We start from the raw sequence: 115,343 nt of genomic DNA, 5'->3' as shown, positions 1-115,343 counted from the left end.
GGCGAGTGGACCGAGTACTCGGAGCCGTTCGCGGTTGCCGGGGACGGCATCCACACGGTGGAGTACCGCTCCACCGACGTCGCGGGCAACGTGGAGGAGACGCAGTCCACGGAGCTGCGGATCGACGCGACCGAGCCGCTGACCGAAGCGGTCCTGGCCGATGCGCCGAACGAGAACGGCTGGCACGACGGTGACGTCGCCGTCGAGCTGTCCGCGTCCGACGAGGCCTCCGGCGTCGCCCGGCTCGAATGGAGCCTGAACGACGGGGAGTGGACCGAGTACGAGTCCGCCGTGCAGATCAGCGGCGATGGTGAGCACACGCTGCTCTACCGCGCCGTCGACACGGCGGGCAACGTCGAGGCGGAGAAGGCGGCCACCGTGCTGCTGGACGCGACCGCTCCGACGCTGCTGCTGGCCGGGGTCGCCGAGGGCAGGGTCTACGGCGATGCCACGGACCTGTTCGTGTCCTGGGAGGTCGACGACTCGACCTCCGGAGTGGACTCGGTCATCGGCACCCTCAACGGTGAGGAGATCCGCTCCGGCAGGCTCGTCCCGCTCTACCAGCTTCCCTTCGGCACTCACGACATCTCGGTGAGCGCCGTCGACCGGGCGGGCAACACGGCCGAGCAGTCGGTCACCTTCGCCACCACCACCTCGCTGCGCGACATCGGTCAGCTCGTCGACCGGTTCCGCGCCACCAACAGGCTGTCCCTGTACGCGCATCGGGATCTGACCGAGCAGCTCGCCGCTGCCCGGTTGGCCGAGGCGACCGGGGACGACCTGGGGGCGATCGAGGGCCTGGCGTCCTTCGCCGCACTGGCCGGGGACACCACGCTGGTCACCGACGCCGACGTCCGCACGGTGCTGGTCCGCGACGCCGAGGCCGTGATCGCCTCGATCGAGGGCGTCGCGGTGCTGACGAAGTCGGTCAACGCCGAGTGAGGAACTGCCTGTTCACCGCGGGTCACGGCCTGCGGTGAGCAGGCGCACCGTTCGCTGTCGGGCGGGGCGCGTCCCGAGTTCTCCTCGGGGCGTGCTCCCGCCCGGCAGTCCGACGTGCGACCCGACGGCGGGGCACGTGAGGGGGAAGAAAGGTGGCACACGACATGAACAGTCCCCATGGTGTGGGGCCGACCGGTCTCTGGCTGATCGGAGCCCGAGGGTCGGTGGCCACCACCGTGATCAGCGGTCTGCTGGCCCTACGCGCAGGCCTGGTCGAGCCGATCGGGTGCGTCACCGAGCGCGCTCCCTTCGACGTCGCTCCGCTGCCTGCCTGGGATGAACTGGTGATCGGCGGCCACGACATCGTCGACACCGCCCTGGACAAGCGCGCCGAGCAGCTCAGCGCGGCAGGTCTCGTGCCTGCCTCGGTGCTGCGCGGCATCGCCGAGGGACTGCGGGTCGTCGACTCCGACATCCGCTGCGGCTATCACCCCACCCTGCACACGGGCTCGCAGGCCGAGGCGGCCGAGACGCTCATCGGCGACCTCGTCTCCTTCCGGGAACGGCACGGTCTACGCCGGGTGGTCGTCGTCAACCTCGCCTCCACCGAGCCGCCGGTTCCGCTGGTCGCGGAACACCAGGACCTCGCCGCGCTCGAACAGGCACTGGCCGACCCGACGCGGACGGTGCTGCCGCCCAGTTCGCTGGCCGCGTACGCGGCACTGCGCGCGGGCTGCCCCTATGTCGACTTCACCCCCTCCACGGGGATCACCCTGCCCGCGCTGCGTGAGCTGGCCGACCTCAAGGGCCTGCCCTACGCGGGACGCGACGGCAAGACCGGCGAGACGCTGCTGCGCACCGTCCTCGCCCCGATGTTCACCGCCAGGGCGCTGAAGGTCCGCTCCTGGGCGGGCACCAATCTGCTGGGCGGCGGCGACGGCGCGACCCTCGGCGATCCAGAGTTCGCCGCCAGCAAGCTCGAGTCCAAGGCACGCGGGCTCGCCGCACTCCTGGGCTCCGACGTCACGGCGCCGCTGCACATCGACAACGTCCCCGACATGGGCGACGTCAAGACGGCCTGGGATCACGTCTCCTTCGAGGGCTTCCTCGGCGCCAGGATGACCTTGCAGTTCACCTGGACCGGCTACGACTCCTCCCTGGCCGCACCGCTGGTCCTCGACCTGGCCCGCCTGACCTCGGCCGCCCATGCGGCGGGCCGGTCGGGGCCGCTGGGCGCGCTGGCCTTCTTCTTCAAGGACCCGCTGGGTAGCGACGAGCACCGGTTCGCCGAGCAGACCAGGGAACTGGCGCACTGGGTCGACGAGCTGCGGGTGAGCCTGACAGGCGACGCCGACGGCCTGCCCGGTTCCGCGACAGGCTCAGCGAATCCCGAGGCCGGGGCGCAGGCATGAGCGTCGCCGACCGGACCAAGACGCTCGTCGAACTGGTGCGGGCGCCCGCCGGGCTGTCCGTGCTCGGCGACACCATCGCGGGCGCGGCGGCCTCCGGGACGCCGCTGCGCGGTCGTCGGCTGCTGCTGCCGCTGGCGTCGGTCGCCCTGTACTGGTCGGGGATGGCCCTCAACGACTGGGCGGATCGCGAACTGGACGCCGTGGAGCGACCGGAGCGGCCCATCCCCTCCGGACGGATCTCCCCGTCGGGCGCCCTGGCCGTCGCCGCGGGCCTGGCCGGTACCGGAATCGGTCTGTCGGCACTGGCGGGCGGGCGGGACAGCGCGCGGGTGGCGGTCGCGCTCTCCTCGGCGATCTGGGCGTACGACACCGTGCTGAAGCCGACCTCGGCGGCGCCGCTGGGCATGGCGTTGTGTCGAGGACTCGACGTCCTGTTGGGCGCGGCCCCCGGCAACCTGCGAGGCGCGCTCCCGGCGGCGGGGGCGATGGCCTGTCACGCTGCGGGGATCACCGCGTTGTCGGCGGGTGAGGTGCACGGCGGTTCGACAAGCACCGCCAGGGCCGCACTGGCCGCGACCGGCGTCGCCGCCTCGGCCACGGTGCTGGGCCCGGCGAAGTCTCCGCTGCATCGAGTGCTCGGCGCTGCCGCAGGCGTCGGCTATGGACGCCTCGTCGGCCGGGCACAGCTCGCCGCCGCGCGGACTCCCTCCGCCGAACGGGTCCGGGCCGCCACCGTCGCGGGCATCCACGGGATGGTGCCGTTGCAGGCGGGCATCGCGGCGCGGCGCGGTGCGGCGAAGGCCGCCGCGTTGATCGTCGGCGTGCTCCCCGCCGCGCGGGCGCTGGCCCGCAAGGTGAGCCCCACGTGACGGCGGCCGTGCGGAACGGGCGACGGCGGACGGGGACCGTCGCCGCCGTACCGACCGGTTGGCACGGAATTCGGGGAGGGACGCGGGGATGACCGATGTGACGACCCACGCCGCCGCGACGTCCCGGCCCGACTCGGGACCGACCGGGCCGGGCTTCGACCTCGGCTACGGCACCAACGGCTTCGCCAACCATCGGCTGCTCGACGCACTGGCCGTGATCGCCGACCTCGGTTACACCGGAGTCGCCCTCACCCTCGACCACGCCCATCTCGACCCCTTCGCCGCCGATCTGCGGGACGAGACCGACCGGGTGGCGACTCGGCTGGCCGAGCTCGGACTGCGCGTCGTGGTGGAGACCGGCGCCCGATATCTGCTGGATCCGACACGCAAGCACCATCCGACGCTCGTCTGCGACGACCAGGCCCCCCGGATCGACTTCCTCACCAGGGCACTGCGGGTGGCCGCCGACCTCGGCGCGGACTGCGTCTCCTGCTGGTCGGGCGTCGACGAGGACGGCAGCGGTGCCGAGCTGACCTGGCGACGTCTGAGGCAGGGACTCGAACCGGTGCTGGCGGAGGCCGACCGTGTCGGAGTGCCGCTGGGCCTGGAGCCGGAGCCCGGTCATGTCATCGAGCGCCTCGATCAGGCGTTGACGCTGCGCGCCGACCTCGGCGAGCCGGACTCGCTGCGGCTGACGCTCGACGTCGGGCACTGTGTCGCCGTGGAACCGGTCGATGCCGCCGAGTGCATCCGGCTGGCGGGCGGGCTGCTGGTGAACGTTCAGCTCGACGACATGATGCCGGGCGTCCACGAGCACCTGGAGTTCGGCACGGGCGAACTCGACCTGGCCGCGACGCTGGCCGCCCTGCACGAGATCGACTATCGAGGCCTGGCCGCCGTCGAGCTGCCCAGGCACAGTCATGCCGCGCCCACCGTCGCCCGGCGTTCGCTGGCCGCGCTGCGGGCCGCGCTGCCCGCCGGTCGGCGGGGCCAGGCGACGGCCGAGACGGGCGCGCAGGCCGCATCGGCCGCGCACGACGTCCCCGCCGCGCGGTCCGGGACCATGACACAGGCTCGCGCTGCCGGGACCACGGCCCGGACTTCCGCTGTCGTGACGGCCCCGGCGGCTCCCCTGTCCTCGACCGGGCCGAGCGCCATCGCCTCGGCCCGGTCGAGCATCACCGCATCGGCGGACTCGACGCCCCAACAGACGGCGCACCCTCGGAGTTCGGGAGGCAGCAGGTGAGCGAGCATCAGACCCACTCGTTGACACCGTGGGAGGCCGAGGCCGCCCAGCGGATCACCACCGATCCCGCCGCCATCCGCACCTTGTTCCCCGCGGTGGGGCGCAAGGTCGGCCGGGCGGTGCTGCGGCCGGACTCCGACCCGCAGGGTCTCGTGCACGGGACCGAGGACGATCTGACCCGCATCGGCCTGCTCGGCGTCCTCGCCTCGGTCTGCTCGCCGACGCGGCTGGCCACCGAGATCGCGGACCTCTACCGCTACGGCGACGACGCCGAACGCCGAGGCGTCCTGCGCGGCCTGGACGTCCTCACCTCCGTCCAGGAGCCCGGCGAGGAGCGGGACCGGCTCGTCGACGCTGCGCTGATCCTGGTCCGCGATGCACTCCGGGCCAACGACGTCCGGCTGGTCGCCGCCGCGATGGGCCCGTTCGCAGGCCGACATCTCGATGCGCACACCTGGCGGCACGGCGTGCTGAAGTGCCTGTTCACCGGGGTTCCTCTGGCGGCGGTCGCCGCGCTGGCCGAGCGAACCGACGCCGAACTGCTGCGCATGATCGAGGACTACGCGGCCGAGCGTCGCGCGGCGGGCCGCGAGGTGCCCGCCGACGCACTGGACCTGATCGGCGGACCCGGACCCGAGCCCGCCGACCGGCCGAGCGGTCCCCACACCGACCAGCCGAGCGAGCCGACGCAGGACCAGGGGAGGCAGCACTGATGCGCATCTTCGACCCGCACATCCACATGACCTCGCGCACCACCGACGACTACGAGGCGATGTACGCCGCAGGCGTCCGTGCCCTGGTGGAACCGGCGTTCTGGCTCGGCCAGCCCAGGACCAGCGTCGCCTCCTTCACCGACTACTTCGACGCGCTGATCGGCTGGGAGCGATTCCGCGCCGCGCAGTTCGGCATCCGCCATCACTGCACGATCGCGCTCAATCCGAAGGAGGCCAACGATCCGCGCTGCGTCGACGTGCTCGACGTCCTGCCTCGGTATCTGGCCAAGGACGGCGTGGTCGCGGTCGGCGAGGTCGGCTACGACTCGATGACTCCCGAGGAGGACCGGGTCTTCGCCCGGCAGCTCGAACTCGCCGGCGAACACGAGCTGCCCGTGATGGTGCACACCCCGCACCGGGACAAGCTCAAGGGGACCCGGCGGACGCTGGACGTGGTGGCCGAGTCCGGGCTGCCCGCGGAGCACGTCCTGGTCGATCACCTCAACGAGGTCACCATCGAAGCCGTCCTCGACGCGGGCTGCTGGATGGGCTTCTCGATCTATCCGGACACCAAGATGGACGAGCACCGGATGGTCGCGCTGCTCAAGGAGTACGGCACCGAGCGAGTCCTGGTGAACTCGGCCGCCGACTGGGGCCGATCCGATCCGCTGAAGACGTACAAGACCGGCCAGGCGATGCTCGCCGCAGGCTTCTCCGAAGACCAGGTGGACACCGTCCTGTGGCACAACCCGGTGCAGTTCTACGGGCAGAGCGGCAGGTTAGAGCTGTCCGAACTGCCCGGCTTCGGTGCGTCGGCGGACACGGCGTCGGGGACCTTCGAGGGCAACTCCGTGCTGCGCGGCGCCTGTCCTGACCCGGCCACGTTCGGCGGGACGGCGGGGTCTGCTGTCCGCCCGAGTCCGGCAGGGTCTGCTGTCCGCCCGAGTCCGGCGGAAGGCGCCGATTCAGGCGGTGCGAGATGACGCTCTCCTACTGCACCAACGTGCACCCGGCGGAGGACCTGTCGGGCATCCTCGCCCAGCTCGACGACTACGCCGAGCCGGTGCGCCGCAGGCTGGGCGCCGATCGGCTCGGCGTCGGACTGTGGCTGGCCGCCGACGTGGCCGCCGGTCTGGCCGAGGACGCCGACGCGCGCGCCAGGCTCGCCTCGGAACTGCGGGCCAGGGGCCTGGAGGTGCACACCCTCAACGCCTTCCCCTACGGCGGTTTCCACCAGCAGGTGGTGAAGCACGCGGTCTATCAGCCGAGGTGGACGGAGCGTTCCCGACTCAAGTACACGCTGGACTGTGCGACCGTCCTCGCCGATCTGCTGCCCGCCGACGCCGACCACGGCAGCATCTCCACGCTGCCGCTGGGCTGGCGCCTGCCGTGGAGCATCGCCGACGAGATGCTCGCGCTGGGCGCCATCGACGAGCTGACCCTGGGCCTGCGCGAGCTGCATCGTCGGATCGGCCGCCCGATCCGACTGGCCGTCGAACCGGAGCCTGGCTGCGTGCTGGACACGGTCGCCGACGCCGTGGGCTGGCTGTCCGGTCGCGTCGACCCGGCCTACATCGGGCTCTGCCTGGACACCTGTCATCTCGCGGTGTCCTTCGCTGACCCGACCGAGACCATCGCCTCGATCAAGGCGGCCGGACTCGAGGTGGTGAAGGTGCAGGCCTCGGCCGCCCTCCAGGTCGACCGTCCCCAGAGCCCCGCGACCAAGGCGGCGCTGGCCCACTTCGACGAGCCGCGTTACCTGCATCAGGTGCGAGAACTCGGTTCGGACCAGCAGATCCGCGCCGTCGACGACCTGCCGCAGGCGGCGAGCGAACTGCCCGGTCTCGGGCCGTGGCGGGTGCACTTCCACGTCCCGCTGCACGCCCAGCCCGTCGCGCCGCTGCGCTCGACGACCTGGGTGCTGCGGGAGGCGGTGACGGCACTGCGACACGCTCAGGAGTTCCGGCCGCACGTGGAGGTGGAGACCTACACCTGGAGCGTGCTGCCCAGAGCAGGCACCAGTCAGGCGGCGGCCGAGACGACGGAGACGACGCCACGCTCCGACGCGGAACTCGTCGACGGCATCGCCGCCGAGCTCACCTGGGCGGCCGAGAACCTGATCAGCGACGTGGAGGAGGTACGAGGATGAAGCCACTGGTGCTGCTCGACGTGGTCGGGATGACCCCCCGGCTGCTGGCGCACATGCCCAACCTGGCCGCGCTCGGCAAGACGGGCTGGCAGGCCGAACTCGGCACCGTGCTGCCCGCAGTCACCTGCAGCGTCCAGTCGACGTTCCTCACGGGCCGGATGCCCGCGCAGCACGGCATCGTCGGCAACGGCTGGTACTTCCGGGACCTCGGCGAGGTCTACCTGTGGCGGCAGCACAATCGGCTGGTCCAGGGCGAGAAGGTGTGGGAGACCGCCCGCGCGGCCCACCCCGGCTATCGGGCCGCCAACATCTGCTGGTGGTACGCGATGGGCGCCTCCACGGACATGCTGGTCACGCCCCGGCCGATCTACCACGCCGACGGCCGCAAGTCGCCCGACTGCTACACGCGCCCCGTGACGCTCCACGACGAGCTCACCACCGAGCTCGGCGAGTTCCCGCTCTTCCAGTATTGGGGCCCGACGGCGTCGATCGCCTCCAGTCGATGGATCGCCCAGGCGGCGACCCGCGTCCTGGAACGACACCGGCCCGAGCTGTTGATGGTCTACGTGCCGCACCTCGACTACGACCTTCAGCGGTTCGGACCCGACTCGCCGCAGGCAATCGCCGCCGCCCGCGCCGTGGACGCCGAGCTGGCGCCGCTGCTGCTGGAGGCGCGCAGGCAGCAGGCCTCCGTCGTGGCGTTGAGCGAGTACGGCATCACCTCGGCGGACCAGCCGGTGGACGTCAACCGCGCGCTGCGTCGCGAGGGACTGCTGGAGGTCTACCGCCAGGCGGGCATGGAGTACCTCGACCCCTGGGCCTCCAGGGCCTTCGCCGTGGCCGACCACCAGGTCGCCCACGTCTACGTCGCCGACCCGGCCGACCTGCCCAGGGTGCGGGACATCGTCGCGGGACTGCCCGGCGTCGACGAGGTCCTCGACCGGGAACAGCAGGCCCGCTACGGCATCGACCACGAGCGCGCCGGGGAACTCGTCGCGGTGGCCGAGCCGCGTGCCTGGTTCACCTACTACTACTGGCTGGACGATGCCTCCGCGCCCGACTTCGCCAAGGGCGTCGAGATCCACCGCAAGCCCGGCTACGACCCGGCGGAGCTGTTCTTCGACCCGGCGGACCCGATGGTCAAGGCCAAGGCGGCGACGAACCTGGTACGCAAGAAGGTCGGCCTGCGGTACGCGATGAACGTGGTTCCGCTCGACCCGTCGCCGGTACGCGGATCGCATGGGCGACTTCCGGACTCCCCACAGGACGGTCCGGTGCTGCTCTGCTCGGACCAGCAGGTCCCGCAGCAGGTGGAACGAGACGGGCGGCTGGCCGCGACGGACGTCCGCGATCTGCTGCTGCGGCTGCAGGGGCTGGACGGGCAGGTGTCCTGACCGCTCGTCGACAGCTCGCAGATCAAACCCGAAGTCGGATGACCATGAGCCGTGGGGCCGGGCAGACTCGACACCGTCGGATCTCTCATTCGGTGTGTCGAGATGCCCTGCTTGGACTCGAAGACAGGAGGACGCGATGCGCACAGCGCCTCGATCCCTGCTGGCCGCCGCCCTGTGGCTGCTGCTCATGTTAATCCCGGTCGGTGTCGCGACGGCCGCCGTCGGATCGGCGACGCCCGCAGGACCTGCGGCATCTCCCGTCGCAGGCACGCCGGTGCTGCACGCCTCGGGCGCTGAAGACACGACGGCGCCCGCAACGGAGACCTCGGCGCCCGGCGACGGGACCGGGAGCGACGGCTCGCTGTTCAGCGGTGAGGCGGGCGGACAGGTGATCGCCCTGCTCGTCGCCGCGGCACTGTTCGCCCTCGTCTTCTACGGCCGACGGATCAGGAAGAAGGCGCGCGGCGGCTGAGCGCCCGGCGGGAGGCCCGCCGCCCCACCACACCCGACACAACCGACACCTGGTGACGACACACCGAAGGGAATCCGCGATGACCCGACCCATCACGCTGTTCACCGGACAGTGGGCCGACCTCCCGTTCGAGGAGGTCTGTCGACTCGCGTCCGAATGGGGATACGACGGCCTGGAGATCGCCTGCTCCGGCGACCACTTCGAGGTGGATCGTGCCCTCGCGGAGGACGACTACGTCCAGGGCAGACTCGACATCCTGGCCCGGCACGGCCTGAAGGTCTGGACGATTTCGAACCACCTCGTCGGCCAGGCCGTGTGCGACGACCCGATCGACCACCGCCATCAGAACATCCTGCCCGCCAGGATCTGGGGCGACGGCGAGCCGGAAGGCGTCCGGCAGCGGGCCGCCGCCGAGATGGCCGACACGGCGCGGGCGGCGGCGAAGCTCGGCGTGGACACGGTCGTCGGCTTCACCGGATCGAAGATCTGGAAGTACGTCGCGATGTTTCCGCCGGTGTCGCAGGAGGTCATCGACGACGGCTACCAGGACTTCGCCGACCGGTGGAACCCGATCCTCGACGTCTTCGACGAGGTCGGCGTCCGCTTCGCCCACGAGGTCCATCCCTCGGAGATCGCCTACGACTACTGGACTACCGAGCGCACGCTGGAGGCGATCGGCAGGCGACCGGCCTTCGGCCTGAACTGGGACCCCTCGCACTTCGTGTGGCAGGACCTGGACCCCGTGGGCTTCATCCTCGACTTCGCGGACCGCATCTACCACGTGGACTGCAAGGACACGAAGAAGCGGTTCGACGGTCGCAACGGCAGGCTCGGCTCTCACCTGGCCTGGGCGCATGCCCGCCGGGGCTGGGACTTCGTCTCCACCGGTCACGGCGACGTGAACTGGGAGGAGTCCTTCCGCGCCCTCAACCACATCGGCTACCAGGGACCGATCTCGGTGGAGTGGGAGGACGCGGGCATGGACCGGCTTCGCGGCGCCGCCGAGGCGGTCGGCTTCATCAAGGGGCTGCTCTTCGACAAGCCGAACGCCGCCTTCGACGCCGCGTTCAGCTCCAAGAGCTGAACACACCACAGACCCGGGGGTCGGGGGATCGTGATGAGGGAAGGTCAACGATGACACACGACGGTTCGTTCACCAGACGGTCGATGCTCCGAGGCGCGGCGGGTGCCGCGCTCGGCCTCGGCGCCGCGGTCGCACTGGGCGGCACCGCTGCGGCGAGCACGACGGCCGACGCCGCGTCCGCGAGCACGGCGGCGCTGGGGCGGCTCCGAGTGCCCAAGGACGCCATCAGCATCCAGCTCTACACGCTGCGGTCGCTGTTAGAGGAGGACACCGAGGGCACCCTGCGGGAACTGGCGGCCATCGGCTACCGCAAGGTGGAGCTGGCAGGCACCTACGGCCGCACGGCGACCGAGTTCCGGGCGCTGCTCGACCGCTTCGGCCTGCGGGCGACCTCCAGCCACTCGGGGATCGACGGTGACTTCGGCAAGACGCTGGAGGACGCGCGCATTCTCGGCCAGCAGTACCTGGCCGTGCCGTACGCGGACTTCGAGACCGCGCAGGAGTGGCGGGACTTCGCCAGGCAGCTCGACGACGCCGGGGAGCAGGCCAGGCGGGCGGGCCTCCAGTTCGGTTACCACAATCACGCCCACGAGTTCGAGCCGGTGCAGGGCAGGCAGCGGCCGATCGACATCATCACCCGGCAGGCCCGGTCCTGGAACGTCTACCTCGAGCTGGACCTGTTCTGGGTGATCGACGCCGAGGTCGACCCCAGCGCGTTCGTGTGGAAGAACTTCGGTCGCGTGAAGCAGTTCCACGTCAAGGACCGTGCCGAGGACGGCACGTGGGCCGACCTCGGAACCGGGACGGTGGACTTCGGGAAGATCTTCCGCAAGACCTGGCTCACCGGGGTCCGGGAGTACGTGGTCGAGCACGACAACCCGACCGATCCGTTGGAGACGGCGCGGGTGGGCTATCAGTACCTGACCGACCTGCGCTTCTGAGTCGAACTCCACCGACTAGAAGGTCCGGCCGCAGCGTGGGCGGCGGCAGACGGACGGGGCGTCCCCGGTGCTCGTGGTGAGCACGGGGGACGCCCCGTCCCGGTTCTGTCCTTCGTCGAGGTAGATTCGCCCCGCCGGTCGCGAAGATCCGGTTCTCCACCGGCCGTGGTCGCCTGCCGAGCCCGGCGCCTGTCCTCCATGCCTGCCGGCAGCGGCCGGTCGTGGTCGCCGAAGCACCACCCGCACCACGCCGTCCCCTGCGCTGGGAGCCGCCTCGGGGCGACCCGTGCTCGGTCGGTCGTGACGTCGCGAGACTTCGTCCCAGCAGTATCATCAGCCCCACCTGCCGCAGGAATCCCACCGTCGGTCGGTATGGGTACCTCCGTTCGGGCGATACGAGGGCGGTGATGGGGCAAGATGGGTTGGCATGACACCCGATCGCGAGCCCTCGCTCCGGGACATCTGCGCTGAGACGGTCGTACGGCATGCCGAGGAGCTGATCGACCTCTCCCATCGGATTCACGCCCATCCCGAGCTCGCCTTCGCCGAGCATCAGAGCATGGCTGCCGTCGCCGAGCTGGTCGCGGACCACGGCTTCGAGGTGGAGCGGGGCGTCGGCGGACTCGACACCGCGATGGTCGGCACGGCGGGCGGGGGAGAGCTGGTCGTCGCCGTCTGCGCCGAGTACGACGCGCTTCCCGAGATCGGCCACGCGTGCGGACACAACATCATCGCCGCCGCCTCGGTCGGGGCGGCCCTGGCGTTGAGCGCCGTCGCGGACGAACTGGGCATCACCGTACGGCTGATCGGCACGCCCGCCGAGGAGGTGGGCGGCGGAAAGGTCCTGCTGCTCGAACGGGGTGTCTTCGACGGCGCCGCGATGGCGATGATGGTGCACCCCTCGCCGTACGAGATGTGCGAGCCTCGATCGAAGGCGATCGCCGACCTCGAAGTGCATTACCGGGGGCGGGCGTCACACGCCGCAGCCGCCCCTGAGCTGGGAGTGAACGCCGCCGACGCGCTGACCGTCGCGCAGGTGGCCATCGGGCTGGCGCGACAGCACTTCGAACCGGGCCAGCAGGTGCACGGTATCGTGACTCATGGCGGGGCCGCGCCCAACATCGTGCCCGCGCACACCTCGGCGATGTTCAACCTACGCGCTGCCGAGATCGACTCGCTCCGTCGACTCGAACACCGGATCCGGTGTTGTCTCGAAGCGGGAGCCGTCGCCACCGGTGCCGACTGGGAGGCCGCCGCGATCTCCCCGGACTACGCCGAGCTGCGTGCCGAGCCCCGCCTCGTGGAGGCCTACCGCGAGGCGATCGTGAAACTCGGTCGTACTCCCGATGGTCGGGATGAAGAGGCGAGCAGGGTCGTCGGCAGCACCGACATGGGTAACGTCACCCGCCTGATCCCGGGAATCCATCCCACGATCTCGATCGACTGCGGTGACGCGGTGCCACACCAGCCGGAGTTCGCGGCGGCGTGCAGCACCGAATCGGCCGATCGCGCCGTCCTCGACGGTGCCACGGCCATGGCGTGGACGGTGGTCTCCGCCGCCACGAACGAGGGATTGCGGGCCGAATTACTTGCGGGCGCGGCTCGCAGGCTCGCCACTAGTGGAAAGTCCGCCGCGACAGGAGGTGCGGCATGACCGTGTTGGACTCGCGCTACGACACTCAGATCCATACCGACGTCGACTCGGACCCCGAGTTCGCCTCTGCCCTGCCTGCAGGGGTGAGCGGCGCCAAGGCGCTACTCGGCGATGTCACCTCAGTACCTTCCGCCCCGGCGGGAGTGGCAGCCCCGACCATGGCGGGAGTGGAGGACATCGGCGCGGGTCACGGGCCGTCCTGGCTGGACGCCTGGCTCGCCGAGCACGGCTCCGACGTCCTCCGGTGGCGCAGGCATCTCCACGCCCACCCGGAGCTGTCGCTCCAGGAGTACGGCACCACCGCCTACCTGTCCGAGCAGCTCACCGCCGCAGGTCTGCGGCCGAGGGTGCTTCCCGGTGGAACGGGGCTGATCTGCGACGTCGGCTCGGGACCCGGCTGCGTGGCACTGCGCGGGGACATCGACGCGCTGCCGCTGACGGAGTCGACCGGGGCGCTCTACGCCTCCACCGTGCCGGGCGTCACGCACGCCTGCGGGCATGACGCGCACGCCACCGTACTGCTGGGCACGGCGCTGGCCCTGGCCGCCGCGCCGTCGCTGCCCGGCCGGGTCCGACTGCTCTTCCAGCCCGCCGAGGAGGTCATGCGCGGTGCGCTGGACGTGATCGCCGCAGGCGGTCTCGACGGCGTCGACCGGGTGTTCGGTCTGCACTGCGATCCGCGCCTCGAGGTCGGCAGGGTGGGCACGCGGGTGGGACCCATCACCTCAGCCAGTGATCTGATGGAGATCAGGTTCACCTCGCCGGGCGGGCACACCTCGCGCCCCCACCTCACCGGGGACCTCGTCCACGCGATGGGCACGGTGATCACCGGGCTGCCAACGCTGCTGTCCCGGCGGGTCGACCCGCGTTCCTCGACGGTGCTGGTCTGGGGTGCGGTGCATGCGGGCGAGGCGCCCAACGCGATCCCGCAGGACGGCGTCCTGCGCGGCACGCTGCGGACCGGGGACCGGGAGACGTGGGCCAAGCTCGAGCCGCTCATCAAGGAGCTGGTGGCCGCGCTGCTGGCCCCGACCGGCGTCTCCTACGAGCTGTGGCATCAACGCGGCGTGCCGCCGCTGGTGAACGAGCCTGCGAGCACGGCGTTGATCCAGGCGGGCGTCACGGCGGCCCTCGGCGAGAACGCCGTCGTGGACACCGAGCAGTCCTCCGGCGGCGAGGACTTCGGCTGGTACCTGGAGCAGGTGCCCGGCGCCTTCGCCAGACTCGGGGTGTGGTCGGGGACCGGCAGACAGCGTGATCTCCATCAGCCTTCCTTCGACCTGGACGAGCGTGCGCTGCTGACCGGCATCCGGGTGCTGACGCACACGGCCTTGGCCTCGCTGACGGCCGAGGCCGGCGGCGCCGGTGCGGCGGAAGTGGGTACCGCCCCTGCCTGACGGGTCGGGGTCACGACAGACAGGGGCGGCGTCGTAGGGGTCGCCCGGCCGCTGCGGCGGCTCGGCGACCGCCCGGTCCTCACGGCGACCGGAGCAGGCACCAGGTACACGGCATTCCGCTCATGCCCTCCAACAGCTCCACGTCCTCGCGCTCGAATCGCTCCGAGCAGTAGGCGGTGAGCACGTCGGGGATGCTCTCGACCGTCTGCGGCGCGGGACAGACGTGCACCAGGCGCGCGGTCTCACCGACGAGGCCCGGCAGATAGCGGACGAGCAGAAGCCGAGGCCCGGTGGGCCGTTGATCGAGGGCGCCGATGCCGTTCATTCCTGCTCCTGCTCGCGGTGGGCGATCGTCTCGGAGTGGAGAACGCCGAAGTCCCGAGGCGGACTGCCCGGGTCGGCTCGCAGCGAGGCGGTTCCGGGGCGGACTGCCGGGGAGACCGATGCGTCGCAGTGCGGTGCGCGAAGAGGCTCAAGATCACCAGCGGACCGCCCATGAGCAGCGCGGCACTCAGTGACACCAAGGTCGATGACAGGTTCAGCATGGCCGTTCCCTCGATCGCGGCACCTTCTTCTGTGTAGGTAGTTTCCCCAATCGAGTGAGAAAATGGCAAGAAAATTCGAGAACATGCTCGAAGCCGTCACTCGTTCGGACGAACATGTGCGGAAGAATGATGATCAAACCGGGGAAGCCTGCGAGAATACGATGAGAACCTGCACGACTTGGAGGATGTCATCGTGGAGTTGACGTTCCTGGGCACCACGTCCACGACCGGAAACTGTCCGAACCTGTACCTGACCGACCGCGGAACCTACGTCGTCCAGGGCACCAGGGTCGTCGACCCGGAGGCGCTGCGCGTCTTGCGGGAACGCGGCCTGCCGATCAACGAGGGAGCAGTCGAGATTCCGACGGAGTTGCTGGGATTCGCCTCGAAGGAAGTACCGTGCGCCGTCTCCTAGACGGAGCTGAACTCGCCAGGCTGTTCGCCCGCTTCACGCGATCTGCCTGGCGGTTCGAAACGCAGGCCGAGTACCGCGAGGTCTCGGAGGCGGAGCCGTACCGACGGTTCCTCGCAGGCGAACTCGGCGAGGATCGTTCCTGGATGACCGAGTGGCTGCGGTCGGTCACGGCGTCGACCCGACAGGGCCGAAGCTTCGCACGCGTGCGCGTCGTGGCGTATCCGCCGACCGACTACCAGCGCTTCGAGATGGCGGTGGCGCCGGACAACGAGGCGGCGGGTGAGGACATCCGTGTCCTCGCGGCTCAGCGGGCGCGAGGACTGCGGCTGCCCGCACAGGATTTCTGGTTGTTCGACGACGCGGTCTTGGCACTGATGCACTTCGGAGCGGGCACGCTGACCGGCATCGAGGTGACGACCGACGTCGCCAGGGTCGAGCAGTACCGTGCGCATCGGCTCCGTGCCTGGAGCCACGCCGTTCCGCTCAGCGAGCATATGACGATCAGTTGACCAGAGGCGATGAGAAGTGTGGGCAGCAGCTTCGAGGAACGTCGTGAGGAACTCGGAGAACGCCTGCGTCTGCTGCGGGAGCAGGCGGGCCTGACCGGTAAGGAGCTGGCGCTGGCCTGCGGCTGGTCCGCAGTGTCGAAGGTCAGCAAGATCGAGAGAGGTCGCCAGACCGCGACCCAGGAGGATCTGGCTGCCTGGCTGGAGGCCGTCTCGCTCGACGAGGCGAGCCGAGCGGGCTTCGTCGAGGATCTCGCCGAGCTTCAGGAGGAGTACCTGAGCTGGCGGAACCAGGTTCGCTCCGGCCACCTGGTCCGGCAGGAGGAGCCGATCGACCGCGACCGGCGGGCACATCGCATCCTGGCGATGGAATTGAACGTCATCCCCGGTCTGGTGCAGACGGCCGACTACGCGCGGCAGGTTTTACAGACCAGCCTGGAGCTGCACGGCGGTCCGGACGACATCGAGGCGGCCGTCCGGGCTCGGATGCGCAGGCAGCAGGTGCTCTACGAGCCCGGCAAGCGCATCGAGATCCTCATCGCCGAATCCGCGCTGGTCCACCCGGTCGCCTCCCGGGACGTGATGGCCGGGCAGCTTCATCGACTGGTCGCCGCGATCGGCACGCCCGATCTGCGCCTCGGTCTGATTCCGCTGAATCGACGTCTTCCCCTCGTGCCTTTACACGGTTTCTGGATCGTCGACGAGACCGCGATGGTCGAGACGGTGACCGGCGAGCTGAAGATCACCGATCCGGACGAGCTGGCCCTCTACGTCCGGGTCTGGGAACGCCTCTGGCTGGTGGCCGTGGAGGGCGAGGCGGCTCGCCGCATCCTGAACCGCCACGTCGAGGACCTGTTCGTCCTGGCGGGCGCCGAGGACGGCCAGCTCTGAAGCACGCCGCCCCGGCCGGGACGACCCGGCCGGGTGCGCCCGGTCTCGGCCTCGCGTGTCGCCGGGTGGCGCCTGGCGCCGTCGGCCCGTCGAGGTGTCTCCACGGGGTCCGCCGCATTCCGGGCGTATCGCCCTGCCGTCGGCGGGGAGCCCGAAACACCGGGAGTCCGCGCGTCGGGAGTCCGACCGCAGTCGACGGGGCCTGCCTTCGTTCCGGCCTCGTCGCGGCGTCCGATCGGCAGGGGCGCCGCAGGCCTCGTCCTGAGTGTCCAGTCGTGGGCGTCGGGCCGGTCGATCGACTGTCGACGTCGTCGGCGCTCGATCGCGCTTGTGCGGTGTCCGGCCCGCTCAAGCCTGTCTTCGCGGCTCTCGGCCGCACGCACCGGCTGGCACCGGCCGAGGTCGGTGGCGTCTCGGCTCGTTCTGGTGCGCTGTCCGTCGGAGGAGCCGCCACGCCTGCCGCGTCGCGAGACAGTCCCGCCACGCCTGCGGCGTCGAGTCGGCGACCGGTTCGCCGCCACCGGCGGACACGAACCTGGCCGCCGGTGGCCGGTCGAGGAATCCCGATCGGTGACGGGGATACGTCGCACGGGACATCGGCGCGGCGCAGGCTCCGTCGCAGTCGACGATGCTCAGCACGCGCCATGGGCACCGACGGCAGGGCCCGCCGTGCCACGACGACACGTCTCGGTCGAGACCGACATCGGGTCGCCGGGCAGGGCGATCGACTCAGGGACCGATGCCGGTGCAGGGTCGCTTGCGCAGCTCGGTCGGGTACTCGGTGGGTGCGCCCGCCGCCTCCGCCGCGTCGGCGATGACCCCGAGGTATCGCGCCGAGGGCAGCCCGCCCTCATAGGCGTCCAGCACGTAGAACCACGCCAGCGTCGACCGCTCCAGGGTGTCCACCCGGAGTCTCACCTTGCGGTGCATCCACAGCTCCGACCCCTCCCAGCGATCGAGCTGCTTCTCGTCCTCGGCGCTGACGTCATAGAGGACGACGAAGACCTGCGAGTCCGGGTCCTCGACGATGGTCGCCAGGGCCCCTTCCCAGCCGAGGTCTTCCCCGCCGAAGGTCAGTCGCCATCCCGCGAGCCATCCGGTGCCCGCCATCGGCGAGTGCGGGGCTCGCTCCATCATCTGGCACGGATCCATGTTCGATCCGTACGCGGCGTAGAGCGGCACGGGAGACAGCCTAGCTCCAGAACGAGCATCGGACCGCTGAGGTTGACCATCGGCTCCTCATCCGGTCGGAGTAGGCCGGCCGTGCTCGTCCGAATGGGGACGCCCGGATACGGTGTGCTGGTCTTTACTCCTGGACCATCCCGTCGGTTGGAGGACCGTTGACGCGCATCGTGATCATGGGTGGAGGCCCGGCGGGATACGAGGCAGCGCTGGTCGCGGCGCCGCATGGCGCCGAGGTCACGGTCATCGAGCAGGACAACATCGGCGGCGCGTGCGTGCTGTACGACTGCGTGCCGTCCAAGACCTTCATCGCCTCGGCGTCGGCCCGCAGCACGGCCCGCAGCGCGGGCCAGCTCGGCATCGACACCGTGCGGGGCGAGGTCGGCGTCGACCTCCCAGTTGTACACGGTCGGGTGAAGGGCCTTGCCCTGGCGCAGTCCGCAGACCTCCGGGCGCGGATGCGGCGCGAGAACATCCGGCTGATCTCGGGTCGTGCCCGGTTCGACGACGTGGTCACCGGCCTGGCCGCGCACCGCATCGTGGTGGACCAGCCGGACGGCAGCACGATGGTCCTGGAGGCCGACGTGGTGCTGATCTCGACCGGAGCGAACCCGAGAATCCTGCCCGGTGCCGAGCCCGACGGCGAGCGCATCCTGGACTGGCGGCAGATCTACGACCTCCCCGAACTGCCGGAACACCTGGTGGTGATCGGCTCCGGGGTCACCGGCGTGGAGTTCGCCTCGGCCTACACCGAGATGGGTGTCAAGGTCACCATGGTCTCCAGTCGGGACCGCGTGCTGCCGCACGAGGACGCCGACGCCGCCGCCGTGCTGGAGGAGGTCTTCGCGGATCGCGGAACAGCGGTGGTCAAGCACGCCAGGGCCGAGTCGGTGCAGCGCACCGCGAACGGCGTGCTCGTCCGGCTCCAGGACGGCCGCACGGTCGAGGGCAGCCATGCGCTGCTCACCGTCGGCTCGGTGCCCAACACCGCCGACCTCGGCCTGGAGCGGATCGGGATCACGCCGAACTCTTCTGGTCACATCCCGGTCGACCGGGTCTCCCGGACCTCGGCGCCGGGGGTGTACGCGGCGGGTGACTGCACGGGCGTCCTGCTGCTGGCCTCGGTGGCCGCCATGCAGGGCCGGATCGCGATGTACCACGCCCTCGGCGAGGCCGTGAACCCGATCAAGCTCAAGACCGTCGCCTCGAACGTCTTCACCAACCCGGAGATCGCCACGGTCGGCATCAGCCATCAGCGGATCGACTCGGGAGAGGTCCCGGCGCGCAAGATCACCCTGCCGCTGGCGACGAACCCGCGCGCGAAGATGGAGGGCCTGCGCTGGGGCTTCGTGAAGCTGTACTGCCGCCCGGCGACCGGAGTGGTGATCGGCGGCGTCGTGGTGGCGCGCAATGCCAGCGAACTCATCCTGCCGATCGCTCTGGCCGTGCAGAGCCAGTTGACGGTCGACCACCTCGCGGAGACCTTCTCGGTGTATCCCTCGTTGACCGGGTCGATCACCGAGGCGGGCCGACAGCTCATGCGCCACGACGACCTGGACTGACGCCGGACCTGCCCGCGCGAATGCTGATCGGCCCACCGTGTCGAAGTCGACGAGCCCCGTCGCCGACGGCCGCGGCGGACCGTCGGCGACGAGTTCGCTCTAGTCCTCCTCGTCGACCCAGTCGAAGGTCTTGGTGACGGCCTTCTTCCAGCTCTTGTAGTGCTTCTCCCTGCTCTCCGCGTCCAGCTCGGGGTCCCACTGCTTGTCCTGGGCCCAGTTCTGGCGGATGTCGTCCTCGCTTCCCCAGAAGCCGACGGCGAGCCCCGCCGCATAGGCGGCGCCGAGCGCGGTGGTCTCGTTGACCACCGGCCGGATGACCGGGACGCCCAGGATGTCGGCCTGGAACTGCATCAGCAGCTCGTTGACGACCATGCCGCCGTCGACCTTCAGCGAGGTGAGCGCCACGCCGGAGTCGGCGTTCATCGCATCGATCACCTCGCGGGACTGGAACGCCGTCGCCTCCAGCACGGCCCTGGCCAGGTGCCCCTTGTTGACGAACCGCGTGAGCCCGACGATCGCCCCTCTGGCGTCGGACCGCCAGTACGGCGCGAACAGCCCGGAGAACGCCGGGACGAAGTAGGCGCCGCCGTTGTCCTCCACCCCGCCTGCCAGCCGTTCGATCTCGGCGGCGGAGCCGATCATCCCGAGGTTGTCTCGCAGCCACTGGACCAGCGAGCCGGTCACGGCGATGGAGCCTTCCAACGCGTAGACGGTGTCGGCGTCGCCGATCTTGTAGCAGACGGTGGTGAGCAGCCCGTTCTGGCTCATCACCTTCTCGGTACCGGTGTTGAGCAGCAGGAAGTTGCCGGTGCCGTAGGTGTTCTTCGCCTCGCCGGGGCTCAGACAGGCCTGCCCGAAGGTGGCGGCCTGCTGGTCGCCGAGGATGCCCGCGATGGGCAGCCCGGCCAGTGCGCCGCGCTCCCGGATCTGGCCGTAGACCTCCGAGGACGAGCGGATCTCCGGCAGCATCGAGAGCGGGATGCCCATCTCGGCGGCGATCTCGGGGTCCCAGGAGAGCGTGTCCAGGTTCATCAGCAGCGTGCGCGAGGCGTTGGTGACATCGGTGAGGTGCAGCCCGCCGTCGACACCGCCGGTGGCGTTCCAGAGCACCCAGGTGTCCATCGTGCCCAGCAGCAGATCACCGGCCTCGGCGCGTGCCCTGGCCCCCTCGACGTTGTCGAGGATCCACTTGACCTTCGGACCCGCGAAGTACGTCGCCAACGGCAGTCCGGTCACCGAGCGGTAGCGCTCCTGGCCGCCGCCGAGGGCGCCGAGCTGCTCGATGATCCGGTTGGTTCTCGTGTCCTGCCAGACGATCGCGTTGTAGACCGGCTTCCCGGTCTTGCGGTCCCAGACCACGGTGGTCTCACGCTGGTTGGTGATGCCCACCGCCGCGATGTCGGCCTCGACGAGGTCTCCGTTGGCGAGCGCCCCCGCGCACACCTGACGGGTGTTGCGCCAGATCTCCTCCGGGTCGTGCTCGACCCAGCCCGCCTTGGGAAAGATCTGCTCGTGCTCGCGCTGATCCACCGCGACCACCCGGCCCGCGTGATCGAAGATCATGCACCGGGTGGAGGTGGTGCCCTGGTCGATCGCGGCCACGTACTTCGCCATGACGATGCTCGCCTCTCTGCTACGTCGTCAGTCTGTCAGTGTTGCCGTCGCGCGCTGGTCAGATCGGCAGTGCCAGGTAGGTCAGCGCCGCGAGCGCGGCGCCGATCAGCGGGCCGACCACCGGAACCCACGAGTACCCCCAGTTCGGGGTGCCTTTGCCCTTGATCGGCAGCACCGCGTAGGCGATCCGAGGTCCCAGGTCACGAGCCGGGTTGATGGCGTATCCCGTCGGACCGCCGAGCGACGAGCCGATGGCGACCACGAGGAAGGCCACCCCGGCGTAGCCGAGCGCGGCGTTGCCGAACACCGTGCCGTCCGGGCCCTCCGACGCTGCCGGGCTCAGCAGAATCCAGAGCAGCAGGACGAACGTGGCGATGACCTCGGTGACGGTGTTCCAGACCTTGTTGTCCACGGTCGGGCCGGTCGCGAAGATCCCGAGGGTGTCCTGGGGCTTGTCATGGGTGTCGAACTGAAGCTTGTAGGCGAGCCAGCACAGGACGGCGCCGATGAACGCGCCGACGAACTGCGCCGACCAGTATGCGGGCAGTGCGCTCCACGAGGTGTTTCCCGCGATGGCCTGCCCGAGGGTGACCGCCGGGTTGATGTGCCCGCCGCTCGGATCGGCGACGCTCGCACCGACGAACACGGCGAAGCCCCAGCCGAAGGCGATCAGGAGCCATCCGCCCCCGAACCCCAGTGTTCTCCTCAGATTGACGTTCGCCACGACACCCGCACCCAACAGGATGAGAGTGGCCGTGCCGAGCATCTCCCAGACGAAGATCTCCGCAAAACCCATCGCGCTGGCCTCCCCGACTATGGCCGTCAGTATGGGTCGACACACCTGCGGTCGCTGGGCAGGCCAGGCGAGCAACGGTGCGGCAACCTGGAATGATCGCGGACGCTACTGGCCCGTAACGACGTTGTCTACGGTCGAACAGCCGCGTCCTGCGAAGAATTGCGGCGCATGGTGTGCTTGACGACGTCGCTTCGTCCGCCGTCCACCGCCGGGGCCTACCGACGGGTAGCGTGGTGGCCGCGACGTCGAGATGATCAGCGCGACCGAGACGACGCAGGCGTGAAGGCACGGCCCGTGATCAGGGAGGCGAGCCCGGTGGCGAAGCAGTTCGACCAGAGGCCTGCGGCCGAGAGCAGCAGACTCGCCGCGGCGGAGGCGCAGGCCGCGATGGAGACGGGGGCGCTCACGCCCGCCGAACGACGTCGAAACTGGTCCCGGCTCGGGTCGGACTCTTTCGACGTCGTGGTGGTCGGCGGTGGTGTGACCGGCGCGGGCGTCGCGCTCGACGCGGCGACCAGGGGCATGCGCGTCGCGCTGGTCGAGGCTCGTGATCTGGCGTCGGGTACCTCGAGCCGGTCGAGCAAGCTCTTCCACGGCGGCCTCCGATACCTTGAACAGCTTGAATTCGGCCTCGTCCGCGAGGCGCTGCGCGAGCGCGAGCTGATGCTGACCAGGCTCGCCCCCCACCTCGTCAAGCCGGTGCCGTTCCTGTACCCGTTGAGCCACCGGCTCTGGGAACGTCCCTACACCGCCGCCGGACTGCTCCTCTACGACACGATGGGCGGCGCCCGCTCCGTGCCTGGTCAGAAGCACCTGACCAGGGCGGGAGCGCTGCGGCTGTTCCCCGCGCTCAAGCGCAACGCCTTGATCGGCGGCATCCGGTACTTCGACAGCCAGGCCGACGACGCACGGCACACGATGACCGTCGCCAGGACTGCGGCGCACTACGGCGCGGTGGTACGAACGTCGACGCAGGTGGTGGGCTTCCTCCGCGAGGCGGACCGGGTCTCCGGGGTGCGCGTGCGCGACGTGGAGACCGGCGATGAGGTCGACGTGACCGCGCAGGTGGTCGTCAACGCCACCGGGGTGTGGACCGACGAGCTTCAGCAGCTCTCGGGCAGCCGGGGTCGGTTCCGGGTCAAGGCCAGCAAGGGCGTGCACATCGTCGTCCCGCGCGACCGCATCGTGGCCGAGGCAGGGCTGATCCTGCGGACCGAGAAGTCCGTGCTTTTCGTCATCCCCTGGCGCAACCACTGGATCATCGGCACCACCGACACCGAGTGGAATCTCGACCTCGCGCACCCGGCGGCGACCAAGAACGACATCGACTACATCCTCGAACACGTGAACCGGGTGCTGGCGACGCCGCTGGTGCCCGAGGACATCGAAGGCGTCTACGCCGGGCTTCGTCCGCTGCTCACGGGGGAGAGCGAGGACACCTCGAAGCTCTCGCGAGAGCACGCCGTGGCCCGCGTCGCGCCCGGTCTGGTCGCCATCGCAGGCGGCAAGTACACCACCTATCGTGTGATGGCGGCCGATGCGGTCGACGCCGTGGCGGTCGACCTGCCCGGTCGCAGCGCCCCGTCGATCACCGACAAGGTCCCGCTGCTGGGGGCCGACGGCTACCACGCCCTGGTGAACCAGGCCGACCAGCTCGCCGCTCGACACGGCCTGCACCCGTATCGGGTGCGTCACCTGCTCGATCGCTACGGCTCGCTGATCCACCAGGTGTTGGCGCAGGCCAAGGGCCGCCCGGAGTTGCTGCGGCCGATTCCCTCAGCGCCGGACTATCTCCAGGTCGAGGTGGTCTACGCCGCCGGGCACGAGGGCGCGCTGCACCTGGAGGACGTGCTCACTCGGCGGACGAGGATCTCTATCGAGTACCCGCATCGCGGGATCGAGTGCGCCGAGTCGGTGGCACGGCTGATGGGCGAGGTGCTCGGTTGGGACGACGCGAGGGTGGCCGAGGAGGTTCGGATCTACACCGCCCGGGTCGACGCGGAACGAGACTCGCAGAGCCAGCCCGACGACCAGGCCGCCGACGCGCGGCGCTCCGCAGCGCCGGAGGCGAGACCGGAGATCCAGGAACCGACCTGAGCAATGCCGGGCGGATCGCGGCCTGGCAGGCGGAGCGGATGAGGGCCGCAGGCAGCCGGAGATCGCCTGCCCGGTGACTCGCAGCGGCCCGTGCTGTGCCGAGTCCGGGGTCTTCAGGAGACGAAGAGCGGGAACTCCGCAGGCTGTTCGACCGGCTCGGTGAGCAGTTCCTCGACCTGGTGATGAAGCATGCGGATGCCCGCAGGTGCCACGGTGCTCCACTCGGTGCCGTCGGGCGCCTCGCGGCGTGACTGGAGGTACCGGCCGCTCGGTGTGTCGAAGAAGGCCACCACCCTGGGTGCACGCAGCCGTCGCCCCCACGCGTTGCGGGCCGCCGAGCCGAACTGGCCGCGATCCCCTGCGGTGCGCACCATGTTCCCCAGCGTCTGGGCATCGGACGCCCGCAGGTCCGTTCCGGTCAGCAGGCGAGTCAGCGCGTCCGGGTCGTGTCCCGCCGCGCGGGCCGCGTGATCGAGATCGACGCTGCGCAGGGTGACCGAGCTGCCGAGACCGGGCGGTCGGGCGGGCAGCACGTCGAGCACGGCCCTGGTCAGTCCTGTTCGGACGACCGGTGTCAGGCTCAGCGTCCCGCCGTCGAGGACGGCCCGCACGCCGGTCTCCCCGGAGATCGCCGCGATCACCCGGATCTCGCGGCCGCCCAGCCAGAGCCTGCCGTCCAATTCGACATCGGGTCTGCCCAGCGCGGTGATCAGTGCGACCAGCGCTTCGTCCAGCGCTCCCGGTCTGCCCAGCGCGCGCTCGGCCAGCGAGGACCAGACCCCCATCGCCAGTCTGGTCCGCTCCTCGTGCGTCCGGCCGGGGGAGGGGACCTTGACGGCCAGCGGCATCCGACCCGGCCGCAGGTGTTCCCACAGCACGTCGAACTCCAGCGCCGTCAGATCGATCGACGCTGGAGTCTGATCGTGATCCACTTCGGTCACGCCGGTCCTGCGCCGAGGACCGGCGGGCTGACCAGGAAGCTTTCGCCGAACATGTCTCCAGTGGACTCCAGGTATCTGTGCTGGGCCTCGACGACGGGGTGGCCGTTCGGCGAGGGCGGCTCATCGTCCACTCGCGCCTGTGGAATCACCGCGACGCCTGCGCCTGCCTGCCAGCCGGTCGGGACGACGGCCGACGGGGCGATGGACGCCGTCGGTCCGCCGAGCGACACCGAGGTCGGCGAGACGAGGGCGGCACGGGGCGCCGACTGCTGCGGGGAGGCCGAGCCTGCGCCCGACGGCGTGCCCTGCGGGGCCGCGCCGTGCTGGGCGGGCGCTCCGACGTGACCTGACCTAGGCGCGGTCACCGGACCGTTGCGCGTCACGGCACGCCGTTCCGATCCCGCACCGGACGCGGGCGTCCTGCTCGCAGGTGCCCGCCCACCGGGCGCACGGGTGCTCGTCGGCGCCCGCCGAGTGGCAGGGGTGCCTCGGCCGGTCGGTGTGGACGTGCCGGAACGTGCCGAGGGGATGTAGGCGCCGTCGCCGCGCACGATCTCCTGCGGGGCGATCACGACGTCCGGCGGTCTGGTGAACGGCGTGAGCGAGCCGGTGATGCCCGCGGTGCTGATCTCGTAGTTGGTCATCACCTCGAACGCCCGTTCCTCGGCAGCCTCGCTGAGCGCCTCCCGGATCTCGAAGTCGATCTGGCCGCTGAACAACGCGGACAGCCCGCTCGCTTCGGTCGGCTGCCCGGTCGGAGCCGCGACCGGTGCGGGCATGTCCGCCCGCGCCTTGCTGATGTTCTCCGCCTGCCGTTCCGCGGCCGCCCGCATCGTCTCGGCGCTGCCGCGTGCCTCGATCGCCCACTGGCCCAGCGGTTGCAGACCCGCCCTGGTGCCGTCGGCCGCCGCTCCCGTCCAACGAGGGCCGGACTTGGCGATGGCGCGCTGCACATCGGCGCTGATCACGGTCAATGCGCGCGCGACGGCCAGCCAGCGGTCCGCTGACGCCTCCGAAGCCGACGGCCCCGGCCCCACATTGATCTTCTCGTACAGTTCCTGGTGCGTGTAGCCGTTCCAGCGGTGTCGCCCGCTCATGCTTCCAGCTCACCCCCGACGTGAGTGTTCAGCATCCGTTGGCTTCCAGTAGGTCCGCGTTGTCGTCGTCGATGCGGCGGTACTGCGCCTCTGCCTCTTCCAGGGTTCCGGCCGCCGACTGCAGCTGGTCGCGATACCCGCAGAGCGCGTCGAAGGCCGCTTCGCTGCCACCGAAGGAGAACTCGTTGAACTGCTCGGCCGCCTCCTGGCTGACCGGGTCGCCCGCCCACGGCACGATGCGCAGATCGTTGAAGGCATGTTCGATCTGCGGGCCCAGTTGGTCCAGTGCCGTCTGGAGCGAGCGAGTGATGTCCGGGATCGCCTCCGGTTCCACATAGAGCTGGTCGGCGCCGACACCGCCTGCGCCGGGCACCGGCGTCGTCGAGTCGGAGCCGGGAATGGAAGTGGATGGCATGGGTATACCTCCAGCTCGGCATCGATCGACTCACCTTAGCCCGAATTCATGACACTGTGGAGTGGTTCACATGCGCAGCGTGGTAGCTCACCGTGAAGGGGCTGCTGGCCTGCGAAGACAGTTCATCTGGCGGCCGTCAGCGACGTAATCGTCACCTCTGCGATGCGTTGTGCACCTGCGCACAACTGGTCCAGCGGCGTCGGCGGCTGCGCTCCGTCGTCCCGATAGAGGACGTCGAGGAACTGTCCTTCGGCAACGTCCACCTCGACGTTGCATACCGTGTCGATCATCGGGGTGCGCACCACCAGGGCGGGGAAATCCGCCACCTCCACGTGCTCGACGTCGACCTGCGCCGTGTCGTCGGTCCACACGCCCACGCCCTCCACGGTGACCAGCGCGATCCGAGCGCCGATGCGGCCCTGACTGTTGCGGAGGCTGCAGGTGGCGGCATCACCGAATCCGTCTTCGACCCCCGGCTGCGGCGGGCGGTCGAAACCGAGCTGGCTGCGCTGCGCCTCGGTCAGGAGCGTGCAGGGATCGACGTCGACGAGACTGATCTCCTGCGGACGCGGCGGTGGCGATGCCGACGGGGTACTGGGCAGCGGCGCCGACAGGTGCGGCGGATTCGTGTGGGCCGCGCGTCCGCCGCCGCTGTCGGTGCAGGCCGCGGCGATGAGCACGATGATCAGCCCGACGGCACATCGGGCCGCGAAGGCAGGACGATGCTCGGTCATGGCCGTACCGTAACCGGGCAGGCACTCGGGGTCGTCGACGGACGGTCGTCGGTTCGAGGCTGCGTCAGATCCCGTCCGGGCCTTGCGTCAGCGACCGGCCGCGTCGCCGACGGTCAGCGCCATCGCAGGACCGCGGTCACGGCGAGCGGCAGCGCGAGGATGAACAGATTCCTGGTGAACACCGCGAGCAGCGCTGCCACCAGCCAGACCACGGTCATCAATGCTCTGTCCAGCGGATGCCGCTGCGGACGCGCGGACGCCTGCGGTACTGGCCGAGGGGCGGGCGGCGGCGTGGGAGGGCGAGGATTCAGGAATGCGGGGCGCGGCTGGGGCAGATCCGCGAAGACCGCCGCGATGTCGCTCCGGACTCTGGCCGTCGAGGCGCGGGCGCAGCGATCGCCGTACTCGGTGATGTCGAGCCTGCCGTCGGCGAGGTGCCTGCCAAGGACCTCGACCGCCTCCTCGCGTTCGGCATCGCCGATCCGCACCTCGGGCGAGAAGAAGTCCTCCACAAGCTCCGATGCTAGTACCTTTCCGCGTCTCTCCTCACCGTCCGCGCCCACCAATCTGGGCGGGTCCTGATCGAGCAACCGACCTGAGCCGCGCCGTGCGGGCCCGCGATCACCCCGTCATGACGCGGGCGGCGGCGGCCCATCTGCCGGGACGAGAACGAGTTCTGCCCCCGGCCGTCGAGGGCTGAAGCGCGTCGAGGCCGGGCCGCCCGCTGCGACCAGACGGCTCGGCGAGCGACGGAGCCGACGCCGGGCGAGGCCAGGTGCCGGGAGGCGCTCGCCTCGTTTCCGCTCGCCGAGCCCTCGATCCGCAGGCTCGCCGCGTCGTCAGTCCTTGATCTCACACAACACGCTGCCCTGTCCGACGGTGGCCCCGGTCGTCGCGGACAGTCCGCTCACCGTGCCCGCCTTGTGCGCGACGACCGGGTTCTCCATCTTCATGGCCTCCAGCACGACGAGCAGATCACCGGCGGCGACGACCGACCCGTCCGTCACGGCGAGCTTGACGACGGTGCCCTGCATGGGTGCGGTCACGGCGTCGCCGGAGACCGCGGCCTTCGTGCTGCCGCGTCCCCTCCGGCGGGGTGCGGTCTTCGTCTGCGCCGGTGCCGCGCCCGCGATACCGGCGGGCAGTGTCACCTCCAGCCTGCGACCGCCGACCTCGACCACCATCGTCTGTCGTTCCGCCGGTGCCTCGGCATCGGTCTCGGCCGGGCCTGCGAACGGCGGGATCGTGTTGTCGAACTCCGTCTCGATCCACCGGGTGTGCACGGCGAAGCCGTCTGCGGCGGTGAACGCCGGATCGGCCACCACCGCGCGATGGAAGGGCAGCACGGTGGCCATGCCCTCGACGACGAACTCGTCCAGCGCCCGCCTCGCCCGGCGCAGCGCCTGCTCACGGGTGCTGCCGGTGACGATCAGCTTCGCCAGCAGCGAGTCGAACTGACCGCCGACGACGCTGCCGCTTTCCACACCTGCGTCGACGCGGACGCCGGGGCCCGCCGGGGCGACGAACCGGGTGACGGCACCGGGGGCGGGTAGGAAGTCCCGGCCCGCGTCCTCCCCGTTGATGCGGAACTCGATGGAGTGGCCGCGTGGGGCCGGGTCGCCGTCGTAGGTCAGTCGCTCGCCTGCCGCGATGCGGAACTGCTCGATCACCAGGTCGATCCCGGAGGTCTCCTCGCTGACCGGGTGCTCTACCTGAAGGCGGGTGTTGACCTCGAGGAACGAGATCGTCCCGTCCGTCCCGACGAGGAACTCCACGGTGCCTGCACCGTGGTAGCCGGCTTCGAGACAGATGGCGCGGGCGGCCTCGTGGATGGTCTTGCGCTGCTCGTCGGTGAGGAACGGCGCCGGTGCCTCCTCGACGAGCTTCTGATGCCTGCGCTGCAATGAGCAGTCGCGGGTGCCGACGACGATCACCGTGCCGTGCTGGTCGGCCAGCACCTGCGCCTCGACGTGGCGAGGTCGGTCCAGGTAACGCTCGACGAAGCACTCGCCGCGCCCGAACGCACTCTGTGCCTCGCGCACCGCGCTGTCGAACAGCTCCGGGACCTCCTCGACGGTGCGGGCCACCTTCAGCCCGCGTCCGCCGCCGCCGAAGGCCGCCTTGATCGCCACCGGCAGGCCGTGCTCCGCCGTGAAGGCGAGGATCTCCTCCGGTCCGGACACCGGCTCTTTGGTGCCCGGCACCAGCGGGGCGCCCGCCCGCATCGCGATGTGGCGTGCGGTGACCTTGTCGCCGAGGTCACGGATGGCCTGCGGGCCGGGACCGATCCAGATCAGACCTGCGTCGAGGACGGCCTGGGCGAAGTCGGCGTTCTCGGAGAGGAACCCGTAACCGGGGTGCACGGCGTCGGCGCCGCTGCGCCGGGCGGCGTCGACGATCTTGCCGATGTCCAGATAGCTCTCCGCGGCGGTGCTGCCGCCCAGTGCGAACGCCTCGTCGGCGAGCCGGACGAACGGTGCATCCCGATCCGAGTCGGCGTAGACCGCCACGCTGCCGAGGCCTGCATCCCGGCAGGCTCGCACGACTCGGACGGCGATCTCGCCCCGGTTGGCGACGAGTACCTTGCGCAACGGCTGGGCGCGGACCTGCTCGGAGGCCTTCTCGACCTTCTCGGCTACCGGATCGGGCACGATGCTCCCTCCTCGACCCGACGGCCGTCGGTGGCCTGCGGGCTTCACGAGACGTGACCCGTGGAGTCTAAGAGCCGGACCCGAGCGGGTCCTACGCCCTGCTCATTGTCGTCGCATCCTCGCCGACGGTCAGCGCCTCTCGGCGGCGCCGACCTTGTCGCCGTCACCTGCCGACGCCTGCGCCGACCCGTCCGCCGCCTCGGCGTCCTCCTGCTTCGAGTCCGTCTCGTCGGAGGAGGGCTGCGCGGTGGCCCTCGGGTCGAGCAGGTGCCTCTCGGTGGAGTTGAGGACCTTGTCGTCCAGCAGTCCCTCGTTGCGGGCCACCAGCACCGGGATGGTGATCTGACCCGCGACGTTTGTCGCGGTGCGGATCATGTCCAGGATGGGGTCGATGGCCAGTACCAGCGCGATGCCCTCCAGCGGGAGGCCGACCGTGCTCAGCGTGAGGGTCAGTGCGGTGAACCAGCCCGCCACGCCTGCGCTCGCACCGGTCGCCACCACAGGGACCAGGGCGATCAACACGTAGTCGCCGAGGGAGAGCGGCACGCCGTAGACCTGCGCGATGAAGATCGTCGCGATGGCGGGATAGATCGCCGCGCAGCCGTCCATCTTCGTGGTCACGCCCAGCGGCACCGCGAAGTCGGCGTAGCGCCGGTCGACGCCCAGGTTGATGGTGGTCTGGCGGGTCAGCGGCAGGGTCGCTCCGGAGGAACGGGAGACGAAGGCGAACTGGAGGACGGGCCAGACCTTGCGGAAGTAGATGCTGGGCCGGACCTTGGCGAACACCCGCAGCAGCAGCGGGTACACGCCCACCAGCACCACGAGGCAGGCGACGTAGACGCCGATGCCCAGCCGAGCCAGCGGGGCCAGCGTCTCGCCGAGTCCGTAGGTCGCCACGGCGCGGCCGATCAGACCGAGCACGCCGATGGGGGCCAGCAGAACCAGCCACCACAGCACCTTCTGCACGATCTCCAGGATCGAGCGGTTGACGGCGACGAAGGGCTCCGCACGTCGGCCCAGGCTGTAGGCGGCGGCCCCGACGAGGACCGACACCACCACGACCTGGAGGACCGCGCCCTCCGCGAAGGCGGCGAACAGGTTGCTCGGCACGAGCCCGGTGACGAAGTCGAGCCAGCTGCCCGGCTCGCGTTCGGCCAGTTCCTCGACGGCCGCCGGGTCCGGGGTCAGCTCCAGCCCGCGCCCCGGATTGCTGATCAGCCCGGTCGCGATGCCGATGAGCACCGAGATGAAGGCCGTCGTGGCGAACCACAGCAGTGTCTTGCCGCCGAGGCGGGCGACCGCGGCAGGCCCTCGGCCGAGGTCACGCAGGCTGGCGATGCTCACCACGATCGCGGTGAACACCAGGGGCACCACGGTCACCTGGAGCAGGCTCACGAAGGTCGAGCCGAGGGTCTGGAGGGTGACGGTGAGCCATTCCAGGCTCAGCGCCCGCGCGGTCAGACCGAGGACCACGCCCAGCGCGAGCGCGAGGAGGATCTGAACGGCGAGGGGGATCTTGACGAGTCTTCGTCGTGCGGGCGCGGCAGAGACAGAGGACACGAGGACGCTCCGAGCGAGTTCGCGGGTGAGGGTGACGGACCGGACTTGACGAGCCGGATGGGGTGAGCCGTCAACCCGGACAGACGGCGCTGGCCTGCCGACACAGATCCACGTGTCGGCGGCTGGTCAGCAACGGTCGTCGCGATCGGATGCGCATAACGCTGGTATTCCACGCCTGTCAGGAGCAGGAAATTCCTTCTGCCGACTGACTGTAGGCACGCTCACACCAACGGGCGAGACCTGAATGGGTTATCTCAACTGCCGGGAAGCAGTTGGTTACGTTGTGCGCTTGGCCTCGTCGCTCGGTGCGACGCGGGCGGCGAAGGAGTGCAGGAGCTGCTCCAACGGCCCTCGGCCGACGAACCGTCGCCAGACCATCGCGAAGCAGGCTGCCATGACGATGAAGCTGATCAGTACCGGGAAGTCCAGCTCCGGCGGCACCGAACCCAGCATCGCCAACCCGACCAGATGGCCGCTGTAGATCGTCAACGGCATCGAGCCCACGGCGCTGATCGGGCTGAAGAGCAGCCGGATGACCCCGACGCGCAGCAGGAACAGGCACGCCGCGACGACCAGCAGCGCCACGCCCGTGGCGCCGACGACGTCGAACGGGGTCCCCGAATGGGGTGAGGCGATCGAGAGCCAGGCCGGGTCGGTGGTCGGGACCGTGCCGAGCATGCCCCAGCGGATGCGCTCGTCGAGCGCCGCGACGGCCTCGCCCGATCCCGGCGGCGGCGAACCGAACGGCGTGGGCGGCAGGCCGCCGGCGAGGAGTTCGTGCAGTCGCGCCCTGGCACCGAAGCGGGTCGAGACCAGCCATGAACCGCCGTAGCCGAGCAGCACGGCGACGACGCCCGCTGCGGCCGTCCACGCCGCCGTCCGTGCCCGACGCAGGTCGAGCCTGCCGAGCACCACCCCGGCGAGCACGAACGGCAGCCAGGTCAACGCCGGATAGGTGCCGGTGACGAACAGCGCCGACAGCCCGTCGCCCTCGGCGAGCGAGAAGGTGGTGTATTCGAAGGGGCCGTTCATCGGCTCGACGGCGCCCCGGATCGCGAAGGACAACAGTGGTCCGCCCACCGCCAGCAGCCCGGCGCACAGCGCCACCACCAGCGGTCGCAGCCACAGCAACGGCAGCGCCAGCACGAAGTAGATCGCGTAGTAGCAGAGGATGACCAGCACGTTGGTCCCGAGCGCGGCCAGCAGCAGGCCGAGCGGAAACAACAGCAGCGCACGCAGCAGGATGCGCAGGGCCGCCGTGCGCCGTGCGGCGCCGTGAACCGGGTTCGAGCCGCCCGTGAGCAGGGCGAGAGACAGGCCTGCCACCAGCGCGAACAGCGCGGAGGGGAAGCCGTGGAAGATCCACATCGCCTCCCCGGCGCCGCCGTCGCGCGGATGCGGTCCCAGATGCGCCGCGAACATGCCCAGCACGGCGAGACCCCGCGCCGCGTCCACGCCGATCAGCCGCGCGGTGTCGCCCGCGCCGATGCGACCGGCGGTGTCTGCTGCGGCGGCTCTGCCTGCGGTGTCTCCTGCGCTCGCTCCGCCTGCGGTACGCCCCTCGCCTGCTAACGCCACAGCGACACCACGCTCACGTCCACGGCCTCTAGCAGCCTGCGGGTCAGCGGCAGACTGATCCCGATGACGTTCGAAGGATCACCCTCGATGCCCTCGACGAACCAGCCGCCCATACCGTCGAGCGTGAAGCCGCCCGCGACCGCCAGCGGTTCGCCGGTCGCGAGATAGGCCTCGAGATCCGCCTCGCTCGGCTCGGCGAAGCGCACGGTCGTCCCCGCGATGCCCTCGGCCGTCTTGGTGGTCCTGCCGCCCTCGACGCGGATGACCGAGTGCCCGGTGAGCAGCTCGCCGGTCGTGCCTGCCATCTGCTCCCAGCGCGCACGGGCCACCTCGACCGTGCCCGGCTTGCCGACGGCCTCGACGCCGTCGGGACCCTCCACCGCCAGCATCGAGTCACAGCCGATGATCACCGCGTCGGGAAACTCCTCGGCCACGCTGAGCGCGACCGCCTCCGCCTTCGCGGCGGCGAGCGCCACCACCAGTCGGGGCGGGTCGGCCCGCCGCAGGCCTCGGATGATCGCGTCCTCATCGACGCCGGAGACGCGCACGACGGGATCGATCCCCGCCGTCTTCAGGACGTTGAGCCGGGCCGGGGACGCCGAGGCGAGAATGAGACGCACAGTGCAGAGACTCTAGTCCCGACCGTGTCGGCTGCGGATGGGCTCACCCGTGCGCTGCCGACCGCCGAAGACCGGGACCGGGCCGGGCCTGGACCGAGGCCGTCTTCGGCTGCGGACGGCCATGGCGGCGGTGCGCGATTTCCGGTGGCTGCCCGTCTCGCCCTGCGGTTCGTGCGCCTCCCGCGCGGCCGGGGCCGTCGCGCCCCTGCCTGCCGCCTGCACGCTCGTCGGCTCCGTGCGTCTGTCTGCTGCCCGGTGTGCTGCGGCAGGTCGCCAGAGCGCACGCGGCGTACCCGGTTCAGTCGAGCTGCTCGGGATTTCCGGTGGTCTCGATCCGCCGGGTGCTCCTCGCACCGACCTGAGTCGCCAGACCCTGCGCGACCTCGACGAACACGCGTTCCGCCGCCGTCTCGGTCGGCGTGGGCCGTCGGGCGGCGAGCCGAGCCAACAGGATGCGTCGAGTCGGTGCGGAGGTGAGCGGGATGACGGCGATGCCCGATCGCAGATTGGTCAGCGCCAGTCGAGGTGCCAGTGCCATTCCGAGGCCGATCGCGACCATGGCCTGTGCCTCCTGGTAATCGTGCGCGTGAAAGGCGATCTGTGGTTCGAAGCCCGCCGCGTGTGCGCTGCGGGCCAGTACCTCGGCCACCGGATGATCATCGGCACGAGTGATCCAGGTCTCGTCGGCCAGCTCGCGCAGGTTCACCGAGGTGCGGCCCGCGAGCGGGTGATCGTGGGAGACGATCAGCGCGGTGGGATCGGCGAGCAGCGGAGTCAGCGCCAGCGAGGGGTCGTCGACCCGTGACCAGTCGTAATCCCAGAGCAGGCCGAGTTCGATCTCCCGACTCTCCAGCATGTTGCGCAGCCCCGCGAGCTGCGCGCTGCGCACCACGAGCCGCACCGCCGGATGTGCCCGGCCCAGCCCGCGCACGACCAATGGCAGGAGTGAGGAACCGGCGGTCGGAAAGGAGCCGATCCGCAGCTCGCCGGAGCGCAGCCCGGCGATGTCGTCGAGTTCCGCGCGCGCCGCCTGCAACTGACGATCGATCCGCTGCGCGTGCTCCACCAGCGCACGTCCCGCCAAGGTCAGCTCCACGCCGCGCGCATGGCGCTCCACCAGCGGCTGACCTGCCTCGATCTCCAGTTTGCCGATCTGCTGTGACACCGCCGACGGTGTGTAGGCCAGCGCCTGCGCCGCCGCGGTCAGCGAGCCGTGCGCGGCCACCTCGGCGAGCAGCAGCATCCGTCGAACGTCGAGCGTCATGACCCCAAGCCTTAAGCAGAACTGAACGGGACCGCACTTCTTCGTGATTGTACTGAAGGCTTGACTGCCGCAGTCTCTACTCCCGTGAGTCGCCGAACGAGTGTGGAAGGACGTCGGGTGCTGCGCCTACCAGGGACGTTGATGCGTGGGGGCACCAGCAAGTGCTGGATGTTCGACGAAGCCGCCATGCCTGCCGAACCGTCGCTGGACCGAGTGCTCGCCGCCGCCTTCGGCTCCGCCGACCCTCGGCAGATCGACGGCGTCGGCGGGGCGACCTCGACGACGTCCAAGGCGGCGATCGTTCGGAAGTCCGTCGATGCGGACGTCGACGTCGAGTACCTCTTCGCCCAGGTCGGCATCGGCGTCGTCGGCGTGGAGTGGGGAAGCAACTGCGGCAACTGCGCCACCGCCGTCGGCCTGTACGCGCTCCAGACCGGGCTGGTCCCGGCGACCGACCCGGTCTCCGTGGTTCGGATGCGCAATCGCAACACCGAAGCCGTGTTGACCGCCACCGTCCCCACCCCGGACGGCATCGTGCCGGAGCTCGGCGGGCAGACCGTCCCCGGCTCGACGGCGGCAGGCGTGCCCGTGGCGCTTGGCTTCCTCAACCCCGCCGGGACCAGCACCGGGAGGCTGCTGCCCACGGGAAACCCGGTGGACCGGGTGGACTCGGCCGAGGCGACGCTGATCGACGCGGGCGCCCCCGCCATGCTCGCCGACGCCGTGCGGCTGGGCGCCACCGCGCACGAGTCGATCGAGGAGTTCGAGGCCTTCGTGCCCGAACTCAGCAGGCTGCGCAGGCTCGGCGCCCTGCGCATGGGGCTGGACTCTCCCCAGGATCCGGTGCGCCACGGCGTGCCGAAGGTGGGGGTCGTCGGAGCCCCCGGGCCGTACCGGACCTCGGCGGGCGTCGAGGTGCCTGCTGCCGATCACGACCTCGCCGTCCGGATGCTCTCGATGCACGCTCCGCACCCCGCCATCGGCCTGACCTCGGCAGTAGCGGTCGCGACGGGGGTCGTGACAACGGGGACGCTCGCGGCGACACTGGCCGGGAACCGGCCGTCGGAGATCTCGATCCGGCTCGGCACCCCGGCGGGCGTGGTGCCTGTCGACATCGATCTCGACGACTCGGGAGCGGTACGAGCGGTGACCCTGCACCGTGCCGCGCGGCGAATCGCGACTGCGGAACTGCTGGTTCCGGTCCGAGTGCCCGTTCCAGGTTCGCTCGCGCCCTGACCACTCCTCGGGCGCAGACGCGGCGCGCGACCGTCGCACCGCGTCCGCCCTCCGGCGAGGACGGCGAGGACCGCCTACGGGCATCAATCTCGGGACCGCGTGCCCTGACACGGCGGCCCGACAGCAAGGGAGCTGTCATGAAGGTTCAGTTGGAGAACATCACGCTCGCCTACGGGGGAGCCGTCGCCATCGACGACCTCGACATCACCGTCGAGGACGGCGAGTCGCTGGTCCTGCTCGGCAAGTCTGGCTGCGGCAAGACCTCGACCATGCGGTGCGTGGCGGGACTGGAGACCCCGACGCGGGGGCGGATCACGATCGGCGACACGGTGGTCTTCGACGCCGAGCGCGGCGTGGCGGTCCCGCCGAATCGACGCAACGTCGGCATGGTCTTCCAGTCCTACGCGGTCTGGCCGCATCGGACGATCTTCCAGAACGTCGCGTTCCCGCTCCGGCAGCAGAAGCTGCCCAAGGACGAGATCCGGCAACGGGTCGCCGAGACGTTGGAGATCGTCGGCCTCGCCGAGTTCGCCGATCGCGGCGCCAGCCTGCTCAGCGGTGGGCAGATGCAGCGGGTGGCGCTGGCCAGGAGCCTGGTGATGCGCCCGAGCGTGCTGCTCCTCGACGAACCGCTGTCCAACCTCGATGCCCGCCTCCGGGACCGGCTGCGGCTGGAGCTGCGCGAGATTCAGCAGCGACTCAACCTGACCTGCGTCTACGTCACCCACGACCAGTCCGAGGCGCTGGCACTGGCCGACCGGATCGCCCTGATGCAGGGCGGGCGGATCGTGCAGATCGACCGACCGGAGCGGATCTACGAGAATCCCTGCTCCGCCTCGGTCGCGGACTTCCTCGGGGTGTCCAACGTCTTTTCCTGCGTCCCGCGCGGCACCGCCGAGGGCGGCAGCCTGTTCGGGCTGACCGGCCATGACGTGGAGGTGCTGGCCCAGGACGTGCCCGGGGACCTCGACGCACCCAAGGCATGCATCCGGCCGGAGGACATCCGGTTGAGCGGTGATCCACTGCGCGACGGCAACGACTGGCTCGGCCGGGTCGAGGTGGTCGCCTACCAGGGGGCTTCGGTGCGGTACCGCGTGGCGCTCAAGGGCGGGCCGGAACTCGACGCCGTCGTCGGCAAGGGCACCGCCCCGTTGCTGGAGGTCGGTGCCCAGGTGTGGGCCTCCGCCGCCCCGTCCGCCGTCCAGGTGCTGCCCTCGGAGGTGCGGACGTGAGAACGCTCGTGCGAAGAATCCGTCAAGGCGTGCCCACCGGGGTGCTCCTCGTGGTGCTCGGCATCCTCGTCGTGCTGCCCATGCTGTTCATCGCGCTCGCCGCGTTCAGCGACGACGTCCCCCGACCGGGCTCCATCGGCCTGGACTCGCTCTCCCTGGACAACTTCGCGATCCTCGGCTCCTCGGAGGCGCTGGGAGCACTGGGCAACTCGGTCTTCATCGCCGCGCTCGCCTCGGTGCTCGCCATGGCCATCGGCTGCGGACTCGCGTTCCTGGCCGCGCGGGCCGACGTGCCGGGCAGGCGGTTCCTCTACTTCGTCGGCATCGCGCCGATGTTCCTGCCGTCCCTGGTCGGCGCGTTGGCCTGGTCCCTGCTGGGCAGCCCGGCCACGGGCTTTTTGAACCTCGTGTTCCAGGGCATCGGCCTCGACGTGACGCTGAACATCTACAGCATGCCCGGCCTGATCATGGTGCTGGCGCTCTACTACGCCCCTTATGCGTTCCTGCTGGTCCACGGCGCGTTATCCCTGATGAACCCCGACCTGGAGGAGGCCGCGTTCGTCCACGGCGGCACGCGAAGGCGAACGCTGAGCTGGGTGACCTTCCCGCTGGCACTGCCCGCCATCCTCGGCTCCGGCGTGCTGATCTTCGCGCTCACGATGGAGAACTTCCCCGTCGCCCAGGTGATCGGCAATCCCGGCCAGGTCGAGACGCTGCCGAGTTTCATCTATCGGCTGATGAACGCCTCGCCCTCCCGAGGTACCGAGGCCGCCGCGGTGGCGATCACCCTAACCGCCGTCCTGCTGATCGTGACCGCACTCCAGCAGCGGGCGGTGATGCGCCGGAAGTTCACCACCGTCACCGGCAAGGGCGTCAAGACGAAGCTGGTGTCGCTCGGCCGGTGGCGTTGGCCGCTCTTCGGCCTGGCGCTGGTGTACTTCCTGCTGGCCGTGGTGCTCCCCATCGGCGCGCTGCTGATCTCCGCGCTCCAGAGTTCGCCGTACGTCTCCTCGCTCGGCCAGCTCACCGAGCCGGGGGCGCTGTCCTTCTACATGATCGGGCAGCTCATCCTCTCCCCGGACTTCCTCCAGTCGGCGGGCAACAGCGCGGTGACCGCGATCCTGGCCGCGCTGCTGGGCACGGCCGTCAGCTTCGTCGTCGCCTACACCGTCTATCGGACGAACTCCGCAGGCCGTCGAGTGCTGGAGTTCGTGGCGATGGCCCCGCTCGCGGTGCCCGCCATCGTGCTCGGCCTCGGCCTGCTGTGGACCTGGCTGGTGATCCCGCTGCCGGTCTACGGCACGGTGTTCGTCCTGGTCATCGCCTTCATGGCGGTGTTCCTGCCGCAGGGCTACCGGGGAGTGACCTCGTCGATCCTTCAGGTCGATCGTGATCTGGAGGACAGCGCGGTGCTGTTGGGCGCTCGACGGGCCACGGCCGTGTCCTGGGTGACGCTGCCGCTGATGCGCGTCGGGATGGTCTCGACGGTGCTGCTGCTGCTGATGCTGTGCATGCGGGAGCTGTCGGCGGCGTTGTTCCTGTTCACCTCCGACACCCGGCTGCTGTCGATCCTCATCTTCGACAACTACGACAACGGCGCCATGCAGGGTGCCGCCTCCGTGAGCCTGCTCTACTGCGTGGTGATCCTGATCATCGCGCTGCTGGCCAAGTCGTTCGGAGCCAAGACCGTGGATGGTGCGCGATGAGAAAGACCAGGATTCTCGCCTGCGTCGCCGTGGCAGGCGCGCTCGTGGCCGCAGGCTGTGCCCCGCCGCAGTTCGACCCGGTGGTCGACTCCACGGCAGACGTCGACACCTCCGACGGCCTGGTCATCGACGGCGAGCGCATCGCCGACGCCGAGCTGTTCGAGGCCGCCGTCGAGGAAGGCAGGCTCTCGCTGTACAGCGGATACGTGGAGAACAGTGAGAAGGAGGTCATCAAGGTCTTCGAGGAGGACACCGGAATCTCCGTCGACCTGGTCCGGCTGGTGCCCAACCGACTCTCCGAGCGGGTGCTCAGCGAACAGGGTGCGGGCAGGCTCGGCGCCGACGTCGTCCGCACCTCGGACTTCGACATCGCCACCCGAATGCGCGACGCCGGAGTGTTCCAGCCGCATCGGGTGGCAGGCTACGACGAACTCGACGACACCGTCCGCTACTTCGACGGGGACTTCTACCGCGTCTTCAACCCGCTCTACACCTTCGCCTACAACACCGCACTCGTCGATCCGGCGGACGCGCCGAAGTCCTGGCACGACCTCACCGACCCGAGGTGGCAGGGCGAACTGGGCATCACCCAGGTCGGTGCGGGTGGCAGTTCGCTGACCTTGAACCGCTTCCAGGAGGAAGAACTGGGGCCGGACTTCCTGCCCGCGCTGGCCGAGCAGAACCCCCGGATCTTCGACTCCTCCAGCGCGGCGCTGGAGAGCCTCGCCCGAGGCGAGATCCCGGTGGCCACCGCCGTCGTCAGCAGCGTCAACATCGCCGCCAGCAAGAACGCGCCGGTGAACTTCGTCATCCCCGAGGAAGGGATGGCGGCGTACGACTACTTCGTCGGGATGACCGACTCGGCCGTCAACACCGACGCCGCCGAGCTGTTCCTGGAGTGGAACCTGTCCAAGCGTGGTCAGGACGTGTTCCGCCAGATCGGCGAGTTCCCCGCTCGCGGCGACGTCGAACCGCCGGAGATCCTCGCCCAGCAGTTGCCGACGGCAGACAGCGGCAAGATCGTGCGGATCGATCCCGAGGTGTTGATCGCCTCCGCCGAGGGGGACCAGCGGCGGTGGAACGGGTTGTTCGGGTATCTGGGTTGAGGCGCCTGCCTCGGGCGACGATGCCGGGAGCGGTGTCCGGCCGGGCCAGGCCTACCAGGGAGTGATCGCCGCCCGTGCGGATCGCACGTCGGCGTGCGCGGCTCCGACAGCATCACGACGCCGCACGCCGACCTGAAGTCGGGCACTGTCTTGCCGAGCTGAGAGAGGAACTGCTCCACCGTCTCCGGCGGTCGTCGTCGTGCCTCTACCAGTTCGCGCAGGCAGTTCAGTGTCGGAGCGGGGTAGAGGTCGAGCTGATCCAACAGGAACTCGTCGGGATGTTTGACGTCGATGTCGTAGGGCTTCACCGCAGAGTCGGGGAAGTCCTTCATATTGGCGGTGACGATGACGGCAGCTCCCGCGCAGACTGCCGCAGCGAGGACGTGGCGGTCCTTCTCCTGGTTGGTCATGGTCGGAATCAATGACTCGAATCCGGTCGTCTCCGCATCGCGAAAGGCGGTACGCATGCGCGCGACTCGGCGTCGGGCCGAGTCGACGGTCATGCGTGCCGATGCCTTCGGCAGATTTCGCTCGACCTCCTCCAACACCTGAGCCGATCAGATCGGACGATAGGTGTTCGCCTCCGCCAGACGAAGCAGCACGTCGGTGAGGTTGATCGGGACGAGGACGCACGAATCCAGGAATGCGGGAAAGGCCATCAGCTCATCGAGTTCGGATGAAGTGATCGATGTCGTCGGCGGTGCCGTCCTCACTCGCCGTATGCGTGAGTTCGCCCAGCGTCTCGCGACGGGCCTGCCTGGTGCCCTCCTCGTACTCGAGCACGTCGGCGAGTCGGATGCGTCGGTGACGCCCGGGACGCGTGTACGGGATCTTCTCTTCTTCGAGAAGCTTGATGAGGGTGGGGCGGGAGATATGCAGGAGGTCCGCAGCCTGCTGTGTGGTCAGTACGGCATGACGCGGTGCGATGGTGACCGCCAGCCCTGCGGAGAGAGCTGCCACCGTGTCGCGCAGCACGCCGTGCAGGTCTGCCGGCAGCGTCACCCGTGAGCCGTCGGGGCCGATGAGTTCGGCGTGCTCACCCTGATGGGCGGGCTCTTCAAGGATCAAGGCCAGCTGCCTGAGGTTGGCGTCCGTGTCGTCGTCTGAGGGCGGCAGCACGGTGTGCCCGTCGAGTACGGCAGTCATGTTCCTCTCCTCACTGGCTCGGCCGGATGCCGGGTTGCCTCCTGGCCACTCCAGCTTAAGCCGGGAATTCGAAGGAATCGAAAATTGTGAGGGAGTTCCCCTGTTGCGGGCCCTGATTCACCCAAGCAGGGCAGGATGCGTACTCTCAGTAATTTCGATCAAGGGGCCTGATTCGATGTGGACTCGTGACGGTGTTGAGTCCCGACTCGTTGCGAACGCCGTCACGCTGGTTCGTCCGCCCTGCGCGGGAAGTGATGCCTTCCTGGTCGGTCACGATGGTGGCCGACACGTGGGCCGCCCTGATCAGGCGGCCCGCGTGTCGGCTGGTCGGCCTCTCAGAAGCCCTCCTCAGCCCCGCACCTGGTCGCCGCCCACCAGGATCGTCGGCTCCTCGGGAACGCGGTGTTCACGCACCGTCGGCGGCTCTTCACGGACCGGCCCGAAGCTGATCTGACCGTCCACCAGCGGCACGTCGATGCTGGTGCCGCGCAGGCCGACCGTGAGGGCGGGCGTGCCTGCGGGCGCTCGGAGGTAGCGGGAGTCGCTGCCGCCGATGATCAGTGCGAGCTGATGACCTGCGGGCACCACGTGGTCAGTGGTGGAGAGCCGAAAGGTGACGTCGTAGGACCGCCCCGGCTCCAACGCCTCGCCGTCGGTGCGGGAGGAGTGATTGGCGATGTCCGCCCACCCTCGGGCGAAGATCTCCAGGTCCACGTCGGCGGTGGTCGTCTCGGTGTCGCGGTAACAGGCGTCGTCGAAGGGCGTGCTCTCTCCCCAGCACGACCGGGTGGACAGGGTGCGGATGCCCTCGCCGCTGCCGAGGTAGTCGCGGGTGGTGGCCGGGCCGTAGTCCACCAGCGTCGCCGTCAGATGGCCGACGGGCAGGGAGGAGGACACCGACACGGTCACCGACCCGGTGCCCGCGATCCGGGCGTCCCGGCTCAGCGGCGGGGTGTAGAAGAGCAGCCGGTCGTCGGCGGGCTGGTCGGGTGCCTCGGCCCAGGCGAACTGGTTGCCGCCCGCACCGCGCGCTATGTGCTGGCTCTCCATCGGCGGTTGGCGATGCCTGCCGAGGTGGCCGAGCCCGTCGGTCCCGCTCACCCTCGGCGTCAGCGTGACGTCGGTGGTGGACGCGGGCGGCCAGACCGGTTCGTCCGCCCAGACGTCGGGGGCTCGCTCGATGGTGGCGGCGGGCTCGGTGTCGATGCCGTTGGGCACCTCCAGCAGCCAGCGGTCGAACCAGCGGTGCAGGGTGTCGACCCACTCCGCGCGCCGGAAGTCGAAGGGGTCCACGTGGCCTGCCTGGGTGAGCCAGACCTTGCGCGGCACGTCATGCTCCGCCAAGGCCTCCCACCAGCGGCCGAAGTGGATCATCTTGACGTTGAGATCCCCGAGCCCGTGCACGGCGAGCACGCTGGCGTGCACGTTCGCCGCGTCCTTGGTGTGGTCGCGCTCGTCCCAGAGTTCGGTCCAGTCGCCGTTGATCGGCGCGCCCGCGTCCAGCTCGGCCTTGACGTGCCCGCAGTCGGGTCGGCCGCCCTGCTCCACCGTCCGGGCCAGGCCGGCCGGGGAGTTGCGGAACGCCGCGCCGTCGGAGCCGTAGTAGTCGTACCAGGAGCTGATCGCTCCGATCGGCACGATCGTCTTCAGACCGGGCGTCCCGGTCGCCGCGACGCCGTTGGCGATGGTGCCGTCATAGGACTTGCCGATCATGCCGACCGCGCCGGTGGACCAGTCGGCGGAGGCCTGTTCGTCCCCGGTCGGCGAGGTGTAGCCGGTGGCGGCGCCGTTCAGCCATTCCACGACGGCGGTGGCGGAGGTGACGTCGGAGGGACCGCCGACATCGACGCAGCCCTCGGAGCGGTTGGTGCCCGCGAGGTCGACCAGCACGGTCGCATAACCACGGGGCACGAAGTAGTTGTCATAGAAGAGGGGGAAGCCCTCGGGGCGGCCGGACTCGTCGTAGGTCTTGAGCTGGCTCTCGTTGCCCCGCCCGCAGCAGGAGTAATAGGGGCTGGCGTCCATGATCACCGGAACCGGCAGGCCTGCCTGGGCCGGCTCGGCGGGTCGGATGATGTCGGCCGCTACCCGGTCGGAGATCCCGTCGCGGTCGCCGTCCATGCCGATGTCGACCCACACGGTCTCGCGGATCGCGTCGGCGTAGGAGTGGATCGGGGCGCTCACCCCGCCGTCGAGTGTGAACGCGGTGTCGACGGTCGTCGGGGTCGCCGCCTGTTCCTCGGCCGCCACGGCGGGCAGGGCCGTCCCGGCCAGCAGGGCACCGGCCAGCGGCAGTGCCAGTAATCGTCTCGTCGGTTCTCTCGTCGGCATGGGTGCCTCCTGATCACACGGCAAGGTCGTTTGTCACGCTAACGGCCTGACGAGGGGCGCGACAGATCCATTCGTTGCGGACAGATGACAACTCTCAGCGAGCATCACTGCTGGTGACGGCGCTGTCGGTGATGTCACTGTCTGCGATGCCGCAGCGGGCCCGGCCACGGCTGGACGGCCGTCAGACGGGTCTGGAGCCGGCCGACTCCGGGTCCGGCGCGGCCCGACGATCCAGCCGAGCCGAGCCGGTGCTGGTCGGGCTTCGCCGAGCAGCAGTAGGCGTCCGACGGCACGCCGCGAGGTCCCTCCGCTCGGCCCGCCAGCTCCGCAGCTTGGGAATTTCCGTCAGACCGACGGCTCTCACCTGCGATTATGAGCACCGTCGTTGCCCTGCCGAGATAGACCGGAAAAAACTTCGGGTTCATGTCGATTCCGGGCTCGGCCGTTCGACGCACTGGTGAAGGCAGGGGCAGCGCGGTCACCAGGGCCGTGCTGTGCGACCGGCCCTCACCCGAAGGAGAAGACGATGCGATTCATGATCATCATGAAGGCGACCGAAGAGACCGAGGCCGGTGCGCTGCCGGACGAGGAGCTGCTCGCCGAGATGGGCCGCTACAACGAGGAGCTGGTCAAGGCGGGCATCGTGTTGGCTGGCGAGGGCCTGCACTCGAGTGACAAGGGCGCCCGGGTGCGCTTCAAGGACGGGAAGTCCTCGGTCATCGACGGTCCGTTCACCGAGACCAAGGAACTGGTCGCCGGCTTCTGGCTGATCCAGGTGGCGTCGAAGGAGGAGGCCGTCGAGTGGGCGCGTCGTTGCCCGGCGCCCGCCGAGGGCGAGCAGGAGATGGAGATCCGGCAGGTGTTCGAGGCCGAGGACTTCGGCGAGGAGTTCACTCCCGAGCTCCGCGAGGCCGAGGAGCGCCTGCGTGCCGAGGTCGCCGCTCAGCAGGACTGAAGCGAGGCGCCGCGGGGGCATGGGCGACTCGATGAGTCGCCGGCCCCCGCAGACCTGCGGCGACGGAATGAGCAGCGGGTGGTCCGGGCTGCGCGCGGTCTCCTGCCTACTCCCGCCGGAGTCGAAATCAGGCCGGGCCGAGAAGATCCCAGCGGTTGCCCGCGATGTCGAGGAACACGGCCACGCGACCGTACGGCTCGGTGCGGGGTTCGGTCAGGAACTCGACCTCGGCTGCCAGCATTCGTCGGTAGGACGTCTCGAAATCATCAACGCGAAGGAAGAAGCCCACCCGGTCTGCTGCTTGGCGGCCGAGGGCGGCGGACTGATCGGCGCCGTCGGCACGGGCCAGGAGCACACCGGTCGCGGCACCGGGCGGGCGGACGACGACCCATCGCTTCGCACGTCCGTCGTTGGTGAGCGACGGCGTGTCCTCGACGAGTTCGAACCCCAGCACGTCGACGAAGAACGCGATCGCCGAGTCGTATTCGCTGACGATGACGGCGACCAAGTCGAGATTCACCGCGTCAGCCTAATGCCACGGCCTGCACCGGCCTTGCTCGTCGGAGTTCGCCTGCGCGGGTGATCTCGTGGCTTCGCGCGGCCGGCCGATCGTTCGTTCTCACCATCGCCGACCTCGGCTCCCCGACCCCGGCCCGCCCGCCGCCGTCGTCGTGAGCCGAGAGCGTCGAGAACGGCCATCGGCCGGGAGACCGACGCCCCGGAACACTCAGAAGGCGGAGCGACGCCAGGCCCCCTCGCCCGGCGACAGTGGCCGACGCAGCAGCGCGGCGCGATCCGCCCAGCCGGAGCGGGTCGGCTTCGGCGGCTCACGGACCGGAGTGTCGACGGCCGCGAGCACTGCCGTCAACGCGGCCAACTCCACGTCGTCGGGCTCGCCCCGCACGACGCGGAGCATCGGACGCTCCCTCGGCTGCTCCTGCTGATCCGTCATCCTCGTCCTCCGCTCTGGCCGCCCGATGCGACTCGTCGCCCCGTCGGCCTGTCTGCCCGCTTCCACCCCGTGCTGCGCAGGCTGATCGGGCCGCTCGCCGCTGCCGTCTGTCGTCCCGCCGAGTCCGCTCCGGCCATGTCGCCGGAGCGGACTCACTTCCGGCACCTCACAGCGGAATGTTGCCGTGCTTCTTCGGCGGCAGCGTCTCGCGCTTGTCGCGCAGCAGCCGCAGCGACCGCGCGAGGTAGCCGCGCGTGTGCGAGGGCGCGATCACCGAGTCGACGTAGCCGCGCTCGGCCGCCACGTACGGGTTGCACAACGCGTCCTCGTACTCCTGCTGGAGCCGAGCGCGCAGCGCGTCGGTGTCCGCACCGTCGGCGGCGGCCTTGGCCAGTGTCTTGCGGTGCACGATGTTCGCCGCCCCCTGGGCGCCCATCACCGCGATCTGCGCCGTCGGCCAGGCCAGGTTGACGTCGGCCCCGAGGTGTTTGGAGCCCATCACGTCGTAGGCGCCGCCGAAGGCCTTCCTGGTGATCGTGGTGATCAGCGGGACGGTGGCCTCGGCATAGGCGTACAGCAGCTTGGCGCCGCGCCGGATGATGCCGTTCCACTCCTGCTCGGTGCCCGGCAGGAATCCCGGCACGTCGACGAAGGTCAGCACCGGCACGTTGAACGCGTCGCAGGTGCGCACGAACCGGGCCGCCTTCTCACTGGCGTCGATGTCCAGACAACCGGCGAACTGGGTGGGCTGGTTGGCGACCACCCCCACGCTCTGCCCCTCGATTCGGCCGAAGCCGACGATGATGTTGGGGGCGAACCGCTCGTGGACCTCCAGGAACTCGCCGTCGTCGAGCACCCGCGACAGCACCTCATGCATGTCGTACGGCTGGTTCGCCGAGTCCGGGATCAGCGTGTCGAGCTCGAGGTCGGTTTCGGTGAGCTGCTCGGCGATCGAGCCCGGTCCCGCCGGGGCCGACGGCGGATAGACGGGCGGCTCGCTGAGATTGTTGGCGGGCAGGTGCCCGAGCAGCGACTTGACGTAGGAGATCGCGTCCTCCTCGTCACCACCGAGGTAGTGGGCCACGCCGGACCGGGTGTTGTGGGTGTCGGCCCCGCCCAGCTCCTCGAAGGTGACCTCCTCTCCGGTGACCGTCTTGATGACGTCCGGGCCGGTGATGAACATGTGGGAGGTCTTGTCGACCATCACCACGAAGTCCGTCAAGGCGGGGGAGTAGACGTGGCCGCCTGCCGTGGCACCCATGATCAGCGAGATCTGCGGGATCACGCCGGAGGCGTGCGTGTTGCGGCGGAAGATCTCGCCGTAGAGGCCGAGGGAGACGACGCCCTCCTGGATGCGGGCCCCGCCGCCTTCGTTGATGCCGACGATCGGCCTGCCCGTCTTGAGCGCCAGGTCGAGGATCTTGACGATCTTCTCGCCGTAGACCTCGCCGAGCGAGCCGCCGAAGACGGTGACGTCCTGGCTGAACACACAGATCGGGCGCTCGTCGACGGTGCCGAAGCCGATGACGACTCCGTCGCCGTAGGGTCGGTTGTGCTCCTGTCCGAAGTTGGTGGATCGGTGCCTTGCGTGCTCGTCGAGTTCGACGAACGAGCCGGGATCGAGCAGCATGTCGATGCGCTCGCGGGCCGTCTGCTTGCCCTTGGCGTGTTGTCGCTCCACCGCGCGGGCGGACCCGGCGTGCACGGCCTCGTGGTTCCGGCGCGCCAGGTCGGCGAGCTTGCCCGCCGTGGTGTGGATGTCCGGTTCGACGTCCGACAGGTCCCCGACGGGCTCGGTTGCGCTGCTCATGTGGCCGAGCCTAGCCGGCCCGACTGCGGCTCTCGTAGCACCGGCGGGCCTCATCGTTCGCCGGACCACGTCGAGGTGGGCGAGGAGCCTTCGGTCCTGATGTCGTGGACCTTTCGCCGTGCCACCTTCTCTCGCGGTCCGGCTCTGACCGGGCTGCACGGTCTCGGCGACGTTCGGACCGGTCGTCCTCTCGGCCTGCCTCGGATGCCTGCTCCGGCCCCGGATTCTCCGTGCGCGAGCGCCGGGGGCGGCCCCGGCGCCGAACCCGGCGCAGTCTGTCGGCCGTATGCTCCGCCGATGGCCGAACACCCGGAGCGCACCCCGCTTGACCAGGAAGTCCTTCGAGCGGCCCTGCTCGGGCCCGCAGGCGCCTACGCCGCGCTCGACGTGGTGCCGACCACCGGTTCGACCAACGCGGACGTGGCCGCTGCCGCGCAGGCCGGGGCGCCGGACCGCGTCGTGCTGATCGCCGAGGAGCAGACCGGCGGGCGAGGGCGGCAGAGCCGGGCCTGGGCCTCGCCCGCCGGGGCCGGGCTCTATCTCAGTCTGCTGCTGCGCCCCGAGGGCGTCTCACCCGTTCACTTCGGCTGGCTGCCGCTGCTCGCCGGGCTGGCCCTGACCCGAGCGGTGCGGTCGGCCTGCGGGGTCGAGGCGGCGATGAAGTGGCCGAACGACCTGCTGGTCGGGCCTGCGGAGCGCAAGTGCGCGGGAATCCTGGCCGAGGCGGTGGTGCCTGTCGGCCGGGCGGGTGGCGGCCCGGCGAGCCCCGCCGTGGTCGTGGGCCTCGGCCTCAATGTCGATCACCAGCCCGATGAGCTGCCTGCCAGGCCGACCGGTCCGCAGGCGACGTCGCTGCGCGCCGAGGGAGCCGTGGGCCTCGACCGGGCCGCACTTGCGATCCGGCTGCTCGGCGAGCTGGACACCGTCGAGCGTGCCTGGCGGAGCCAGGGCGGTGACGTCGTGCGGTCCGGACAGCTCGCGGCCTACCGGGAGGCGAGCGCGACGCTGGGACGCCGCGTGCGGGTGGAGTTGGCGGGGGATCACTCGGTGCTCGGCACCGCCGTCGACGTCGACGAGGCGGGCAGGCTCCTCGTCCGTTCCGATTCAGGACGGACCGAGGCCTTCTCCGCCGGTGACGTCGTGCATCTGCGCGCTCGCTGATCGCCGAGTCAAGCCGAGCGGAGGCCGGATCATCGGGCGCGGAGCCTGCGAATCGTCGTGAGCACCTCCGCGCGATTCCCGGCCGCGCTCAGCCACCCGGGCAGGCGAGACACCATGCTGGAGTTGCGTGGCGGTCCGGTGCGCTCGCGCAGCCTCGCGGCGACATGGCGTTCCAGCAGATCAAGGTGCTTCTCGTTGAGTGCCCAGAGCGTGCGGCCGCCGCAGCACTCGGCCTGCCACCACAGCGGGACGCCGAAGAAGGGGTCCACCGGGCCGCCCCACACCGAGTATCTGCCCGCTCCCGACGCCCACTCCGCCCAGTAGGCGCAGTTCGGGCAGGTCAGCCTGCGCGGCCAGGTGCCGACGTAGGCGGAGTCATTCGGCCGTGCGGTGTTCGCCGCGCGCGACCGACAGCGCGGACACACCACGTCGATGGCCTCGGCGGCCAGTTCGACCAGATGAATCCCGGAGTCGTGTGAGCGGAGTCCCAGCGGCGCTCGCTGCGTGTCCATGGCCGCATCCTCCCCCGGAGCGGGTCGCCTGTCGCGGGAGTTCCGGCTGGTCGTCCACCCGGCGGTCGCGGTGTCGAGACGCCTGCGACGCTCCGATCCCTGATCGTCATGGCCGTCCTGCTCCCGCGACGGGCGTCTCGCCGGTACGGTGATCGCGTCGGAGACGACGGCAGGGCCTGATCTGGAGGAAAGACCGTGGGTTACCCGGAGAACATGCTCACCAACGACGAGCATGTCGTCGTCCACAAGCATTCGCACTGGAAGATGATTTTCTGGCCGACGGTGGCCCTCCTGGTGATCGTCGCCGCCGGGGTCTTCGGGGCGATGTTCGTCAACGACCAGGAATGGAACACGATCGGCTGGATCGCGATCGGCGCGATCGGCGCCATCCTGATCATCTGGCTGTTTCTGGTGCCGTTCATCCGTTGGCAGAGCACCCACTTCGTGGTGACCAACGAGCGTGTGATGTACCGGGCAGGCGTGCTGCATCGCACCGGCGTGGATATCCCGCTGAACCGGATCAACAGCGTCCGTTTCGAGCACAGTCTGATAGACCGGGTCCTCGGCTGCGGCACGCTGATCATCGAGTCGGCCTCGGACGAGGCGCTCACCTTCGACGACGTCCCGCAGGTCGAACGCGTGCACGGAATGCTGTACCAGCAGATCGACGAAGGCGATCAGGGCGACTTCTACTACCCGCAGCGCTCCCAGCAGCCGCGTCGGTCGGAATGACGCCCGTCCGCACGCTCGGGCTGCCGCAGCACTCGCCCGCCGTCGACCCCGGTGCGCTGCCCGCGAGGGTGACCATCTGGGAGGTGGGCGCGCGCGACGGCCTGCAGAACGAGTCGACCGTGGTCGGCGTCGACGTCAAGCAGGAGTTCCTGCGCAGGCTCGCGGCGGCGGGGCTGACCGTGCTGGAGGCGACCAGCTTCGTGAGCCCTCGGTGGGTTCCGCAGCTCGCCGACGCCGCCGAGTTGCTGGCCGCGCTGCCGAGGCTGCCGGGCGTGCGATATCCGGTGCTCGTGCCCAACGAACGCGGGCTGGACCGTGCCGTCGAGGCAGGCGTGGCGGACATCGCGATCTTCGCCAGCGCCACCGAGTCCTTCGCCCGCCGCAATCTCAATCGGAGCATGGACGAGCAGTTCGCCATGTTCGAGCCGGTGGTGCGTCGGGCCCGCGAGGCGGGGCTGCGGGTGCGCGGGTATCTGTCGATGTGCTTCGGCGATCCATGGGAGGGCCCGGCAGACCCGGCATCGGTGACCGCCGCCGGACGTAGGCTGCTGGACCTCGGCTGTGAGCAGCTCTCCCTGGGCGACACCATCGGCGTGGCGACCCCCGGCCAGGTGGAGACGCTGCTGCGGTCCTTCGGCACGGCCGGAGTTCCGACGGCGCAGCTCGCCGTGCACTTCCACGACACCTATGGGCAGGCGTTGTCCAACACCTACACCGCCCTGCGCGCCGGAGTGTCCACCGTGGACTCTGCTGCGGGCGGCCTCGGCGGCTGCCCCTTCGCGGGATCGGCGACGGGCAACCTGGCGACCGAGGACCTGGTCTGGATGCTCGACGGCCTCGGCATCGAGCACGGCGTCGACCTCGACGCGCTGGTCCGGACGAGCGTCTGGATGGCCGAGCGGTTGGGCAGGCCGAGTGCGTCGCGCGTGGTGACCGCCCTCGGCGGGGACTCCTGAGGAGCCCTTCGCCGCCGACCGTGCCTCGTGAGGGCGACGGTGTTCGTCGACGTTCCGGCGAGCTCGGGTGCGCCGCCTGGAACACCTGAGCAGAGCCGCCGCCGGACCGATCGAGGGCTGCCGTCCGCGTTCCTCGGCAAGCGCGGTGGCGCGTCTCGGCCGGGCCCGGGGCGGCCGGTCTGCCTGCCTGCGCTGGTGTCGCACCGCTGATGCCGAAGCACCGAGCAGGCCCGCGCGCCCGAGTCTCGCCGCGCCCGGACCCGACCCTTGACCAGACGCCGACCGGGGGCAGACTGTGGGAGGGCTCGGCGGAGCAGGTGCGAGACGGTCTACCCCGGTCCTCGCGGGGAGCACCAGCGTCGCAGGCCGATGCGGTGCGAGCACCGACCGCCCGCCGGGCGCCTGCCTCGTCGTCATCCGCCTGAAGGAGATGCGCTCGTGACCGTCGAACCGACGTTCTCCCTGGTGGCGGGACTTCCGGTGCTGTCATGGCGGCTGACCTCCCCGTGGCTGTCGATCTCCTCGGCCGTCCTGGGCGGCGGCATCGGCGAGCGGAGCTGGGCGTGCAACGCCACCGTGCGCCATGACTACGACCGACCCGATCCGGCCGCGCATCTCGCCGAGATCGGCGCGGAGCTGGGTTGCACCGGGCCCGGAGTCGGGCTGCTCACCGCCGTGGACGTCCGCCAGCAGGTCAGTCGCTCCGACAACGGGGTGTCGGCCTGCGTCACGACCGGCGTCGGCAAGCATCCGACCTGGGCCGCCGCGCCGGACTCGCCGACCGATCCGCCGCCGGGCACCGTCAACGCCGTCTGCTTCCTGCCGGTCCGACTCACCGAGGGTGCGTTGGTCAACGCGGTGGCCACCGTGGCCGAGGCGAAGGCACAGGCCTTCCAGGAGGTCGGCGTGCCGGGCACCGGAACCTGCACCGACGCCACCATCCTGCTGTGCCCGCTCGACGGCGAGCCGGAGCGCTACGGCGGGCCTCGCTCACGGATCGGCGGTGCGCTGGCCAGGGCAGTGCACGACGCCGTCCACACCGGACTGATCGCCCCCGAGCCGCGATTCGCTTCGTGGCGCACCGGCATGGGCGCGGCGCGACCGGCGGCGGACCTGTCCTCGATCGGCGACTGACCCCGCGAACAGCGAAGCCTGGTGCCTCCCCGCCCCGGTGACGCCTGCCCGGCAGGCGGTTGGTTTCCTGTTGCCCGATCCGAGCCGAGAACAGTGAGAAATTCGCGGGAACCAGATCGCCGACGAAGCCGTCCAACACCGGTACATCCGTCGGCGGCCGGACCACCGGAGGCATTATGGTGACCGACCACCAAGCCAGCGTCGAGCGGCTGCTCGGCGAGTATCGACGCAGTCGAGAGCAGCTTGGTGAGGTGCACAGGCGTCTTGCTGAGATCAGCGAGACAGTGACCAGCGCCGACTCCTCGGTCTCGGTCACCGTGGGACATCGCGGGATCGTCCACCGAGTGGCGATCGCCGATCACGCCTATCGAAGACACCGCCCGGCTGAGCTGGCCGCACTCGTACAGCACACCATCCAAGCCGCATCGGCTGCCGCCGCGTCGGCTGCGGCCGGGGTGGTCTCGACCGTTCTCACCGCAACCGACGAGGCGTCGCAGGCGAGTCAGACGCAGGCCGCCGGACCGTCGATGCAGCGACGACACGTCCAGTCCACGGTTTTCGAGAACCAGGGCTGGCGGTAGCAGATGCTCGACACCGACGCGCTGACATCGGTGCGGGGCTGGTCGTCGAGCTCAAGGGAGGCGCAGGAATGTTCAAGGTTGATCCAGAGCAGCTTGAGACTCGGGCAGGCAGACTCACCGGGACCTCCGGGTCGATCGAGGACACGGCGCAGACGCTGCGTGGCGCGGTGACCGACAAGATGGGCTGCTGGGGCGGCGACGAGATCGGCCGCAGCTTCTCCTCCCGGTACCGGGAGCCCTCGTCCCAGGTGCTCGACCTGCTCGACGCGCTGCCGGGCCAGCTGCTGGACATGCGAGACCGCCTCCAGACCACGGCGCGGGACTACGCCGGGGTGGACGAGCACAACGCAGGCCTGGTCGGGTCGCCCGACGCCGGATCTCGCTGACGTCAGTCGCTTCTCGACAGGGGTAGGTAGATGGGTATCAAGCTTCCGGAGGAGCTGGCCGACGTGGCGCAGCGTGCCGGGGTCCACTGGCCGGAGGCCGACGAGGATCACATGCGGTCCCTCGCCGAGGCGTGGCGGGCCGCGGCGGCAGAGGTGCGGGACTCCAGGACCGATGCGCACAGCTTCGTTCAGGGTGCGTTCGAGAGCTACGAGGGCGACGCCGCCGATGCTGCACGGGAGCACTGGGAGCTGTTCGTCGCCGATGAGGGGCGGTTCGCGTCCATCGTGCGCGGCTGCGAAGAGGCGGCCGGACAGCTGGAGTTCGCTGCCGACCAGATCGCCGCCACCAAGGTGGAGATCGTGCGCAGGCTCGTCAAGCTCGCGGTCAGGAAGGATGCCGCCGAACAGGCCGTCGCCGACGGCGATGCCTCGGCCCAGGCAGAACTCGACTCCCTCTTCGCCGGTGCCAAGGCCGAGTTCGCCGAGGTCAACGAGACCTTGACCGCCGCAGTGGAGGTGGAGGCGGGCGAGGCACTGCCCGATGTGGACACCGACACCGGCGACCTGTCTCCTTTCCAGCCCGTCGGAGCGACGGCCGGGGAACTGCTCGATCCCGATCTCGCCGCGTTGCTGGGCATCGACGCCGACGCCGTGCTGCCGGAACTGGGCGACCAGGACGGCGACGGAACCGACGACCTCGGCGAGGACGATCAGTTCGACGACGCGGCGCCGCTGGTGCTGTCGGAGCTGGTGAACTCGATGGTCGAGTCCGGTGATCTGTCCGATACCGAGGCCACCGAGCTGGCCGAGAATCGCGGCTTCACCTGGGGCGACGACCTGGTGGAGCAACAGGAGCTCGAGGCAGGCGGCCCGTCGCCGTCGGACCTGCGTGATCTCGACCCCGAGAGCACCGGGCCGATTCCCGCAGGCGTGGTGGACCAGGCCGTGCGTGCCGCAGACTCGTCTGCGTCCGAGCCAGGCGGCGGTGCGCCCGCGTATTCGCCGCTCGCTTACACCCCGGACCCTTCGATGAACACCGGGCCGATCAACATTCCCGCTGGTGCAGGTTCGCCCAGCGGCTCCGCAGGCGGTTCCGGGGGCGGCGGCTCGGCCGCACCCGCCCCGCCGAGTCTGACCCCGTCGTTCTCCGGTCCGCCGTCGGACGCCGCGCCTGCCCCGGCTCCCCGACCGGAACCGGCGCCGAGCGCGCCGCCCGCGCAGAACATCCCCTCGGCACCTGCCCCACAGCCACCCGCCGGATCACCAGGTGGCGGCCAGGCGCCTGCGCCCGGCGGGGCCGGACAACCGCAGGCACCGGGACGTCCGATGCCGGTGCTGCCCGGCCCCGGCGCGCCCGGTGGCATCGGGCTGCCCGGTGGTTCGCCTGTACCCGGCATGCCCGGTGCTCCGGTCGCGCCGGGCGTCCCCGGCGCGGGCGCGCCTGGTGCGGGCTCGCCCGGCGTCGCGGCCCCCGGCGCGGGTGCCCCTGGCGCTGCGGCCCCCGGTGGCGGGGCCCCGGCACCGGCTCCGAAGCTGCCTGCCGCAGGTGGCGGTCTGCCGGGCCTCGGTGCCGCACCCGCACCGTTCGGCGCACCGGCGCCTGGCGCTCCCGGCCTCGCGGCGGGTCCCGGCGTGGGGGCCGCTCCCGGCTTCGGCGGCGCGCAGGCAGGCGGTGGCGGGGCGGTGGTCGCGCACCTGGCAGGCGGCGGTCCCGTGGCGGGCAAGGCGATGGGGCCGATCGCGCAGGCAGGTGATCTCTTCGGCGGTGGGCCCGTCGATCAGAACGCGGCAGGTCGACCGGTTCGACCGACGACGCCGCCCGACGCCGAGCTGCTCGCCTTCACCATGAACCTGTTCCCGCTCGGCCACCTGCCGGTACCCAGCACGCGTCCGGCCCGGCAGCTGCCCGCGCCGCCTCGCGAGACCGACTTCGCTCCCGGTATCCGCTTCCCACCACAGGATCACCCGCAGTCGGAGCTGGTCGACCTGCGCGATACCTCGGCGGCGAGACCGCAGCACGCGCCCGAGGATCAGCAGGGCGCCTGTCCCCGAGCCCTGGTCTCCGGTCACGATCCGCTCGGCGACGTGCACGAACGTGCTTGGGACCGGCGTTTCCTGGTGCGGGCGGCCGAGACAGGTCACGCCGCACCGGCCGAGTACGCCTGGCCACCGGGAGAGCTGTTCCCGGAGGGCGCCGCCGATCCGGCGGGCAGCGAGCCGGTCGTTCTGGCGGCGGGCACCGCGCTGGACCGGTTCGGGACGCCGGAGGGCCGGGTGCTCGCGGAGGCCGACACCCGCTTCGCGGCCCGATCACTGCCGCCCGAATACGCGGACCGGCCGTATGCGCGTTACGTGGTGCAACGGCCGCTGCCCGCGTGGCGGGCGGTCTCGGCGCCCTGGTTCGCTCAACCGGGTGGTGGACTGCGATTCCGGCTGACCCAGTCGGTGGTCGAGCTCCTCCGGGCGGGCTACCTGGTCGTCGACGAGGACGCGCCTGCCGCGCGAGTGTCGGCCACGGTGTCCGACGTCGCCCAGACAGTGCCGCAGGCGTGAGGAGACCGGCTCGATGAACATGGATTCGCTGCTCGACTGGCTGGTCAGGATCGGCGTGCCCACCCAGGTCGTCTCGGTGGGAGCCGAGGCCGACGACACCTGGTGCGTCCTGCGGGAAGAAGGCACGGGCGGGGAGCCTGCCTGGGAGGTCTTCTGGCGGGAACAGGGCAATCGCTACGACTGGGCACGATTCACGAACGAGCAGGTGGCGTGCCTCTACCTGTTCGGCAGGCTGGCGTGGACGCAGACGGTGCGGGGCGCGATCGGGCTTCCGCCCTCGGCGACGCCCCCTGCGCAGGCCGGGACGCCTGGATCGCAGGCCGCGGCGCCTGCGTCGCAGGCAGGCACGCCTGCGGCTCAGCCGGGCACCCCGTCTGCGGTCGCGGGACAGGCGGCGGGCCTGCCTGCCTCGCCGCAGTCAGCCGGACCGGTTCCGCAGGCCGTCCCCGCAGCGGGGGGCACGGCTGGCACCGGCCGACGGGCGGACGAGTCGGACGCCACCCCGCCCACCGGAATCCCCACCTTCACGGTCTCGAAGGAGACCGGTAACTCGGCGGCGCGTCTCGACGGCTGACCGGCGCGGGCGACCAGCGGCAGAGCCGAGGCGGACGTGTCCGGCTCTACCCGGCTGGCGGTCGCGTTAGCACACCGACCGAGGCGATCGGCTCCTGATCACCCGTTCGGGAAGCCGGTTATCCACATAGCCGAGTTGTCCACAGGCGCTGGGCGATCGGCGGGCGCGATGAAGGGGTGATCGCGCATGGTCGTGCCATGACCACACAGCCGAGTTCCGACGTCCGACTCCGACGATCCCGGGGTGCCGATCCCCGCCGCCCCTCTGCTGCCTGGCCTGGTCGGCGCCGCGTTCGACAGCACCCGGCCCCTGACCGGCGACAGCACCCGGCCCCTACCCGGCGGCGACGCACGGCCCTGCCAGGCTCTGATCAGTGCCGGGCGTGGTCTGCGCCTCCTCGCCTGCCGCCGGGCGGTTCGCGCGGGTCAGCTGCTGCGCAACAGGTCCAGTGCCGCGTCGTGCACCAGTCCGTTGGAGGACAGCGCGCTGCCCCTGGTGTGGTCGGGAACGCCGGTCAGATCGCTGAACCGGCCGCCCGCCTCCTCCACGATCACCTGTACCGCGGCGACGTCCCAGGCGTTCACCACGGCCTCGGCCGCGAGATCGACGGCGCCTTCGGCGACCAGCACGTGCTGCCAGAAGTCGCCGAACGCCCGGTTCTCCCAGCAGGCGTCCACCAGCGCGAGGTAGGCAGACCGGGAGTGATGCTCGGTCCAGCTGCCGAGATGGGTGGTCGACACGTAGGCATCGGCGAGCCGGTCGACGCCGGAGACGCCGATCCGCCACGGTGCGCCGTCCCCCTCGCTGGTCCAGGCACCGAGATCGCGTGCCGCCCACCACCGGCGGCCCAACGCGCCTGCGCTCACCACGCCCACCTGGGGGGTGCCGTCGACGACGAGCGCGATCAGGGTCGCCCAGACCGGCAGACCGCGCAGGAAGTTCTTGGTGCCGTCGATGGGATCGATCACCCACGTACGGGCGCCGGGGACCTCCGTACCGCCTCGCTCCTCGCCCAGCACGGCATCGTCGGGACGTTCCTGGGCCAGCAGTGCCCGGATCGCGTCCTCCACGGCGGTGTCCGCATCGGTGACCGGGGTCCGGTCGGGCTTGCTGGTCACGTGCAGGTCGCGCGAACGGAACCGGGAGCGGGTCACGGCGTCGGCGAGGTCGGCCAGTCGGCGGGCGAGGTCGAGATCAGCGGCAGATGACACCCGACGAGCCTAGTCGGCCTCATCGGTGTGCTCGGGGCCGATGTGCTTGGGCGAACCGGCCGAGCAGCGTCCCGCGACGCTCTAGGCTGACAGGGTGAGCGTGGTGCTGCTGGCCGAGGATGACGCGGCGATTGCCGAGCCGTTGTGCCGAGCACTGCAGCGCGAAGGTTACTCGGTGCACGTGGTCGATGACGGTCCGAGCGCGCTGGACGCGGCCACGACCGGCCGGGCGGACCTGCTGGTGCTCGACTTAGGTCTGCCCGGCATCGACGGCCTCGAGGTGTGTCGACGGCTGCGTGCGGCGGGTCGGGACATCCCGGTGCTGATGCTCACGGCCCGCACGGACGAGGTGGACTTCGTGGTCGGCCTGGACGCAGGCGCCGACGACTACGTGGCCAAGCCCTTCCGGCTGGCCGAGCTGATGGCCAGGATCAGGGCACTGCTGCGGCGGCGCTCGGTCGACTCGGTGGAGGCCAACGGGGTGCGGATCGACCTCTCGGCACGCCGGGTCCAGGTCGACGGACGGGAGATTCAGCTCGCCAACAAGGAGTTCGAGCTGCTTCGTGTGCTGATGCAGCACGCGGGCCAGGTCGTCACGCGGGACGAGATCCTCGACGAGGTGTGGAACGCTCCGGAGAACCGGACCAGCAAGACCCTGGACATGCACGTCTCGTGGCTGCGGAGGAAGGTCGGCGACGTGCACGGCCGCAACGGTGAGCAGCGGATCGCGACCGTGCGCGGCGTCGGGTTCCGTTTCAACGTGGATTAGGCGGCCGTGCGGACTCGCATCCTTCAGTCGATCCTGCTCGCGGTCTCGGTGACCGTGGTCGTCCTGGGGCTTCCCCTGGGGCTCGCCTCGCTTCGGCTCGTGGAGGACGTCACCCGCCGCGAGCTCACCGGCCGTGTCCAGCAGATCGCCACCAGCCTCGACGCCCAGCTCGCCGAGGGCGAGACCCTCGACCTGGTCAAGATCCGGGTCGCCGTCCCGGCGGACGGCAGCGTCGTCGTGTCGCTGCCGGGCATGGGCACCGTCCGGGACGGCCCCGACCCGGGGCCGGACCCGGTGACCGAGACCGCGTCCATCGTGCGGCAGGGGACGGTGACCCTGGCCGTCCCGTCTGGTCCGCTGCGGGCGTCGCAGGCACAGATGGCCGGTGCGGTGCTGCTGCTCGTGCTGCTCACCGTGGTGGTGGGACTGGTGATGGCGAAGGTGACGGCACGACGGCTGTCCGAGCCGCTGCGGCACGTCGCGGCCAGGGCGGCTCGGCTCGGCGCGGGCGATTTCCGTCCCGACAATCGACGACACGGTGCGGTGGAGCTGGATCGCGTCGCCGATGCACTCGACGCCTCGGCGTTGGCGTTGGCGCGCCTGATGGAGCGGGAGCGGGAACTCGTCGGTGACGTCTCCCACCAGCTCCGCAGTCACCTCACCGCGTTGCAGCTGCGGCTGGAAGAGCTGGTCGATCCGCGTCAACCGGTGAACCGCGACGAGGCCCGCGCCGCGCTGGTGCAGGCCGAGAAGTTGTCGCGCGTGTTGGAGGATCTGCTGGCCACGGCCACCGCCGCTCGATCAAGGACGGCCGAGCCGCTCGATCTCGCCGAGGAGCTGCCCGAGGTCGTCGCGGAATGGCGTGAGCGGCTGCGCGCCGAGGGCCGGACGCTACGGCTGCGGATCAGCGACAGTCTCCCGGCCAGGGTGACCCCGGCGCGACTCAGGGAGGCCCTGGGCGTGTTGTTGGAGAACGCGCTGATCCATGGTGCCGGGACGGTCTCGGTGGTGGCGCGGTTGTCGGGCGCGATGGTGATGATCGAGGTCGGCGACAACGGCAGCGGCGTGCCGGACGAGCTGTCCCGACACGTCTTCGATCGAGGCGTCTCCGGCGGTGGCTCCACCGGCGTCGGACTGTCGCTGGCCAGGGCGCTGGTGGAGGCGGACGGCGGCAGGCTGGAGCTTTACACCGCGCGCCCGGCGACGTTCGTCATCTTCCTGCTGGTGCCCAGGGCCGGTGACGTCCTCGGCATGCCGTGGCCGGTGGAGCCGAAGCCGCGCTGACGCCAGCCGAGTCGAGTCGAGCTCAGCCCACCCGCACCGACGAGGGGCGCGCTGGCTCCTCGTCGGTGCGGGTGGGCGGATGTCGCGAATGCGGATGGCAGGCGGTCGGCGGCCGAAACCGCCGCCCGGCCGGGACCTTCGACTGCGGTCGGCGGATGAGTGCGGCGTCAGTCGGCCGTCGAGGACTCCGCGGCGGCGGGTGTCGTCGACGGGCTCACGGTCTCCACGGATCGCACGGAGTCGGCCTTGCCGTTCGCCGCGCCTGCCTCGGCGAGTTCGACTGCGGCCTCCCGGATGTCCTTCGCGGTGTCGATCGCGCGCCAGTACCCGGTGATCTCGTGGCCTGCCAGCCTGCCCCGCGCCGCGAGCTGGGGGAACGTGGTCCGTTCGTGATCGCCCTTCGCCGGCAGTTCGGCCAGGATCTCGCCGGAGAAGACGTAGACGCCCCCGTTGATCGGGTACGGCGAGAGCGGCGCCTCCACGAAGTCGTTGATGCGACCGGACTCGTCGAGATCGACCACCCCCCAGGGCAGTCGGGGGCGAGCCAGCGCGACCGTGGCGATCGCCTCCTGCTCGACGTGGCGCCTCGTCAGTTCGGTCAGGGAGAACCTGGTCCAGATGTCGCCGTTCAGGGCGAACCACGGGGCTGTCGGGTCCGGCAGCCGGGCTCCCGCGTAACGCAGCCCGCCGCCACGCCCCAGCGGTTCGTCCTCGACCACCGTGCTGACCCGGATCGACCGCAGATTCGCGGTCGACTCCAGATGTTCGATGAGCACCTCGGCGAGATATCCCGCCGAGACGACGACGTCCTCGACGCCTGCCTCGGCCAGCCAGTCGAGCTGATGGTCGATGATGCACCGGCCGGAGATCTCGATCATCGGCTTGGGCCGGGTGTCGGTGTACGGGCGCAGCCTCGTGCCCTGCCCACCGGCCAGGATCACCGCCTGCCGCACCGTCGTCGCCTGCGTCATGAGTTGTGACGGTAGCAACCTGGTGCCGCGGGTGAAGAAGGTGTGGGAGATCAGCCGTCGTCAGGCGGTCTTCTCGGTCCCCGACCCGCTGAGAAGCCGGTCCGATCGGGTGGCTCGTGCCATGGCGTGATATGTCCGTGATGTGCTGCTCGCCCCGTTCACACGGGAATTCGACCGGGCGGCTCGCGATGTCGAGAATGTCATCCGAGGTGCGGTCATGAGCCTGCCGGACTGTCCTCGCTGCGATCGGCTCGGCCGGTGAAGACGAATTTACGGAAGGCCCACCAGCGGAATGCCATGCCGAGCAGAGTGCCGATGATGCTGCTGCTGACGAAGTCCGCGATCTCTTCGGTGAGCCTGCTCACCGCTGGTTCGTCGAAGCCGAGCACATAGCGCGAGATCCACAGTGGAGCGGCGTACATGATCACGCCGATCCCGCTGATCAGGAAGAACAGGGCCGCCTCATGCGGTCTCTCGTGGCCGCCACCCCTGGTTCGGAACGACCACTCCCGGTTCAGCACGTAGGAGACGATCGTGGCCACCAGCACCGAGATGATCTTGGCCGTCACCGGGTGAGGTTCGAGGATCGTCAGCTTGAGTGCGTAGAAGATGAGCGTGTCGATCAGGAACGTCATGCCGCCGACGGCGGCGAACTTGAGCAGTTCCTGGTGTTTCAACGCCAGACTTCGAAGGGATCTCGGTACCAGGTTGACAACGGTCTCGACCAGCGCCACCCGCGCAGTCTACGGAACCGTTATACGAGCCTGATTCGACAGTCCGAACATCATCATCGTCGCATGTCACGCGCCCGGTGGGCGGGAGGAGGCGTTCAGGGGCGGCCCCTGATCCGGTCGGGATCGGCCTCAGGATCGGAGCGGCTCCTCCTCGGCGGGCGGGTCCTGGTCGTAGGACGGGATGGTCGGTCGGGCCCGGACGTTCTCCTGCGGGAACACGAAGCGGCGGAAGGCCCACCAGCGGAAGCCCATGCCGATCAGGGTGCCGATGATCTGACCGCTGCTGAAGTCGGCGACCTCCTGGGTGAACCGGCTCACCTCGGGAACCTGAAGATCGAACACATATCGCGAGATGTAGAGGGGTGCCGTGTTGATGACGACCCCGACCCCGCTCACCAGGAAGAACAGGGCCGCCTCGTGCGGTGTGTCTCGACCGCCTCTGGTTCGGAACGACCACTCCCGGTTCAGCACATAAGAGAAGATCGTCGCGACGAGCACCGCGATGACCTTGGCGGTGACCGGTTTCGCCGACAGCACGCTCAGCTTCAGGGTGTAGAAGACCAGGTTGTCGATCAAGAACGCCGAGCCGCCGACGAACGCGAACTTCACGAGCTCTCTATGCCGCAACGCGAATGATCGCAGCGGTTCCGGAACACGATTGAGCACATTTTCGACAACCGACACCGCCGCAGTCTACGAAAGCACGGCCGCTGTGGGAGGTGCTCCCGTGGCTGTGAGTGTCGTCGGCCTCGTTTTCGGCCCCCTTGCACCGGGCCGCCGACGGTCGGATTCACGGCAGTCGCTCGCACCGTGCCGGTCGGTCGGCGGCCTCGGCTCTCGATTCCACCAGATCAGGTGATCACCGATGGAGTACTCCGAGAAGACCACGCTCGGCCGGACCCGGCTGGTTCGGGGCGGCCTCGGCGGTCGGCTCCCCGCGTCGCGAGGACATGGCGGGTTCTGGCGTCGCCCCCTCGGTGCCGGGCGGCACGGCCGGTCCCGGCTCGGCCCGTCTCGGCTTGGCAGGGGCGGGCTGCGTCGTCTCGTCGTGGATCGTCGGCTCGGCGGAGTCCGCAGAGCCGCCGGACTCGGGTGTCACGATGCGGTCGGACGGCGTCGGAGGCTCGGCGGGCTGAACCTGTATCGGCGGGATCGCGGTGGTGGGCGGCACTATCTGATCGACGGGCGGGGCGGGCAAGACCGGCTCGGCGGGACGAGCGGGCTCACCGGGTTCCGGAGCCTCGCCGGGCTCGGCAGGTCGTTCCGACTCGGCGGGCTCGGGCTCGGCGGGCGCCGCCGGGGACGGAACCGCAGGCTCCACCGGGTCGGGGGAATGCTGCTGCGGGGCTGTCTCTGGGTGCTGCCAGGGCCACTGCGGGCTCCAGGGGACCTGGACGGACGCCTCCTGCCCGGCGGTGCCCAAAGCGGCGCTCACGGCGACTTCGGCCGGGGCGGGGGGCTCCGTCCCGCCGGATGTGCACAGCCGCACGGTGAAGTCGTGGGTCTGGCCGGGCGACAGCGTCGGGCTGAGGTGTTCCACCGGCTCACCCTGCGCTCGGCAGCGCAGCAGGTGCGCGGTCTGACCGGACACGGCGTCGGCGCGCAGGGGCAGACCGTGCCAGGAATGAATCCCGACGCCGGGCGGCAGGTCCAGCGTGACCGTCACCGGCCCCTCGGAGTCTCCCGTGTTCGCGGTCCTGACTCCGACCTTCGTGTAGTACGTCCAGTGCGGGTCGCCCAGGCTGGTCGGCAGCGCCCACGGACCGTCGGCTGCGGCCTCCACGTGAACCGCGTCGAGCTTCGGCGGCTCGGCCACCGTGATCCGCCCGACCGGGAGCGGCCGGTCGGTCCCCGGCCCGGCGTGCATCGCGCCGCCGACCAGCCCGGACTCGGCGGGGTCCACCGCCCGAACGCGGAAGTCGAACGGCATCGCCGCGCCCGGTGGCACCCCGGACTCGCTGCGGCAGTGGATCACGTTCGCCTCGGGCAGGCAGTCGTGGCCCGAGGTCCCCTCGGCGTGGACCCCCGTGGGGAGTTGCACGGTCATCTCGACCGGTGCCGAGCCCCCTCGTCCGTCATTGCGCACGCTGTAGGTCAGCGCGTCCGGCGAGCCGTCGGCCGTCAGCACCTCGGGAGTGTGATCGAGGGTCGGTCGGAGGCTCGGGGAGGCGATCGCCGCATCCACCCGCCTGCTTGCCTCGCCGAGCCGCCCCTCGACCTCGACCGTGCCGCTGACCAGCAGCGCCCTGATGAAGTCCAGATCGGATGTGAAGACATCACCGGGCGCGAGCGGCTGCGGGCTACGACAGGTGATCCGCTGGCTGCCGGTGAGGTTCGTCTTGCCCGGGGTCGCCCAGGAGTCGGCGGCCGCGCACTCCGGCGGCAGACCGTCGGGGATGAACCACCAGGGCGCCGTGAGCTCGACCTCGGCAGGTCTGGTGGTGGTGCCCGTGTTGGTCAGGCGGATCGCGACGCGGCCCGTCCACGGCAGGCCGGCCTCCACCCGTTGACCCACCTCTGCGGCGAGGTCGAGGGCGTCGACCGGCTGCCGGACCTCGACGGAGACGGCGGTCAGCTCGATGGCGGACGCCTCGCCCGCGTCGATCGTCCCGGTCACCCGACCGCTCTGCGCGTCAGCCGCCGCCTGGAGTTCGAAGTCGAAGACGACGCTCTCACCGGGGTTCAGACCGCGTGCGGTGGCGCACCGGATGGAACCGGAGCCGTTCGTGCAGCCGATCTCCTGGCCCGCGGACTGTCGGGCGGCGGCCGTCGCCGACGAGCGTCCGACGTCGCCCGGCTGCGGGGGGAGCATCGATGGCCTGCCGTTCGTCAGGGCTGCGCTGATCGAGGTGACCTCGGCGGCGGCCCGATCGTCCGCCGTGGTCGGGAGGTGCGTGGTCCGGGCGGTGGCCGTCGTCGCAGTCGAGAGGGCGACGGGCCGGGTCGTCGCCGATGGCGTGGTCGAGCCCGCGATCCAGGCGGAGATGCCGGGCGGCAGGTCCAGGGAGGCGACCACGACGGGAGACGCAGCCGTGCCGGTGTTGGTCACGGTCACGGGCAGTGCGCCTGCCACGCCGCCCGCGAACAGGATCAGCGGCTCCGTCGGCGTGGTGATGTCGAGGACGGGCTCGGCGGATTCTTCGGCGGGCGGGGCCTCCGCGGGCGGCGGTTCCGTCGGTTCGCCGGGCGGCGACTCCGGTGGCGAGTTCGGCGACGGCAGCGGGGGAGCGGGCTGGTCCGGTGGGGCGGGCGCCTGCGGGGCGGGCTGCTCCACCGCGGGCGGCGTCGGTTGCGCCACGGGATGGGGTGCGGTGTCGGAGAGCAGCGCCGCGACGACCGCTGCCGCCAGTGCGACGCTCGACGCGGCGGCGGTGAGCCACTGTCGAGGCGCCGAGCTCACGGCACCGGTCACCGCACCTGCCGTGATCGTGCCGGTGACCGCCGCACCGGTGCCGCCGACGGTGCCTGCGGACACGGCCGTGAGATAACCGCCCGCGCCTGCGCCGAGGATCAGGATGCCGACCTCGCGCAGGGTTCCGTTGAGGTCGATGAGTTCGATGGACAGCGCCCGACAGCGGGCGCAGTCGTCGAGATGCGTCTCCACCTGCGTGGTCTCGCGTTTGGATAATCCGCCCCTGGTCCAGGAGCCGAGGCGCTCCACTACGGCGCGGCAGCGTTCCGTCTGGGTCTCGGCGAGGTGGACCTGGAGGTAAGCCTGTCGTAAGCCTTCTCTGGCCCGATAGGCCAGCGCGGAGACTCCGTTGGGGGTAAGTCCGAGGAGGGGGGCCACGGTGGCCGCCGACTGGCCCTCGACCTCCATGTGCCAGAGGACGGTCCGCCAGCGCTCCGGCAGTCGGGCGAACGCCCTCGCGGCCAGTGAACGCTCCAGATCCTGGATCGGCGTGTCGTGGAAGGGGACGCTGATGTCGACGCCGGGCACCGATGCGACGTCGTCGGAGACCTCGACGCGGCGTTCTTTGCGCGTCCGGTCGTAGGCGGCGTGCCGCAGGGCGGTCAGCAGGTAGGCGCGGAAGGCGACGTCGGGGCCGTTGCCGGTGCGTAAGCGGTCCAACACCTTCGAGAAGGCGTCTGAGACGAAGTCGTCCTGCTCCGCTGGAGATCTGGCCAGCTGCCGTGCCAGGTTGTACGCGGCCGAGACGTGCCGCTCGTATAACGATCCGTAGGCCTCGACAGAGCCCGCTCGGACGGCCTCGATCAGTTCTTGATCGGTCGGTTCTGGCAATTCGGAGGAGACGATCGCCACGCCGGATGACCTCCCTGTCTACATCATGACGCACCCAGTGTGACCAATCGACTCCGCAATGTACTAGGCACCCCTCCGTCATGGCCGCCGGTGCTCGTCGTCACACCGATACGGCGAAAGGAGGAGCCTTGTCGATCACATGGACGACACGGACGGCACCGGAGACCCGGCAGGCCGCACGGTCGCGCGAACTGCGGGCGATGCGACTGACGGACGCCGACTGCCTGCTGCCTCGGGCGTGTCGGGTACTCCGGACACCGCAGGTCCGGCGGCGAACGGCCTCGGCGCGCCGGTCGGCGCGATGACTCGGCGGCAGAACGATCCGGGGCGGGGCCTCGCGGCCCGGACGGCGGCTCGATCGATGTACGCGCGCTGGCGGTCGGCGAGTCTCGCGGCGGGCTGGCCCTTCCCCGCCGACTGGCCGAGGCTGCCTGCACGGGCGGTGTGCCTGGCTCTCGCGAGCCTGCGTGATCCGACCCCGCATCTGGCGGCGCTCGGTGCCGTCAGAGCCGACGACGGCGTCGACCTGGCCGCCACCCTGGGCGATCTCGCGGCGCTGTACTCGATCCTGGCCCCCGCGTCGCGCGATGAGCCGTCGGGGGTCTGGCTCCGCGCGGAGGCTGCGGCCGGGAAGGACCCGGGCGCCCGGCAGGAGGCCGACGGCTCGACTCGGGAGGACGTCGGTGCCGCCGCCCTCGCACCTCGGCTCGTCGACGCGAACCGCGAACCGGCCTCGTCCTGCCTGCCGTCCTCGAACGTGGTGACCTGGTCCAGCCGCCTGCTCTGTCCGAATGTCGCACGGCCCGCCACACGCGAGCCTGCGAGAGACGTCGAGGCCGGACGCGGGAAGCAGACCGCGCCGGAGACGACAGTCCGGGCGGAGTCGAGCGGCCCGGTCGACGAGGATGACGCGACAGCGGCCCGCCTACAGCGGACCGACGGGGCGGCCTCGTTCGTCGTGCCCGCCGCCGCGATGCGTGCGGTCGCCCTGGGCTGGGCAGAGGCCGCCGTCGGCAGGCTTGTCGAGCAGCAGGCCAGCGACGGGCTCACCGGGCTGGCCACCGAGGGCTACCTCCGCCGCAGGCTCCACGAGCTGTATCAGGAGGCGACGGCGACCGGCAGGCCGCCCGGCGAGGACTTCGCTCTGGTGGTGACGACGGTGAACCTGCGGCGGGCACCACGATGGCCGAGGAGTCTGGCCATGGTGATGGTCGGCGACGCCTTGACGCGGACCTTCGACGGCGGTGAGACCCGCGCGCTGCTCGGACCCTCCGCCGCAGTCGTGTTGGCGCGGGCCGACCGACGACTGCCGCTGCACGTGGTGACCGCCCGCTGGCTCGTGGAACGCGGGCTGCGCGTCGCGGTCGCCGATCGAGAGTGCGGCCCCGTGCTGGTCTGGCGCGAGCCGCTGCCCACCCGGTGGGAGGAGGTTCCCGAACTGCTGCGCAGGCTGTCCGCACCGCCGCCCCAGTCCTGATCCGAGCGGTCGGGTCCGCAGTGTCGCGGTGCCCGCCGCTCGAGCCCGGCCGGGGCAGGCAGGACGCCGTCGGTCGCTCCGGGCGGCGCGGTTCGAGCCCCTTGCGATGCAAGCGCGGGGCGCAGGCGACCGGCATGCGGCGACACCCGAGACGCCACCGGGTAGGCTTCCGCGCCCGTGGGCACCAGCAGCACGAATAAGGGATCGATGCCCGTCGTCGGCATGATCGGCGGCGGCCAGCTCGCCCGGATGACACACCAGGCCGCGATCCCGCTCGGGCAGTCTCTCCGGGTGCTCGCCGCTTCGCAGACCGACCCGGCCGCACTCGTGGCGCCGGGCGTCGCCATCGGCGCGCACACCGATCCCGACGCGGTGCGTGCGTTCGCCGCCGACTGCGACGTCGTGACCTTCGATCACGAGCACGTGCCCGGTGACCTGCTCCGAGGACTCGTGGCGGAGGGGATCGCGGTCCGGCCCGGACCCGACGCGCTGATCCATGCCCAGGACAAGCTGGTGATGCGGCGCCGTCTCCGTGAACTCGGCCTGCCGGTTCCCGAGTTCGTCGAGGTCACCAGCGCTGCGGACCTGGTGCGCTTCGGCGAGGTGCACGGCTGGCCCTGTGTGCTCAAGGCGGTCAGGGGCGGCTACGACGGACGAGGCGTATGGATGCCCGCCGACGCCGACGAGGCGGCGCACCTGGCGACGGAGCTGCTCGCGGCGGGCACGCCGCTGATGGTCGAACAGAAGGTGCCGATGCGGCGGGAACTGGCCGCGGTCGTGGCACGCTCCCCGTTCGGCCAGGGCGCGGCGTGGCCGGTGGTGCAGACCGTGCAGACCGACGGCATCTGCGTCGAGGTGCATGCGCCCGCCCCCGGCCTGGCCACCGCCACCGCCGCGCGGGCCCAGGAGATCGCCTTCCGGATCGCCGAGGAACTGGACGTGGTCGGCGTGCTGGCGGTGGAACTGTTCGAGCTGGACCGCTCTGGCCCCGCCGTAGCCGACGAGGCGACAGGCGCCGACGACGACACGAGCACCGGTTCGCGGCCTGCCGACGACGCCGGATGGCGGGAACTCGCCCCGGACGGCCTGGTCGTCAACGAGCTGGCGATGCGACCGCACAACTCCGGGCACTGGACCATCGAAGGAGCCAGGACCTCGCAGTTCGAGCAGCATCTGCGGGCCGTGCTGGACTATCCGCTCGGCAACACCGATCCGGTGGCGCCTGCGGCGGTGATGACCAACGTGCTCGGCGCGCCGGAGCAGCCCGCGATGTCGGTCGACGAGCGGCTGCACCACCTGTTCGCCCGCTATCCCGATGCCAAGGTGCACCTGTACGGGAAGGCCGAGCGTCCTGGCCGCAAGGTCGGACATGTCACGATGCTCGGCGACGACGCCGACTCCGTCGCGGTGCGGGCGCGGCTGGCCGCACACTGGCTGTCGCACGCGCAGTGGACCGACGGCTACGACATTCACGGAGGAGAACAGCGGTGACGGCCAAGCCCACCCCCCTGGTCGGCGTGATCATGGGCAGCGATTCGGACTGGCCGGTGATGGAGGCGGCGACGACCGCGCTGACCGAGTTCGACGTGGCCTACGAGGTCGCGGTGATCTCCGCGCACCGCACCCCGCAGCGGATGATCGACTACGCCCGGTCGGCCGCCGACCGGGGGCTGCGAGTGATCATCGCGGGCGCGGGCGGTGCCGCGCACCTGCCCGGCATGGTCGCCTCTGCGACGGTGCTGCCGGTGATCGGCGTCCCGGTGCCATTGCGGCATCTCGACGGTCTCGACTCGCTGCTGTCGATCGTGCAGATGCCCGCAGGCGTGCCGGTGGCGACCGTGTCGGTGGGGGGCGCACGCAATGCAGGCCTCCTGGCGGTCCGCACGCTGGGTGCCGGTGCCGACGAGCACGCGGCGCGGCTGCGTCAGGCGATGGCAGGCTTCCAGGCCGATCTGGAGCAGCTGGTGCTGGACAAGGACGCTGCGCTGCGCACCCGCCACGAACAGGGCTGAGTCCTTCGAGGCCGCGCGGACGACCGGGCGGGCGGGTGCCTGCCGGGTGCGCGGCCCGCACCTGTCCCGGCGGCACTGCCCGGCAGGCCAGGCCGACGTGGCGGCTCGCCGGTCGGCCGCTGTCGCGTCAGATGACCTCGGGCAGTCGGATCGTGGCGGTCGGGGTGCAGACGAGGCTTCTTCGCTTATGCGGCGGGTTGCAGCAACCTCGCCGCCGTGAAGCATCGTCCCTCGACGACCCGCAGCGCGCGCTCGCCCCGGACAAGGCGTCTGTGGCCCCATCGTCCGGCGTGCCCGCGCGTCCGGGGCGCGTTCGACGAGACCTGTCCGCGCCGTTCACGCTGATGTGAGCGGCGGCCCCGAGGCCGTTCGTCGGACGACGCCGTTCGCAGGTGAAGGTCGTTCCACGGCCGAGGCCGGAAAATCGGTTGCCCCACAAGCGCCGAGCGGGAATTGTGGATCACACACCGTCGGACTGCCGAACCGCAGCCGAGTCGAAGGAGGGACCGCCATGCCGTGGAAATACGCGCGGCGATGTCCCCCACGACAACGCGGTCTGTCTCGACGATCCTCCGCCTGTCTTCGACGCTGAGCGTCGGCGCGGGGCCCGCGTAGCGCCGCCCCGACCTGCGGACGTCCTCGGGACGCTTCCCTTCGGAACGGCCCGTGTCGCCGGGCGAGTCCCGCCGCGACCGCGTGCACTCTTCCTGACTCGTCACCGTCGGATCGCGCCGTCTGCCGCAGCCGTCGGTGACGCTGTTCTTCGCTCTGGTCCGCGATCGTGCGGTCCACCGACCCCCGTGAGGCGATCATGTACACCCAGATCCTTGGCGAGCGCGTGCCCATTCGTGCCTGGGCCGACCCGGACGAGATCGAGCCCCAGGCCATGGCCCAGCTCCGCAACGTCGCGAACCTGCCGTGGCTGCACGGCCTCGCCGTGATGCCCGACGTGCACTTCGGCAAGGGCGCGACCGTCGGGAGCGTCATAGCGATGCGCGACGCCGTCTCGCCCGCCGCAGTCGGAGTGGACATCGGCTGCGGCATGTCCGCCGTCCGGACCTCCCTGTTCGACCACGACCTGCCCGCCGACCTCGGCGGTCTGCGCAGCCGGATCGAGGCGGCGGTGCCGGTCGGCTTCGCCCTGCACGACGACCCGGTCAATCCGGCTCGGGTGCCGGGGACGGCCGGGTGGGACGACTTCTGGGCAGGCTTCGACCACCTGCACGAGGGCGTCCACCATCGGCGGGATCGGGCCGCTCGGCAGATCGGCACCCTGGGCGGCGGAAATCACTTCATCGAGGTCTGCCTGGAGCAGGGCGGTCCGGACGCGGGCCGGGTGTGGCTGATGCTGCACTCGGGCTCGCGCAACATCGGCAAGGAGCTGGCCGAGCGGCACGTGCGGATCGCGCAGTCCCTGTCGCACAACAAGAACCTGGTGGATCGGGACCTCGCCGTGTTCCTCGCCGCGACGCCGGAGATGGCGGCGTACCGGCGGGACCTGTACTGGGCGCAGGAGTACGCCCTGCGGAACCGGGCGACGATGATGGCACTGGTCAAGGGCGCGCTGCGGGCGACAGTGCCCGGTGTCCGGTTCGATCCGGAGGTCTCCTGCCACCACAACTACGTTGCGGAGGAGCGGTACGACGGCGTCGACCTCCTGGTGACGCGCAAGGGCGCGATCCGTGCGGGTTCCGGGGAGCTGGGCATCATTCCGGGCAGCATGGGAACCGGGTCCTACATCGTGCGCGGGCTGGGCAACCAGGGCTCGTTCCAGTCCGCCTCGCACGGCGCCGGGCGCCGGATGTCGCGGAACAAGGCGAAGAAGCTGTTCTCGGCGGCCGACCTCGCCGCGCAGACCGAGGGCGTGGAGTGCCGCAAGGACGCGGGCGTGGTGGACGAGATCCCGGCCGCCTACAAGGACATCAACGAGGTGATCAAGGCACAGGAGGATCTGGTGGCGGTGGTCGCACACCTCAAGCAGGTCGTCTGCGTCAAGGGCTGAGCTGCTGCCGCGCACCGAAGACCGATCGTCGCGCGTACCCGGCTGCCGTCGTCGGGTCGGTCTGCTGCGCCGACCCGCCAGCAGCCTGCTCGTCGACACGCCCCGGGTGGGTTAACGAACCTTCACATCGGGGCTACTATCGCGGACGACAGTGTTGTTACTCGGCGGTAACAGGAGGCGTGGGAGTGAACTCTGGCTTCGGTACCTACCAACTCGCTGACGAGCACGAGGCCCTGCGGGAGGCGGTACGGGCGCTCGCGGAGAAGGAGATCGCCCCGCACGCCGCCGAGGTCGACGAGCAGGCGCGCTTTCCCCAGGAGGCGCGGGACGCGTTGACCAAGGCCGACCTGCACGCCGTGCACCTCCCCGAGGAGTACGGCGGTCAGGGCGCGGACTCGGTCGCGACCTGCATCGTCATCGAGGAGGTCGCGCGGGTCTGCGCGTCCTCCTCGCTGATCCCCGCCGTGAACAAGCTGGGCTCGGTGCCCGTCCTGCTGGCGGGTTCTGCGGAGCTGAAGCAGCAGGTGCTGCCGACACTCGCCTCGGACGGCGCGATGATCTCCTATGCGTTGTCGGAGCGCGAGGCGGGCTCCGACACCGCGTCGATGCGCACCAGGGCCCGGCTCGACGGCGACCACTGGGTGCTCAACGGCACCAAGTGCTGGATCACCAACGCGGGGGAGTCCGCCTGGTACACGGTCATGGCGGTCACCGATCCGAACGCGACGAAGAAGTCCGACGGCATCTCGGCCTTCGTCGTCCATGCCGACGATCCCGGCTTCGAGGTCGGTTCCAAGGAACGCAAGCTCGGGATCAAGGGCTCGCCGACCCGCGAGATCCACTTCGCGGACTGCACCATCCCCGCCGATCGCATCATCGGCGAGCCGGGCACCGGCCTCAAGACCGCGTTGCGGACCCTGGACCACACCAGGCCGACCATCGGGGCGCAGGCCCTCGGCATCGCCCAGGGGGCGCTCGACGCCTCGATCGACTACGTGAAGAGCCGCAAGCAGTTCGGGAAGCCGATCAGCGACTTCCAGGGCGTGCAGTTCATGCTCGCCGACATGGCGATGAAGATCGAGGCCGCCCGGCACCTCGTCTACGTCTCGGCCGCCCGCGCCGAGCGCGGCGAGGGCGACCTGGGCTTCGTCTCCGCCGCCGCGAAGTGCTTCGCCTCCGACGTCGCCATGGAGGTCACCACGGATGCCGTCCAGCTCTTCGGCGGGGCGGGCTACACCAGTGACTTCCCCGTGGAGCGGATGATGCGCGACGCGAAGATCACCCAGATCTACGAGGGCACCAACCAGATCCAGCGCATGGTGATGGCCAGGAACCTGCTCAAGCGCTAGATCTCGCTAGGCGGTGGCGGGCCTGATCAGCGAGACCCTCATGATCAGGCCGCCGCCGGGCCGGGCGGATCGTAGAGTCGGGCCGGTGAACGGGTGCCTGGTTCAGGGCCACCGCGTCCGCTGCCCGCAGCCGACGTGCTCGCGCTGTCCGCCCGGTCTCACCCCGAGTTGACGGGTCTCCGGCCGACACCGCCGAAAGGGACGGTTCCCTTCCAGAGCACCGGCGCGTGTCGTCGACCTGCGACGACACGCGCACGCCGACCGGGCTGGCCGCGGTAGGGCTCAGCCGGTCCAGCGCTGCCCGGTGATGCGCTCGTACACCGCCGTGTACCGGGCGCGCGTCTCGGCGACGATCTCGGCCGGGATCGCCGGTCCGGGCGGGGTCTTGTCCCAGCCGGTGCTCGTCGCCCAGTCACGGACGATCTGCTTGTCGAAGGCGTGCTGCGGGCGACCCGGTTCCCAGTCGTCGGCGGGCCAGAAGCGGGAGGAGTCGGAGGTGAGCACCTCGTCGGCCAGCGTCAGCACCCCGTCGGAGTCCCGGCCGAACTCCAGCTTCGTGTCGGCGACGATGATGCCGTTCTGCGCGGCCCGCTCGGCGCCGCGCGAGTAGATCTCGAGCGTGAGGTCCCGCAACCGGTCGGCAAGCTCCGGACCGACCAGGTCGACGACCTCCGCGAAGGTCATGAACTCGTCGTGCCCGGTGTCGGACCCCTTGGTCGTCGGAGTGAAGATCGGCTCCGGGAGCCTGCTGCCCTCCACGAGTCCCTCGGGCAGCGCGACGCCCGACACGGTGCCGTTCTTCTGATACTCGCGCAGCCCCAACCCGACGAGGTAGCCGCGCGCGATGCACTCCACCGGGATCATGGTCAGCGGTTTGCAGCGCAGCGCCCGGCCCGCGAACTCGGCGGGCACGTCGGTCGCCGAGATGACGTGATTCGGCACGACGTCGCTCAGCTGCTCGAACCACCACGTGGAGAGCCGGGTCAGCAGGGCGCCCTTGTCCGGCACCGGCGTCGGCAGCGAGACGTCGTACACGGACACCCGGTCCGAGGCGACCAGCAGGAGATCGGAGTCGATCTCGTACAGGTCGCGCACCTTGCCGGAGTGGATCTTCTTCATCTGACTTCCTCGCTGATGTACTCGTGGTGGACCAGGCTGCCGGGCCGGGTGATGGGTCGGGACCCGCACCGCATCCTGGTCATCGTGGACGTGCGGGAGCGTCACCCATGATGTGGTGAACCAGTGCCGCCATCCCGGTTCCGGGGTTTGCTGGAATGACCCCGGTGGTGTTCCCGGCTCGTCCGGAGGCCACCGTGGTTCTGGCGAATAAGAAGTCCTTGGGCACCGCCTTGTCGATGCCATACCGACGTAGGCGGCGTCTGAGTTCGGTGGAGTCGATACTGCGACGGCAGTCCTCGTAGTGCCAGAGCAGCCAGATCTCGAAACAGGGATTGCTCACCACGGTGTGGAATCCGTGGCGAGCTGCCGCTCGGATTCCGGTCTGCAACGTGCGGTGCTCGTCGACGTCGAACACACACCACACCGATTCGAATCCGTCGCGACCCCCGACCAGCCGGCCGTCACCGGTCTCCAGCGCAGCCTTCTTCACTACTCGCTCTGGGTCGCGCCCTTCGCCTCGGACATAGACCCCGCAGACCCGGACGCCGGTCTGCCGGAGATATGCGCACAGACCTTGCAGATACGACGGCTCGGTCTTGGTCCCCTCGGTGACGACGAGGATCCGGCGGCGTTCACTCCGTCCCCCGGTGCGCCGTCGCAGGTCGGATCGCTCGCTGAGTCGTCGGGCGGCCACGCGTCACACGTCCTCGGCGAGCGCCGCGCGCAGTTGCGCCGGGTCGATGATCGGCACGGCGCCGTAGCGGCCCTGGAGATAGCGCCGCTCGAAGTTGTCCGTCTCGCGGGTCGGGAACTCCTGCAGCGAGTACAGCTCGGTGACACCGATCGGGCTCTTCTCGGCGAACCAGACCTCTGCCGGGCTGAGGACCTCGCCGACCAGACTGCCGAGCAGTGTGGTGTCGTGGGAGGTGAAGACGAGTTGCGCGCCGCTGCGGTTGATCTCCGAGTCCTTGAACATGCTGATCAACGCGGCCGTCAGCGTCGGATGCAGGCTGGAGTCGATCTCATCGATGATGAGTGCTCGGCCGTCGTGGAGGACGCGCAGGGCGTGGACGCCGAGACCTAGCCAGGCGACCGTGCCGCTGCTCTCCTCCTCTGCCCTCAGGCTGAAGGAGTCGTCGACGCCTGCACGGTGGCCGAAGCGGAGTTGTCGGTCACCTGCGGCGATGATCCGCCAGTGGGAGAGATCAGGGGACTGCTCCGAGAGGTGCGGCAGTGAATGCTGGAGTCTCGTGATCAGCTCAGCCGTCCGGTCCTCGTGTTCCGTCGACTCGATGGTCACGTCGGTGATGCCGAGGTCCGCGAATCGCAGCAGCGAGCCTGCCTGATCGAGGAGGTCGCCCTCTTCGAGCATGCTGACGGCCCGGCGGAGCCGTGCGACGGAGTTCGGCGAGTCAAGCGAGATGTAGTCCAATCCCTTGCACAGTTCCTGCTGAATTCCGCTCAGGACCGGATGATTGTTATTGGCGGCCACCGACAGGAACAGTGCATTCGGCCGGACGAGTTTGCTGATCGTGGCGTTCTCGCCGACGAGCGATCGGCCGAACTTGATGGCCTTCGCGTCGCGGGTGCGTTCGAAGAGTACTCGTCGCCGACCCGCCGGGTAGGAGTACAGCCATTCCTCGCGGATTCCGTTCGGCTCCGATTCGAACCCGTAGATGTACCGGCTACCGGCGGCGACGAAGTCGAACTCGTATGAGGAGGGCAGGTTTCTGCTCTCGCGATCGAGCATGAACGGCTGGTGCGGAAATCCGTCTTGATCACCCCAGCGGGTGGCCGAGTGGGCTACCGCCGTCTTCGCGAAGTCGATCGCATGGAGCACGGTCGACTTCCCCGAGGCGTTCGCGCCGTAGATCCCGGCCACTCTGGTGGTGGCCTGGCGCCAGTCCTGATCCGGCGGATGCGTGCCGCGCATCGACGGGGACACCAGCGACAACTCGACCGCATCGCGCAGCGAACGATGATTGACGGCCCGGAAGCGAAGCAGCACGGTTCACTCCCCAGTCCAGGTCATAGCAGCAGTTTCGGGGCCCTTCTCGTCGTTGATCGACAAGGACGGCCTTGCGATGGTATCGGCCGGAGCGCTTGATGTGGTGGTTCTGCTGTCCAGGTCACCCGGCTGAGCCGCGCGACCCCGCTATCGGTCTCAACGACGCCCCGTCGTCACGGGCAGCTCTCGGCCCGTGCCCGCCCTCGGCGCTGTCCGCAACAGGCCACCCGCCACCCGTCCCCTTGACGTGAGCGCAGTCACAGTCATACGGTCCGCCGAGCCGAGGTCGAGATGAAACGTTTCAGGGGGCGACGTGGCTGAGCAGGACGACGCGGTCCGACCGCCCCCGTTGTTATCCCTGCGCGGCGTCAGCAAATCCTATGGCGCGGTGCACGCCCTGAGCGGTGTGGAACTCGACCTCTACGGCGGCGAGGTTCATGCGCTGGCCGGGGAGAACGGTGCGGGAAAGTCCACTCTGGTCAAGATCCTGGCAGGCGTGCACGCCCCGGACTCCGGTGAGCTGCTGATCGACGGCAGACCGCATCCGCTGGCCGACACCGCCGCCGCCCGCGCGGCGGGCATCGCGGTGATCTACCAGGAACCGACGTTGTTCCCCGATCTGTCCGTCGCGGAGAACATCTTCATGGGCCGCCAGCCCACGACGAGGCTGGGCCGCATCGACCACCGCGCCGTCCGCCGGTCCTGTGCGGAGTTGTTCGCCCGACTCGGGGTCCGGCTCGACCCGGACCGGCCCGCGCGGGGCCTGTCGATCGCCGACCAGCAGATGGTGGAGATCGCCAAGGCGCTGTCCTTCGACGCCCGCGTCCTGGTGATGGACGAGCCGACCTCCGCGCTGTCGGGCATCGAGGTCGAGCGACTGTTCGGCGTGGTCCGCTCGCTGCGGGACTCGGGCGCGGCCGTGCTGTTCATCTCCCATCGTTTCGACGAGATCTTCGACCTGTGCAGGCGCATCACCGTGCTGCGCGATGGTCGTTGGGTCTCCACCGACGCCGCCGAGGATCTCAGCGTCGACACGGTGATCCGCCGGATGGTCGGCCGCGAGGTCGCCAGCCTGTTCCCGAAGACCGTGGCACCCCTGCGCGACGTCGTGCTCGACGTGACGGGCCTGAGCCGGGCCGGGGTGTTCCACGACGTCGATCTCCAGGTCCGGGGCGGCGAGATCGTCGCGCTCGCCGGGCTGGTCGGCGCAGGCCGCAGCGAGGTGGTGCGCGCGATCTTCGGCGTCGATCGGTACGACGCGGGATCGGTCCGGGTGGCGGGAAAGCCGCTGCGGCCGGGCAGCCCGGCGGCGGCGATGGCCGCAGGCATCGCGCTCGTGCCGGAGGACCGCAGGCAGCAGGGTCTCGTCATGGAGCTGTCCGTCCAGCGCAACACCACGCTCACCCGACTGTGGCGGCTGGCCCGGTTCGGCTGGCTGACCGGCCGGGACGAACGATCCCACGCCGAACAGTGGTCCCGGCGGCTCCAGGTGAAGGCGGGCCGACTCTCCGACGCGGTCTCCACGCTGTCCGGCGGCAACCAGCAGAAGGTCGTGCTGGCGAAGTGGCTGGCCACCGAGCCCGCCGTCCTCATCGTCGACGAGCCGACCCGAGGCATCGACGTCGGAACCAAGTCCGAGGTGCATCGGCTGCTGTCGGAGCTGGCCGGAGAGGGAATGGCCGTGATCATGGTGTCCAGCGAGCTGCCGGAGGTGCTCGGCATGGCGGACCGGGTGCTGGTCATGCACGAGGGACGGCTCGTCGCCGACATCCCGAGGGACCGCGCCGACGAGAACAGCGTGATGGCTGCCGCGACCGGCGGGCAGGACCGGCCGTGAGCACGGAGGCCGCCCCGCGAACGCCGCCCGAGACACCGCCCGGAGCGGAGCCGCCCGGCCGTCGGTTCGACGTCGGCGGCCTGCTGCGCAGGCTGCTGGTGGCCAGGGAGATGGGCGTCCTGCTCGCCCTGGTCCTGCTGCTGGGCGTGACGCTCTCGGCCAATCCTCGATTCCTGTCCGGTCAGAGCCTGCGTGACCTGCTGCTCGGCGCGTCGATCCTCGTCGTGCTGGCGGCCGGTCAGGCCATGGTCGTCATCACCAAGAACGTCGACCTCTCCGTCGGATCGGTGCTGGGCCTGTCGGCCTATGCCACCGGCACCCTGCTCGTCGCCGCGCCGGGCACGCCCCTGCCGCTGGTGGTGCTCTTCGGCATGCTGTTCGGTGCGGTCTGCGGCCTGGTGAACGGCGCCGTGGTCGCCGTGGCAGGCGTCCCGTCGCTGGTGGTCACGCTGGGCACCCTCTACGTCTTCCGCGGGCTGGACTCGATCTGGGCCTCGGCCTCTGGCCGCCTCCAGATCAACGCCGCCGACCTGCCCGCCGGATTCACCTCGGCCGGGACCGAGGCCCTGCTCGGGGTGCCGCTGCTGGCGGTCGGCGCAATCATCGTCGTGCTGGCGGTCGGCGACCACCTGCGGTCCTATCGCAGCGGCCGGGAGCTGTACGCGATCGGCTCCGACGGCGCCGCCGCCGGACTGTCCGGCATCCCGGTCGGGCGCCGGGTGCTCACCGCCTTCGTGGTCAACGGCATGCTCGCCGGTCTGGCGGGCGTCATGTACGCCGCCCGATTCGGCACGCTGGACGCGACGGCGGGCACCGGCCTCGAACTCCAGGTGGTGGCCGCCGTCGTCATCGGCGGCATCGCCATCACCGGCGGCAGCGGCACGGTCTGGGGCGCGGCCATCGGCGCCGTCCTGCTCACCGTCATCGGCGCCGCCCTGCCGCAGCTCGGCGTGAGCGCCTTCTGGCAGCAGGCGTCGATCGGGGCGCTGATCCTGCTGGCCATCGGACTGGACCGTGCGCTCGCCCTGCGCACCGCCCGCAGACTGAGGAGGTGGGACACCCGTGCCACCTGAACCACGGCAGCAGACCCGCAGACGTCCGACCCTGAGCTGGGATCTCGCCGTCGTCGGCGTGCTGCTCGTCGTCCTGGTCGTCGCGTCGATGAGCGTCAGCGGCTTCGCCAGCACCCGCAACATCGGCTTCCTGCTGCTCGACATCATGGTGATCGCGCTGATCGCGCTGCCGCTGACCCTGGTGGTGGTGACCGGCGAGATCGACCTCTCGGTGGCCAGCACTGTCGGCCTCACCAGCGCGGTGATGGGCTCGCTGTGGGTGTCGGGGCTGTCGCTGGAGCTGATCGTGGTGCTCTGCATCGTGCTCGGCGGCGTCCTCGGGGCCGTCAACGGACTCCTGGTGACCGGCTTCGGCCTCCCGTCCCTGGCGGTCACCATCGGCACACTCGCCCTGTTCCGGGGCCTGGCCTTCGTGGTGCTCGGCGACCGGGCCGTCGCGGACTTCCCCTCGGACTGGACCGGCTGGGCGATCGGCTCGATCGGCGGCACCGGCATTCCCAACGCCGTGCTGCCGCTGGCCCTGCTCGCCGTCGTGTTCGTCGTGATCCTGCACTTCACCCCGATCGGGCGCGGCCTGTATGCGATGGGCAACAACACCGAGGCCGCCGTCTTCGCGGGCATCGCGGTGCGGCGTACCAAGTTCTGGCTGTTCGTCGCCACCGGCGCGGTGTCCGGGCTCGGCGGGGTGTTCTGGACGCTGCGCTTCGCCAGCGCCCGCGCGGACAACGCCAACGGCCTTGAGCTGCTGGTGGTGGCTGCGGTGCTGCTCGGCGGGGTGTCGATCTTCGGTGGACGCGGCGGCCTGTTCGGCGTGCTCGCCGCGGTCCTCCTGCTCGGCTCGCTGCGCAACGCACTCCAGCTGGTCAACGTCTCCTCCGACGCACTCAACGTCCTCACCGGACTGCTGCTGATCATCTCGGTGGTCGTGCCCTCGCTCCTCGCGCGGCGGCGAGGTCGTCGGCGTCCGGGCGGCGGACCACCTTCCGGAGCGAATCCCGTCCCCACCACCGCGGCGAGTACGGGCGGGCCGTGACTCCGCTCCAGCGCGGCGAGCCCGAGCCCGACGACCGACCGAAAGGCACGACATGACCTCCTCCCTGGCGCGGCCCCGTCTCGTGACGGCCACCGCAGTACTCGGTGCCACGCTCCTGCTCACCTCGGCCTGCGGCGGCGGCACCACCCGAGGCGACGAGTCCGCCGAATCGGGCGGCGGACCGGCCGCGACCGGCGAGGCGAATCCCGACGCCGAGATTCCCGAGGGTCTCACCGTGACCTTCCTGCCGAAGCAGCTCAACAACCCCTACTTCGGCGTCGCCGACGGCGGCGGCGAGGAGGCGGTGGCCGAGTTCGGCGGCGAGTTCAGCGAGGTCGGGCCCTCGGAGGCCAGCGCGTCCTCCCAGGTCAGCTACATCAACACCCTCACCCAGCAGGGCGTCGACGTGATCGCCACCTCGGCGAACGACCCCAACGCGATCTGCGGGGCGCTGAACCAGGCCAGGGAGGGCGGCGCCAGCGTCGTCACCTTCGACTCCGACACCGACCCCGGCTGCCGCGACGTGTTCATCAACCAGGCCTCCGCCGAGGGCATCACGTCCACCCAGGTGGAGATGCTGGTCGAGGAGATCGGCGAGTCCGGCCAGGTGGCGTTCCTGTCGGCGACGGCGAACGCGACCAACCAGAACCTGTGGATCGATCTGATGGAGGAGCAGCTCGCCGCGGAGTACCCCGACATCGAGGTCGTCGCCACCGTCTACGGCGACGACGAGGACGAGAAGTCGTTCCAGGAGACCCAGGGCCTGCTCCAGACCCACGGCGACCTCGACGCGATCGTCTCGCCGACCACCGTCGGGCTGGCGGCCGCCGCCCGCTACCTGTCCGGCTCGGAGTTCCAGGGCGAGGTCACGCTGACCGGGCTCGGCACCCCCAACCAGATGCGGGCCTTCATCGAGGACGGCACCGTCGAGCGCTTCGCCCTGTGGAACCCGGCCGACCTCGGCTACCTGGCCGCCTACGCGGGCGCCGCCCTGTCGGCGGGCCAGATCGTCGGCGCCGAGGGCGACACCTTCACCGCCGGGCGTCTCGGCGAGTACACCGTGGCCGCCGACGGCGAGATCGTGCTGGGCGACCCCACGGTGTTCACCAGCGAGAACATCGAGGAGTTCGACTTCTGAGGTCGCCTTCCACTTGAGCCGCCGGGCCGGGCCGCGACGGGGTGACCCGGCGGGGCCCGGCCTCGGTGTGTCGGGGCCGTAGGCGCTCGCGGTGCGTGCGGGGCAGGCCCAGGGGATCGCCTGTGACACGTCGGCGAGGTGGACTCGCGGAGGGCAGTCGCAGGCACGCAGGGCGGATTCTGTTGTCGGTCCGTCGCCGTGCACTGAGCCTGCGGGCGGACGCCGATCCGCACGAGCGATCGACGTCCGCCCCATGGTGCTCGCTGGCTCAGGCGAAGCCTGCGCCGGTCAGCGCACCTCGGTCAACTCCACCGGACCGCCGTCGAACTCGGTCAGCGGCTCGTCGTCTTCCTCGTCGACAGACGGCACCGGCTCCGACGCGACGCCGATCGTGTCGGGGTAGGCCGAGCGGAACACGTACAGCTCGTCGGCGATGCCGAGGAAACTGATCACGAGGTAGCCGGAGGAGTCACGCAGCACAGCCGCGTCGCCGGTCGCCGGATACGCCTGCCCGGTTCGCCGATCCACCAGCTGAGTCCATCCGCCGTACAGTGAATCGTCGAGAGCATCCTGGACTGCGACCCAGAGGTAGCCATCCGCGCCCCTTGCGACGACGGTCGTCCGATCGCCCGCCCGGTTCACCGCCGCCGGGCTGCCGACGAACGTGCGATCTCCTACCGGCGCCCAGCCTGCGGAGAGCGTCGACTCACGCAGCTCATGGATGCGATCGTCCCCGCCGCGCGCGAAGAGCCGCCACTGACCGGTCGAGTCGATGGTCAGGCTCGGCCTGCCCTCGAATCCGTCACCGGGCAGCGCGGTCCAGACGCTCGGGGTCCCGTCCTCCACGGTGACGAGCTGGTAAGTGCCCTGATCGTCTCGGACCACCACATGGATCTGGTCGCCTTCCTCGACGACGGTGAAGTCGGAGGTCAGGTTCGATCCGCCGAGCGGCCACCAGCGGATCTTCGCGCCAAGAGCACCGTCCTGTTCGCGGTGGAGCAGCCTGCCGTCCTCGGTCACGGCGAAGGCGGTCACCGATCCGTCGGCCGTCTCGACGAGCTGCGCGGGTCCCGGTGTCCAGCCACCGAGGGGCGAGAAGGTGCTCCAGTCCCCGTCGACGCGTGACGCGCCCCACGTCGAGGAGTCCGTTCGCTGGCCCACGAGTGAGGTCTCGCCGTTCGATCGTTGAACTGCTGAGGGCTGTCCAACGAACTGCGGACCGCGATCCAACAGCGTATAGCCGAAGTAGGTTGGATCATATGGATAGCGCTGCCACGCTTCGAACAGCCTGCCGGAGGACTCGGTGAAGTACAGCCGGAGCAGACCGGATGCATCCTCCGTCGCCATGATCGCCTGGGAGCGATCATTCTCCGGCGCGACGTTTCCAGGCAGATCCGATGAGTCGTACGTGCATGCGGCGCCGTCGGCGGTGATGTCCTGGTATCCCGACCAGCCCGTTCCGACCACCTTGCGGAAGTTCTCGCCGGTCTCCCAGTCGTCGGTCTCGCGATCCCATCGATGACTGACGAGATCCCCGGTCTCCTCGTCTACTCCATAAACGAGATCCGCTCCGATGGAGAACAGATGAGAATAATCCCAGCCGTGTCCGGCGGGCTGTGCGTATTCCAACCAACGCTGGGAAGGGTGGTGGTACTGGAACCTGAAGAGGGCGGTGTCGGGTCGTTGTGCGTACAGCACGCCGTCGCCGCCTGCGAAGATCCGGTCGTATTGATCCCAGCCGGTGTCGATGACGTCGCCGGTGATCGACCAGCTGTCGTTCCGACGATCGAACAGGGACGTGGTCAGCGCGCCCTCGCCGTCCACGGCGAAGATCACCCCTTGGTCGTCTGCGGTGATCTGATCGCGGTTCGCAGGCCTGGCCCAGTGATCCCAGCCCTGCTCGGCCACGACTCGATACCGCAGGCCGTTCGGATTGGCCCGCCAGGCTCGTCCGTCCAGCTCCATGTAGCGAAGCTGGCCGTTCGCGTAGACCTGGAGAAAGCCGCCGTCCGGCAGTCCGACGGGCGTCCCGGACCAGAGCGGGGACAACGGCGTCTGTGGTCCCCAGGACGGCGAGTCCGCGAGCACGTCCTGCTGTTCGACCAGCCGGATGGACCGGTCAGGACCGTGCGTGAATATGTTCGCGGTGGGCAGGCAGGAACGCGCGCCAGGGTCGTCTTCGGCTGCATTCTGCGCGACGGCAGGTGTGGGCGCGAATGTCGTGGCGGCGAGAACGAGTAGGAGAGTGAGTGCCGAGGTCGATCTCCTCGGCATCCTGACTGAGTGCACGACGTTGCTCCTTGTGGGTGTGCACGACGAACCGATGTCCGCCTTCTCCGGAAGTCTCGCAGAAGATGATCGATGTTCCGGAAGAACATTCGATCGAGGAAGTAGGTGACTTTCTCACTATTCCGGTGCGGAGCCGTCGCCGATCAATTGCGCTATTCGGCCTAGCCGTCGTCGAATGGCAGATCGAAGACGCACTCCAGATGCGGACCGGTTCTGCCAGTGCAGAGAGTGCGGGGACGACCGAGGCAGCTGCGAGTCCGTCTCCCGGCGTCCGGGCAGGTTCGGATCGACCCGATTCCGGACATAGCCACCCGCCCGCCCCGCTATCGTGACCGCGTGCTGTCTGTGCGTGGCCTGACCAAGGTCTACGGCGGGCGCCGCGTCGTGGACGATGTCAGCTTCGAGCTGCGGCCCGGCACGGTGACCGCCTTCCTCGGTCCCAACGGGGCCGGGAAGTCCACCACCCTCCGGATGATCAGCGGGCTGACCATCCCCGACGCCGGGGAGAGCTTCGTCGCGGGCAGGCCCTTCACTCGCTGGGCGAACCCGGCGCAGGTGGCGGGGGTGCTGCTCGATGCGGCTGCGGTGCATCCCGGCCGGACCGGGCGCGGACACCTGCGCAATGCCGCGTTGCTGGCGGGGCTGCCTGCGCGGCGGGTGGACGAGGTGCTGTCGCTCGTCGGGCTCGGTGACGCGGGTGGGAAGCGCATCGCGGCGTACAGCCTGGGCATGCGGCAGCGGCTCGGGATGGCACAGGCCCTGCTGACGAATCCGCCGATGCTGATCCTCGACGAGCCGATCAACGGGCTCGACCCCGAAGGCATCCGGTCGGTCCGGCAGTTGCTGCGCGGCTACGCCGAGCGTGGTGGCACGGCCCTGCTCTCGAGCCACGTGCTGTCCGAGGTGGACCAGACGGCCGACCGGGTGTTGGTGATCGGCGCCGGGCGGATCGTGGCGGACGGGCCGCTGAGCGAGCTGACGAACTCCCATCGCTCGCTGGTCCGGGCCCCGGACATGAACCGGCTGGCCTCGGTGTTGACCGCCGCGGGCATCGCGATTCAGCCTGCCGCCGACGGTCATCTTGCCGCCCACGCCTCGGTGGACCGCGTCTCCGAGGTCACGTTCAACGCCGGTGTCCGCCTGCTCGGGCTCGCCCAGGAGAGCGTGAACCTGGAGGACCTGTTCTTCCGCCTGACCGGGGAGAGTGCCTGATGACCGGCCCCTACACCCAGCCGCCCGGCCCGCCAGGGCAGTCAGGCCAGTACGGGCCGCCGGGGCAGTACGGTCCGGCGGGGCCGGGCCCGCATGGCCAGTACGGGCCTGCGGCGCAGCACGGCGCACCGTCCCCGTACGGCGCTCCGGGACCGGCAAGCGGACCGATCGGGACTGTTGCGCCGCCGCAGGCGAGCCCGCCCTATGGACACCCCGCCGGGGCGCCTGCCGGACCGCCGGGAACATCGCGACCTGGGGCGTATCCCGATCCGGCCGGGCCGATTCTCACCCGACCGCCGCAGCACAGTCCCACCGGCGGCGCGGGCCGCGCCGCCGGAGCCGCGCCGGACTGGGCGACCCGCGCCGCGAAGCGGACCGGCTTCCACACCCTCGTCCGCGTCGAGCTGCGCAAGCTGGTGGGCACCCGGTCGGATCGCATCGTGCTGCTGCTCGCGCCCGTGCTGTTCTTCGGCGTGATCGCGGGCATCGTGGCCGTCGATCCGAGCATGCCCGCCGTGTTCGAGCAGATGCTCCCGTTCTACGTGGCCGCGCAGATCGGCCAGCTGCTCCTGCACGCCGCGCTGATCAAGCTGGTGGCGGGGGAGTGGCAGTACAAGAGTGTGCAGCCGACGCTGCTGATGCAGCCATCACGGCTGCGCTATCTCCTCGCCCAAGGCTCGGTGCTCGGCCTGGTGTGGCTGGTGACCACCGTCGTGTCGTTCGCGGCCTATCCGCTGATCGTCGAGGCGGCGACCACCTCGGCGCACTTCGGCTATCTGCTCGGGCACCGGCTGCCCTGGGTGCTGGCCGTGATCGCGGTCGCGCTCTTTCAGGCGCTGCTCGCCTCGTTGGCCATCGCGCTGCTGGTGCCCAACACCGCGGGCGCACTGGTCGCCTACTTCCTGTTGATGCCCACGCTGACCGTGGCTCAGGCCGCGCTGCCCGACGTCTTCGGCTGGTTCGCGCCGCTGGAGCTGTCCAGATACCTGATCACCCCGGACGCCGACGTCGTGCCCGGCGTCGTGTCCGGGGTCGTCTGGTTGAGCCTGTTCGCCATCGGTGTCATCCAGCTGACGCAGCGCGACGCGGGCTGAGCGCGGTCCCCCGCCGGGCCGTCTCGGACGATTCCGCTGCGGACTGTGCTCAGCGGCGCTCTGGGATCGGCTGCAGGCCTGCGCCCCGCTCGGTCAGACCCGGTTCGGTGCCTCGATCGGTGATGCCGCGCTGACGGCTGACGGCAGGCCTACGGAATCAGCACCGCAGAGCGGCCTCGTGCCCCCGCCGGGCTTCCGGGGTGCAGACCCGGTTCGCGGCGGGGTGTCGAGGGTTGCTGCGCGGTCGTGATGCCCGTCCCGTCGAGGGCCGGACCACGGCCGTGATCTCGCAGACGTGTCGGCCGTGACCTTGTCGCCGCTGTCGAGGACCGCCCCGGGCCGTCGTCGACGTCGTGCGTCGCCTGCCGGTCGCCGCGCCGTGCGACCCGTCCGGATGCCCCGGCGAACATCCGCCCCGCGAGCCAGCGAACCGTCACCCTGCGGCCAGCCTGCTGCCGCCCTCGGGATCGAGCGCGGCGACGAGGACCTCGGCCATCTCCTCGGCTCGGGAGCAGTAGTCGGCGATGAGCTGGTCGATCGGGTAGTCCTCGTCCAGCAGGTGCAGCCGATCGCTCTCCTCGCGCGGAATGGACACGGCGACCTCGAAGGGACCCTGATAGCCGGTGTGCACGGCGGTGGTGCACTCGTTGCCTACCGAGCCGTTCTCGTAGGTCACCGTGTAGTAGCGCTCGTCGAGAATCCAGCGGCGGAAGTGGTCGGGGTATATGCCGGTTCCCCGCCAGGTGTCCACGAAGTACCGCCGTTGCGATTCGCGGCCGGCGGGGGCGGTCTGGCTGAAGAACACGCCGCCCCAGCTCTCTGTGATCGAGCAGCCGACGTAGATGCCCTCGGCGGTCATCGGCTCGCCCGTCAGGCCGAGTTCGCTGAACACCTCCGGTGGCAGGCTCTCGCAGGTGTTGTCGAAGATCGGCCTACGGTCCGTCTGGAAGTCGAGGTTGTCGTAGGCCACCAGGCTCTTGTCCAGCACGGCGCCGGAGCCCGTGCCCAGCGGCGGCTCCGGCGGTGTGACGCAGCCTGCGGCGAGCAGTCCGACGATGAGGAGCCCGAGCGCGCCGCCGAGCCTGCTGCGGACGAGTGACACGTTCTCGAACCCCCTGGGTCGACAGAGCTGCCTGCGATGCGAGTCGGCAACCGACGAGTCGCGGCTCGGCGGACCTGTGACGTGGTTCGTGGGCTCGCCGGGACGACACCGCAGTTTATGGGGTGGGTGCCGATCGGCGAGGCCTTTCCCTCGGATAGCCGAGCCCGATGCCGGCCAGGCTGATCGGGTGCTCGGCAGCCTGGGGTCGTCGAGCGGCGCGCAGTCCGATCGGGACAGCCTGTTCCGGGCGGCGGTCTTCACGCCCACGGCCGCCGGACCGAACCGGACCGGCACTTCAGACGGCCCGAGATCCGCGCCCCGTCTGACGGCTTCCGACGTCGAGCGGAGTCTCTCGGCCCGCCGCCGAGGCCCTGGTCAGTGCCGTCTGCTCAGCCCGCCGACTCCTTGCCCAGCACCCGCGTGACCCGCTCGGCCTCGCGGCGGCCCGCGAGCTTCGCCGGGTCGGCCTGATGGCACTGGACCAGCGAGGCGCCCGACACCAGCACCGGCAGCAGATGCGCCGCCACGCCCTCGGGAACGGTCCAGTCCAGTGTGGACAGCACCCGATCCGTCGCGCCGATGCCCAGCTCGGCGGCGCGGGCGCGGGCCGAGGCGAGCACCGTGTCGACGTCGGCGCCCGCCAGTGCCGGGGCGTCGCCGCCCACCGGCTCCCAGACGGTGAAGTCGTCGCCGTAGACCCGGATCTCCGAGGTGTAGTCGACGAGCCCGACCCCGGCGTCGGCGGGCAGCCGGACCGGAGCGCCGAGGGCGTCCAGGCCGACGACCGCGACGGTCCGCGCACCGAGGGCGGCCACCACCTCCGCAGGCGCGGTCGCCGTCGCCGTCGCATCCCGCGTGCCTGCCACCTCGGCCGCCGGGATGATCGCGACCTCCGCGCCCGCCGTCTCCGCGCGCACCTCGGCGCCGCACCACCACGCGCCCAACAGCACGCCCAGGGTCTGCCAGTGCGCGGGCAGTCGCACCGCAACCGGCATCCCCGGTTCGACGTCGAGTTCGTCCCGCAGCCAGTTGGCGGTCTTGGCGGCCCAGTTCGCCACGGTCGCCGAGGACAGCTCGATCCGGTGCCCGGCCGCATCGTCGTAGAAGGTGATCAGCGGGCGGGCTCCGCCTGCGGCCAGCAGGGGGCGGAGCAGCGTCTCGGTGACACTCATCTGGCGTCCTCGTCGGGCAGGGCCGCGCGGGGCGGCGAAGGCGGACGGATCAGTTCACGCAGGGCACCCCGCCTGCGGTGATCGGCTCACCGGTGTCCGGGGGCTGCGTTCGCACCATACTTCCGGTGCCGGTCGCCGCCGTGCCTGCCGGGGCGATAGCGGGTGCCTCGGCCATGCCGACCGGCTGTTCCTCGGCCGTGCCCTCGTCCTCCCTGGTCAGCTCCTCGACGAAGTCGCGAACCTCCTGCCGATCGACCGTCACGATGCTCTGGCCGCGATCGTTGCGCAGGCCGACGCCGGTGACCGGGATCGTCACGAAGGCGACGTCGCCGCCCGCGATCCCCTGGAGCTGCCGGGCGAACACCAGCGGGTCCAGTGCCTCGTCCAACACCACGGAGGACTGCATCGCGTCCAGCAGATTCTGCAGCCTGCCCGGATCGGTCAGGGTGCCGGTGGAGAGCACCTGATCGACCAGCGCGGCGAGGAACACCTGCTGCCGGACGATCCGATCGAGATCCCCGCCGGGCAGATTGCGCTGCCGCACGAAGGACAGGGCGTCGCCGCCCGAGATGGTCTGGTAGCCCTGGGCGAAGTTTGCGCCGGAGTCGCTGTCGCTGGTCGCGCGGTTCAGGCAGACCTCGACCCCGCCGATGGCCTCGGTGAACAGGTAGAAGCCGTAGAGGTTGATCTCGGCATAGTGGTCGATGCGGGCGCCGGTCAGATCACCGACGGCGCCGATCAGGGCGCGCCTGCCCGCATCGTTGGACTCGCGCTCGATCTGCGCCTGGTCGGTCACGCCGTCGGCGCGCAGTTCTCTGGCCCGCTGCGTCTTCACCAGGCCCAGCGCGCCGTTGATCTTCTCCTCGCCGAGGCCCGGCACCGGAACGTAGGCGTCGCGGGGGATGGAGATCGCGTAGGCGGCGCTGCCGTCATCGGGAATTCGCAACACGATGATGGTGTCGGTGTTCAGGCCGACCTCGGCCTCGGTGCGCAACTGCCGGAGTATGTGCTCGGGCAGCGGACGCCCCTGGGCGTCGGTCCGGCTGTCGGTGCCCACTAACAGGATGTCGGTGGCGGTGTCCTCCACCGGAGGCGGCGGTGGCGTGGCGGACTCCGAAGACGGCGCGGGCTCCGGGGCGATCGTGAACTCGTCGATGTCGCTGAGCACGGTGGTCGTGGTGATGCTGTCCTGCACCTGGTCGAGCTGCGACCAGACGTAACCGGTCATGCCGAGGACCGCCACCGATACCAGCGCGGTCAGCGACCGGCCACCCGCCAGCAGGAAGCGGCCTCCCGTGCCGCGCCTGCGCCGGGCTGTCGAGTCCACTGCGGATAAGCCCGCTGCCCCCGGCCGCGACGGTGCAGCCGGCCCGGCCCCCGCCTGTTCGGCGGCTGTCGTGGTCGCCGACTCCCGTGCCGAGGAACGCGACGACTCCGCGTCGGACCCTGGGTCGGGCTCCGAACCGGATTCCGAACCCGACGGCTCCGCCGCTTCGCGTTCCGCCGCGCCGGCGCGGTCCCCAGCGGTGTCCGCTCTGTCCTTCTCATCCGAGGGCCGACGTCCGGGCGTCTGCCCCGGACCGTCGACGCCCTCCTGCTCGTGCGGCATTCACACCCCCGACGTGCTGAACCTGCACTTCCCAGGCTAACCGCCGGTTCCTGCCTCCGGTGTCGTCTTGACCGAGGCGAGACGCTCGCCTCAGCCGTGTGCCGCGTCCGGCTCGCGCGCGAGCCTGCGCAGCCGCTTGCCACGGTCCGATCCGCACCCGTCGGCGGTGTCTGCCTACCCGGCGACGGTCACACCCCACGACGACGACCGATCCCCGCGCAACAGGGGCTGGCGACGACGACAGGCCCGACCAGGAGAACCCGGCCGGGCCTGTGGTCAGTCTGGACGCCGCCTCAGTAGACGCAGACCACACCGTCCGCCGTGATCTGCTCCTCCGCAGACTCGTCGGTGGAGTCCTCCACGGTGCCGCCCTCGTCCAGCCCCGCGAACGGCTGCGGGCCGAGGTTGGACACGTTCGAGCTGTAGTCCTCCCCGAGGAACACCGAGACGCTGCCTGCGGGCAGGTTGGCGTCCTCCTCGATGACCAGGCCGCCGAGCGTGTCCGCGACCGACTGGGCGTTGGTCTGCTCGCCTGCGGCATGCCGGACCACCGACGCCGCCCGGGGACTGGCGTTGTCGACCGTCCCCTCCAGATAGCCCGCGCCGGTCAGTTCGGCCATCACCTGAGCCGCGAGACCCGGTGTGCCCGCTGCGTTGCGCACTTCGACGGTGATCGACGCGGGATCAGGACCGTCGGCGGCTGCGTCGGTGTTGTCGGCCGGATCGGCCTCGTCGGTGGAACCACCCCCCAGCTCCGTCATGAACTGCTGGACGCTCACGGGGTCGACCTCGATGACGTCCTGGCCGATCGAGTCCTTGATGAACGCGCCCACGGGGATCGTCTCGAACTCCATGTCGCCGCCAGCGATGTGCTGGGCGTGCTCCAGGAACGTCGGGATGTCGAAGCCGTTGTCGAGCACCACGCTGTTCTGGATCGCACTGATCAGCTCACCGACCCGGCCGGGGTTGGCGAGGGTGTCCGAGGACAGCACCTGACGGGCCAGGCCAGCCATGAACACCTGCTGCCGGACCACCCGGTCTAGGTCGCCGTTGGGCAGCCCGTACCGCTGCCGGACGAACCGCAGGGCGTCGACGTCGGAGATGGTCTGCGGGCCCGCATCGAACTTCGCGCCGGAGCGGAACTCGTCGACGGGTTCGAGCAGACACACCTCGACGCCGCCGATGGCCTTGGTGATCTCGGCGAACCCGAGCAGGTTGACCTCGGCGTAGTGATCGATGGTGACCCCGGTGAACTCCTCCAGGGTCTGCACGAGGAGCTGCCGCCCCTCGGCGGAGGCCTCCTGATAAAGCTGCCGAGGGTCGGTGACGCCCTGAGCCGCCAGGTTCTCCTCGGCGGCCCGCTTGCCGAAGCCGAAGGCCGAGTTGACCTTGTTCATGCCGTAGCCCGGGACGTTGACGTAGCTGTCGCGGGGAATCGACACGGCGGCCGCCGCTGCACCGCCGGGCGGGATGCGCACCATGATCAACGTGTCGGTGAGGTCGCCGCCCTCGTCGTCGCTCGCGCCCAGGGAGGCCAGCACGTCAGCGGGCAGCGGGTCGCCGTGGGCATCCGTGCGGCTGTCGTTGCCGACCAGCAGGATGTCCATGCCGTCTTCCAACGGGTTGGGCCCTTGCGTCCTGCCGTTCTCCCGGTTGCCGAACACGTCGCTGGTCACCAGGCCGGTGTTCAGGTCGCGATAGGTGGCCCAGGAATAGCCGGTCACGCTCATGATCGCGACGGAGAACAGGGCGATCGCCGTCTTCGCCGCACCGAGGGCGACCCTCGCTCCAGTGCTGCGCCTCGGTGTCTCGAGCGGTTCCAACGGCTCCGGCTCATCCGCGTAGAGGGGCGTGTCCTTGGTGCGGGCGATGGGCTGAGTCGGCAGCATCGACATGGGCGGTTTGCGCTTCGGAGCGGGTTCAGTACCCGGTCGTGGTCGACGCGATCGGGCGGCACTCGGCCCCCCGGCGCCGCCTGCCTCGTCCTCGTGCCGCCGACGGCCCGATCCACGGTCATCGGCTGGCCGTCGCCCTCCAGGCGGCCGGTCATGCACGGGCGGCTCCTCCCTACACGCGCGCCGGACCTCGGTCGCGCTCCCCGACTGTCAGGTAGTGCCGGTCATCCGTCGTTCAGGCTGATCCGATGTCACGAATGCCGAAGGATGTCCCGCTACCCCGGTAAGACGCACATTGTGCCCTTGTGGTTCGCCACGGGCACGGGTTTCGTCGGTCTCGTTCGTGACACACTGCGACACGGCTGCGGCGACTCATGATCGCCTCCGCGGGTCTACGAGGATGAGGCAGGTTCGATGCGACTTCTGGTGACCGGAGGAGCCGGGTTCATCGGCTCCCATTACGTACGGCAGTTGATCGGTGGCGCCTATCCCGCCTTCGTCGATGCCGAGGTGGTGGTGCTCGATCGACTGACCTATGCGGGCAGCCGAACGAACCTCGCCGCCGTGTCGGACGACGCGCGACTGCGGTTCGTCCATGGTGACATCTGCGACGCGGCTCTGGTCGGTGAACTGATGGCGAACACCCAGGTAGTGGTGCATTTCGCCGCGGAGTCGCACGTGGACCGCTCGATCTCGGGCGGCGCCGACTTCGTCATGACCAACGTGCTGGGCACCCAGACCCTGCTCCAGGCAGCCGTCGACGCAGGCGTGGACCGGTTCGTCCACGTGTCCACCGATGAGGTGTACGGATCCATCGACGAAGGGTCCTGGGACGAGGACAGACCCCTGGAGCCGAACTCCCCGTACTCCGCGTCCAAGGCAGGATCGGACCTCCTCGCACGGGCCTATCACCGCACGCATGGGCTGCCCGTCAGTGTGACGCGCTGCTCGAACAACTACGGACCGTTCCAATTCCCGGAGAAGGTCATTCCCCTCTTTGTGACCAATCTCATGGATGGCCACCCAGTCCCTCTATACGGTGACGGCGGGAACATTCGTGACTGGCTGCATGTGGATGATCACTGTCGTGGAATCCAACTGGTTGCCGAGGGCGGCAGGGCCGGGGAGGTCTACAACATCGGCGGCGGAACCGAGCTGACCAATCTGGAACTGACCAGACTCCTGCTGGCCGCGATGGACGCGGAATGGTCGATGGTGGAGCGCGTTCCGGACCGAAAAGGTCATGATCGTCGCTATTCCGTCGCCATTGACAAGATCTCGACCGAGCTCGGCTACGCGCCTGCCGTCCCGTTCGAGCAGGGACTCGCCGAGACGGTGCGCTGGTACCGGGACAACCGGGCCTGGTGGGAGCCGCTCAAGGCAGGCGCCGCCCTCGGCGGGAGCAGCGCCGGATGACCGGGATCGCACTGCTGATTCCCGGTGGTCGGGGCCAGCTCGGGACGGACCTGCTGCGCTGTGGGCGCGGCGTCGTCGGCGACGGCGACCTCGTGCACGGACCCGGCTCCGCCGAACTGGACATCACCGACGCGGACTCCGTCGACACGGCGGTGGCGGGCCTGGCCGCGTCGGCCGCCGAGGCAGGCGTCCGACCGGTCGTGATCAACGCGGCTGCCTACACGGCCGTCGACGCCGCCGAGGCGGACGAGGCCTCGGCGATGCGGGTGAATCGGGACGGGCCCGCCCGCCTCGCCGACGCCTGCACGACCCACGACGTCGCACTCATGCACGTCTCCACCGACTACGTCTTCCCCGGCGACGCGGACCGGCCGTACGAGCCTGCCGATCCGACCGGACCGCGATCGGCATACGGCCGGACCAAACTCGCGGGTGAGCGGGCCGTCCTGGACCGTTGCCCGCAGGCGTGGGTGGTCCGGACCGCCTGGGTCTACGGCGCGGCCGGTGGCAACTTCGTCAAGACCATGATCCGGCTGGAGGCGAGCCGGGACACCCTCTCGGTGGTCGCCGACCAGATCGGCTCGCCCACCTGGACCGGCGATCTCGCGGCCGGGCTGATCGAACTCGCGGGCAGGGTCGCCGCAGGACAGGCGCCCGTCAGGCGGGTGCTGCACTGCACCAACGCGGGCCAGGCCAGCTGGTTCGAGTTCGCCAGAGCGGTGTTCGCGGAGATCGGTGCGGACGAGGCACGGGTCAGCCCCTGCACGACGGCGGACTTCCCTCGGCCTGCGCCGCGTCCCGCCTACTCGGTGCTCTCGGGCAATGCTTGGGCAGGCGAGGGGCTCACCCCGCTGCGGCCATGGCGGGAGGCCCTGGCCGTCGCCTTCCGCGAGCACCGCGACGAACTGCGGGGCGAACCGGTCGGCTGAACGCCGGCGATCGTCGACGACCATCCGGATGCCGGCCGGCTCTGCCGTCCGGCATCCGGGTCGGGCAGCGCCCCTGCGCAGTTCCGGCCTGCCTGATCGTCGTGCAGCCACCCACGCCGAGGCGGGGACGGACCCGGCCGGATCGGGCCGGGCGGCGAGACTTCTCCGTGCCGTCCCGCTCTCGCGGCCCTCGTCCCGCCGGGCGCCGTCCGCGGCCGAGACGCCGCGACGGTCGCAGGCTCAGCCTGCCCGGTTCGTCAGCTCAATGCCTTGCGGTAGGCCTCGATGGTGGTCTCCGCGCAGTGATGCCAGCTGAAACCGGAGGCGTACTGCCTGCGCGCGGCCAGCGTCTCCGTGCCGCCGGGCGAGGCCAGCGCATCATCGAGAGCGGCCCCCAGCGCCTCCGCGTCACCCACCGGGACCAGCCGGGCATGGCCGCCGGACACCTCCCGCAGCGCGGGCACGTCCGAGCACACCACCGGAACCCCACAGGCCAGCGCCTCCAGCACCGGCAGCCCGAAGCCCTCGTCCCGCGACGGCATGACCAGGGCGGACGCCCCCGCCACCACGCTGCGCAGGTCGACGTCGGACAGGTATCCGGTGCGCACGATGCGCCCGTGCTCGGTGCGCGGTCCCGGACCGGCCAGGACCAACGGCGGCAGCTCCGGGTTCGCCCCGTGCGCCTCCAACAGGGTCGGCAGGCCCTTGCGCGGACCGTCCGAGCCGACGAACAGCAGATACTCGTTCGGCAGCCCGAGACGCTGCCGCAGCAGATCATTGGGCGGCCGCGCCGCGAACCAGGCGGCGTCCACTCCCAACGGCGTCACCTGCACCCGCTCCGCAGGGACGTCGAGACGTTCGACGACCTGCTGGGCCACCGCCTTGGTCGGCGTGCACACCATCGCGGCCCGCCGGGCCGAGCGGCGCACCAGCTCCGGAAGCCTGCGATCGCTGGGCGGAAGATCCGCCGGCGAGTCGAGGAATGCCAGGTCGTGCACGGTGACCACTCCTGCCGCCCGCAGCGACGGCGGCAGCACGAAGTTGGTCCCGTGCACCACGGTGCTCATGCCCGCGAACAGTTCCACCGGCGGCAGCGGCGCCCGCAGCCAGCAGGCCCGCAGCAGCCGGGCGGGCACCGGAAGACCCCGCGCGCCCACGCCGTGCGGCAGGGCGGCCCGCAGCGCCTTCCAACCGCGCAGGGTGAACGCCACCGCCTTCACACTCACTGTCTCGACCGAGGCCAGCTCCTCGGCCAACGCCGCCGTGTAGCGGCCGATCCCGGTGCGATGCCCTAAGAGCGGCGTGCCGTCCAGCAACAGGCGCAGTCGCGGTGCCCGTCGTCGATCAGCCACGTCGTCGCTCCTTCGCCAGTCGCCGCAGCCTGCCTGCCGCGCGCTTGGCCAACTCGGTCGGTCCACCCAGGTCCAGGTACTCGCGCACCAGGGCGAGGTCCTTGCGCACCTTCTCCGACGTGCGCAGCGGCGGGGTGCGGACCAGCGGCTCGGTCGCGGGCATCCGGTCGACGGCCTGCCTGGGGTGTCGACAGAACTCGACCAGCGGCGCCAACGCCTCGGTCCACGTGTAGCGCTCCCGCACCGCCGCGATGCGCTCGCGACAGCCTGCGGCGAACTCCTCGTCGTACAGCACCTTCGCCAGCCCGGCCGCCAGCGCGTCCGCGTCCTCGGCCGGAACGACCACGCCCAACCGCTCGGCCCGGACCAGCTCGGCGAAGGAGTCGCCGTCGGTGGTCACGATCGGCAGGCCCGCCCACAGGTAGTCCAACACCCTGGTACGGAATGCGAAGGTGGTCTCGACGTGGTCGAAGTGGGTCGTCACCCCGCAGTCCGCGTCGAGCAGGTAGTTGTGCCGCTGCTGGTACGGAACCCAGCTCTCGTTGAAGAAGACGTGTTGGTCCACCAGGTCCAGCCTGCGGGCCAGCTCGCGGGTGCGGCCGGTGATGCCCATCTCGGGCACGTCCGGGTTCGGGTGCTTCATTCCCAGGAAGAACAGTCGGACGTCGGCGTGCTCGCCACGCAGCTTGTCGACCGCTCTGATCAACGTCAGCGGGTCGAACCAGCTGTAGACCCCGCCAGCCCACAGGATGACCTTGTCTCGCTCGCCGATGCCGCCGACCGTGCCCTTGATCGCGGTCCCGCTGCGGATCGGGGCCGCATCGGGGAATCCGAAGGGCACCACGGACAGCAGCGAGCGGGCCGTGGGGTCCGCGTCGTACATGTCCGGGCTCATCCGGCCGAGCGCGGCCAGATGCCCCAGCCAGAAGTGCCGCTGCCGCTCCGAGGCGCACAGGAAGAAGTCGCCCCGTTGCAGCTGGGTGTTGAGCACCTTCGTCACCCCGGCGAGATCCCGGCTGCGCCGCTCGTCGTCGACGTCCTTGCCCTGTTCCAGGTACTCCAGGTGCATCGGGTCGTAGACGTCGCAGACCACGATCTTGTTCGAGTCCGTCCGCTTGAGCTCCGGCACCATCTCCAGCATGTGGCCCTGCAGGACGACGATGTCGGCCCAGCCGACGTGCTCGGGGAGCTGCCTCGGCAGTGCGGAGAGGACGGGGAACCGGGCGGGCGGCGGCGCGTGGTGGTCGTTGACGCTGACGAGTCGCACGTCGTGCTCCATGGACAGCGTCTCGGCCATGTGCCAGGCGCGGATCGCGGGACCGGCCATCCGCTCGGCCACCGCGTCACCGGTGAGGATCAGCACGCGGCGCGGTCTGCCGAACACCTCGGCCAGCCCGAAGGCCTCCACCAGCGTCTCGTGTGCCGCGAGGTAACGGGGGAGCGGATAGGCGGGCTCCATCGCCTTGCGCATCAGCGGCAGGAGGTCGGCGTCGGTGCGGACGCGCGCCGCCTGCTCGATCGCACGGGACTTCTGCAGACTGGGCAGCAGTTCGACGAACTGGTCGACGGCGAGGATGCCCGCCAACGTCATCCGCGAGATCTCCACCGGCGCGTCGTCCGAGGCACGGTCCTCGGGCCGCCGGGTGATCTCCAGCTGGGTCGCGTCGAGTTCGCCCCGAGCGGTCGCCCGCCGCACCGACAGGGCCAGCGCGGCAGGCAGCACCTTCGCCAGCGTCGCGTCCTCGACGTTCTTGTACAGCGCGGCCAGTGCATTGCGTTCGAGGAGGAAGTGCTCGCGGGAGTCGTGCACCGTCGACATCGAGGCGTGATGCCGGTGGAACGTGAGCGAGGCGGGCTCGTAGCGGACCCGCCAGCCGCGCAGGTTCAGCCGCCAGCCGAGGTCGACGTCCTCGTAGAACATGAAGAAGCGCTCGTCGAATCCGTCCAGCTCGCGGAACAGGCCGGTGCGGACGAACAACGCCGAGCCGGTGCCGAACAGCACGTCGCGGGGCACGTCGTGGCTGCCGTCGTCCGGCTCGCCCGCGTGCCGCTTGTAGCCCATGCCGAACCAGGTCAGGCCGCCGTCGACGAAGTCGACGTCCTTGCCGGACCAGTCCAGCACCTTGCTCGCCACCGCGCCCACCCTCGGGTCGGCACGCAGCGCCGCGACCGCCGCCGAGATCCAAACCGGGTCCGGCCGGGCGTCGTTGTTCAGGAACGCGAGCACCTCGCCGCGTGCCTGCGCCGCACCGAGATTGCAGCCCCCCGCGAAGCCGAGGTTCTCCGTCGACTCGATCAGCCTGGCCTCGGGCACCGCCTCGCGGATGCGCGCGACGTCGGCGGGACCGGAGGCGTTGTCCACACAGATGAGCTCAAGCCGGTCCGACGGGTAGTCCACCTCGTCACGCAGGGCACGCAGGCAGGTGATCGTGTCCGCGGCCCCCCGATAATTGACGACCACTACGGACACCGTCGGCAGGATGCCGGACTCCGACACCTCGTCCCCTCTCTCTGCGTTCGTGCGGTGTTAAGCGTGCACCATCCCTCTGATCATCGGCGAACCCCGTCTGGTCTGGGTCAGATCGAGAGGATTCGTCGGTTCTTCGGCGCGGGCCGACACGCGGACGGGGCGGCGGTGTGCACCGTCGGTCGCTCCATACGGAGGTCGGCCTTGGCTCGGCCCGGCGGCTCGGCGCACTGCCGGACCGACGACCGGACCGGCAGTGCACGGGCGGCGCTACGTCGGTCGTCGTCGTGCACCGGAGGGTGCCGGGGCCGTCGCAGGAGAGCGGGACCAGCGGTTCAGCGGCCCGACCAGCGGCGCCACACGAGCTGTCGTGGCACCCGCGACCGCCTGCCGATCCGGCGGCGGTCGAGCAGGGTGGCGGGCAGCCTGCCGAGGATCTCGGCGAGCACCCCCGTCCGGAGCCCGACCCGGAAGTTCGGCGTGCTGGGAACCACCTGCCCGCGTCGCCTGCGCAGCGGCAGGAGAACGGTGATCGCGGCGAAACGCAGCAGCTCCCGCACGGCCACCTCGCCGGGCGCGCAGCGCAGCAGCATCAGCAGTCGGTTGCGCTCGTTCCAGCGATGGAACCTCGGCGATCCCGGTTTGGTGCTCACGCCGTGGCGATGCAGGACACGGGCCCGCTGCGCCCAGACGACGTCGTGGCCCGCCAGCCGCAGCCGCCAGGCGGTGTCGGTGTCCTCGTAGTAGCAGAAGAACCTCGCGGGCACCCCGCCGATCGCCCGCAGCACCGGGGTGCGCAGCAGGGCCGCACCCCCGCAGAGCCCGAACACCGCAGGCCCGCCTCCCGGCGGGTTCTCGGCTGCCGCCGCCTGCTGGGTGGTGACCTGCGATGCGGTGCCGTGCGACGCCGCAGCCGTGCTCGTCCGCCGCGCCTGCCCGCCGTGGCCCGGGGAATCGAAGCCCCCTGAGCCTGCCGTGGCGGAGGCGGCGGCGTGGACCGGCACGGTCCCGGCGAGTTCGGCGGCCGGTCGCGACCCGGTGGGCGCCGCCGAGCCCGCTGCGGACGACCTGGTACCGGCCGAGGCCTCCACCACCGACGCGGTCGCCACGGGAACCGAGGGGGCCGAGCCCGCCGCCAACGGCTCGACTGCCGACCGCGGCGTGTCTGCTCGTCGCCTCGCATCGTGCCCCGATGCCACCGACTCGGGGGCCTCGGCGCCGTCCGGCGGCTCGGTGTTCCGGTCGAAGCCGTAGCCCTGGGCGGTCAGCCGGACCCCGCTGGACTGCACCGAGCCGTCCGGCGCGATCAGGGTGGCGGTGGCCGCGGCGGCCGTCGGCGTCTCGTCGAGTGCCCGCTCCAGCTCGGCGAGCCAGTCGGGCTCCGGGGCGGCGTCGTCGTTCAGCCAGGCGACGAACGGCGTGTGCACCTGCCGAAGTGCGACCGCCAGCCCGCCCGCGTAGCCGAGATTGGTGGCAGTCCGCAGCACCACCGGCGTGCTCGGATGCTGGGCCAGCAGCTCGCGGGTTCCGTCGGTCGACGCGTTGTCGACGACCAGAGCACGATGCGGTCGGGTCTGCCTGCCGAGTGCGTCGAGACAGGCGCCGAGATGGTCTCGGCCCTGCCAGGTGACCACCACCACCGTGGTGCGTGGCGTGCCTGCGGGATGCATTCGCTGACGCTATCGCCTCGGCTCGCCCGCCCGATGCCCAGCCTGCGCCGAAAGCGGCCGCCGCAGATGTCTCGACGGCACCGCGTCCGGCGCTCGACGGCGGGCAGGCAGGACCGTCGTCGACCGCAGGACTCGATCGCGGGCTTTCGACATCGCGGGGTTTCGGCGCAGCGGCGCCGCCGGGCATGACACCGTGATGTCGTGCCCGTCCTCGTCGTGCTCACCGAGCAACTGCTGGCCCCGGTCCCCGGCGGCACCGGCCGATACACCCGCGAGCTGACGGCGGCCCTCGCCGCAGCCGCGCCATCGGACTGGACCGTGGCAGGCGTCACCGCCCGCCACCCTGATCTCTCGGCGGCGGTGATCCCCGGCGTCGCCGGGCCCTTCCCGCTCGCGCTGCCGCGTCGAGCGTTGTCGCTGGCCTGGCAGCGCGGACTGCCGCTGTGGCCGGGCGGGGACGCCGTGCACGCCCCGACGCCGCTGGCCCCGCCGTCGGTGCGGCGCGGCCGCAGTCTGATCGTCACGGTGCACGACACGGTCCCGTGGACGCACCCGGAGACCCTGACGCCGCGCGGTGTGCAGTGGCATCGCGACATGATCGGCCGTGCGTCGCGGACGGCGTCCACTCTCATCGTGCCGACGGCGGCCGTCGCGACGGAGCTGGCAGGCTGCCTCGGTCCCGACACCCGGACCCGCGTCGTCGGCGAGGGCGTCTCCGCCGCGCTGGCCGAGGAGACCGACCGGGACCGGGCGGATGCGCTCGCCCGAGGACTGGAACTGCCCGCCCGGTACGTCCTCGCCGTCGGCACCGTCGAGCCCCGGAAGGGGATCGACGTCCTGATCGAGGCGATGGCCGATCCCCGGTCGCCGAGGGTCCCGCTGCTGATCGCCGGGGCGCCCGGCTGGGGCGAGATCGACCCGAGGGCGCTGGCTCGGCGCAGCGGCCTCGACGACGACCGACTTCGCCTGCTCGGGCGGGTCAGCGACGCCGAGTTGTCCGTCCTGCTGCACCGCGCCGAGGTGCTGGCCGTGCCGAGCCGGGCGGAGGGCTTCGGACTTCCCGTGATCGAGGCGATGTCGGCGGGCGTGCCCGTGGTGCACACCGACGTGCCCGCGCTCATCGAAGTCGCGGGCGGGGCAGGGCGGATCGTGCCGCGCGAGGACCCCGCGGCCCTCGCCGAGGCACTGCGTCGGGTGCTGACCGAGCCTGCCACCGCCGCCGCGATGAGCGCCGCAGGCCGACGGCGGGCGGCCGACTTCACCTGGCGACGCGCCGCCGAGGAGGTCTGGTCGGCGCATCTGGCCGCCCGCCGCGGCCCCGGAGTGCCGGGCTGATCCGGTGGGACGCGCCATGCGCCGCCGCGGCAGCGTCGTGCACCGCCTGCTGCGACGGCCGCGCCGGACTCCGCGCGGCGACCATGCGTGACCGGACGCCCGCGCAGCGCGCCCGATCGTCGGACGCGAGTGGCGAAGGCGGTTGTTCGCAGGGTGCGGCCGGTCTCGTTTTGGTCGATCCCGCCGAACCCGCCCCATCGACGCCGTAGGCTGCCCCAGTGCGCGTAGCCGAACCCAGCGTGCTGATCGACGCCACGGCCGTCCCCACTGACCGGGGCGGCGTCGGCCGCTACGTCGACTCGCTCGTCGCCGCGTTGGATCGGGACGGCGCCCGGATCAGCCTGGTCTGCCAGCCCCGTGACGCCGAGTTGTACACCCGGCTCGCGCCGCGCTCTCGCGTGGTTCCCGCCGCCGAGGCCGTCGCCACCAGGACCGCGCGACTGAGCTGGGAGCAGACGACGCTGCCACGACTCGTGCGCAGGCTGAACGTCGATCTGCTGCACTCGCCGCACTACACGACGCCGCTGGCCAACCGCGCCGCAGGCGTGGTCACCCTGCACGACGCGACCTTCTTCACCGACCCGACACTGCACTCCTCGGTCAAGGCCAGGTTCTTCCGCGCCTGGACGCGGGCCGCGCTGGCCAAGGCGGCGCTCTGCATCGCGCCCAGCCATGCGACGGCCGACGAACTCACCAGGGTCGTCGGCGCGGGTCGGAGCAGCCTCCAGGTGGTCGCGCACGGCGTGGACACCGACCGCTTCCATCCGCCGAGCGGGCCGGAGACCGACGAGGTCCGGCGGCTGCTCGACCTGGAGGACACCCCCTACGTCGCGTTCCTCGGGGCACTGGAGCCGAGGAAGAACGTGCCCGCGTTGATCCGAGGCTTCGCCAGAGCATGCGAGGGCAGACGGAATCCGCCCGCGCTCGTCCTCGCGGGTCAGCCGGGCTGGGACGGACAGATCGAACGGGCCCTGAGTTCCGTGCCGCACCGGGTGCGGGTGATCCGCGCGGGCTACCTGCCGTTCAAGAACCTCGCGGGCTTCCTCGGCGGCGCCGACATCGTCGCCTATCCGAGCCTCGGCGAGGGATTCGGCCTGCCCGTCCTGGAGGCGATGGCCTGTGGCGCCGCCGTGCTGACGACCCGCAGGCTCAGCCTGCCCGAGGTCGGCGGTGACGCGGTGGCCTACTGCGGTGTCGGGGCGGGCGACATCGCCGCCGCGCTCGGCGAGCTGCTGGACGACCCGGCACGACGTAAGGCGCTCGGCATCGCCGCGCAGGCGCGTTCCCAGGAGTTCTCCTGGTCCGCCAGCGCCGTCCGGCATCGGGCCGCCTACACGAGGGCCTGGGCAGTGCACCGCCGAGGCCGCTGACGGGCCGGGACCAAGGCGGCGAATAGCCCGATCCGTGCGGTTCGCCAGTCGGGAAGGTCATTCCTCGTCAACCGTGTTGGAAAGCTGTGTGCCGCCATACCGCTGTTCCCTCGGCGCTACTCTCGATCCGGTGACCAGGTACTCGCCCGACCCGCTTCGGCGACTCCAGCTCAAAGCAGCTGCTATCTTATAGACATGGAATTCCTTGAGGTGGCCGGTAAGACGATTCAGCGCCCCTCTCTCGATCCCGACGATTTGACGCTCGAGCGCACCGACTTCAAGGGGCCATTCGATTTCTCGGCGACACACCTTCGCGGCGGAGTTCAGGCGGGCGTCGTCGGGGAGGGAAGCTTGTCATCGGTTCTCGTGTCCTCAGTCGATCTCTCGGAGTGTCGGCTTGATCCATTGGAGCTCTCGAACGTTCGGTTGGACGACGTGGATCTCTCAAATGCGGTGTTGCCCAGCGTCACCGCTCGTAGGCTCGACGTGCTTGGGTGTCGCGGAATCGGCCTGTCTCTGGACTTTGTGCAGGCTATGGACGTCTATGTGCAGGCGTGTCGATTCGACTTCGCAACCATCAGGTTCGAACAGGTGAAGAACGCTGTCGTCTTCCGGCGCTGCCGCTTCGTAGAATCGATACTGGCTGGCGACCTGTCGAACATCATCTTTGATGAATGCGAGTTCGAGAAGGTCGAGTTCGCTGCTGTTCGGGCTGCCGGCTGTGATCTGACGACCACGAATCTGATCGATGTACACGGACTATCGACGTTGCGTGGGGCGAAGATATCCGCCGATCAGGCCAGCTCCTTGGCAATGCGATTCGCCTCGGAAGCTGGCCTGATGGTCGTGTTCTAGCGGTTGTCCCAGCTCGGCCGGTTGTCCCAGCCCGGCTTGATGTTGTCCCAAGAGGGTCGGTTGTCCCAGCGGTCGGCCCTCGCGGGTTCCTGACGATTCTTCCGCAGCAGTGGTGCTAGCCCGTTCCCGCTTTCATGAATTCGGGTCATCAGCAATGCGGTGTTCGGCGACATTCAAAATTCCTTCCATCAAGGCGATCTTGCTGTTGCGGCAGTAATTCGTTTCGGTCCCATCCATTCGGCCGTGTTCGAAGTATCGATTGGATGCGTGGCCGCCTCCGCAGAAGTCGAAGTATGGGCATGTCTCCGCGCATGCTCCGATTCCGCTCTTGAACTCTTGTATCCAGCTGGCTTCGCCCGCCGCTGCTATGATCTCGTCCAACGACTGTTGGAGTACATTTCCGGTAGCGAAGCTACCGGTTGTCGAATTGAATCCGGCCAGCTCGGGCGAGATCAACGTGACGCTACCGTCGTATGCGACGGTGGGCAGCGGGTCCACAAGCGGCGGCCGGTGGCTCGCATGAGCGTCGTTCCGGAGGACAGAATCCAGATAGCCAAGGGCACGTCGGATTTCTCGAATATCGATGGTCGAGTGCGCTAGCCAGTTTCTAGCAAGTTCAGACCAGAAAGAGATGGTTGTGTGGTGGTCGTTCTCGTTGACTTTGATATTCACCCCTTCCTGTTCTTCGATATTCACACCTAGCGTTGAAATCCCGTTTTCCTCGGCGAATCTGATGAGTCGTTGGGCGCGCTGCGGTGTGGGATTGGACACGACCGCGATGCCGGAAATCGTGTGTCCATGTTCGCGGAGAATTTGAATCCCCTTCGCGATACGGTCGTGCGCGGGCAGGCCGCGCCGATCAATGCGGTTGGCATCGTCGACACTGTGCCCGTCGATGCTCACTCCGACACGAACCCTCCTTTCCGTGAAGAACTCGCACCAGGCGTCGTTGACCAAAGTTGCGTTCGTCTGGATCTCATGCTGCACGTCGAGACCGGAGAAACAGTCCATGAGCTGGCCGAGCTTCTCCCTGCCAGCAGCCAATGGTTCCCCACCATGCCAGCAGACGTCGACCTTGGTTTGCGCCGTCCAGGATCGGATGGATTCAGCGACGGCTTGCGCCACGGCAAGCGACATCGTATTACGTGATTTTCTGAACGGGAGATAGCAGTAGGAGCAGTCGAGGTTGCACAACGTCTCTGGTTGAAGGACGACTGATCCTGGGGAGGTGAAAAACCTCGATCCAGTGTCCGGGTTCTGTACAGCTGACTCTTGCAGAGTATCTTTCATTGGCGACCTATCCGATTGTCTTCGGAGCTGACTCGGCCCCAGCTATGACTTCGTTCTGCGCAGTTTACCGGTGCGGTGGTAGTGCAACTCGGTAGTGTCAGCGGTCTCCTGCGTCACTACCTGAAGGCGCCGCTGCTGCTGGAATCGCGGTGGGACCGGAGGAATTCCTGGGAAGGGGCAGCCGTACGGAGCCCATAACGAGTACGTCAGACACAACCTCCAATTGTGCTTGGTAGGTGTGGACGCATTCTTGGATGCTGGCACGAAGATCCGCATACCAGTCTCGCCTCAGGGCGTTGGCCAGCTGGCCTACTGATGCGTGTTCGACGGCTATCAGGCAGCCATGGAAGAAGGCGAGTTTCTCGGCGACAGGGAGCGTCTGGTGCGGAAAGAACTGCATGAAGTGCCTGAGAACGGTGCTCAGGTCTGCATCGGATCGCCATGGCGGCACCAGCCAGTGGTCGGGGCGATCGATGCTGCGAATCCCTGTTGTCCTATTCGATCGCCGTCGAGAGCGTGAGGTCCTTGACCTGGCTGGCTGCCCGACATTCGTTTCGCCCGCCCCTTGCTCCACGTCGTCTCCATGTCTGCTCAAGCCTCCACGTGAGTACTAGGGTACGTAAGTACTTAACTTTGATCAAGCACAAAACAGCCCCCGCCGGAGACGGGGGCTGTTTTCGCAGCTCAGTGACGCGAAGATCGCCTGATCGGACTACTCAGCCGCGTCGAATTCGTAGACGAAGTGGGTCGAGTCTCCGACTGCCACCGACTCAAACCATTCGACAGCCCGCTCGCCTGCGAAGGCGACACGGGTCACTCGGGCCACCGGAACGCCTTGATTGATCTGAAGAGCCACGGCCTCATCGGGGGTGGCTGCCGACGCGACGACGGTCTCCCGAAAGGACGTCAGCTGGTAGCCATGCTGTTCCAGGAGTCCGTAGAGTCCGCCAGGAGCGGCCTCGCCTCGGCTCCAACCGATCTCCTCGGCAAGGCTGGCAGGCACGTAGCTGTTCGCCAGCTGCGTCGGGGTACCGGCGAGGATCATCCGTCGGTACCGGACTGCGGAGTTCGCTTCGCCGAGAACCTCGATCGCTGCCTGCGGAGTATCGGTGACCTCGATCTCTCCTAGCGACTCCTGCTCCCAGCTCACACCGAGCTTCTCCGCTTCGGCGGCGAACGCGCCGAGGCCGCGCTCGCGATCCGCACGGCTGAACCGCGTGTTGCCGAGGCGCAGGAGGGGCGGAGTGCGTCGAACGAAGACACCTTCGCCGCGACGGCTCTCGATCAGTCCTTCCTGCGCGAGGACTGCCAGCGCTCGACGGACCGTGACCCGGCCCGAGTCGTATGTCTCGATCAGCTCGGTCTCGGTGGGAAGCCTGCTCCCAGCCTCGTAACCGCCGGAAGTGATCTTCTTCCGCAACTCGTCGGCGATCTGGTGGTATACGGCTCGCCCCTTGCGAGGATCAACGTTCATCTCGGCTCCCCTTCCTTGGCTCAGGCACTTAAGTACCTTAACACCCGAGTGATCCGAACTTGCCCCGTCAAAACCCGATCGGAGTCCGGTGTGGAGTTTCGAGGACGCGATCGGGGAGGGCATTAGATCGGACGGTGCCGAGCGGTTCGAGTGATCGAGTGGACATCCGTCGGGTTCGGCCTGGCGATCACGGGTCGGGGCAGGCACACCTGGCAGCGCCAGGGCAGACGGACGGTCGGATCAACGTCGGTCCGATGTGGCGGTCGGTGCGGTTCGGCCGCCGGAGGAGGGCCTGACAGGAGCCGGTGCCCTCGCCCGCCGTCTTTCTCCTGCGGGCCGCGGTCTCGACCACCGTCGATGCGATGTGCGGCCGGGGGAACAGGCCGGGGAACCGGTCTGCCGATCGACTCGCGGCTGCCGTCGCCGGACGTCCACAGGCACACACGCCGCCGCTCTCACGCCGAATCCGACCGTGCAGAATGCTCTTCGTGACCTCCCCGCGATCCGCTGCATCCGCCGAGCCGGTCTCCTACGGCGAGGGGCTCGCCGTCGTCACCGTCACCTATTCCCCCGGTGAGACGCTCGCTCGATTCCTCGACACGCTCCAGGACGCGACGACCCGTCCGGTCCAGGTGGTGCTCGCCGACAACGGCTCCGTCGACGGCGCACCGGAGAAGGGTGCCGAACGAGAAGGCGTGACGCTGCTGCGGATCGGCGAGAACCTCGGCTACGGCGGCGCCGCCAATCGAGGTGTCGCCGCCCTCGGACCGGAGATCGGCTGGGTGCTGGTGGCCAATCCCGACCTCGAATGGGGCGCGGGCAGCATCGACGAACTGCTGGCGGCCGCGACGCGGTGGCCGAGGGGCGGCGTGTTCGGCCCGCTGATCCGGGAGACTGATGGACGCGTCTATCCCTCGGCGCGCATGCTGCCCTCACTGGCCAAGGGCGTCGGTCACGGTCTGCTCGGCAAGGTGTGGCCGGGAAACCCGTGGAGTCGCGCCTACCGGCAGGCCGAGGTGAACCCGGCGGAGCGCACGGCGGGCTGGCTGTCCGGCTCGTGCCTGCTGATCCGCCGGTCGGCCTTCGACTCGGTGGCGGGTTTCGACTCCCGATACTTCATGTACTTCGAGGACGTCGACCTCGGCGACCGGATCGCCAAGGCAGGGTGGCTGAACGTGTACGTGCCCACCGCCGAGGTCGTCCACCTCGGTGGCCACTCCACCTCGAAGGCCTCCGGGCGGATGCTCACCGAGCACCACCGCAGCGCCTACCGATACCTGGCAGATCGCCATCAGGGCCCGGAATGGGCCCCCGTGCGATTGGCGCTGAAGGTCGGGCTGGAGGCGCGCAGGCGTCTCGAACTCCGCGACCCCGGCGGTGTGAAGCACTGATCGCCTGCGTGGCCGACTCGGCTTGCCGCCTTCCGCAGGTCGTTCGAGCGCGTGCGCGCGGGGCTGCTCAGGCGGCGCGTGCGGCAGGGCGCAGCTGAGGCGACGTCGTCGCCACGGCCTGCCGATCTCGAGAGCGATGCCTGCCGACGGCCCGCTGATCGCCGTCCGCGCGACCGGTGAGTCCGAGGCGGCTGCTCGCCACGGTCGAATCACGGGGTGCCGGGCGCGGCACTGACCGCAGTCCGTCGATGCCGAACAACGGCGCCGCCTGCTCCGTCGTCGCGCCGTGGAGTCAGGCGATGAGCTCCAGGCCCGGCTACCTGACGGCCGAGGGGACCGAGCCTGCGGGATCGTCCGACCTCGACGCGAGACGAGGCTGCCTCAGAACTCCTCGGTGTGCCAGGGCGGGATGGTCGACTCGACCTGGTTCTGATGTTGCGCGGGCACGTGGGGCGGCGGCTGGCCCTGCTGGTGCGGCTGCCCCTGCTGCTGTCCCGGCGGCGGGCCCTGCGGCTGACTCTGCGGCGGCGGCCCCTGCTGACTCTGCGGCGGCTGGCCCGGTTGGAGAGGCCGCTGTCCCGGCCGGTGACTGGGATGCTGCGGCTGCTGTCCCTGCGGGGGCCTGCCGTCCCGAGGACCGCCGCCCTGCGGCGGGGGATACGGGCCCCGCGAGACCCGGCCGCGCAGCACCACGGTGGGATCGTGATCCGGCGCCGGATTCACCGGGTCGTTGGCGGTCACCACCGACCGGGGGATCTGCACGGTGCTGGCGGCGTCCATGGGCGAGGTGGCGTTGTCCGGCGTGATGACGAATGCGCCGCGAGCTCGTGCTCGTGCGAGGGTTTCGTCGGCCCGATCGCGGGGGTCCATCGTGACGACCTCTCCTGACGTTGCCTCGGCGACATCGGGTCTGGCATCGGCGCCGCCACCGTGATCGACGTCGCCTGTCGTACACGCTCGTCGGGGGTGGACCCGGTGATGTCTCCACACTATTCCCTGCGAGCGAGGCAGGCTACGACCTGTCTTCTAGTCTTCGGCGCCGAGCGCGAGTTCAACCATGTGGGGAACGGAGTCCACGTTGGACGGAAGTCCGTCCACCGGCCACCACTGTAGGTCAAGAGACTCCGCACTGCGGACGGCCCGGGAGCCTGCAGGCGCACGGACGAGGTACCGCACATCGAGGTGTCTGGTGGGCACCCCGCCCGAGCAGGTGACCGCGTGGACGTCGAGATGCAGCGGCATCGGATCGATGCGCAGGCCCCGGATGCCGGACTCCTCCGTCGCCTCGCGCAGCGCCGCCGCCCGCAGACTCGCATCGTCGGGTTCGCAGTGTCCGCCGAGCTGAAGCCACCGCCCCACCCTGGGATGCAGCGTCAGCAGCGTGTTCTGGCCCGAGGCGTCCAGCACCAGCGCGGAGGCCGTGACATGGCCGGGGGCGTACTCGCGGCGGCAGGCATCCGGGGAGGAGGCGAGAAAGGCCAGGAAGGCCTGGCGCATCGACTCCTGTTCGGCGTTCGGCGGCTGCCAGGTGCTCAGCACCTCGACAGTGTCCGCGTGCAGCCTCACAGCTCCACCAGTCCCGACGCCGGGTCCCTCGGCTCGCGCGGCGACTGCGGTCCGTCCACCGGATGTCCGACGGCCACGGCGCCGAGCGGATGCCAGTCGGCAGGCAGTTCCAGTTCCTCCCGTACGAGATCCGGGCAGAACAGCGTGGAGGAGACCCAGCACGACCCGACGTCCTCGGCCGCCAGCGCCACCAGCAGACCCTGCACCGCAGCGCCGCCCGCGACGGTGAACATGGTGTGCTCGGCCGCCGACCGTCGCTCGTCGGGGTAGGAGTGCGCCCCGTCCGGGACCATGAACGGCAGGACGAGTTCGGGTGCCCGGAACAGCAGATCGCCCCGGCGGGTCCGCCGCCGGGCCCACTCCTCGTCGCGTCCGTCGGTGAGGAGATCCCGCAGCCATTTCTCCCGCATCGCCGTCAACAGCCGGGTGCGCCGTGCCTCGTCCCGCAGCCAGACGAACCGCACCGGACGGGTGTGATGCGGAGCGGGGGCCGTCAACGCGATGCCGATCGCTCGACGCAGGACGGTCGGGTCCACCGGGCGGGAGTCGAACTCGCGGATCGAGCGCCGCAGCAGTACCGCCTCCCGACGGCCCTGCGCCACGGCCTCATCGGCGCCGAGCCGGAACAGATCCTGCTCCACCGGTCGGATGAGATCGGCGGCGACGGAACCGTCGTCGCGCACGGCCAGACCTCGGACGACGGCCACGGGCATGGCGCCCAGCTTGCCCTTCACCAGGTCGGCGGCGGCGGCGATCTCGTCGGCCACCGCGACCTGGGTCACCGCCAGCGCGTTGCCGTAGGAGTCGACGCCGCCCTGATAGTGGTGCAGCACGCCGAGCCCGGCGGCGCCGATCGCCGCGTCGGTCTGGCCCACCCGCCAGGCCCGGCCCATCGTGTCGGTGATGACGACGCCCACGGTGACGCCCGAGCGCTCTCGCAGCGCGGCGCGCAGCCGCGCGGCCGAGCCGTCCGGGTCAGCAGGCAACAGGGCGATCTTGTCCAGCGCGATGTTGGAGTTGTCCACTCCGGAGGCGGCCTGCACGATGCCGAGCCGGTTCTGGGTGATCAGGGTGCTGCGGAACGAGGCGACGACGCGCTGAGCCTCGGCGAGCACCAGTGCACGTCTGGCCGCCTCCCTGCCCTCCGGGTCGGCGGGCACGTCCACCACTCTGCCCTCGACCTTGGACACCACCTTGCTGGTGACGACGACGACGTCCCCGTCCCGCAGCCAGGGCGCCCCGGCGCTGATCGCCGCCGCGAGGTCCTGGCCCTCGGTGAACTCGGGAAGGCCGGGGACCGGCAGGATCTCCAGGCTGTGCGGCGCCGCATGGTCGCCGATCGGCGTCGCGACGGGTGCTTCGTCCTCGATCATCTCGTCCTCGATCACGTGCGTACTCCCGCCAGGTCGAATGCCGCGTGCACCATCGCCGAGGTCGCCTCGGGCGACGACATCAGCAAGGGCACCGCGCGCACCGTGACGCCGGGGACCGCCGACTCGTCGCCGGTGTGCACCAGCCAGCCGTCCAGCAGTCCCTCCTCGTCGGCGGTGCGGGAGCCGTAGTGCCTGCCCACGGCCTCGGCCGTGCTCTCGACGCCGATCGCCGTGAGACAGGCATCGGCCATCCCCCGCAGCGGACGGCCCGCGATGATCGGCGAGACGCCGATCACCGGGGCGCTGGTCTCGCGCAGGGCGTCGCGCACGCCGGGCACGGCGAGGATCGTGCCGACGCTGACCACCGGATTGGACGGGGCGAACAGCACCACGTCGGCCTCCTTCACCGCGTCCAGCAGTCCCGGTGCCGGCGCCGCCTCCTCGATGCCGACCGGCCCGATCGCGTGGGCGGTGGGCCCCGCACGGTGTCGCACCCACCACTCCTGGAAGTGCACGGCGCGACGCCCGCCCTCGCCCGCCTCGGGGTCGTCGATCACGACATGGGTCTCGACGCGGTCGTCGGACATCGGCAGCAGCCGCACACCGGGGCGCCAGCGAGCGCTCAGCGCCTCGGTCACCGTGGACAGCGGATAGCCCGCCCGCAGCATCCTGGTGCGCACGAGGTGGGTCGCGATGTCGCGGTCGCCGAGGCCGAACCAGTCCGGCTCGACGCCGTAGGCGGCGAGCTCCTCCTGGACGGTCCAGGTCTCCTCGGCGCGCCCCCACCCCTTCGCGTCGTCGATGGCACCGCTGAGGGTGTACATGCAGGTGTCCAGGTCGGGGCAGATCTGGAGGCCGTGCATCTGGACGTCGTCGCCGGTGTTGACCACGGCGGTGATCTGGTGTGGTGCGGCCTCCGGGGATTCGCCGTGGATCGGGAGCCCCAATGCAGACTTCACGCCCAGCAGGAAGCGGGCGCCACCGACCCCGCCGACGAGTACGACAACCTTCACCTGAGCGATCCTAGTGCGGCTCTCGAGCGCCTCACGGCGGCGTGAGACGAAGGCGATCTCGGGTGGGAGTCGCGTCGCTCGACGCCCCGGCCGACGTGTCGCCGTGCCCGACTACGCCACGGCGGTCCGGCGCGGCGATGCCGACCCCGGTCCGAGTGCCGATCAGTTCCAGAAGCGGAACTCCATCTGACCGAGCTGGGCGTAGAGCGCCTCGCCGCCCATCAGGTCGAAGATCCATGCGGTGAGGCCGAACAACGTGTCACTCAGAACGGTGATTCCCAGTTCGGGCAGTCCGAGCAGCAGAGCGAACAGCGCGAGCGGCGCCCAGGGGCGGGCGATCTGGCCGTAACGGCGGGCCTGGTACGGCAGATACGGCTCCAGAGCGCCGTAACCGTCCAGACCCGGCACCGGCAGGATGTTGAGCACGAAGGCGATGATCTGTACGTAGGCCAGATAGGACAGGCCCGCCGCCAGACCCAGGGGCGGTTGGAACAGCGAGACCGACATCACCAGTAGTGCACCGAGCACCAGGTTCGTCAGCGGACCGGCCAGCGACACTGCGGACTCGACACCCTTGGAACGCAGCGCGTGCCGGTTGATCCACACCGCCCCACCGGGCAGTGGGATGCCGCCTGCGAGCAGGAGCAGCATCGGCAGGAGCAGGCTGAGCACGGGATCGGTGTATCGACGGGGGTCGAGGGTGAGATAGCCCTTGGCACGCACCGAGTGGTCGCCGCCCCGGAAGGCGACCGCCGCGTGGCCGAACTCGTGGAGGCACAGCGACACCGCCCAACCGCCGATGACCAGCAGCACGATGCCGGTCGTCAACGCGATCTGCTGCTCGACGAGCGTCAGCAGCGCGCCTGCGACGGTCACGGCGAGGATGGCGAGGAACAGGGGACTCGGCCGGACGGCAGATCGCATCACCAAACCAGTGTGTCCCATCCCGGAACCCGGTCGGGCGACCCTGTCTTGACGGGATCGACCCGGCCGCTTCTCGAATGGTCCAGCGGGGTCGTCAGACACCGCCGTCCGGACGCTGGTGAGGCCTCCGAACAATCCCCCATTCGGATGAGTTCGGCTTGACCCCCTGCGGTTACACAGGTGTAATCACATCGGTGTCATTCGGCGTCCTGGAGAGGGGCGACGGGTGGCGTCCGCCAACCGGGGAGTGCGGAAGGCGAGGAGGCGGACGTGCGGGAATTCGAAGAGAACCGTGCGGCAGAGCGGGGGGACCTTCAGCTTGGGGAGCTGGAAGGACTGACCGATCTGTTCGACACGGGGGAAGAGGAACAGGATTGGCAAGAGCGTGCACTATGTGCGCAGACTGATCCTGAGGCGTTCTTTCCCGAGAAGGGAGGATCGACCAGGGAGGCCAAGCGCATCTGCGCAGGCTGCGAGGTGCGAGCGGAGTGTCTGGAGTATGCATTGGCACACGACGAGCGCTTCGGCATCTGGGGCGGCCTCTCCGAGCGGGAGAGACGCAAATTGAAGAAGCGGGCCTCCTGAGGGGGCCTGACGCGCTCGTCGTCTCGGCCGGGTGGGCCTGCCCGAGATGACGAGCACCGCCATCCGTGGCGTCGACCCCGGATCGTCTTCGCGATGATCCGGGGTCGATTTACGTTCACGACCTTAATCGGAAGAATACTCCGAACCGGATGATCAGGGCGGCACTCTATTCTCCTCGGTCGGCAGCAGGACAGAAGTCGAAGTGGTTTCCGCCCGCGGGTCTCGGCGATTCGCAACCGTGCCTGCCCGCTCACGGCGACTGCGTCATGGGGGGCGAGTGACCTCAGTGGTCGGGGCCCGCCGCGAGCCGCGGGCGGAGCACCTGACGGCACAGCCCGCGTTACGAGGACCGACACGGACCTGGATCGCCACGCAGGTCGCCGACGAGTGCACATCGGCATGGGCGGCACAGGGAACGCCGATGCGCGGCACCGGTGGCGTCTGAGGTCGGCAGCCGCCAGCCCTCGCGGGGCTGCTGCTTCGGCGGCGGGCGGCAGACGTCGGGTCTTCAGTCCTCCGGCGGAGTCGGGATGACGCGCAGATGGGCGCGCGGGCCCCTGCTGATCGTCCCCTCCACGGCCTCGTGGGCACGATCGACGCGACCTGCCTCCCGAACCGCCTCGGCCAGCGCGGTGAGGTCGTCGACGGTGGGCTGCGGAATCGCGAACTCGCCCTCGTAACGGACGACCTCCCAACCCTTGGGGGCGGTGAGCCGCATGGCGTGGGCTTCGCAGAGGTCGTAGCTGTGCGGTTCCGCGAAGGTGGCCAGCGGCCCCACCACGGCAGTCGAGTCCGCATACGCGTAGGTGAGCGTGGCGACAGCCGGGTTCGTACACCCGGTTCGCGAGCACCGTCTCACGCTCCGCACAGCGGCGACCATAGCGCCCTTCTTCCTCACCGCGTAGCAGCCACGCGGATGACACTTGTCCGTGACATCTTCCAGGTAGCCGCAACCTGGTCTGTTCTCGGCCCGCCGCAGCACTCGCCGCGCACGGCGTACCCTCGGCGCCGTGGTCGCAGCGCACGGATATCAGCGACGGACGCGGTCCCGTCGAGACCGCCGAGGACGAGGTCTTCGGGGCGCACTGTATCCGCCGTCGACTCCCGCCGCACGGAGTCGATCGGAGAAGTTCGACGCCCTGGTCCTGGAGGCCCTCGAGCCGCTGGAGCAGCGGTGGCGTACCGAGCTGACCCAGTTGGACGTGGCGGTCGACGACGTCCCCGAGTTGAACGTCGAGCCGCACACCGAGGCGGAGCAGGGCGTTGACGTGGTCGAAGACGGCCGGGTGCCGCTCGCGCGGCTGATCCCGGCGGGCGTCGATCGGCGAGGCGTGCCGACGAGAGCGCGCATCGTGCTCTACCGGCGCCCGCTGGAGGCCAGGGCGCAGGACGGGATCGACCTCTCCGACCTGGTGCACGACGTGCTGGTGGAGCAGGTCGCCAGCTACCTCGGTCTCGATCCCGACGTGGTCGACGGCGAGTCCTGACCGGGCGACGGCGCCCCGGCTCGGCGCGGCGGCGGTCCTGTCGGCCTCAGACCTCAGGCCTCAGACGTCCCGCGTGCATCCGGGCCCCATGCCTCGTTCGCATGCCTGGCTCGCATGCCTGCCCAAGAGAGCCTCGACCTGCCGACGATCTCGCCGTACTGGCGGGACGAGCCGTCGAGGAAGGCTCCCGCGACGCTCGTGTCCCGTCGTCGCCGCAGGTGAGCGCCGGTGCTGGCGTCTCAGGCCCGGCAGTTCGCCCGATGCCGTTCCGCCGGGTGGAAGGCCCGCCGACCTCTCGCGGGCGTCACCTGTCGATCACGGACCGCACCGACCCACGCGGTGGGGGAGGTGTCGCCGGTAGGCTGCGATAGGCAGGGTCGCCGACACCAGGCGGGCCCGCAGACGAGGGAGAGTGGCGTGCACGACCTGTCCGGCATCGTCAAGGCGTATGACATCCGAGGCGTGGTCGACGAGGAGCTCGACGAGGTCGTCGTCCGGGACATCGGCGCCGCCTTCGCCCGGCTCGTCGGCGGCCCCACGATCGCCGTCGGTCACGACATGCGCGACTCCTCGCCGAGACTGTCCGCCGCCTTCGCCGAGGGCGTCACCGGCCAGGGCGTCGACGTCGTCGACATCGGGCTGGCCAGCACCGATCTCCTGTACTTCGCATCGGGTCGGCTCGACGTGCCCGGCGCGATGTTCACCGCGAGCCACAACCCGGCGAAGTACAACGGGATCAAGCTCTGTCGGGCGGGTGCCGCGCCGGTCGGTCAGGACAGCGGGCTGGCCGAGATCCGAGACATGGTCGAGAAGGGCATCCCCGGCTTCGTCGGGCGTCACGGCTCGATCAGCCACCGTGAGCTGCTCGCCGACTACGCCGCCTACCTGCACGAACTGGTCGACCTGTCCGGTTCCCGGCCGCTGACCGTCGTGGTCGACGCGGGCAACGGCATGGGCGGTCACACCGTCCCCGAGGTCTTCGGCGACCTGCCGCTGACCATCGTCCCGCTGTACTTCGAGCTGGACGGCAGCTTCCCCAACCACGAGGCGAACCCCCTCGACCCGGCGAACATCGTCGACCTTCAGGCCAAGGTCCGCGAGATCGGCGCCGATGCGGGGCTGGCCTTCGACGGCGACGCCGACCGCTGCTTCGTGGTCGACGAGAACGGCGACCCGGTCTCGCCGAGCGCCGTCACCGCGCTGGTGGCCGTGCGCGAACTGGCCAAGGACCCCGGCGGAGTGATCATCCACAACCTGATCACCTCCAAGGCCGTCCCGGAGATCGTCGCGGAGCACGGCGGCAGCCCGGTGCGCACGAGGGTCGGGCACTCCTTCATCAAGCAGAGCATGGCCGAGACCGGTGCGATCTTCGGCGGCGAGCACTCCGCCCACTACTACTTCCGCGACTTCTGGCGTGCCGACACCGGCATGCTGGCGGCGATGCACGTCCTGGCCGCGCTGGGCGAGCAGGCCGACCCGCTGTCGGAGCTCACCCGCGAGTTCAGCCGCTACACCGCCTCGGGCGAGGTCAACTCCACGGTGGCCGAGCCCGATCAGCGCATGGCCCAGGTCAAGGCGACCTTCCTCGAACGTGAGGGCACCACGGTCGACGAGCTCGACGGACTCACCGTGGAGGTGGCCGACGGCTCCTGGTTCAATCTGCGTCCCTCCAACACCGAGCCGCTGCTGCGGCTGAACGTGGAGGGGCCAGGCGACGCCGAGATGGCCCGACTGCGAGACGAGGTCCTCTCGATCGTCCGCGGTTGACCGCGGCGAACGAGAGCGGGCAGCATCGCTGATCTTCAACCGGCTAGGAGGAACCGTGTCCGTCACCCTTGACGCTCGACTTCTGGAGATTCTCGCCTGCCCGTGCGCGGAGCACGGTGCGCTCCTGGTCGGTACCCCGGAGGACTCCGAGGCCGACATGCTGACCTGTACGAGCTGCGACCGTCGGTTCCCGGTCCAGGAGGGCATTCCGGTGCTGCTGCTTGACGAAGCGGTCCCCGGTCCCGGCACGCCGCCCTCCGGCTCGACCGACGGGGTCTCGACGAGCAGGTGATCGAGATGCTCGACCGAGACCTCGGCGAGGTGCTCGACGACGCCGCACTGCTGCAGCAGGCCGACGCCGTCGGTCTGCTGCGCGGCGGCGCGACGGCGGGTGCGCAGATCCGCTCGACGCAGGAGAGCGCGGTGGAGGCCGACCTCGCGGCCCGTATCGAGGACCGGCCGAGGGCGTTGGTGCTGCTCTGTCGCTCCGCCGTCGGTGCGACCGCCTCGCGACTGCTGTCGGCGCTGCTCGGCCCGACCTGCCCGGTTCCCGTCGTCCTCGCCGACCTCGTGCCCGCCTGGGTCGGCCCGCTGGACGTCGTGGTCGGCCATATCGAGGAC

96 protein-coding genes and 6 pseudogenes (2 of these 102 only partly in view) are annotated in these 115,343 nt (G+C 70.2%); 55 read left to right on the top strand and 47 right to left on the bottom strand.

The window, feature by feature from the left end:
- The 13 genes and pseudogenes from UA74_RS27280 to UA74_RS27220 form a co-directional block, all read left to right on the top strand.
- Positions 1–942: the 3' end of a ThuA domain-containing protein gene (locus UA74_RS27280; RefSeq protein WP_232237500.1), read on the top strand. 4,083 nt of this gene lie to the left of the window's left edge; 942 of the gene's 5,025 nt are visible here — the last part of the coding sequence; its start codon lies beyond the left edge, outside the window; its stop codon occupies positions 940–942.
- A 164-nt stretch (positions 943–1,106) separates the two neighbouring features.
- Positions 1,107–2,354: an inositol-3-phosphate synthase gene (locus UA74_RS27275; RefSeq protein ID WP_404799955.1), complete on the top strand. Its 1,248-nt coding sequence runs from the start codon at positions 1,107–1,109 to the stop codon at positions 2,352–2,354.
- Entirely contained in the window at positions 2,351–3,223 is an 873-nt protein-coding gene (locus tag UA74_RS27270; protein ID WP_075742762.1) for an SCO3242 family prenyltransferase, read from the top strand. The genes UA74_RS27275 and UA74_RS27270 overlap by 4 nt, the downstream gene beginning before the upstream one ends.
- Positions 3,224–3,419: 196 nt before the next feature.
- Positions 3,420–4,199: pseudogene (locus UA74_RS27265) on the top strand (sugar phosphate isomerase/epimerase family protein); the annotation flags it as partial.
- Positions 4,200–4,498: 299 nt separating this feature from the next.
- Positions 4,499–5,182: pseudogene (locus UA74_RS27260) on the top strand (EboA domain-containing protein); the annotation flags it as partial.
- A pseudogene (locus UA74_RS27255) lies at positions 5,182–6,048 on the top strand (TatD family hydrolase); the annotation flags it as partial. The pseudogenes UA74_RS27260 and UA74_RS27255, both read left to right, overlap by 1 nt.
- 113 nt (positions 6,049–6,161) lie before the next feature.
- Positions 6,162–7,331: a metabolite traffic protein EboE gene (eboE, locus tag UA74_RS27250; RefSeq protein WP_075742760.1), complete on the top strand. Its 1,170-nt coding sequence runs from the start codon at positions 6,162–6,164 to the stop codon at positions 7,329–7,331.
- Positions 7,328–8,725, top strand: coding sequence for an alkaline phosphatase family protein (locus tag UA74_RS27245; protein ID WP_075742759.1), 1,398 nt, complete (start codon positions 7,328–7,330; stop codon positions 8,723–8,725). Before eboE ends, UA74_RS27245 begins: the two co-directional genes overlap by 4 nt.
- Before the next feature lie 136 nt (positions 8,726–8,861).
- Positions 8,862–9,197, top strand: a complete 336-nt coding sequence (locus UA74_RS27240) for a hypothetical protein (RefSeq protein ID WP_075742758.1) — start codon at positions 8,862–8,864, stop codon at positions 9,195–9,197.
- Positions 9,198–9,276: 79 nt separating this feature from the next.
- The gene (locus UA74_RS27235; RefSeq protein ID WP_075742757.1) at positions 9,277–10,281 is read left to right on the top strand and encodes a sugar phosphate isomerase/epimerase family protein; all 1,005 of its coding nucleotides are present in this window, start codon (positions 9,277–9,279) and stop codon (positions 10,279–10,281) included.
- 50 nt (positions 10,282–10,331) lie between these two features.
- Positions 10,332–11,222: a sugar phosphate isomerase/epimerase family protein gene (locus tag UA74_RS27230; RefSeq protein WP_075742756.1), complete on the top strand. Its 891-nt coding sequence runs from the start codon at positions 10,332–10,334 to the stop codon at positions 11,220–11,222.
- A gap of 427 nt (positions 11,223–11,649) precedes the next feature.
- Entirely contained in the window at positions 11,650–12,876 is a 1,227-nt protein-coding gene (locus UA74_RS27225) for a M20 family metallopeptidase (RefSeq protein ID WP_075742755.1), read from the top strand.
- Positions 12,873–14,273 (top strand): amidohydrolase, encoded by a 1,401-nt coding sequence (locus UA74_RS27220; protein ID WP_083683690.1) that lies wholly within the window; start codon positions 12,873–12,875, stop codon positions 14,271–14,273. Before UA74_RS27225 ends, UA74_RS27220 begins: the two co-directional genes overlap by 4 nt.
- Positions 14,274–14,352: 79 nt before the next feature.
- Here the strand turns inward: UA74_RS27220 and UA74_RS27215 are convergent, their stop codons facing one another.
- On the bottom strand, positions 14,353–14,598 hold the full coding sequence (locus tag UA74_RS27215) for a hypothetical protein (protein ID WP_075742754.1): 246 nt from the start codon (positions 14,596–14,598) through the stop codon (positions 14,353–14,355).
- A 413-nt stretch (positions 14,599–15,011) separates the two neighbouring features.
- Between UA74_RS27215 and UA74_RS27210 the strand changes: the two genes are divergently transcribed.
- The 3 genes from UA74_RS27210 to UA74_RS27200 are packed head-to-tail and all read left to right on the top strand — an operon-like array spanning position 15,012 to position 16,630.
- Positions 15,012–15,233, top strand: a complete 222-nt coding sequence (locus tag UA74_RS27210) for a hypothetical protein (RefSeq protein ID WP_075744296.1) — start codon at positions 15,012–15,014, stop codon at positions 15,231–15,233.
- Positions 15,218–15,742, top strand: coding sequence for a DUF6879 family protein (locus UA74_RS27205; protein ID WP_075742753.1), 525 nt, complete (start codon positions 15,218–15,220; stop codon positions 15,740–15,742). Before UA74_RS27210 ends, UA74_RS27205 begins: the two co-directional genes overlap by 16 nt.
- Before the next feature lie 18 nt (positions 15,743–15,760).
- Complete coding sequence (locus tag UA74_RS27200) at positions 15,761–16,630, top strand: helix-turn-helix domain-containing protein (protein WP_232237498.1); 870 nt, start codon at positions 15,761–15,763, stop codon at positions 16,628–16,630.
- Between the two features lie 729 nt (positions 16,631–17,359).
- On the opposite strand, the gene UA74_RS27195 is transcribed toward UA74_RS27200, so the two are convergent.
- Complete coding sequence (locus tag UA74_RS27195) at positions 17,360–17,812, bottom strand: gamma-glutamylcyclotransferase (protein ID WP_075742751.1); 453 nt, start codon at positions 17,810–17,812, stop codon at positions 17,360–17,362.
- Between the two features lie 158 nt (positions 17,813–17,970).
- Between UA74_RS27195 and UA74_RS27190 the strand changes: the two genes are divergently transcribed.
- The gene (locus UA74_RS27190; protein ID WP_075742750.1) at positions 17,971–19,374 is read left to right on the top strand and encodes an NAD(P)H-quinone dehydrogenase; all 1,404 of its coding nucleotides are present in this window, start codon (positions 17,971–17,973) and stop codon (positions 19,372–19,374) included.
- 99 nt (positions 19,375–19,473) lie between these two features.
- On the opposite strand, the gene glpK is transcribed toward UA74_RS27190, so the two are convergent.
- Positions 19,474–20,988: a glycerol kinase GlpK gene (gene glpK, locus UA74_RS27185; protein ID WP_075742749.1), complete on the bottom strand. Its 1,515-nt coding sequence runs from the start codon at positions 20,986–20,988 to the stop codon at positions 19,474–19,476.
- Positions 20,989–21,046: 58 nt separating this feature from the next.
- The gene (locus UA74_RS27180) at positions 21,047–21,784 is read right to left on the bottom strand and encodes an MIP/aquaporin family protein (RefSeq protein ID WP_075742748.1); all 738 of its coding nucleotides are present in this window, start codon (positions 21,782–21,784) and stop codon (positions 21,047–21,049) included.
- Between the two features lie 387 nt (positions 21,785–22,171).
- Between UA74_RS27180 and glpD the strand changes: the two genes are divergently transcribed.
- Entirely contained in the window at positions 22,172–23,881 is a 1,710-nt protein-coding gene (gene glpD / locus UA74_RS27175) for a glycerol-3-phosphate dehydrogenase (protein WP_075766350.1), read from the top strand.
- Positions 23,882–23,994: 113 nt separating this feature from the next.
- Here the strand turns inward: glpD and UA74_RS27170 are convergent, their stop codons facing one another.
- From UA74_RS27170 to UA74_RS27125, 11 genes are all read right to left on the bottom strand, one after another.
- Complete coding sequence (locus UA74_RS27170; protein ID WP_232237497.1) at positions 23,995–24,822, bottom strand: ESX secretion-associated protein EspG; 828 nt, start codon at positions 24,820–24,822, stop codon at positions 23,995–23,997.
- Positions 24,819–25,919, bottom strand: coding sequence for a PPE domain-containing protein (locus UA74_RS27165; RefSeq protein WP_075742747.1), 1,101 nt, complete (start codon positions 25,917–25,919; stop codon positions 24,819–24,821). The genes UA74_RS27170 and UA74_RS27165 overlap by 4 nt, the downstream gene beginning before the upstream one ends.
- 28 nt (positions 25,920–25,947) lie before the next feature.
- Positions 25,948–26,334 carry a hypothetical protein gene (locus UA74_RS27160; RefSeq protein ID WP_075742746.1) on the bottom strand — a complete coding sequence of 129 codons (387 nt, stop codon included), beginning with the start codon at positions 26,332–26,334 and terminating at the stop codon, positions 25,948–25,950.
- 122 nt (positions 26,335–26,456) lie between these two features.
- On the bottom strand, positions 26,457–27,068 hold the full coding sequence (locus tag UA74_RS27155; protein WP_075742745.1) for a DUF3558 domain-containing protein: 612 nt from the start codon (positions 27,066–27,068) through the stop codon (positions 26,457–26,459).
- A 113-nt stretch (positions 27,069–27,181) separates the two neighbouring features.
- The gene (locus UA74_RS27150; protein WP_198042863.1) at positions 27,182–27,580 is read right to left on the bottom strand and encodes a DUF1707 SHOCT-like domain-containing protein; all 399 of its coding nucleotides are present in this window, start codon (positions 27,578–27,580) and stop codon (positions 27,182–27,184) included.
- Between the two features lie 327 nt (positions 27,581–27,907).
- Positions 27,908–29,719 (bottom strand): acetyl/propionyl/methylcrotonyl-CoA carboxylase subunit alpha, encoded by a 1,812-nt coding sequence (locus UA74_RS27145; protein ID WP_075742744.1) that lies wholly within the window; start codon positions 29,717–29,719, stop codon positions 27,908–27,910.
- Positions 29,720–29,848: 129 nt separating this feature from the next.
- Entirely contained in the window at positions 29,849–31,279 is a 1,431-nt protein-coding gene (locus tag UA74_RS27140) for a dicarboxylate/amino acid:cation symporter (RefSeq protein WP_075742743.1), read from the bottom strand.
- Positions 31,280–31,349: 70 nt separating this feature from the next.
- On the bottom strand, positions 31,350–31,436 hold the full coding sequence (locus UA74_RS34355; protein WP_404800004.1) for a putative leader peptide: 87 nt from the start codon (positions 31,434–31,436) through the stop codon (positions 31,350–31,352).
- A gap of 119 nt (positions 31,437–31,555) precedes the next feature.
- On the bottom strand, positions 31,556–32,857 hold the full coding sequence (locus tag UA74_RS27135) for a DUF418 domain-containing protein (protein ID WP_083683685.1): 1,302 nt from the start codon (positions 32,855–32,857) through the stop codon (positions 31,556–31,558).
- Positions 32,848–33,477 (bottom strand): Maf family protein, encoded by a 630-nt coding sequence (locus tag UA74_RS27130; protein WP_075742742.1) that lies wholly within the window; start codon positions 33,475–33,477, stop codon positions 32,848–32,850. The genes UA74_RS27135 and UA74_RS27130 overlap by 10 nt, the downstream gene beginning before the upstream one ends.
- Positions 33,478–33,775: 298 nt before the next feature.
- Positions 33,776–34,741, bottom strand: coding sequence for a LysR family transcriptional regulator (locus UA74_RS27125; protein ID WP_083683684.1), 966 nt, complete (start codon positions 34,739–34,741; stop codon positions 33,776–33,778).
- 117 nt (positions 34,742–34,858) lie between these two features.
- Here UA74_RS27125 and UA74_RS27120 point away from each other — a divergent pair, with 117 nt between their 5' ends.
- From UA74_RS27120 to UA74_RS27105, 4 genes are all read left to right on the top strand, one after another.
- Positions 34,859–35,977, top strand: a complete 1,119-nt coding sequence (locus UA74_RS27120) for a PrpF domain-containing protein (RefSeq protein ID WP_075742741.1) — start codon at positions 34,859–34,861, stop codon at positions 35,975–35,977.
- A gap of 137 nt (positions 35,978–36,114) precedes the next feature.
- A complete protein-coding gene (locus UA74_RS27115) occupies positions 36,115–37,209 on the top strand; it encodes an ABC transporter ATP-binding protein (RefSeq protein ID WP_075765716.1) in 1,095 nt (364 codons plus the stop codon).
- Positions 37,206–38,915 (top strand): ABC transporter permease, encoded by a 1,710-nt coding sequence (locus UA74_RS27110; protein WP_232237494.1) that lies wholly within the window; start codon positions 37,206–37,208, stop codon positions 38,913–38,915. The genes UA74_RS27115 and UA74_RS27110 overlap by 4 nt, the downstream gene beginning before the upstream one ends.
- Positions 38,912–40,021 carry an ABC transporter substrate-binding protein gene (locus UA74_RS27105; protein WP_075742738.1) on the top strand — a complete coding sequence of 370 codons (1,110 nt, stop codon included), beginning with the start codon at positions 38,912–38,914 and terminating at the stop codon, positions 40,019–40,021. The genes UA74_RS27110 and UA74_RS27105 overlap by 4 nt, the downstream gene beginning before the upstream one ends.
- A gap of 663 nt (positions 40,022–40,684) precedes the next feature.
- On the opposite strand, the gene UA74_RS27100 is transcribed toward UA74_RS27105, so the two are convergent.
- A complete protein-coding gene (locus UA74_RS27100; protein WP_075742737.1) occupies positions 40,685–41,167 on the bottom strand; it encodes a helix-turn-helix domain-containing protein in 483 nt (160 codons plus the stop codon).
- A 348-nt stretch (positions 41,168–41,515) separates the two neighbouring features.
- Positions 41,516–43,498, bottom strand: coding sequence for a Xaa-Pro dipeptidyl-peptidase (locus tag UA74_RS27095; RefSeq protein WP_083683682.1), 1,983 nt, complete (start codon positions 43,496–43,498; stop codon positions 41,516–41,518).
- Positions 43,499–44,024: 526 nt separating this feature from the next.
- On the opposite strand from UA74_RS27095, the gene UA74_RS27090 reads away from it, so the two are divergent.
- Entirely contained in the window at positions 44,025–44,453 is a 429-nt protein-coding gene (locus UA74_RS27090) for a YciI family protein (protein ID WP_075742736.1), read from the top strand.
- 127 nt (positions 44,454–44,580) lie between these two features.
- Here the strand turns inward: UA74_RS27090 and UA74_RS27085 are convergent, their stop codons facing one another.
- From UA74_RS27085 to UA74_RS27075, 3 genes are all read right to left on the bottom strand, one after another.
- The gene (locus tag UA74_RS27085) at positions 44,581–44,973 is read right to left on the bottom strand and encodes a VOC family protein (RefSeq protein WP_075742735.1); all 393 of its coding nucleotides are present in this window, start codon (positions 44,971–44,973) and stop codon (positions 44,581–44,583) included.
- A gap of 207 nt (positions 44,974–45,180) precedes the next feature.
- Positions 45,181–45,405, bottom strand: coding sequence for an acyl-CoA carboxylase subunit epsilon (locus UA74_RS27080; RefSeq protein WP_075742734.1), 225 nt, complete (start codon positions 45,403–45,405; stop codon positions 45,181–45,183).
- Between the two features lie 166 nt (positions 45,406–45,571).
- Complete coding sequence (locus UA74_RS27075) at positions 45,572–47,215, bottom strand: acyl-CoA carboxylase subunit beta (protein ID WP_075742733.1); 1,644 nt, start codon at positions 47,213–47,215, stop codon at positions 45,572–45,574.
- A 297-nt stretch (positions 47,216–47,512) separates the two neighbouring features.
- On the opposite strand from UA74_RS27075, the gene UA74_RS27070 reads away from it, so the two are divergent.
- On the top strand, positions 47,513–48,376 hold the full coding sequence (locus tag UA74_RS27070) for a biotin--[acetyl-CoA-carboxylase] ligase (protein ID WP_075744290.1): 864 nt from the start codon (positions 47,513–47,515) through the stop codon (positions 48,374–48,376).
- Between the two features lie 29 nt (positions 48,377–48,405).
- Here the strand turns inward: UA74_RS27070 and UA74_RS27065 are convergent, their stop codons facing one another.
- Entirely contained in the window at positions 48,406–48,888 is a 483-nt protein-coding gene (locus UA74_RS27065; RefSeq protein ID WP_232237492.1) for a TFIIB-type zinc ribbon-containing protein, read from the bottom strand.
- A gap of 195 nt (positions 48,889–49,083) precedes the next feature.
- Here UA74_RS27065 and UA74_RS27060 point away from each other — a divergent pair, with 195 nt between their 5' ends.
- From UA74_RS27060 to UA74_RS27030, 7 genes and pseudogenes are all read left to right on the top strand, one after another.
- Complete coding sequence (locus UA74_RS27060; protein WP_157434467.1) at positions 49,084–49,620, top strand: PH domain-containing protein; 537 nt, start codon at positions 49,084–49,086, stop codon at positions 49,618–49,620.
- The gene (locus UA74_RS27055) at positions 49,617–50,576 is read left to right on the top strand and encodes a hydroxymethylglutaryl-CoA lyase (RefSeq protein ID WP_075742732.1); all 960 of its coding nucleotides are present in this window, start codon (positions 49,617–49,619) and stop codon (positions 50,574–50,576) included. Before UA74_RS27060 ends, UA74_RS27055 begins: the two co-directional genes overlap by 4 nt.
- Positions 50,577–51,014: 438 nt before the next feature.
- On the top strand, positions 51,015–51,710 hold the full coding sequence (locus tag UA74_RS27050) for an adenosylcobinamide amidohydrolase (protein WP_075742731.1): 696 nt from the start codon (positions 51,015–51,017) through the stop codon (positions 51,708–51,710).
- A 176-nt stretch (positions 51,711–51,886) separates the two neighbouring features.
- The gene (locus UA74_RS27045; RefSeq protein WP_075742730.1) at positions 51,887–52,291 is read left to right on the top strand and encodes a YbaB/EbfC family nucleoid-associated protein; all 405 of its coding nucleotides are present in this window, start codon (positions 51,887–51,889) and stop codon (positions 52,289–52,291) included.
- A gap of 68 nt (positions 52,292–52,359) precedes the next feature.
- Positions 52,360–52,677: a WXG100 family type VII secretion target gene (locus UA74_RS27040; RefSeq protein ID WP_075742729.1), complete on the top strand. Its 318-nt coding sequence runs from the start codon at positions 52,360–52,362 to the stop codon at positions 52,675–52,677.
- 30 nt (positions 52,678–52,707) lie between these two features.
- Positions 52,708–55,230 (top strand): TNT domain-containing protein, encoded by a 2,523-nt coding sequence (locus UA74_RS27035; RefSeq protein ID WP_075765714.1) that lies wholly within the window; start codon positions 52,708–52,710, stop codon positions 55,228–55,230.
- Positions 55,231–55,243: 13 nt separating this feature from the next.
- Positions 55,244–55,510 (top strand): annotated as a pseudogene (locus UA74_RS27030) (hypothetical protein); the annotation flags it as partial.
- Positions 55,511–56,229: 719 nt separating this feature from the next.
- Here the strand turns inward: UA74_RS27030 and hisN are convergent.
- A complete protein-coding gene (gene hisN, locus UA74_RS27025; protein WP_075742727.1) occupies positions 56,230–57,015 on the bottom strand; it encodes a histidinol-phosphatase in 786 nt (261 codons plus the stop codon).
- Between the two features lie 94 nt (positions 57,016–57,109).
- Here hisN and UA74_RS27020 point away from each other — a divergent pair, with 94 nt between their 5' ends.
- Together UA74_RS27020 and UA74_RS27015 are read left to right on the top strand one after the other, a co-directional pair.
- Positions 57,110–57,784, top strand: coding sequence for a response regulator transcription factor (locus UA74_RS27020; protein WP_075742726.1), 675 nt, complete (start codon positions 57,110–57,112; stop codon positions 57,782–57,784).
- A gap of 6 nt (positions 57,785–57,790) precedes the next feature.
- On the top strand, positions 57,791–59,068 hold the full coding sequence (locus UA74_RS27015; protein ID WP_075742725.1) for an ATP-binding protein: 1,278 nt from the start codon (positions 57,791–57,793) through the stop codon (positions 59,066–59,068).
- 167 nt (positions 59,069–59,235) lie between these two features.
- Here UA74_RS27015 and UA74_RS27010 read toward each other — a convergent pair whose 3' ends face one another.
- The 4 genes from UA74_RS27010 to UA74_RS34085 all read right to left on the bottom strand — a co-directional run bounded on the left by UA74_RS27010 (position 59,236) and on the right by UA74_RS34085 (position 65,037).
- Positions 59,236–60,039 (bottom strand): nucleotidyltransferase family protein, encoded by an 804-nt coding sequence (locus tag UA74_RS27010; RefSeq protein WP_075742724.1) that lies wholly within the window; start codon positions 60,037–60,039, stop codon positions 59,236–59,238.
- Between the two features lie 215 nt (positions 60,040–60,254).
- Positions 60,255–60,773, bottom strand: coding sequence for a GtrA family protein (locus tag UA74_RS27005; protein WP_075742723.1), 519 nt, complete (start codon positions 60,771–60,773; stop codon positions 60,255–60,257).
- A gap of 129 nt (positions 60,774–60,902) precedes the next feature.
- Positions 60,903–61,457, bottom strand: a complete 555-nt coding sequence (locus UA74_RS27000; protein ID WP_075742722.1) for a GtrA family protein — start codon at positions 61,455–61,457, stop codon at positions 60,903–60,905.
- A 175-nt stretch (positions 61,458–61,632) separates the two neighbouring features.
- Positions 61,633–65,037, bottom strand: a complete 3,405-nt coding sequence (locus UA74_RS34085; protein WP_075742721.1) for a sigma-70 family RNA polymerase sigma factor — start codon at positions 65,035–65,037, stop codon at positions 61,633–61,635.
- A gap of 139 nt (positions 65,038–65,176) precedes the next feature.
- Between UA74_RS34085 and UA74_RS26990 the strand changes: the two genes are divergently transcribed.
- The 5 genes from UA74_RS26990 (at position 65,177) to UA74_RS26970 (ending at position 71,877) form a co-directional block, all read left to right on the top strand.
- A complete protein-coding gene (locus UA74_RS26990) occupies positions 65,177–66,514 on the top strand; it encodes a hypothetical protein (protein ID WP_075742720.1) in 1,338 nt (445 codons plus the stop codon).
- Between the two features lie 177 nt (positions 66,515–66,691).
- On the top strand, positions 66,692–68,005 hold the full coding sequence (locus tag UA74_RS26985; RefSeq protein WP_075765712.1) for a 5-(carboxyamino)imidazole ribonucleotide synthase: 1,314 nt from the start codon (positions 66,692–66,694) through the stop codon (positions 68,003–68,005).
- Between the two features lie 32 nt (positions 68,006–68,037).
- On the top strand, positions 68,038–68,526 hold the full coding sequence (purE, locus tag UA74_RS26980) for a 5-(carboxyamino)imidazole ribonucleotide mutase (RefSeq protein ID WP_075766348.1): 489 nt from the start codon (positions 68,038–68,040) through the stop codon (positions 68,524–68,526).
- 811 nt (positions 68,527–69,337) lie between these two features.
- Positions 69,338–70,528 (top strand): RtcB family protein, encoded by a 1,191-nt coding sequence (locus UA74_RS26975; protein WP_075744286.1) that lies wholly within the window; start codon positions 69,338–69,340, stop codon positions 70,526–70,528.
- A gap of 185 nt (positions 70,529–70,713) precedes the next feature.
- The gene (locus UA74_RS26970; protein WP_075744285.1) at positions 70,714–71,877 is read left to right on the top strand and encodes an acyl-CoA dehydrogenase; all 1,164 of its coding nucleotides are present in this window, start codon (positions 70,714–70,716) and stop codon (positions 71,875–71,877) included.
- 282 nt (positions 71,878–72,159) lie between these two features.
- On the opposite strand, the gene UA74_RS26965 is transcribed toward UA74_RS26970, so the two are convergent.
- The 3 genes from UA74_RS26965 to UA74_RS26955 all read right to left on the bottom strand — a co-directional run bounded on the left by UA74_RS26965 (position 72,160) and on the right by UA74_RS26955 (position 75,004).
- Positions 72,160–72,996, bottom strand: a complete 837-nt coding sequence (locus tag UA74_RS26965) for a phosphoribosylaminoimidazolesuccinocarboxamide synthase (RefSeq protein WP_075765710.1) — start codon at positions 72,994–72,996, stop codon at positions 72,160–72,162.
- Positions 72,997–73,075: 79 nt separating this feature from the next.
- Entirely contained in the window at positions 73,076–73,690 is a 615-nt protein-coding gene (locus UA74_RS26960) for an RloB family protein (protein ID WP_083683679.1), read from the bottom strand.
- A 3-nt stretch (positions 73,691–73,693) separates the two neighbouring features.
- Entirely contained in the window at positions 73,694–75,004 is a 1,311-nt protein-coding gene (locus UA74_RS26955; protein ID WP_075765708.1) for an AAA family ATPase, read from the bottom strand.
- Between the two features lie 313 nt (positions 75,005–75,317).
- On the opposite strand from UA74_RS26955, the gene UA74_RS26950 reads away from it, so the two are divergent.
- The 4 genes from UA74_RS26950 (at position 75,318) to rhaS (ending at position 80,085) form a co-directional block, all read left to right on the top strand.
- On the top strand, positions 75,318–76,841 hold the full coding sequence (locus tag UA74_RS26950) for a sugar ABC transporter ATP-binding protein (protein WP_075765706.1): 1,524 nt from the start codon (positions 75,318–75,320) through the stop codon (positions 76,839–76,841).
- 110 nt (positions 76,842–76,951) lie between these two features.
- Positions 76,952–77,914 (top strand): ABC transporter permease, encoded by a 963-nt coding sequence (locus tag UA74_RS26945; protein ID WP_083684166.1) that lies wholly within the window; start codon positions 76,952–76,954, stop codon positions 77,912–77,914.
- Positions 77,904–78,947, top strand: coding sequence for an ABC transporter permease (locus UA74_RS26940; protein WP_232237490.1), 1,044 nt, complete (start codon positions 77,904–77,906; stop codon positions 78,945–78,947). The genes UA74_RS26945 and UA74_RS26940 overlap by 11 nt, the downstream gene beginning before the upstream one ends.
- A 52-nt stretch (positions 78,948–78,999) precedes the next feature.
- Positions 79,000–80,085, top strand: a complete 1,086-nt coding sequence (gene rhaS, locus UA74_RS26935; protein WP_075765704.1) for a rhamnose ABC transporter substrate-binding protein — start codon at positions 79,000–79,002, stop codon at positions 80,083–80,085.
- A 288-nt stretch (positions 80,086–80,373) separates the two neighbouring features.
- On the opposite strand, the gene UA74_RS26930 is transcribed toward rhaS, so the two are convergent.
- Complete coding sequence (locus tag UA74_RS26930; RefSeq protein WP_157442334.1) at positions 80,374–82,374, bottom strand: tachylectin-related carbohydrate-binding protein; 2,001 nt, start codon at positions 82,372–82,374, stop codon at positions 80,374–80,376.
- Between the two features lie 336 nt (positions 82,375–82,710).
- On the opposite strand from UA74_RS26930, the gene UA74_RS26925 reads away from it, so the two are divergent.
- A complete protein-coding gene (locus UA74_RS26925; RefSeq protein WP_075765700.1) occupies positions 82,711–83,586 on the top strand; it encodes an ABC transporter ATP-binding protein in 876 nt (291 codons plus the stop codon).
- Positions 83,586–84,680: a collagen-like triple helix repeat-containing protein gene (locus tag UA74_RS32490; protein WP_157434465.1), complete on the top strand. Its 1,095-nt coding sequence runs from the start codon at positions 83,586–83,588 to the stop codon at positions 84,678–84,680. The genes UA74_RS26925 and UA74_RS32490 overlap by 1 nt, the downstream gene beginning before the upstream one ends.
- 433 nt (positions 84,681–85,113) lie before the next feature.
- On the opposite strand, the gene UA74_RS26915 is transcribed toward UA74_RS32490, so the two are convergent.
- The 4 genes from UA74_RS26915 to UA74_RS26900 form a co-directional block, all read right to left on the bottom strand.
- Entirely contained in the window at positions 85,114–85,782 is a 669-nt protein-coding gene (locus UA74_RS26915; protein ID WP_075742711.1) for a DUF3558 domain-containing protein, read from the bottom strand.
- A gap of 389 nt (positions 85,783–86,171) precedes the next feature.
- Positions 86,172–86,954, bottom strand: a complete 783-nt coding sequence (locus tag UA74_RS26910) for a TIGR03089 family protein (RefSeq protein ID WP_075742710.1) — start codon at positions 86,952–86,954, stop codon at positions 86,172–86,174.
- A 49-nt stretch (positions 86,955–87,003) separates the two neighbouring features.
- Positions 87,004–88,281, bottom strand: a complete 1,278-nt coding sequence (locus UA74_RS26905; RefSeq protein ID WP_232237488.1) for an LCP family protein — start codon at positions 88,279–88,281, stop codon at positions 87,004–87,006.
- Between the two features lie 575 nt (positions 88,282–88,856).
- Entirely contained in the window at positions 88,857–90,458 is a 1,602-nt protein-coding gene (locus UA74_RS26900) for an LCP family protein (RefSeq protein ID WP_232237486.1), read from the bottom strand.
- Between the two features lie 414 nt (positions 90,459–90,872).
- Here UA74_RS26900 and rfbB point away from each other — a divergent pair, with 414 nt between their 5' ends.
- Together rfbB and rfbD are read left to right on the top strand one after the other, a co-directional pair.
- Entirely contained in the window at positions 90,873–91,874 is a 1,002-nt protein-coding gene (gene rfbB, locus UA74_RS26895; protein ID WP_075765698.1) for a dTDP-glucose 4,6-dehydratase, read from the top strand.
- On the top strand, positions 91,871–92,803 hold the full coding sequence (gene rfbD, locus UA74_RS26890; RefSeq protein WP_075765696.1) for a dTDP-4-dehydrorhamnose reductase: 933 nt from the start codon (positions 91,871–91,873) through the stop codon (positions 92,801–92,803). Before rfbB ends, rfbD begins: the two co-directional genes overlap by 4 nt.
- Before the next feature lie 257 nt (positions 92,804–93,060).
- Here rfbD and UA74_RS26885 read toward each other — a convergent pair whose 3' ends face one another.
- From UA74_RS26885 to UA74_RS31225, 4 genes and pseudogenes are all read right to left on the bottom strand, one after another.
- Positions 93,061–94,155 carry a glycosyltransferase family 4 protein gene (locus tag UA74_RS26885; protein ID WP_075765694.1) on the bottom strand — a complete coding sequence of 365 codons (1,095 nt, stop codon included), beginning with the start codon at positions 94,153–94,155 and terminating at the stop codon, positions 93,061–93,063.
- Positions 94,148–96,652, bottom strand: coding sequence for a glycosyltransferase (locus UA74_RS26880; protein ID WP_075765692.1), 2,505 nt, complete (start codon positions 96,650–96,652; stop codon positions 94,148–94,150). The genes UA74_RS26885 and UA74_RS26880 overlap by 8 nt, the downstream gene beginning before the upstream one ends.
- Positions 96,653–96,957: 305 nt before the next feature.
- A pseudogene (locus tag UA74_RS33850) lies at positions 96,958–97,449 on the bottom strand (glycosyltransferase family 2 protein); the annotation flags it as partial.
- 414 nt (positions 97,450–97,863) lie between these two features.
- Positions 97,864–98,292, bottom strand: a pseudogene (locus UA74_RS31225) (glycosyltransferase family 2 protein); the annotation flags it as partial.
- A 201-nt stretch (positions 98,293–98,493) separates the two neighbouring features.
- Between UA74_RS31225 and UA74_RS26865 the strand changes: the two are divergent.
- The 3 genes from UA74_RS26865 (at position 98,494) to UA74_RS26855 (ending at position 101,852) form a co-directional block, all read left to right on the top strand.
- Positions 98,494–99,627: a glycosyltransferase family 4 protein gene (locus UA74_RS26865; protein WP_075765688.1), complete on the top strand. Its 1,134-nt coding sequence runs from the start codon at positions 98,494–98,496 to the stop codon at positions 99,625–99,627.
- 239 nt (positions 99,628–99,866) lie between these two features.
- A complete protein-coding gene (locus UA74_RS26860; RefSeq protein ID WP_075744278.1) occupies positions 99,867–100,997 on the top strand; it encodes a glycosyltransferase family 4 protein in 1,131 nt (376 codons plus the stop codon).
- Between the two features lie 195 nt (positions 100,998–101,192).
- Complete coding sequence (locus UA74_RS26855) at positions 101,193–101,852, top strand: pentapeptide repeat-containing protein (RefSeq protein ID WP_075742703.1); 660 nt, start codon at positions 101,193–101,195, stop codon at positions 101,850–101,852.
- On the opposite strand, the gene amcA is transcribed toward UA74_RS26855, so the two are convergent.
- The 3 genes from amcA to UA74_RS26845 form a co-directional block, all read right to left on the bottom strand.
- Entirely contained in the window at positions 101,849–102,001 is a 153-nt protein-coding gene (amcA, locus tag UA74_RS34350) for a multiple cyclophane-containing RiPP AmcA (protein ID WP_404799954.1), read from the bottom strand. The genes UA74_RS26855 and amcA overlap by 4 nt on opposite strands.
- Positions 101,985–103,142: a cyclophane-forming radical SAM peptide maturase AmcB gene (gene amcB / locus UA74_RS26850; RefSeq protein WP_083683677.1), complete on the bottom strand. Its 1,158-nt coding sequence runs from the start codon at positions 103,140–103,142 to the stop codon at positions 101,985–101,987. The genes amcA and amcB overlap by 17 nt, the downstream gene beginning before the upstream one ends.
- Positions 103,143–103,854: 712 nt before the next feature.
- Positions 103,855–104,616, bottom strand: a complete 762-nt coding sequence (locus tag UA74_RS26845) for a GntR family transcriptional regulator (RefSeq protein ID WP_075742702.1) — start codon at positions 104,614–104,616, stop codon at positions 103,855–103,857.
- Between the two features lie 488 nt (positions 104,617–105,104).
- Between UA74_RS26845 and UA74_RS26840 the strand changes: the two genes are divergently transcribed.
- Positions 105,105–106,007 (top strand): glycosyltransferase family 2 protein, encoded by a 903-nt coding sequence (locus UA74_RS26840; protein ID WP_232237480.1) that lies wholly within the window; start codon positions 105,105–105,107, stop codon positions 106,005–106,007.
- 381 nt (positions 106,008–106,388) lie between these two features.
- Here the strand turns inward: UA74_RS26840 and UA74_RS32485 are convergent, their stop codons facing one another.
- The 5 genes from UA74_RS32485 to UA74_RS26810 form a co-directional block, all read right to left on the bottom strand.
- On the bottom strand, positions 106,389–106,877 hold the full coding sequence (locus UA74_RS32485) for a hypothetical protein (RefSeq protein ID WP_075742699.1): 489 nt from the start codon (positions 106,875–106,877) through the stop codon (positions 106,389–106,391).
- 156 nt (positions 106,878–107,033) lie between these two features.
- Positions 107,034–107,573 carry an NUDIX hydrolase gene (locus UA74_RS26825; protein ID WP_075742698.1) on the bottom strand — a complete coding sequence of 180 codons (540 nt, stop codon included), beginning with the start codon at positions 107,571–107,573 and terminating at the stop codon, positions 107,034–107,036.
- A complete protein-coding gene (locus UA74_RS26820; RefSeq protein ID WP_075744276.1) occupies positions 107,570–108,913 on the bottom strand; it encodes a coenzyme F420-0:L-glutamate ligase in 1,344 nt (447 codons plus the stop codon). The genes UA74_RS26825 and UA74_RS26820 overlap by 4 nt, the downstream gene beginning before the upstream one ends.
- 44 nt (positions 108,914–108,957) lie before the next feature.
- A complete protein-coding gene (gene cofD / locus UA74_RS26815; protein WP_075742697.1) occupies positions 108,958–109,959 on the bottom strand; it encodes a 2-phospho-L-lactate transferase in 1,002 nt (333 codons plus the stop codon).
- 162 nt (positions 109,960–110,121) lie between these two features.
- Entirely contained in the window at positions 110,122–110,886 is a 765-nt protein-coding gene (locus UA74_RS26810) for a site-2 protease family protein (protein ID WP_075742696.1), read from the bottom strand.
- Between the two features lie 324 nt (positions 110,887–111,210).
- Between UA74_RS26810 and UA74_RS26805 the strand changes: the two genes are divergently transcribed.
- Positions 111,211–111,468: a WhiB family transcriptional regulator gene (locus UA74_RS26805; RefSeq protein ID WP_198043180.1), complete on the top strand. Its 258-nt coding sequence runs from the start codon at positions 111,211–111,213 to the stop codon at positions 111,466–111,468.
- Positions 111,469–111,976: 508 nt separating this feature from the next.
- Here UA74_RS26805 and UA74_RS26800 read toward each other — a convergent pair.
- On the bottom strand, positions 111,977–112,327 hold the full coding sequence (locus UA74_RS26800) for a DUF3499 domain-containing protein (RefSeq protein ID WP_075744275.1): 351 nt from the start codon (positions 112,325–112,327) through the stop codon (positions 111,977–111,979).
- Positions 112,328–112,478: 151 nt separating this feature from the next.
- Here UA74_RS26800 and UA74_RS26795 point away from each other — a divergent pair, with 151 nt between their 5' ends.
- The 4 genes from UA74_RS26795 to UA74_RS26780 form a co-directional block, all read left to right on the top strand.
- Positions 112,479–112,955, top strand: coding sequence for a metallopeptidase family protein (locus UA74_RS26795; protein ID WP_075742694.1), 477 nt, complete (start codon positions 112,479–112,481; stop codon positions 112,953–112,955).
- A 417-nt stretch (positions 112,956–113,372) separates the two neighbouring features.
- Positions 113,373–114,722: a phosphomannomutase/phosphoglucomutase gene (locus UA74_RS26790; RefSeq protein ID WP_075742693.1), complete on the top strand. Its 1,350-nt coding sequence runs from the start codon at positions 113,373–113,375 to the stop codon at positions 114,720–114,722.
- 55 nt (positions 114,723–114,777) lie between these two features.
- Positions 114,778–115,014 (top strand): Trm112 family protein, encoded by a 237-nt coding sequence (locus tag UA74_RS26785; RefSeq protein ID WP_075742692.1) that lies wholly within the window; start codon positions 114,778–114,780, stop codon positions 115,012–115,014.
- Between the two features lie 5 nt (positions 115,015–115,019).
- On the top strand, positions 115,020–115,343 hold the start of the coding sequence (locus UA74_RS26780) for an SIS domain-containing protein (protein ID WP_075744274.1). The gene runs 780 nt beyond the window's last position; 324 of the gene's 1,104 nt are visible here — the first part of the coding sequence; it begins with the start codon at positions 115,020–115,022; its stop codon lies beyond the right edge, outside the window.

This window comes from Actinoalloteichus fjordicus (assembly GCF_001941625.1).
In the GTDB taxonomy this organism is placed as follows: Bacteria; Actinomycetota; Actinomycetes; order Mycobacteriales; family Pseudonocardiaceae; genus Actinoalloteichus_A; species Actinoalloteichus_A fjordicus.
Note: the sequence above shows the minus strand (reverse complement) of the source record. Positions and strands in the feature narration are given on the sequence as shown.

Excerpts from the sequence above, each read along its gene's own strand:
- UA74_RS27180 (WP_075742748.1), bottom strand. The coding sequence starts at position 21,784 with ATGGGTTTTGCGGAGATCTTCGTCTGGGAGATGCTCGGCACGGCCACT.
- UA74_RS26910 (WP_075742710.1), bottom strand. The coding sequence starts at position 86,954 with ATGAGTGTCACCGAGACGCTGCTCCGCCCCCTGCTGGCCGCAGGCGGA.
- UA74_RS27035 (WP_075765714.1), top strand. The coding sequence starts at position 52,708 with ATGGGTATCAAGCTTCCGGAGGAGCTGGCCGACGTGGCGCAGCGTGCC.
- UA74_RS27045 (WP_075742730.1), top strand. The coding sequence starts at position 51,887 with ATGGTGACCGACCACCAAGCCAGCGTCGAGCGGCTGCTCGGCGAGTAT.
- UA74_RS27090 (WP_075742736.1), top strand. The coding sequence starts at position 44,025 with ATGCGATTCATGATCATCATGAAGGCGACCGAAGAGACCGAGGCCGGT.
- UA74_RS27080 (WP_075742734.1), bottom strand. The coding sequence starts at position 45,405 with ATGACGGATCAGCAGGAGCAGCCGAGGGAGCGTCCGATGCTCCGCGTC.
- glpD (WP_075766350.1), top strand. The coding sequence starts at position 22,172 with ATGGAGACGGGGGCGCTCACGCCCGCCGAACGACGTCGAAACTGGTCC.
- UA74_RS27040 (WP_075742729.1), top strand. The coding sequence starts at position 52,360 with ATGTTCAAGGTTGATCCAGAGCAGCTTGAGACTCGGGCAGGCAGACTC.
- UA74_RS27245 (WP_075742759.1), top strand. The coding sequence starts at position 7,328 with ATGAAGCCACTGGTGCTGCTCGACGTGGTCGGGATGACCCCCCGGCTG.
- UA74_RS27220 (WP_083683690.1), top strand. The coding sequence starts at position 12,873 with ATGACCGTGTTGGACTCGCGCTACGACACTCAGATCCATACCGACGTC.
- UA74_RS27070 (WP_075744290.1), top strand. The coding sequence starts at position 47,513 with ATGGCCGAACACCCGGAGCGCACCCCGCTTGACCAGGAAGTCCTTCGA.
- UA74_RS27270 (WP_075742762.1), top strand. The coding sequence starts at position 2,351 with ATGAGCGTCGCCGACCGGACCAAGACGCTCGTCGAACTGGTGCGGGCG.
- UA74_RS26855 (WP_075742703.1), top strand. The coding sequence starts at position 101,193 with ATGGAATTCCTTGAGGTGGCCGGTAAGACGATTCAGCGCCCCTCTCTC.
- UA74_RS27165 (WP_075742747.1), bottom strand. The coding sequence starts at position 25,919 with ATGAGCGGGCGACACCGCTGGAACGGCTACACGCACCAGGAACTGTAC.
- UA74_RS27230 (WP_075742756.1), top strand. The coding sequence starts at position 10,332 with ATGACACACGACGGTTCGTTCACCAGACGGTCGATGCTCCGAGGCGCG.
- UA74_RS27010 (WP_075742724.1), bottom strand. The coding sequence starts at position 60,039 with ATGACGCAGGCGACGACGGTGCGGCAGGCGGTGATCCTGGCCGGTGGG.
- UA74_RS27155 (WP_075742745.1), bottom strand. The coding sequence starts at position 27,068 with ATGACCGAGCATCGTCCTGCCTTCGCGGCCCGATGTGCCGTCGGGCTG.
- UA74_RS26945 (WP_083684166.1), top strand. The coding sequence starts at position 76,952 with ATGGGCGTCCTGCTCGCCCTGGTCCTGCTGCTGGGCGTGACGCTCTCG.
- UA74_RS27100 (WP_075742737.1), bottom strand. The coding sequence starts at position 41,167 with ATGACTGCCGTACTCGACGGGCACACCGTGCTGCCGCCCTCAGACGAC.
- eboE (WP_075742760.1), top strand. The coding sequence starts at position 6,162 with ATGACGCTCTCCTACTGCACCAACGTGCACCCGGCGGAGGACCTGTCG.
- UA74_RS27275 (WP_404799955.1), top strand. The coding sequence starts at position 1,107 with ATGAACAGTCCCCATGGTGTGGGGCCGACCGGTCTCTGGCTGATCGGA.
- UA74_RS27105 (WP_075742738.1), top strand. The coding sequence starts at position 38,912 with ATGAGAAAGACCAGGATTCTCGCCTGCGTCGCCGTGGCAGGCGCGCTC.
- UA74_RS26965 (WP_075765710.1), bottom strand. The coding sequence starts at position 72,996 with ATGAAGAAGATCCACTCCGGCAAGGTGCGCGACCTGTACGAGATCGAC.
- UA74_RS27225 (WP_075742755.1), top strand. The coding sequence starts at position 11,650 with ATGACACCCGATCGCGAGCCCTCGCTCCGGGACATCTGCGCTGAGACG.
- rfbD (WP_075765696.1), top strand. The coding sequence starts at position 91,871 with ATGACCGGGATCGCACTGCTGATTCCCGGTGGTCGGGGCCAGCTCGGG.
- UA74_RS27115 (WP_075765716.1), top strand. The coding sequence starts at position 36,115 with ATGAAGGTTCAGTTGGAGAACATCACGCTCGCCTACGGGGGAGCCGTC.
- UA74_RS27055 (WP_075742732.1), top strand. The coding sequence starts at position 49,617 with ATGACGCCCGTCCGCACGCTCGGGCTGCCGCAGCACTCGCCCGCCGTC.
- UA74_RS27065 (WP_232237492.1), bottom strand. The coding sequence starts at position 48,888 with ATGGACACGCAGCGAGCGCCGCTGGGACTCCGCTCACACGACTCCGGG.
- UA74_RS27240 (WP_075742758.1), top strand. The coding sequence starts at position 8,862 with ATGCGCACAGCGCCTCGATCCCTGCTGGCCGCCGCCCTGTGGCTGCTG.
- UA74_RS27215 (WP_075742754.1), bottom strand. The coding sequence starts at position 14,598 with ATGAACGGCATCGGCGCCCTCGATCAACGGCCCACCGGGCCTCGGCTT.
- purE (WP_075766348.1), top strand. The coding sequence starts at position 68,038 with ATGGGCAGCGATTCGGACTGGCCGGTGATGGAGGCGGCGACGACCGCG.
- UA74_RS27125 (WP_083683684.1), bottom strand. The coding sequence starts at position 34,741 with ATGACGCTCGACGTTCGACGGATGCTGCTGCTCGCCGAGGTGGCCGCG.
- UA74_RS26900 (WP_232237486.1), bottom strand. The coding sequence starts at position 90,458 with ATGTCGATGCTGCCGACTCAGCCCATCGCCCGCACCAAGGACACGCCC.
- amcB (WP_083683677.1), bottom strand. The coding sequence starts at position 103,142 with ATGAAAGATACTCTGCAAGAGTCAGCTGTACAGAACCCGGACACTGGA.
- UA74_RS27235 (WP_075742757.1), top strand. The coding sequence starts at position 9,277 with ATGACCCGACCCATCACGCTGTTCACCGGACAGTGGGCCGACCTCCCG.
- UA74_RS27075 (WP_075742733.1), bottom strand. The coding sequence starts at position 47,215 with ATGAGCAGCGCAACCGAGCCCGTCGGGGACCTGTCGGACGTCGAACCG.
- amcA (WP_404799954.1), bottom strand. The coding sequence starts at position 102,001 with ATGACCCGAATTCATGAAAGCGGGAACGGGCTAGCACCACTGCTGCGG.
- rhaS (WP_075765704.1), top strand. The coding sequence starts at position 79,000 with ATGACCTCCTCCCTGGCGCGGCCCCGTCTCGTGACGGCCACCGCAGTA.
- UA74_RS26975 (WP_075744286.1), top strand. The coding sequence starts at position 69,338 with ATGTACACCCAGATCCTTGGCGAGCGCGTGCCCATTCGTGCCTGGGCC.
- UA74_RS32485 (WP_075742699.1), bottom strand. The coding sequence starts at position 106,877 with ATGGACCCCCGCGATCGGGCCGACGAAACCCTCGCACGAGCACGAGCT.
- UA74_RS27160 (WP_075742746.1), bottom strand. The coding sequence starts at position 26,334 with ATGCCATCCACTTCCATTCCCGGCTCCGACTCGACGACGCCGGTGCCC.
- UA74_RS27095 (WP_083683682.1), bottom strand. The coding sequence starts at position 43,498 with ATGCCGACGAGAGAACCGACGAGACGATTACTGGCACTGCCGCTGGCC.
- glpK (WP_075742749.1), bottom strand. The coding sequence starts at position 20,988 with ATGGCGAAGTACGTGGCCGCGATCGACCAGGGCACCACCTCCACCCGG.
- UA74_RS34355 (WP_404800004.1), bottom strand. The coding sequence starts at position 31,436 with ATGCGCATCCGATCGCGACGACCGTTGCTGACCAGCCGCCGACACGTG.
- rfbB (WP_075765698.1), top strand. The coding sequence starts at position 90,873 with ATGCGACTTCTGGTGACCGGAGGAGCCGGGTTCATCGGCTCCCATTAC.
- UA74_RS32490 (WP_157434465.1), top strand. The coding sequence starts at position 83,586 with ATGACCGGCCCCTACACCCAGCCGCCCGGCCCGCCAGGGCAGTCAGGC.
- UA74_RS26845 (WP_075742702.1), bottom strand. The coding sequence starts at position 104,616 with ATGAACGTTGATCCTCGCAAGGGGCGAGCCGTATACCACCAGATCGCC.
- UA74_RS26990 (WP_075742720.1), top strand. The coding sequence starts at position 65,177 with ATGGACGACACGGACGGCACCGGAGACCCGGCAGGCCGCACGGTCGCG.